This window comes from Leucobacter manosquensis (genome assembly GCF_018304845.1).
Taxonomy (GTDB): Bacteria; Actinomycetota; Actinomycetes; order Actinomycetales; family Microbacteriaceae; genus Leucobacter; species Leucobacter alluvii.
Genome location: NZ_JAFEVO010000001.1, coordinates 168,628 through 282,766, shown reverse-complemented (window position 1 = coordinate 282,766; position 114,139 = coordinate 168,628). Strand labels below are relative to the sequence as shown.

Here is a 114,139-nt window from a genome sequence, read left to right as displayed (position 1 = left end):
GGCGTGTGGGGCGGCCTCAGCGAGGACGAGCGCCGCGCGCTCAAGCGCCGTGCGGCGCGCGCGCGTCGCGCTTCCTGAGCAGCTCACAGAGCCGAACGGCCCGTCCCCTCCTCGGAGGAGACGGGCCGTTTCTGTGTGTCGTGTCGTGTCCGCCGCTCGGGCAGCTCGACTCCCCCGGCCACCCGGCAGCTCACCCTCGCTCGCCCACGCGATCCGGCGTGACGCGATGCACGCGGCGTGCACGCACCCGCTCCACACCGGATCCCCTGCAGGAGCAACGCGACCCACGCACGAAGGGCCCATCCGAACGGATGGGCCCTTCGTACGTCAGCAGTGCGCGAACTCAGTCGGTGCCGGTGTCGAACGCCGCCGACAGGCCGAGCTCGTCCGCGTCCTCATCGATGCCGCCGACGGCGTTCGCGATCTCAGCCGCGCCGCCCTGCTCGAGCTGACCGACGAGCTCCGCGATGGAGCCTCCGACGAGCCCGAGCTGCGCGTACTGCTCGAGGCGCTGACGCGAGTCGGCGATGTCGAGGTTGCGCATCGTGAGCTGCCCGATGCGGTCGACCGGGCCGAACGCGGCACCGACCGTGCGCTCCATCGACAGCTTCTCGGGGTGGTAGCTCAGGTTGTCGCCCTCGGTGTTGAGGATCGTGTAGTCATCGCCGCGGCGCAGCCGCAGCGTGACCTCGCCCGTGATCGCAGAACCGACCCACCGCTGCAGCGCCTCGCGGAGCATGAGCGACTCGGGGTCGAGCCAGCGGCCCTCGTACATCAGACGTCCGAGCTTGCGACCGTCCGTGTGGTAACTGGCGAGCGTGTTCTCGTTGTGGATCGCGTTGACGAGCCGCTCGTACGTGATGTGCAGCAACGCCATACCGGGCGCCTCGTAGATGCCGCGCGACTTGGCCTCGATGATACGGTTCTCGATCTGGTCGGAGACGCCGAGACCGTGGCGACCGCCGATCGCGTTCGCCTCCAGCACGAGGGCCACCGGATCGTCGTACACGACGCCGTTGATCGCGACCGGGCGACCGGCCTCGAAGCGCACGGAGACCTCTTCGGTCGCTACCTCGACGTCGTCGCGCCAGGCGGCGACGCCCATGATCGGCTCGACGATGTCGAGGCCGGCGTCGAGGAACTCGAGCTTCTTCGCCTCGTGCGTCGCGCCCCAGATGTTGGCATCGGTCGAGTAGGCCTTCTCGGTCGCATCGCGGTAGGGGTACCCGTTGGCGACGAGCCACTCGCTCATCTCGTGGCGCCCGCCGAGCTCTTCGACGAACTGGTGATCGAGCCACGGCTTGTAGATGCGCAGCGCCGGGTTCGCCATGAGCCCGTAGCGGTAGAACCGCTCGATGTCGTTGCCCTTGTACGTCGAACCATCGCCCCAGATGTCGACGCCGTCTTCCTTCATGGCGCGAACGAGCAGGGTGCCGGTGACGGCACGACCGAGCGGTGTCGTATTGAAGTAGGTCTTTCCGCCCGAGCGCACGTTGAACGCGCCCGTCTGCAGTGCGACGAATCCTTCTTCGACGAGCGGGCGCTTCGCATCGACGTGACGGGCGATCTCTGCGCCGTACTCTTTCGCTCGATCAGCGACGCCATCGATATCGGGCTCGTCGTACTGACCGATATCTGCGGTGTACGTGCAGGGCACTGCGCCCTTTTCACGCATCCAGGCGACTGCGCAGGAGGTGTCGAGACCTCCGGAGAAGGCGATGCCGACGCGCTCGCCCACGGGGAGGGAAGATAGAACCTTGGACATGCCCTCTATCCTAGGGCTCCTCCGAGCCTCCGAATTCCGCGGGTGAGCGCGCGGCGCGCCGGTCGACGCATCACGGGCGCCGTTGCAGCCTCGGGCGGCGACCGCGACCGCGCCCGGCTACGGGATCAGCCCGAGCTCCTGCACCGCGTCGCGTTCGGCGGCGAGCTCCGCGACCGATGCGTCGATCCGCTCCCGCGAGAACGCATCGATATCGAGCCCCTCGACGACGCTCCAGTTTCCGCCTGCGGAGGTCACCGGGAACGACGAGATCAGGCCCGCGGGTACTCCGTATTCACCGCGCGACACGACTGCGGCGCTGGTCCAATGCCCCGCCGAGCGCTCCCCGGTGCCGAGAAGCCAGTCGCGGGTATGCTCGATGGCCGCATTGGCGGCCGAGGCGACCGAGGATCCCCCGCGCACCTCGATGATCTCGGCGCCGCGCTGCGCGACGCGCTCGATGTAGGGCCCGCGCGCCCAGGAGGCGTCGACGATGTCGAGGGCCGGCCGCCCCCGAACCGTCGCGTGGCTGAGGTCGGGATACTGGGTCGCCGAGTGGTTGCCCCAGATGGTGACCCCCGAGATGTCGGCGACCGGGGTGCCGGCCTCGGCGGCGAGCAGCCCAACGGCGCGGTTGTGGTCGAGTCGGGTGAGCGCGGTGAAACGCTCCGACGGCACATCGGGCGCGTGCTGCTGGGCGATCAGCGCATTGGTGTTCGCCGGGTTGCCAACGACGACGACGCGCACGTCGTCGGCAGCGCGGTCGTTGATCGCCCGACCCTGCGGCCCGAAGATCGCTCCGTTCGCCGCGAGCAGATCTCCGCGCTCCATCCCGGCGGAGCGCGGGCGCGACCCGACGAGCAGTGCGACGTTCGCGCCATCGAACGCGACATTCGCATCGTCGGCGATCTCGACGCTCGCGAGCGTCGGGAACGCGCAGTCGGCGAGCTCGAGCGCAGCGCCTTCTGCAGCGCGCATGCCCTGGGGAATCTCGAGCAGTCGAAGCGCAACGGGCTGATCCGGGCCGAGGAGGTCGCCGGCCGCGATCCGGAACAGGGCTGCGTAACCGATCTGTCCGCCGGCGCCGGTCAGCGTGATGGTGATGGGTGCGTGGGTCACGTCGTGCTCCTATCGTCCGTCGAACGTGCGCGGATCCGGTCCGAAGTTCGTTCCGGCCTCGTAGGCGTCGATGGCCGCCATCTGCGACGGATCGAGCTCGAAATCGAACAGGTCGGCGTTCTCGATGAGGCGCTCCCGGCGCACGGTCTTCGGGAAGATGATGCGCCCCTGCTGCACATGCCAGCGGAGCACCACCTGCGCCGGGCTCTTGCCGTGGGCTCGTGCGATCTCGAGCAGTTCGGGCCGCTCGAAGAGGTCCGACTTGCCCTGCGCGAGCGGCGCCCACGCCTCGATCGCGATGCCGTGCTCCCTGCAGAACTCGACGAGTTCTCGACGCTGATGCAGGGGGTGCAGTTCGATCTGGTTGACCGCCGGCACCACGCCGGTCTCATCGATGAGCTGCTGCAGATCGGAGATCTCGAAGTTCGAGACGCCGATCGCCGAAGCCCGGCCCGACTCCGCGATCTCGATGAGCGCCTTCCACGCGCCCAGCGCCTCTCCGAACATCGGCTGGGGCCAGTGGATGAGGTAGAGGTCGACCCGATCGAGCGCGAGGCGGTCGAGGCTCTCGGCGAAGGCGTCCGCTGCGCGCGTCTGGTCGGTGTTCCAGAGCTTGGTGGTGACGAAGACCTCGTCGCGCGGGAGGCCGCTGCGCGCGACCGCCCGGCCGACCTCCGCCTCGTTGCCGTAGAGGCTGGCGGTGTCGATGTGCCGGTATCCGACCTCGAGCGCCGTGGTGACGACTTCCTCGGCCTCACCGGGTTTCACGAGATAGACGCCGGAGCCGAGCTGCGGGATCGACGTGCCGTTGTTGAGGGGAACATTCGGGATCGGGAGTGCAGACATCGTGCCCTTTCAAGTGGTCTCGCGGAACAGCCGCCGACCCAGCGATCGGCGCGGTCGGCGTCAGTCTACGCTCGGGCGACTGGGCGCGGGATAATAGGAGCATCATGACGTCTCCCCCGCTCCAGATCACGTTCCCAGAGGAGCTTCCCGTCTCGCAGATGCGCGAGGAGATATCGGAGGCGATCCGTACGCACCAGGTCGTCATCGTCGCGGGCGAGACCGGCTCCGGCAAGACGACCCAGCTGCCGAAGATCGCGCTCGCCCTCGGGCGCGAACGGATCGCCCATACGCAGCCGCGGCGCATCGCGGCTCGCACCATCGCCGAGCGCGTCGCCGAGGAGCTGGGATCTGAGCTCGGCGGTCTCGTCGGCTACCAGGTGCGGTTCACCGATCAGGTGTCGGCCGAGACGCGCGTCCGCCTCATGACCGACGGCATTCTGCTCAACGCGATCCACCGCGACCGTGAGCTCTCCGCCTACGACACGATCATCATCGATGAGGCGCACGAGCGCAGTCTGAACATCGACTTCCTGCTCGGGTACCTGCAGACGCTGCTCCCCCGCCGCCCCGACCTGAAGGTCATCATCACGTCGGCGACCATCGACCCCGAATCCTTCGCGAAGCACTTCGCAGACGCGAAGTCGGGCGAGCCCGCTCCGGTCATCGAGGTGTCGGGCCGCACCTACCCCGTCGAGGTGCGGTACCGCCCGCTGGTCGAGCAGATCGAGAAGCCCGATGCGAAGACCGGCGCTCCGAAGGTCACGACGATCGAGCGCGACCTGTTCGAGGGCATCGGCGACGCCGTCGACGAGCTCGCGAAGGAGGCGCCGGGCGACGTGCTCGTGTTCCTCTCCGGCGAGGCCGAGATCCGAGACGCCACCGATGCGCTGCAGGGGCGTCTGCGGAGCTCGGCTCGGAGCGCCCGCACCGAGATCCTGCCGCTGTACGGGCGGTTGAGCAGCGCCGAGCAGCATCGCGTGTTCGAGCGGCGCACGGGCGGCGCTCGTCGCATCGTGCTGGCCACGAACGTTGCCGAGACGTCGCTGACGGTGCCCGGTATCCGCTACGTCATCGACGCCGGCACGGCGCGCATCTCCCGGTACAGCGCCCGCAGCAAGGTGCAGCGTCTCCCCATCGAAGCCGTCTCGCAGGCGAGCGCGAACCAGCGGTCCGGCCGTTCCGGTCGCACCAGCCCGGGCATCGCGATCCGGCTCTACTCGGAGGAGGACTTCGCCTCGCGCCCCGAGTTCACGGAACCGGAGATCCGGCGCACGGGGCTCGCGTCGGTGATCCTCCAGATGCTCGCGCTCGGCCTCGGCGACATCGCCCGCTTCCCGTTCCTCACTCCGCCCGACCAGCGCGGCATCGCCGACGGTCTCGGCCTGCTCGCCGAGCTCGGCGCCGTGGAGGCCGCTCCCGCGAAGGGGCGGAACCGGGGCCGGGGCGGGCCGCGCGGCGGCGAGCGCGGCGCGACCCATCGGATCACGAGGATCGGCCGCGAGCTCTCCCGCCTCCCCATCGAGCCCCGGTTCGCCCGTATGGTCGTCGAAGCCAGGGCGCACGACGTGGTGCCCGAGGTGCTCGCGATCGTCGCCGGTCTCACGGTGCAGGATGTGCGGGAGCGCCCCCAGGCCGAGCGCGGTCGCGCCGATGAGCTGCACGGTCGGTTCTCCGACCCGCAGGGCGACCTCGCGACGCTCCTGAATCTCTGGAACTACCTGCAGGAGCAGCAGCGCGAGCTGTCGTCGAGCGCCTTCCGCAGACTCTGCAAGGCCGAGTATCTCAATTTTCTGCGAGTGCGCGAGTGGATGGACCTGTATCGGCAGCTCGCGAGGATCGCGAAAGCCCCGCGCGATGGCGCCGACCGTGGTGCGACCGGCGGTTCGGGTGAGGCGATCCATCGATCGGTGCTCGCCGGGCTCCTGTCGCAGCTCGGCGTCCGGGACGACCGGCAGGATCGCGCCGCGCCGGCGCGCGGCCGCTCTGCAGCGGGCGCGACGAGGCGCAAGCCGGCGCAGGAGTACCTCGGTTCGCGCGGCGCGCGCTTCGTGCTCTACCCGGGTTCCGTGCTCGCGAAGAAGCCGCCTGAGGTGGTCATGAGCGTCGAGCTCGTCGAGACCTCGCGCCTGTTCGCCCGCTCCAACGCGGTGGTGGATCCCGCGTGGGCCGAGGAACTCGCGGGTCCGCTCGCGAAGCGGCAGATCTCGGAGCCGCGATGGGAGAAGAACCAGGGGGCGGCAGTCGCCTACGAGCGGGTGACGCTCTACGGCGTTCCGATCGTCGACCGCCGGCGCGTGCAGCTCGCCCGGTACGACCAGGAGCACGCGCGCGAGCTCTTCATCAGGCACGCGCTCGTCGACGGGGAGTGGGATTCGCCGCAGGCGTTCGATCGCGCGAACCGCCAGCTGCGGCGCGAGCTCGAACAGCTCGAGGAGCGCACGCGACGCCGCGACATCGTGGGCGACGACGAGGCCATCTTCGAGTTCTACGATGCGCGCATCCCAGCTGACGTCGTTTCGACGCGCAGCTTCGAGGGGTGGTGGAAGCAGAAGCGCGCGACCGACCCGCAGTTCTTGCATCTCCGGCGCGAAGACCTCGTGGAAGACGACGCCGACTCGGTCGACGAGCAGGAGTTTCCGAGGCAGTGGTCGCACGGCGATCAGACGCTCCGCCTGAAGTATCGCTTCGATCCGACCGCTGAAGACGACGGCGTCACGGTGAACGTGCCGCTTCCCCTGCTCCCCCGCCTCGACGGATCGGACTTCGAGAAGCTCGTGCCCGGGTTGCGGCACGAGCTGGTCACGGCCCTCATCAAGACGCTGCCGAAGGCCATCCGCAAGCACGTCGTCCCGGCCGCGGATTGGGCCCGGACGCTGCTCGCGACGGTGGGCCCGCAGCTCGACGCCCCGGTGGCGCCTGGCTCGACGCCGCCGGCGCTGACGCAGCTGCTCGCCACCGAGATCCGCCGCCGCACGAGCGTGCCCGTAGCGCCCGCGGACTTCGACCCCGACCGGCTTCCGGCGCATCTCACACCCACGTTCCGGGTCGTCGACGGACGCGGCCGCACCGTGGGAACCGGCAAGAACCTCGCAGAGCTCCAGACGGCGCACCGCGAGCGCGCGACCGAGGGCGTCGCGAAGGTCGCCGCTGCCGCACTGCCGAAGAGCGATCTCGAACGCACCGGTGCGACCTCCTGGACCTTCGGAGATCTGCCCCAGCACGTCGATTCGACGTACGCCAAGGGACGCGGATCCGCTGGCGCCGGCGTGGTGCGCGCGTACCCGGCGATCCTCGACCGTCGCACCGCTGTCGATCTGGTGCTCGTCGCCGATCAGGGCGAGCAGGAGCGCATCTCCCGGCGCGGCATCCGCCGCCTCCTCGTGCTGAGCTCTCCTTCGCCGGCTTCGTACGTGCGCGACCACCTCTCGAACCAGGAGAAGCTGCTGCTCGGCGCTGGACCCTACCGCACGCTCGACCAGGCGATCGCCGACGTGTCGCTCGCAGTCGCCGACCGTGTGATCCGCCGACACGCGGCGGACGGGCTCATCTGGAGGGAAGCCGAGTTCGAGGCCCTGGCCGACGACTACGCCCGGTCGCTCATCGACGAGATCTACGGTGCGATCTCGCTCACCGCGCGCGTGCTCGACGGCGCCCGCCTGGCCCGCAAGGCGATCGACTCCGCGAAGTCGATGCAGGTGCTCGGCCAGGTGGCCGATGCCGCCCGGCAGGTCGACGGCCTGGTGTTCGAAGGCTTCGTCTCGCGAACCGGTCTCGCACAGCTGGAACGCGTGCCGGTGTACCTCGAAGCGGTGCAGATGCGCATGCGCGCCCTCACCGAGCAGCCGGGCCGGGATCGCGCCTGGCAGAACGAGATCGACCGAGCGGCCGCTCTCTACACCGAGGCCGGCGGGGTCGTCCCGCTGCCGGTCGACGCACCGAAGCGGCTCGTGCGCGCCCGGTGGCTGATCGAGGAGCTGCGCGTCAGCCTGTTCGCGCAGCAGCTGCGCACCGCGGAGCCCGTCTCGCTGCAGCGCATTCAGAAGGCGCTGCGCGAGGAGTGACGCTCGGGCCGACGGTCAGGGCAGATCCCGCATCCGGTCGAGCGAGTAGGAGGCCTCGGCGTAGGGCCCGCCCTGGGGTGCGAGCGGGTCGAACGGGAGCGGGTCTCCCGACGCCGTTGCGTTGTCTTTCGGCGCGAACCCGATCGCCTCCCCCGCCGCCAGATCCCACCAGCGCGCCTCATTTGCCGAAACCGCATAGAACACGACCCCGGGTTCGGTCGTCGTCATCGCCGCGATGAAGGCCAGCACCGCGTCGGCTGGGCTCAGCCAGGTGCGCTGCTCGCGGGCCGACGTCGGCTGATCCTCGTAACTTCCGATGCGCACGGAGGCCGTGCACAAGCCGAACTTGTCGGCGTAGAGCCGGCACAGGGCCTCGCCGGCGACTTTGGACACCCCGTAGAAGCCGTCGGGGCGCGGCGGCATGTCGGGCGACACCATCGTATTCGCCGGGTACATCCCGGTCAGCCGATTGCTGCTCGCGAAGACGACCCGTGGAGTGCCTGCCCGTCGCGCAGCCTCGAGCACGTGGTACGTCCCGACGATATTGACCTCGGCGAGGTCGTGGAAGTCCGCCTCGTCCGCGATACCGCCGAGATGGATCACACCGTCGGCGCCTCGCAGCACCTCCGTCAGCGCGGTCAGGTCTGCGAGATCAGCCACCGCGAAGCGGTCTCGATCACCGACGACCTCGGCCCGACGCGCATCGGTCGAGGTCAGTGCGACCCCCCGATCGTGCAGCGCTCGCCGCAGCGTCGACCCGATGGTGCCCGCTGCTCCCGTGACCACCCAGTGACTGTTCTCGATCGCGCCCATGCTCGGATCCTACCGGGGAGCGGCGCCCGCTCTCCCGCGCGCCTTCAGGAGCAGCCAGGGCCGCGTCAACCCCGCGACGCGGCGGCGGCCAGCTCGTAAACTGGCGCTGGCCGACCTCCCGTGCGCTCCGCGCCGTCGGATGCGGCCTGCGTCATCCCGACCACCGATCGAGCATTGGAGAGTGCCCCGTGAACGAGACCCCAGCCTCAGACCAGGAGATCGCCGACGCGATCCGCCAGTTCCACGAAGCACGCGCCGAGTCCGGCGACCTGGCGGCACAGGCGCTCTCATCGGTCTCGGCCGACGAAGGCATCGTGAAGGTGGTCTACGACGCGTCGCTCTCGCATCCCGACACCCGCGCCTGGCTCTCCGAGCACTCGATCGAGAACCTCGCCGAGTACGCCTGCACCCCGCTCGCCCAAGCGACGCCGGAGTCGACGCGCATGCGCATGTCGACGGTCCGCGTCGAGACTGAACTCGCGGATGGAACGCCGCTCGGCGCTCTCGAGAACGCCGGCATCCGGGCGCTGAACGGTCTCGAGAAGTAGTTCGGGATCGCGCGGGCCGGGCCCCGGTCCGCGCACGCGCGCTACTTCTCCACGGCCTCCGTGAGCACGCGCCGCGCTTCGTGCAGCAGCTCGGGTTCGGTGATCAGGTCGTATCGCGTCGCGACCATCTGCATCACCGACGAGAAGTCGCGGCGGTTGCGGTTCATCGCGTACGACAGCACGCCGAAGAGCATTCCGAAGCCCGCACCGATGGCGATGGCCGCGGCGAAGACGCCGAGAATCGCGCCGTTATCCGGCTGGAAGATGAAGAGGAGCAAGCCGAGGAAGAGCCCGAGGTAGGCGCCGGAGAGCGCGCCCATGAGCGCGACACGGCCGTAGGTGAGTCGGCCGGTGACCCGCTCGACGCTGCGCACGTCGTTGCCCACGATGCTGATCTGCCGCACGGGGAAGCTCGCGCGAGCGAGCACGTCGACGGCGTGCTTCGCGTCCTCGTACCGGTCGTACGTCGAGACGATCTCGCCCTTCGGAATCTCGGGGACCAGCGGGAGACGCGACGACCGCATGGGTCCATCAGGAGTGCTCATAGTGCGATTCTCCCATTTTCGGCGACGAACGCGACGGAGGAGTCGGGGAATCTCACCCGGATTCAGCTCCGAGCGTACGAAACGAGGGCCTGCGGATAGCCAGCGACGGGGAGCGCGCGCGTTTCGAGCGAATCGAGTGATACCAGGGTGATGCCGTCCCACCCCTCGTTCCGCGTGTTCCCGCCCGCGACAGCCGCGAACTCGGCGCCCTCGGCGTCACTCCACACCGCGACCGTCTCATGGGGGACGTCGAGCGGCACGACGCGCTCCTCCCCCGCACCCGCGCCGGTCACGCGGAGCAGCGACAGATTGGGGCCGCTCTGCGCGTTGCCGAACGCGCCGGTGCCGACCGTCATGAGCACGTCGCCAGCGAGCGCCGTGCCGTGGGCGTGGGAGTCCGCCGTGCTCGTGAGCGCGGCGGTCTCCCCGGTGCGAGGGTCGAGCTTGACGACGACCCGCCCCTGGTACGGGAGCAGGATCGCGCCTGCGGCATCGACCGCGCCGTAGTGCGGCTTCTCCCACGAGGCGAGCCCGCCCTCGGTGCCGAACGGCGCGACGGTGTGACTCGTCGGCACGAGTGCGGCCGCATCGACGACGGTCACAGTGAACCCATCGTGATCGATCGTCGCCGCCCACGTGCCGTCCGGCGCGACGACGACGTCGAAGGGCCGGAGCCCGACGGGAACCGAACCGACGAACTCGCCGACGCGCGTGTCGAAGACCTCGAGGGCGTACGCGCCATCACCAGGGGTCACCGCGACATAGACCCGATTGCCGTCGGGCGAGACCGCGAGACCGAGGCCGCCCGGCCGGTACTCGCCGAACTCGACGCGATTCGCCGGGTGCAGGAAGGGCACCAGGGCGGCGCGGGAGGCCGCACCGAGATCGATCACCGCCAGACCTTCGGCGGTCGCCGCGTACCCGGTGCGTCCGTCACCCGCGACGCCGACGCCCCAGGGCGCGGCTCCCACGGTGACGAGCTGCACCGCCTCCGCATCCGAGACGGAGGGGTCGATGATGGCGACGGCGTCGGACTGCGCGAGGGAGGCGAGCAGCAGCATCGGGGCCTCCTGCGGCGCAGACGGGGCGTCACTCTCCGGGGCGGGGGCGGGGTCGGGGGCGTACGGTCGCCTGGCGAGGTGTCTGCTCGCGGTTCCGGGGCGCACCCGACGAGCAGCGCCCCGGCCGCCGCGAGCGCGCCCCAGGCGGTGAGGCGCACCGCGTCTCTGCGCGACACGCGATGCTCGGTGTCCCTCCGAGCTGGGGCATCGGCTGGCTCCCACGGCGCTGACGGGCCGGAGAGCGAAGACGCTGGGTGCATGCCCTCAGTATCGCCGCACGTCGCTGAGCGGTACCGTAGTGGGGTGAGTACTTCGAGGATCTTCGTCGGTCGGCTCGCCGGTCGCGGCGTGTTCGATCCGGTCGGCGACCGCATCGGCAAAGTGCGCGACGTACTGATCGTCTTCCGGGCGACCAGCGCCCCGCGCGTCGTCGGCCTCATCGTCGAAATTCCCGGGAAGCGCCGCGTGTTCGTGCCGATCGGCCGCGTCACGTCGATCGGTTCCGGTCAGGTCATCACCACCGGGCTCATCAACGTGCGCCGATTCGAGCAGCGCGGGGGCGAGACCCGCATGATCGCGGAACTCATCGGGCGCGACGTGCAGTTGGCTCAGACGAACGCGGGTCCCACGACGACCGCGCGGATCGAAGACGCCGCGATCGAGCGGAGCCGCACGGGCGAGTGGCTCGTCACGGAAGTGTTCGTGCGCCTGCCGAAGCCCGCGGCCCCGTTCAGCCGAGGCGACGCCCGCATCGTGCGCTGGGGCGAGCTGCGACTTCCGAGTTCTGCCGAGGGCACGCGCACCGCCGAGCTGCTCATCCAGACACTGGTCGATCTGAAACCGGCCGACCTCGCGGAGGCGCTGCTCGAACTGCCTCAGCCGCGCATGATCGAGGTGATCGAGGAGCTGCCCGACGAGCGCGTCGCCGACGCGCTCGAAGAGATGAGCGAACAGGATCAGCTCGCCCTGCTCGCGCAACTGCCCTCCGGCCGCACCGCCGATGTTCTCGACCGCATGGAGGCGGACGACGCCGCCGACCTCATCTCAGCGCTGCCGGCCGCGCAGGGCGCCGAGCTGCTCGACCTCATGGAGCCGGAGGAAGCCGAAGACGTGCGTCGACTGCTCGAGTACGATGCGGACACGGCAGGCGGGCTGATGAGCCCTGCGCCGATCGTGCTGGCCGGGGAGTCGAGCGTTGCCGAGGGTCTCGCGATGATCCGCAGGGCGGAGATCTCTCCGGCGATGGCGTCTGCGGTGTACGTGACGCACCCGCCCTACGAGACGCCGACCGGCGAGTACATCGGCCTCGCGCACTTCCAGCGCATGCTGCGGTTCCCGCCGCACGAGCGCATGGCTTCGCTGCTGGACGCCGAGATCGAGCCAGTGACGGTGCACGCGAGCGCGGCCGAAGTATCCCGCCGCCTCGCCAGCTACAATCTCGTCGCGCTGCCCGTGGTCGACGATCAGAACCGGCTCGTCGGAGTGGTGACCGTCGATGACGTGCTCGATCATCTGCTGCCCGACGATTGGCGGCACGCCGATGACGACGCCCCGGTCAGCACCGGAGCCGCCGGATGAGCGCGTTCAAGCGGGGCGGCGGGCTCGACGCCCCGCGTGCTGCGAGCGCGCGGGTCTCGGCGCGCGGTGAGGGCCGCTCGGGCAACAGCGAGCGCTTCGGCCGGTGGACCGAGAGCATTGCGCGCGGCATGGGTACCCCGTGGTTCCTCTTCGCACTCACCATCGTCTGCGTCGCCTGGCTGCTGTGGAACACCTACGGGCCCGAGTCCTTCCGGTTCGATTCTGCGGCGCTCGGTTTCACGGCGCTCACGCTGATTCTCTCCCTGCAGGCCTCGTACGCGGCGCCGCTGCTCCTGCTCGCGCAGAATCGCCAGGATGACCGCGACCGTGTGCAGATCGAGCAGGATCGCCAGCGCGCCGAGCGCAATCTCGCCGACACGGAGTTCCTCGCGCGCGAGGTCGTCGCCCTGCGTCTCGCGCTCAAAGATCTTCCCGACCGCGACTTCCTGCGTGCAGAACTCCGGTCATTGCTCGCCGAGCTCGCCGACGACGAGGCATCGAGCGACGAACCGCGAGATCGCGGCACGAGGAGTCGCGCTCGGCGCGACGCCTCGCCGGAGCGGTCTGCGAGCTCGCAGGATGACTGAACGGCCCGCCGCCGGAACGGCGCGGGCCGTCTGGGATGCGCTCGATCGCGTCAAGGACCCCGAGATCCTTCGCCCGATCACGGAGCTCGGCATGGTGCGCGACGTGACGGTCGATGCGGCCGGGGGCGCCGAGGTCTCGATCCTGCTCACCATCGCCGGGTGCCCGGCGGCTCGGCGCATCGAGGCGGATGTGCGAGCGGCGACGGAGGCGGCGCCGGGAGTCACGGCGGCGGAAGTCATCGTCGGCGTGATGTCGACGCGGGAGCGCCAGGCGTTCATCGAACGCGTACGGGGGGATCGCGGTGCCCGGCCGCAGCAGTTCGGCCCGGACTCGCTCACCCGCGTCATCGCCGTGACGAGCGGCAAGGGCGGCGTGGGCAAGTCGTCGTTGACGACGGGGCTCGCCGTCGCGCTCGCCCAGCACGGCTTGGCGGTCGGACTCGTCGATGCCGACGTGTTCGGGTTCTCCATTCCCGGGTTGCTCGGACTGAGCCGCGACGGGCGCACCGAGCAGCCAACGCGGGTCGGCGAGATGATCCTGCCGCCCGTCGCGCACGGTGTGAAGGTGATCTCCATCGGCATGTTCCTCGGTGACGCCGATCCGAGAAGCACGGCCGTATCCTGGCGGGGGCCGATGCTGCACCGCACGATCGAGCAGTTCCTGCGCGATGTGTGGTTCGGCGACCTCGACGTTCTGCTCCTCGATCTGCCGCCCGGAACGGGCGACATCGCGATCAGCATCGGCCAGCTGCTGCCGCAGGCCGAGGTGCTGGTCGTCACCACTCCCCAGGAAGCGGCGGCGGATGTCGCCGTTCGCAGTGCTCTCGTAGCCCGGCAGACCGGTCAGAAGGTCATCGGCGTCATCGAGAACATGGCTGGGTTCACGCAGCCGGACGGGAGCGTGCTCGACCTGTTCGGGGCGGGCGGGTCCGCCTGGTCGCCGAACGACTGAGCGACCCGGAGCACGGCACCGTTCCGCTCCTCGGAAGCGTGCCGCTGAGCCCCGTCTTCCGCGAGGGCGGCGATGCGGGGGCGCCGACCGTTCTCACCGACCAGGCGGACCCGGCCGCGGCCGAGGTGATCCGTATCGCCGCGGAGCTCGCCCGCAGCGGGCGCGGCCTCGCCGGGCGCTCTCTCGGTATCAGCCCGCGATAGCCGGCGCCTCGATGGGCTCGGGCCCGCCGAAGAGGTAGCCCTGGAACGCGTCCACGCCGAGGGCGTGCAGGAGGGCGAACTGCTCCTCCGTCTCAACCCCCTCGCCGACGACCTGCAGGCCGAATATCCGGGCGAGGCGCACGATCGTCTCCGCGATCGCGGCCGTGCGATCGTCTTCGACGATCGACGAGACGAACGACCGGTCGATCTTCAACTGCTGCACCGGGAGCCGACGCAGATAGTTGAGCGAGGAGTAGCCCGTGCCGAAGTCGTCGAGCGAGGCGTGCACGCCGTCGGCGCGGAGGTGCTCGAGCAGCGAGATCGTGCGAGCGAGGTCGCTGTGGAGCACGCTCTCAGTGAGCTCGAACTTGAGGCGGCCGCGTGCGATGCCGTACCGCGAGATCACCTCGCGCACGCGATCCTCGAATCCGTCGGCGTGCAGCTGGCGCTCGCTGAGATTCACGGCGAGGGTCAGCTCGTCAGTTGCCTCCGAAGCGGCCCAGTGCGCGAGCACCTGGCATGCGCGTTCGAGCACCCAGTCCCCGATCTGCGTGATCAGGCCCGTCTGCTCGGCGATCGGGATGAACTCATCGGGTGGGATCAATCCGCGGGTGCTGTGCTGCCACCGAATCAGGGCTTCCTTGCCGATCACGCGGCGCTTCCGATCGACGATCGACTGCGCGTAGAGGCGGAGTTCGCCGCGTTCCACGCCCGCTCGCAGTTCGGAGACGAGCACCATGCGGTCGTGCACCTCGTCGAGCATCCGCTGCTCGAATCGCTGCGCGCGCCGTTGCCCGCTCAACCGCTTCGCCCGCTTCCGCGCGATCTCGGAGCATTTCATCACTTCATTGGCATCGTCCGACGCGATGAACGCGTCGGCCCCGCGCTCCGCGTCGGCGCGAGCCGGGTCGCCACGGGCGCCGGGCGATGTCCAGAGCACGTGCCCCACGCTGACCCCGGCGCCGATGACGATGCCGGAGAACGTCTCACTGGCTGCTGAGAGCGCTTCGAACATGCGCCCGATGGTGGTCTGCACGGCGTCTTCGGCGGCGCCGAGCTCGACGCCCAGATCCTGCAGCAGCACTCCGTAGGTATGGGAGCCGATTCGGCCGACGCGGGTGACGCCGTCGGCCAGGCCCTTCAGCCGCAGCCCGGCGTCGAGGAGCAGGCGGTCCCCCGCTTCGAACCCGAACGCATCATTCACCGATGGGAGTTGGTCGAGGCTCACGGTCACCAAGGCAGAGAACTCATCGCTCGGCGTCCGACTCGACGTGATGCGCTCGATCGCGCGGAGCATGGCCGCCCGATTCTCGAGCCCGGTCACCGGATCCACGTAGGCGAGACGTCGCACGGCGGCTTCGGCGTCCCGCCGCCGCTTCGCCTCCGTGCGCAGAGCCACGTAGCTGACCGGCAGGTCGCCGTCTCCCATGAGGGGGATGATGGTCGTATTGAGCCAGTACTTGGACCCGTCGCGAGCGCGGTTGCAGATCTCACCCTGCCAGATGCGGCCTTCGGAGATCGTGCTCCAGAGGTCAGCGAAGAAGGCGGCCGGATGGTGCCCGGAGTTCACGACGCGGTGCGTGCGTCCGATCAGCTCGTCGCGCCGAAACTGCGAGAGCTCGCAGAAGCGATCGTTGACGTGCGTGATGCGGCCCGTGGCATCCGTCACGGCGACGATCGACCGCTCGTTGAGCGCGATCAGGATCTTGTCGGTGTCGTGCTGCGGACGCGCGACCCGCTCACGCGTGCTGCGCTGTTCATTCGAGATCCCCCCGACGGCACCATTGCCGTCGATCTCGTTCGCGGTCACCCGATGTTCCCGTCCATCACGTCGCTTCTTCGTCGAAATGCAGCACTCCCGCGGCGCCGCTCCCCGAGTCCGGCCTGATTCCGCGTCGGGCTTCAGCGTCGGCCATGTTCGACCGCCGAGCCGCGTCCCTGGCCTCGCGCTCGTCTTCGAGCAGCGCATCCCTGATGATGCGGCGCGGGTCGTACTGGCGGGGATCGAGCTGACGCCAGTCGACATCGTCGAACTCAGGACCCATCTCGTCGCGCAAGCGATCTTTCGCGCCGTCCGCCATGCGTTTCACATTGCGCACCAGTTCGCCGAGCTTCTGCGCATAGATCGGGAGTCGCTGCGGGCCCAGCACGAACATGGCGATCACGAGGATCACCAGAATCTTGTCGATCGTCAGGCCCACAACCGCTATCGTAGCGGTCACCACTGATCGCCGAGCCGAATTCTGAGCGGCGTCTCGCGCCCGCTTTCCCGCTGACCCGCGTGTGCTGCGAGAGGGATCGCACGGCGGCCCTACGCTGGTGATTCAGGATCGCTCCGCCTCGCCGTCATGCCGGCACGCCGGGGCGGAGCATCACCGGAGGAAATCGTGAGCAAGCTCGAACGCAACTGGCAGTACGCCGAGCAGTACCCCGGCGAGACGGAGGCGCTCGTCCGCGCGCGCCGCCTGTCCCTCGAGCTGGGCATCGAACCGGTGAGCCGCTCCGTCGGCGCGCAGCTCTCCGGATCGACCGTGCTCGCCCGCGCGCAGGCCATCTGCGAGGTCGGCACGGGGGTCGGCGTCAGCGGACTCTCTCTGCTCCGGTACGCCTCGGAAGCGACGCTCACCTCGATCGAGATCGAACCCGAGCACCTGCGGGAAGCCCGCGGGGTGTTCTCCGATGCGGGGATCGCCGCTGCCCGTCTGCGCCTCATCGAGGGTGACGCTCGGCACGTGATGCCGCGTATGAATCTGGCGGCGTACGACCTCGTGCTCATCGACGCAGAGCCGGCCCAGCTACTGGAGCACTTCGAGAACGCACTCGGAATCGTGCGGCCCGGCGGATGCATCATCGTTCCAGGCGCGTTCGCGCACGGCCGAGTTCCGGATCCCGCTGCGCGGGACGAGGACGTTCAGGCGATGCGGGACCTCCTCGCGCTCGTCGCCGAGTCCCCTGCGATCGCTCCGATCCTGTCGCCGGCGGGCGACGGCCTCCTCACCCTCGTGCGTCTCGACGGCGACGCCCCCGGCACGCCGAACCCCCCGCGGCGGTAGCCGCAGGGGGTTCGATCCGGTCCCGCTGAACGGGAAGCGAGAACGGCGCCTTAGCCGTCGAGCACGCCGGCGAGCACGTCGCGCAGCTGTGCGGCTTCCTGATCGTTCACAGACACCACCAGACGCCCGCCGCCCTCGAGCGGTACACGAACCACGATCAAGCGGCTTTCACGCACCGCTTCCATGGGTCCGTCCCCGGTCCTCGGTTTCATTGCAGCCATGACGCCTCCTTGCAGGTTTGATGCACGGATTCCATTTTATCGGTTTCCGTCCAGGCAGGGCTAATTTCCGCCCCGCGTCGCGATACAGTTCAGCGCGAAATGTCGTGCATCAACCATTCGCGAAGCGCAGCGGCAGTCGATTCGATCTGCGCGACCGGCACCCGCTCATCGTCCGCGTGCGCGAGCAGCGGATCGCCCGGTCCGAAGTTCACCGCGGGGATGCCGAGCGCCGAGAATCTCGAGACATCGGTCCACCCGAATTTCGCGTTCGGCGCCTCGCCGACCGCGGCCACGAAGCGCTGTGCGAGTGGTGCGTCGAGACCCGGGCGCGCGCCGGGCGCGAGATCGACGATCTCGACACGATCGGCATCGGCGAAGAACTCGCGCACGTAGTCCGCGGCCTCTGCACCGCTCCGGCTCGGCGCGAAGCGGTAGTTCACCTCGAAGGAGCACTCGTCCGGGATCACATTCCCCGCGACCCCGCCATTGATGCGGACGGCGTTCAGCCCCTCGCGGTACTCGAGCCCGTCGACCACGATCCGTTCCGGCTCGAACGCGGAGAGACGTTCGAGCAGCGCGCCGACCCGGTGAATGGCGTTCACCCCCATCCAGCTGCGAGCGGAGTGCGCGCGCTTGCCGTGCACGCTCACTCGAGCTCGGAGCGTTCCGTTGCATCCCCCCTCGATGGTCCCATTCGATGGTTCGCCCAGAATCGCGAAGTCGGCCTCGAAGAGCCCTGGATGATTGCGCATGGCGCGACCGAGACCGCTCAGATCAGAGGCGACCTCCTCGTGGTCGTACCAGATCCACGTCAGGTCGACCGACGGCTCGACGAGCTCGACCGCGAGCGCGAGTTGCACCGCGACACCGGCTTTCATGTCAACGGTGCCGCGCCCCCAGATCATCGGCTCCCCCGACGCGTCGTCGACCTCGTCCCGCACCGGCAGGTTGTCATTGATGGGGACGGTGTCGAGGTGGCCGGCGATCGCAACGCGACGCTCGCGGCCGAGCTCGGTTCGGGCGACCAGCGTATCGCCGTCGCGCGTCACGGCGAGATGGGGGGCGTGCGACCTGAGTGCCGCTTCGACGGCGTCGGCGATCTCGCGCTCGTCGCCCGAGACCGACGGAATGTTGCAGAGCTGCCGCGTGAGCTCCACGGGACCGAGCGTCGGATCGAGTACGGGGTCGGGGGCGATGGGGGACGTCGAGTTCGAATCACTGCTCACCCGAACCAGCCTATTGCCTCTCCGGGCGTCCGTGCCCGCGCACCCGATCGCGACGATACGATGGAACCCATGACTGCTTCTCGTTCCGCCTGGGCCGCCGGCATCGCCACGATCGCCGCCGACGGCACCGTTCTCGACGCCTGGTTCCCGTCACCCGCGCTCGGCGCGCGCCCCGACGATCGCGAACCGTGGATCGCCCCCGCCGAGCTCGCCGGGCTCACGGGAACCGACGAGTTGCGCGGTGTCGAACTGCGTTTCGTGGACGTGGAGATCGATCTCGACGCCGCTCCTGCATCGACGGAGGACGCCTACCTCAGGCTCCACGTGCTCTCGCACTGCCTCGTGCGCCCCAATGCACTCAACCTCGACGGCATCTTCGGGCGGCTCCCCAATATCGCCTGGACCACCGCCGGACCGATGCTCCCCGAGCACTACGTCGCCCGGCTGCCGCAGCTCAAGCGCGCCGGCATCACCGCGGTGGGAGTCGACAAGTTTCCGAGGCTCACCGACTACGTCGTGCCGAAGGGCGTGCGCATCGCCGATGCCTCCCGAGTACGCCTCGGCGCCCACCTCGCGCCGGGAACGACGGTGATGCACGAGGGGTTCGTCAACTTCAACGCCGGCACGCTCGGGGCATCCATGGTCGAGGGCCGCATCTCGCAGGGCGTGGTCGTCGGCGACGGCTCGGATATCGGCGGCGGTGCATCCATCATGGGCACGCTCTCGGGCGGCGGCACTGAGCGCATCTCCGTCGGAGAGCGCGCCCTCCTGGGCGCTAACTCCGGTATCGGCATCTCCGTCGGCGACGACAGCGTCGTCGAAGCCGGCCTCTACGTCACGGCTGGCACGAAGGTCGTGCTGCCCCACGGCACCGCCCAGTCGCCCGGCACCGCAGTCGAGGTGAAGGCGATCGAGCTCTCCGGGATCCCGAAGCTGCTCTTCCGTCGCAATTCGCGTACGGGCGCCGTGGAGGCGCTGCCCCGAGCAGGCGCTGGCATCGAGCTCAATCAGGCTCTGCACGCCTAGCCGGATTCGGCGCATCACGGCCGCGCTCCTCCGCATCGGAGGGGCGCGGCCGTTGCGTTGCGCTCGGAGACATCGGCGATCGCGACGCGTCGGAGTCGCCCGTTCAATGGGAAGTTCTGGACGAGGCAGTCATGGCCGCGCAACACTGAATCGGTGTGATCCATGTCGCAGGGGGCTGCGTTTATCGCTGTAGCCATCTCACCACACAATGGAGTGCACCTTGAGTACGTCAACCCGCAGATGGGTCATCGGCCTGTGCTGGCTCACCGTCATGTTCGACGGCTTCGACATCGTGGCTCTCGGCGCCACGATCCCGATCATGACCAGCGAGAGTCATGGTCACCTCGGCGTGACGGTCGCCGACATGACCTTCGTCTCCACGATCTCCCTCGTCGGCGTCGGCATCGGCGCCGTGATCATCGGCACCATCTCCGACCGCTTCGGGCGACGCTCAGCGTTGATGGCCTGCATCTTCGTGTTCTCCATCTTCACGCTGGTCTTCCCGGTGATGCCGAACGTCGCATGCATGGGCCTCGCCCGACTGATCGCGGGTGTCGGACTCGGCGGCTGCATGCCGATCGCCCTCACGATGATGCAGGAATCGGCTCCCGACGGCCGGCGTGCCGGAGCCTCGACGTTCATGATGACCGGGTACCACGTCGGCGCAGTGCTCGCCTCCTTGGCAGCATTCTGGGCGCATGAGCACTGGAGCCGGCTCTTCATCTTCGGAGGTCTCCTCGGGCTGGCGACACTGCCGGTCATGTGGTTCAAGCTCCCCGAGACGCACGCGCCGGCGGAGCACGACGCCGGAACGCACGAGCGGGTGTACGGAATCCGCGATCTGTTCACCGAGCGGCGCGCACGCGCCACGGTGGCACTGTGGATCGCCGCCTTCATGGGTCTGCTGCTGGTCTACGGGCTGAACACCTGGATGCCGAAGATCATGGAACTCGCCGGCTACCCGCTCTCGAGTTCGCTCATCATGCTCCTCGTCCTCAACGTGGGCGCCGTGATGGGTCTGCTCATCGGCGGGCGAACCGGCGACGCGCTCGGGATCAAGGGAACGACGCTCGCCTGGTTCGCGGCGGCGGCCGCATTGCTTGCACTGCTCAGCGTGCAGATGTCGAACGTCGTCGCCCTGAATCTCGTGATCCTCGTGACCGGTGTCTTCGTCTTCTGCGCGCAAGTACTCGTCTACGCGTTCGTCGGGTACATCTACCCCCGAGCGCTCCTCGCGACCGGCATGGGCTTCACCGCGGGCGTGGGGCGGCTCGGCGCGATCGCGGGCCCGTGGATCACCGGTGCGCTGGTTTCAGCAGGACTCGCGTACCCAGGGGGATTCTACTTCTTCGCCGGCGTTGCGATCTTGGGGATGCTGGCGGTGGTGGTGATCCCCAGACCGGCACCGCGCCCGGCGGCCGACCGTCGCTCTCGATCGCTCGCAGCGGCGGAGGTCTGAGCGACGTGGAACGCCCCTGCGCTTCGGGTGGAACCCCGCGCACCGCAGCACCGGAGGGAGGCCGACGACGTGGCGAACTCGGCGAGCGGTGAGTCGATGATCACGCGGATCGTGCGCGTCATCGAGACGTTCTCGGAGGATCGCACCTCGCAGACGGTCAGCGATATCGGACGACGCGCAGGGCTACCGCCCTCGACCGCGCACCGACTGGTCGGCGAACTCGTCGCGAACGGCATGCTCGAACGGGATGACGAGCATCGAGTCCGGCTGGGGCTGCGCCTCTGGGAACTGGCGCTTCGCGGCTCCACCGCGCACCGGCTCCGCGAGGTCGCCCTCCCGCACATGGAGCGGGTGCAGTCGGCGATTCGGGAACACACCCAGCTCGCCGTGCTCGAGCGAGACGAGGCGCTGTGCCTCGAGAAGCTCTCGCACCCGCGTGCTGGCGCGAACATCGCGCGCGTCGCAGGCCGGCTGCCCTTGCACGCCTCGTCGTCCGGACTCGTGCTCTTGGCGCACGCCGACCCGAGGCTGCGCGAGCGCCTGCTCGCAGCCCCGCTGCGCCGGGTCGGACCCGAGACGATCACCGACCCGGCGCACCTTCGACGCACCCTGATCGAGATCCGCCGCTTCGGGCGGGCGATCGCACCGGGGTCGATCGAGGAAGTCTCCACCGGCGTGGCCGTGCCGCTCCGCCGCGCCGGTGCTGTCGTCGCAGCGCTGTCCGTCGTCCTTCCGCGTGAGCACCCTCCCGAAGCCGCGCTCGAAGTGCTCGTGCGCGCCGCCCGCGGCATCGAAGGCGATCTGCGATCAGAACGCCGCTGATGCGATGCTTCTCACCCCTGCGACTTCACTCGGGCGAACAGGTCGGCGGCCTTGCGATCGAATATCGCCGCACCCCATCGCACACCGCCCCAGCAGGCCGCGATGCCCGTCACCACGCCGACGGCGAGTGTCACCCACGCCCAGAGCGGTCGCCCCGTCACTCCAGCGGCGATCGTGCAGGCGATCGTCGGCAGCGCGAGTACCGTCAGCGCGCCGTACGAACCCGCCATGCCGACCAGGCTCAGCATCCCGGCGCCCGGCTTCGAGGCGAAGGGGTTCTCACCCGCCTGCGGCACCGGCATCACGAAGACGGCGGATGCGACGCTCGCGACACCGAAGCCGCCGAGCGTGATCACGGCGGTCAACCCGGCGAGCGTGGGCAGCTGATCGAATCGGCCGACGAGTGCTGTGGTGACGACCGCGACGACCGCGATGAGCGGCACGGCTACGATCGCGTTGGCCCATACCCGGCCCAGCCGATCGTCGATCCCTCGCACTCCGCGCAGCACGTGCACGCTGAAGGCGGTGCCGTCATAGGAGATGTCCGTGAAGGTGCTGAGGGCGAGCAGCGCCGCGACGAGCACCGTGGAGCCCGGGAGCATGATCGGGAGGCTCGTCGAAGCCGCCATGAACCCGAAGACGATCGGCATGACGAGCACCACGATCAGGCTCTGCAGGTAGCGCGGATCGCGCAGCCAGTATGTGAGCGCGCGAGCAGCGACGGCACCGCGCGGGGAGGCCGGGAAGCGCCCGAGCCACCCCAGGCCCGACCGTGCGCTCGTGCGCGAGCCGCCCGCGACCGAGCCGAGGTTCGCGCGGTACAGTCCGGCCCAGGCGAAGCACAGGGCGACCGGCGTCGCGAGCGCGATGACCAGCTTCATGATCGCCGCCGGGAACGCGCCGGCCGCGATCTCCGCTGGCACCGCCCAGACGGCTCCGAGCGGCGACCACGAGAGCGCATCGGCGATCACCGGCAGACGGTCGGCGATCGCCGCGACGCCCTGGCTCGCCACTGAGAGCAGCGGCCCGACCAGCACGAGCAGCAGGAGCACCAGCGCACCGATGATCTCTCGAAAGCGTCGATGCCCGGCCGCCCGCGAGAACGCGGTCACCGTGAACTGACATGCGAGCACACAGGTCGCCGCGGCGACCGGAGCGAGCACGACAGCCGCGATCATCGCACCGGGCGAGCGGAACCAGGCGATCGCGGTGCCCGCGGAGAGGAGCAGAGTGACGATCCCGGGGATGCCCAGCAGGCTCGCGACCGCGATTCCCGTCAGCTGCACCGCGGGAGGCATCGGCATCGAGGCGAGGCGCGCGGGATCGAGGGTGCGGTCCATGCCCGTGGAGAGTATCGGTGCGAGCGCCCACCCCAGGATGAGACCGGCTCCGGCGAGGATGAGCACCGTTCTCGCGAGGTCGGCCGCTCCGATGGCAAGAGCGACGAGTCCGAAGAGCACGAGCCCGAGCACGCCGAGCCCGTAGAGGGCGCCGATGATCGCGCCGACCAGCTGCCAGGGGTGACGGCGCAACGTGTTCCACATGACGACGAAGCGCAGTCGTACGAGGGTGCGGATGCGGGCGGCGGCCCCGGTGCGTGCAGCGGGCGCCGCGGGGCTCAGGAGCGGCTCAGCCACGACGGGCCCTCCACGTGCGCGCGACCCCCGACGAGTTCCACGAAGCGCTCCTCCAAGGTCGAGGAACCGCGGACCTCGCTCACGCTGCCTGCGGCGAGCACGCGCCCGGCCGCGATCACCGCCACGTGGTCGCACATGCGCTCGACCAGGTCCATGGAGTGACTCGAGACGATCACCGTGCCGCCGCCTCGCACGAAGCTCTGCAGGATGTCGCGAATGTTGGCGGCCGAGACCGGATCCACCGATTCGAACGGCTCGTCGAGCACGAGCAGCCGCGGCGCGTGCACCAGCGCGCACGCGAGCGCGATCTTCTTCGTCATCCCGGCCGAGTAGTCGACGACGAGCGTCTGCGCGGCGGCGTTGAGGTCGAGCATCGCGAGGAGGTCCGCGCACCGCCGCGCGACGGTCTCCCGGTCGAGGCCGCCGAGCAGCCCGGTGTACGTGATGAGTTGCTCGCCCGTCAGACGATCGAACAGCTTCACTCCGTCGGCGAGCACGCCCACGAGCTGCTTGGCCTCGGTCGGGTGCTGCCACACATCGACGCCGGCGATGCGCACATGCCCGGCATCCGGCCGGAGCAGACCGGTCGCCATCGACAGCGTCGTCGTCTTGCCGGCGCCATTCGGTCCGACGAGGCCGAAGCACGATCCGGTCGGAACGTCGAGGGAGATCCCGTTGACGGCGATCTTCTCCCCGAAGCGCTTGGCGAGTTCGCGGATCTCAAGGGCGGGCACGGTCACGGTCGCTTCCATGCCTTCAGCCTATCGAAATGACGCGGCCCCACGGGGTCGCGGATTACCGATCGAGGTGGCGCTCCCCTGAGCCGACGTACAGCTGCTGGGGGCGACCGATCTTCGTCTGCCCGTCTTCGCGAGCCTCGCGCCACTGCGCGATCCAGCCGGGCAGACGCCCGATCGCGAACAGCACCGTGAACATGCGGGTGGGGAACCCCATCGCCTTGTAGATCACGCCGGTGTAGAAGTCGACGTTCGGGTAGAGCTTGCGCTCCTTGAAGTAGTCGTCCTCGAGCGCGATCTGCTCGAGCTCCTGCGCGAGGCCGAGCAGCGGGTCGTTCACGCCGAGCTCCTCGAGCACGCGCGCGGCGCTCTCCTTGACGATGCGCGCACGCGGATCGTAGTTCTTGTAGACCCGGTGCCCGAAGCCCATGAGCTTCACGCCGTCTTCTTTGTTCTTGACCTTCTCGACGAATGTCTCGACGCTCTGGCCCGAGTCCCGGATGCGGGCGAGCATGTCGAGCACGGCCTCGTTGGCGCCGCCGTGCAACGGGCCCGAAAGCGCGTTGATGCCCGCAGAGACGGAGGAGAACATATTCGCACCGGTCGAGCCGACGAGGCGCACCGTCGACGTCGACGCGTTCTGCTCGTGGTCGGCGTGGAGGATGAGCAGCTTGTCGAGCGCGTCGACGAGCACCGGGTTCATGTCGTACTTCTCGGCCTTGTTGCCGAAGTTGAGCCGCAGGAAGTTCTCGACGAAGTTGAGGTTGTTGTCGGGGTAGAGGAACGCCTGGCCGATCGACTTCTTGTGCGCGTAGGCGGCGAGCACGGGAAGCTTGGCGAGCAGCCGGATCGTGTTCACCTCGACGAACTCCGGCACCGCCGTGTCGAGTGACGACTCGTAGTACGTCGACATCGTCTGCAGGCCGCCCGAGAGCACCGCCATCGGGTGCGCCGTGTGCGGCACGCCCTCGAAGTAGTACCGCATGTCTTCGTGCAGCAGGGTGTGCCTGCGGATCTCCTCATCGAACGCACCCAGCTGATCGGCCGTGGGCAGCTCGCCGTAGATCAGGAGGTAGGAGACCTCGAGGAAGGTGGAGTGCCTCGCGAGCTCTTCGATCGGGTACCCGCGGTAGCGCAGAATCCCCTCTTCGCCGTCGATGTACGTGATCTTCGACTTCGTCGACGCCGTGTTCACGAACCCGTAGTCGAGCGCCGTGTGCCCGCTCTGCTTGGTGAACGTGCTGACGTCGATCGCCGAGTGCCCATCGACCGCGTCGACGATCGGGAACTCGGCGGATCCGCCGGGGAAGGTCAGCTTGGCGGTGGCCGGGCCCTGCGTCGATTCGGTCACGTCGTCTCCTCGTGAGGTCTCAATGCTGGCGCTGCGTCGGGTATGACACGGCCATTCCTATCACCCTATCGGCTCCGAGGGGAACCGGGGGCTGCGGCACGGGGGTGCCGCACTCGGCTCAGAATATCTTGATGTGAAGCGAAATGTCGATTCGGACGACGTCATCCCGCGGTCGGCGCCGAAGCGCGAATGCGCACGGCGGCGGCGGCGATATCGGCGTCAGGGGCCGTCAGCGCCAACCGCACGTGCTGGGGCGACCGATCGCCGTAGAAGTGGCCCGGGCCGACGACGATGCCGAGTTCCGCGAACTGCGCGACGGCGTCCCAGGCGTCGGTCCCGCGCGTCGCCCACAAGTAGAGGCCCGCCTCGCTGCCGTCGATCGCGAAGCCAGCCGCTTCGAGTGCCGGACGCAGCATGTCACGCCGCTCTCGGTACCGCGCACGCTGCTCCTCGACGTGCGACTCGTCGGCGAGAGCCGCGAGCATCGCTGCCTGCACGGGCGCCGGAAGCATCAGGCCCGCATGCTTGCGCACGGTGAGCAATCGGGCGACGAGCTCCGAGTCACCCGCGAGGAATGCGGCGCGATACCCGGCGAGGTTCGACTGCTTGCTCAAGGAGTACACGCTGAGCACGCCCCGGTGGTCATTGCCGACGACGCGCGGATCGAGGATGGACGGGATCGAGCGCTGATCCCATGGCGCGTCCCACCCGAACTCGGCGTAGCACTCGTCTCCGGCGATCACCGCGCCCAGTTCGCGTGCCCGCTCCACCGCGGCACGCAGTGCATCGATGTCGAGCACACGGCCGTCGGGGTTCGACGGCGAGTTGATCCAGATCAGCTTCGTGTGCTCGGGCCAGGAGCCGGGATCATCGGAAGCGATCGCATCGGCGCCCACCAGCGCGGCACCCATTGCATAGCTCGGGTATGCGACGGACGGGAAGACGACCGCCTCGCCCGCGCCGATCCCGAGCAGGAACGGCAGCAGAGCGACGAGCTCCTTGGAACCCACCGTCGGCAGCACCGCATCGGCATCGACGGCCACCCCGCGCCTCCGCCCGAACCACTCCGCGATCGCCTCGCGCAGTGCGGACGAGCCGGCGGTCGCCGGATACGCGTGAGCGTCGGTCGCGGAGGCGAGCGCCTCGCGCACGGCGCGCGGCGTCGGATCGACCGGAGAGCCGATCGAGAGATTCAACGCCCCCTCTGGGTGCTCAGCGGCCCGCGCAGCGTACGGCCGCATCGCGTCCCACGGGTACTCGGGCAGTGCCTGACGCATATCGGGGCTACTCGCCCTGCGGCGGCAGCGCTGCGATGATCGGGTGATCGAAATCGTACGCCCCGGTCTTCGCGGCTCCGCCCGGCGAACCGATTTCGTCGAAGAACTCGACGTTGGCCTTGTAGTAGTCGGCCCACTCCTCCGGCAGATCGTCCTCGTAGTAGATCGCCTCGACCGGGCACACCGGTTCGCAGGCTCCGCAGTCGACGCACTCATCCGGGTGGATGTAGAGCGACCGTTCGCCCTCGTAGATGCAGTCGACTGGGCACTCGTCCACGCACGCGCGATCTTTCACGTCGACGCACGGAAGAGCGATCACGTACGTCACGGGAACCGCCTTTCGCTCGGGAGGCGCCGGGGAGACCCGGCTGCTTCCATCCTACTCTCGGGCGCGGGGTGCCTCGTCGGCACCCCGCGATCACTCCTCGAACGGTCTGGTGGGAATCGACGTGGTGACCACCGGGACCTCGAAGGAGAGCTCGGGCACCACGCCGGTGTCGCCCTCGCGGGGCAGCATGCCGGCCGACAGACCCGCGAACGATCCCAGATTCGGCCCCTGGTCCGGCAGTGCGACCTCGACGGGCGCGCCCGCGACGATGCGCACATCCTGCTCGCGCACCCGCACCACCACCGGGCCTTCGCCCTCGAGGAGTTCGAAACGGATCCGATCGCGCTCCAGGCGCACTTCGAAGCGCTCCCCCCTCCACTCGAGCCGGAATTCGAGCGAACCCCAGTGATCCGGGAGCCGCGGGTCGAAGGTCAGCTGGCGCCCGACGTCGCGCATGCCGGCGAAGCCCTGGACGAGCATCATCCACACCCCGCCGGTCGACGCGATGTGCACGCCGTCCGCCGCATTGCCGTGGAGATTGTCGAGATCGACGCGCAGCGCATGATCGAAGTACTGGTACGCGAGATCCCGGTACCCGACCTCAGCCGCGATGATCGATTGCACGACCGCCGAGAGCGTCGAGTCGCCCGTGGTGAGGGCGTCGTAGTAGTCGAAGTCGCGACGCTTCTCATCGAGCCCGAACTCATTGCTCGCGAGCAGCAGCGCCAGCACGACATCCGCCTGCTTGAGCACCTGGAAGCGGTAGATGACGAGCGGGTGGAAGTGCAGCAGCAGCGGCTTCTGCTCGGGCGGCGTGGCCGCGAGATCCCAGACCTCGCGATCCAGGAAGTGCGCGTCCTGCGGGTGAATCCCGAGCTCTGGCGAGTACGGGACGGTCATGCCCTCAGCCGCACGCTCCCATGCGTCGATCTCGTCATTGGTCAGCCCCAGGCGGTCGACGAGCACGCCGTAGTCGTTCGGCGCCTCGGCGGCGAGCCTCCGCGTCACCTCGACCGCGAAGCGCAGATTGAATCGTGCCATGACGTTCGTGAAGAGGTTGTCGTTCACGACGGTCGTGTACTCGTCAGGGCCGGTGACACCGTGGATGTGGAAGCGATCCGCCCCCTCAGCATCGCGCCGCCAGAACCCGAGACTCGCCCACAGGCGGGCCGTCTCCACGGCGATATCGGAGGCCCCGGAGAGCACGTACTCGAGATCGCCCGTCGCCGCGACGTAGCGCGCGAGCGCGTAGGTGATGTCGGCGTTGATGTGGTACCCGGCAGTGCCGGCCGCGTAGTACGCGCTCGCCTCCTCGCCGTTGATCGTGCGCCACGGGAACAGGGCGCCGTCCTCGTTCAGCATCGCGGCCCGCATCCGCGCCTGGGGCAGCATCCGCTGGCGGGCGCGGAGAGCGTTGCGCGCCCAGAGCGGCGACGTGTACGTCAGGAACGGCAGGACGTAGATCTCGGTATCCCAGAAGTAGTGACCGCCGTATCCCGAACCCGTCAGACCCTTCGCCGCGATGCCTCGTCCGTCGGCTCGCGCGGATGCCTGGGCGACCTGGAAGAGATTCCACCGGATGGCCTGCTGCACCCCGGGATCCGCATCGACGCGCACGTCGCTTCGATCCCAGAACGCTTCGAGATACGCGCGCTGCTTCTCCCACCTCGCGTCGCGCGGCTCGGCATTCGAGCTGTTCAGCGAGTGGATGCAGCGGTCGATCATCTCGGAGACCACCGCCGTCGAAGAGTAGTGGTAGGCGACCGTCTTGACGAGGTGCACGGTGCGCCCCTGCTGCGCGGTGCCCTGGTAGACGTGGCGCACGCGATCCTGCGACTTGTCGATGCGGTGCCGCCAGTTGCCGTCACCGTCTTCGCTGTCGCCGCCGTCGAAGTGGTGCTCGACCCCGACGCCGAGCGTCATCCGCGAGTCGTGCACGCGGTAGCTGAGCACCGACCGCCCGCCGTCGTGGAGCACCTGGCCCGGGTCGAGGATGCGCTCGGTGAACTGCTCGGCCTGGCGAGGGTCCGAGGTGCCCTTCGCGGGCGTCGGCGTCTCCGTGTTGACCCGGCCCAGATCCTGGCGGTTCACGATGAGGCTGCTGACGGTGAGATCGGCGTCGGCATCCAGCACAGTGATGCGCATCTCGATCGTTGCGAGGTGACGATCCGCGAACGAGACCATGCGGCGGGTATCGACCCGGACCCGCTTGCCCGTCGGAGTGAGCCACAGCAGTGACCGCGTCAGCGTTCCGGCTCTGAGGTCGAGGATCCGCCGCATGTCGAGGATGTCGGAGGACTCCAGGTTGAGCCGCTCGTCATCGACGTAGATCCGGATCGTCTTCGCGTCGGGCACATTCACGATCGTCTGACCGTGCTCCGCGAAACCGTACGCGTTCTCAGCATGCCTGATCTGCCAGGTCTCGTGCAGTCCGTTGAGGAACGTGCCGTGGCTGCCGAGCGGCAGCCCCTCCTCATGGTTGCCTCGCATGCCGAGGTACCCGTTGCCGAGGGAGAAGATCGTCTCGTCCTCCCCCGCGCGCGCCGCGTCAATCTCGCGCACGACGATGCGCCACGGGTCGTCGCCGAAGTCACGGCGCAGTTCTTTCAACGGTCCGTCGAACGACTCGGGGCTCATCCCAGCAACTCCTCAAGATCGGAAACGACGATGTCCGCTCCTGCGGCGAGCAGCGCCTCGCGACCGGCGCCGCGGTCGACGCCGACGACGAGACCGAATCCGCCCGCGCGGCCGGCTGCGACTCCCGACGCTGCGTCTTCGAATACGACGGTGCGCGCCGGGTCGGCTCCGAGCAGCTCGGCGCCGCGCAGGAAGGTATCGGGCGCCGGCTTCCCCGGCAGCCCCTCGCGCGCAGCGACGACGCCGTCGACCACCGCACGGAAGCGGTCGGTCAAACCGGCCGCGCGCAGCACCGGTTCGGCGTTCCGGGAGCTCGAGACCACCGCGAGCGGGGCCCCGCGCTCAGCCAGGTGATCGAGCAAGCGCACCGATCCCGGGTAGGCCGCGATCCCGTCGCGCTCGAGCACCTCGACGAATGCGGCGTTCTTGCGATTGCCAACGCCGCGCACCGAGGTGAAGCCCTCGTCGAGGTCGGCGCCCTGAGGCAGTGCGACCCCGCGTCCGGTGAGCAGCGCTTCGACTCCCGCGAACCGGGGGCGCCCGTCGAGGAACGCGAAGTACTCGCGCCCCTCGTACGGCGCCTCCCCGCGCGACGCGAAGAACGCGTCGAACGTCTCCTGCCAGGCCCGTTTGTGAAGTTCGACGGTAGGCGTGATCACCCCGTCGAGGTCGAAGAGATACGCGTCGTACCGATCGATCACCCGGTAGTTTCCTTCCCGTTGCTACTTTTGCGAGCCGGCCAGGAGCGCCTGCACGAAATACCGCTGGAACGCGAAAAACACTATCAGCGGAACGATCATCGAGAGGAAGGCTCCCGCCGAAAGTACGTCGATATTCGCTCCGAATTGCCTGAGTTGCGATTGGATCGCCACGGTGAGCGGCTGCGAATCGGTATTCGTGAAGATCAACGCCACGAGCATGTCGTTCCACGTCCACAGAAACTGGAAGATGGCGAGCGACGCGATCGCCGGCAGTCCGAGCGGCAGCATGATCTTGAAGAAGATCAACCAGTCGCGCGCGCCGTCGATCCGCGCCGCCTCCAACAACTCCTCCGGCACCTGCGAGAAGAAGTTCCGCAGGAGGAAGATCGCGAACGGGAGACCGAATGCGGTGTGGAAGAGAATCACTCCGACCACGCTTCCGAAGATGCCCATCGCCCCGAAGAGGCGCGCCAGTGGGATCAGCGCGACCTGCAACGGCACGGCGAGCAGCACGATCACCGCGATGAAGAGCCAGTCCCTGCCGGGGAATCGCATCCACGCGAACGCGTACGCCGCGAGCGCGCCGATGATCACGACGAGCAGCGTCGTCGGCACGGCGATGATGATCGTGTTTACGAACGAGCCGGTGATCGTCGGATTCGTGAGGAGATTCCCGTAGTTCTCGAGTGTCAGCTCAGCCGGCTTCGTCAGCACCGTCCACCACCCGCTCGACGCGTTGTCGCCGGCAGTGCGGAACGACGTCAGCAGCAGGCCGATCGTCGGGACGAGCCAGAACACCGCGACGATCACCAGAACGGCATGCACGATACCGCTGCTGGCGACGCGCGCGATCCGCGACCCGAGGCTCTGCTTGCGCCGCTTCACCGGACCATCCGGCTTCGCGCCCGTGCGCCCCTCGGGCCGGACCGCGGCCTCATTGTGCACCTGCGACGTCATCAGCCACGCTCCGCTCTGAATCTGCGTACGTTCACGATCATCGAGGGCAGCACGAGGATCAGGAGCAGGATCGCGAGCGCTGAACCCAGACCCTGGTTATTGCCGCCGCCGAAGGAGACCGTCCACATCTCGACCGCGATGACGTTCGCCGCCGGTTTCGACGCGCCGGGCGGTATCACGTAGACGAGATCGAAGATCTTCAGCACGTTGATGATCAGCGTCACGAAGACCACGAGGAGTACCGGGGCGAGCAGTGGAGCGGTGATCTTCGAGAAGACCTGCCACTCGTTGGCACCGTCCGTACGCGCCGCATCCTGCAAGGAGCGGTCCATCGCCGACAGCCCCGAGGCGATCATCACCATCGCGAAGCCGGCCCAGATCCAGATGTAGGCCAGGATCACGACGACGTTGATCCACGAGGCGCTGAGCCAGGAGACACCGGCCGCGCCCTCGCCGAAGTTCGACGCGGGCAACGCGATGCGGTACGAACTGCCCGCATCCAGCCCGTCGATCGTGTACGTTCCCCCGGCACCCGTAGTGGCGTACCCGCGGATCGATCCATCGACGTCGACGGCGTCGACGCGCACGCCCTCGAGCCCCGTCTTTCCCGCTTCGAGCTCGCCGTCCGTGCCTCCGCCTCCGCGCACGACGTCGAGAAAGACCGTGCCGGAGATCTGCGTGTCACCGGGAGCGCTCGCGGCCCGAGCCTCGCTCGAGCCTTCCGGGAGCGCGCTGCGTTTGACTCCGATGAGCGGGAAATCGACGGTCTCCCCCGCCGTGACCTCCTGGGTCGAGGCGATGATGCCCTGGTCGGCTTCGATCCCGACGCCCTCGCGAGGCTTCGCGCCCGGATAGCTCGCCTGGTCGGTGAAGATGCTCTGCACCCCGGTGATCGCGGCGTTCACGACTCCGAGCTGGGGGCTCTCCTGGAACATGCCGCGGAAGATGACGCCCGCGGCGAGCATCGAGATCGCCATCGGCATGAACACGATGAGCCGGAAGGCGGTCTTCCACCCGATCTTGTCGACGAGCACCGCCAGCAGCAGACCGATGATGGTCACCGTGACGGGAGCAACGATTACCCACACGAGGTTGTTGCGGATAGCCGTGAACGTCGTGTCGTTCGTGAACATCGTGACGTAGTTCTCCCACCCCACGAAGGCGGTGCCGGAGCGGTCGAACAACGATCTGATGACCGTGTAGACGATCGGGTACACCACGAGAGCGCCGAGGGCGAGCAGGGCGGGGCCGAGGAACGACCCCACCAGCAACCACTGGCGCAGACGGCCCCGGTGGCGCACGCTCCCACTGCGAAGCGCGATGGGGACCGTCTGCGTGCGGCTCACTGCCCGCTACCCGTCGTACGCGGCGGCAGCCGCATCTTCGAGTCGCTGCGCGGCTCCGTCGACGTCATCCGGATTCTGGTAGAACGAGATCATCTCCTGCCAGAACCCCTGACCTGGGGTGCCGCCGAACTCGCTGGGCGCGAGATCGGAGAGATCGAAGCGGAGCGTCTCGGCTCCGGTCAGGGCCTCTGCGATCTGACGCGAGATGTCATCCGGGTACAGCGACGTGTCGACGCCGGTGTTGGGCGAGGTGAGTCCGCCGTTCGGCACCCAGACCTCGGCGGCCTCGGGTGATGCGAGGTAGGCCATGAGCGCCGAGGTGGCGGGATCCTCGTCAAACTGCACGGCGACGTCGCCGCCTCCGACCACCGCAGGAGCGGAGTCGTTGATCGCCGGGAAATCGTAGAACAGTGCGTTCTCACCGACGGTCGAGGTGCCGTCTGCCGTGATGTTTCCGGCGACGAAGTCTCCCTCGAAGACCGTGCCGGCTTGGGGGTCGGTGCCGAACACCTCGGTCACGCTGGTCGGGAAGTCCCGCTGATCTCCGCCGGGCTGCACGAGGTCACTGCCCCACAGCTCGCCCAGCACGGTGAGCGCTTCCTTGACCGAGTCGTCGGTCCAGGGGATCTCGTGGTTGGTGAGCTGGTCGTACTTCTCGGCTCCCGCGGTGCGCAGGTACACGTTCTCGAACCAGTCGGTCAGCGGCCATCCGACATCGGCCCCCACCGAGATCCCGGCGTATCCCGAGTCGGTGATGAGCTCGAGCTGCTCCATGAAGCCGTCCCAGTCCTCCGGCGCCTCAGCACCCGCCTCATCGTAGATGTCGGCGTTGTACCAGACCGTCGACTTGTTGGCGGCTTTGAACCAGACGCCGTAGAGCTGGTCGTCGACCGTGCCGAGATCCACCCAGTCCTGCGAGTAGTTGTCGCTCACGGCCTGCTGCACGTCTTCGTCGACGGGCATGATGTCGCCGTCTTGGGCGAGCGACTCCATGAGCGCGGGCTGGCCCAGCACAGCGACGTTGGGCGGGGAGCCGCCTTCCAACTGGCCGCTGATGTATGTGGGGCCGTTGTCCCCGAAACTGGTGTACGAGACGGAAGCGCCGGTCTGGCGTTCGAACTCGTCGAGCACCGCTTCGAAGTTCTTCTGCTCGGCGCCCGACCAGGCCGCCGCGACGGTGAGGGATTCTCCGGCGAACTCGTCGCCGGCCGGGGCGTCGCTGCCGCCGTCGCCGCCGTCGCCTGAGCCTCCGCCAGCGCACGCCGTCAGCAGCAGCGCTGCGGCGGCGATTCCGGTCGTCGCGCGGGTGATCCGAGACCGCGCGAATCGTGTGGTGTGCATGAGTACTCCATCCAACCGATCCGAAGCCGGAGCGGGCACCTCCCGATCCGAGGAACGCAGCGGCGCGAAGCGCGTCGATGCCTCCAGTGTGAATCTATCGATTCTGGACACCGTTCGAAAGGCCTTGCGCCGTCGTCCCCCCAGGGACTAGATGCACGCGATCGTCGCCCACGCCGAGGCGAACAGGCATGGCGCGAACGGCACGGCCGACGCTTTCTCGAGCGCTCCGGGGCGACGCCGAGGTCTGCGGACGATGCTCCAGATCGCCGCGGCCGCGAACGCGCCGACGACCGTGAGGGTCGCCGCCGTCCAGCCGCCGGTGAACCCGACCGCGGCCCCGACCAGGGGGCTCAACTTGACGTCGCCTCCGCCGATCCCCTGTGGCGACCAGCGCCAGAGAGCCGCGAACACCGCCCCGAAGGCGGCCGCCACCAGTACGGTGTCCCAGATCAGCCGGTCCGCTGCGTCGCTCGCGATGGCGGAGGGTCCGCCCCTGTGGAACCCGTGGACGACCGCGCTCGCCAGGAGCAGCGGGATCGTCGTACCGGAGGCCAGCACCAGAAGCCGATTCGGCAGCCGTCGCTCCCGGATGTCGATCACCGTCAGCAGGATCGACCACGCCGCGAACAGCGCGAGCCCAGCGATGGCGGAGGCGGAGGCGAGAACTGAGTGCGTTGCTGCCCCGCTCATCGGCATGATGGCTCCCGCTTCGCCACGCGCGGCCGGCTAGGGCGTGACTTCCGTTCCGATTCCGCGTTCCGTGAAGATCTCGAGCAGCACCGAATGCGGTTCTCGACCATCGATGATCGCGGCCTTCGAGACGCCGCCCCGCACGGCGTCGAGGCACGCGTGCATCTTCGGGATCATGCCCGACTCCAGGCTCGGCAGCAGCTCTTCGAGTTCACCGGCCGTGATGGAGGAGACGAGGGAATCGCGATCCGGCCAGTCCGCGTACAGTCCGGCGACATCCGTGAGGATGACCAGTTTCTCCGCGCCGAGCGCGCTGGCGAGGGCGCTCGCGGCCGCGTCCGCATTCACGTTGAGCGAGTCGCCCGGCCGGTCGACGTCGGGCGCGATCGAAGAGACCACCGGGATCAGCCCCGCGTCGAGCAGGGCGAGCACCGGTGCCACACGCACATCGATCACGTCGCCGACGAGTCCGAGATCGACGAGTTCGCCGTCCACCTCGATGGGCGGGCGTCGGCGGCCGACGAACAGCCCCGCGTCCTCCCCCGTCGTCCCGGCCGCCAACGGACCGTGCGCGTTGATCTGGTCGACGAGTTCCGGGTTCACTTTGCCCGTGAGCACCATGCGCACGACGTCCATCGTCTCCGGCGTTGTCACCCGGTATCCACCGCGAAATTCGCTCTCGATGCCGAGGCGAGCGAGCATCGCGTTGATCTGCGGGCCTCCGCCGTGCACGACCACCGGGCGAATGCCGGTGTGCCTGAGATAGACGACGTCTTCGGCGAACGCCTCCATCAGCCGGTCGTCGATCATCGCGTTTCCCCCGAACTTGATCACCATGATCGCGTCGCGGAACTTCTTCAACCACGGCAGCGAGTCGATGAGCGCTTCGGCGCGAACGGCTGCGTGCTCATGATCGAGCGTCTTGTCAGTCGTGGACATCGATCCCCTAGCTCGAGTAGGCGCTGTTCTCGTGCACGTACTCGTGCGTGAGATCGTTGGTGCGGATGGTAGCGGTGTGGTCGCCGGAGAACAGGTCGATCTCGACGTGCGTACGACGCGGTGTGAGATCGCACTCCTCCACCGGTCGGTCGGGGGCGCCGGCGTGGCACAGCCGTACCCCGTTGAACGCGACATCGACCTCATACGGGTCGAACGTCGCTCGAGTCGTGCCGATCGCTGCCAGCACTCGACCCCAATTCGGGTCGTTGCCGAAAATCGCAGCCTTGAACAGGTTGTTGCGGGCGACGGATCGCCCCACTTCGATGGCCTCGGCGACCGAAACCGCGCCTCGCACCTCGATGTCGATGTCATGGCTCGAGCCCTCGGCATCGGCCTGCAGCTGAGCCGCAAGGCTGTCGCACACCGCCGCGAGCGCCGACGCGAACTCCGCCTCGTCGGGTGAGACGCCCGAGGCGCCGCTCGCGAGCAGCGTCACCTGATCATTCGTCGACATGCACCCGTCGGAGTCGAGCCGGTCGAAACTGGCAGCGGTCGCGTCCCGCAGCGCGCGATCCAGAGCGCCGTCATCCAGTCGCGCGTCGGTCGTGATGACGACGAGCATGGTCGCGAGCCCGGGCGCCAGCATGCCTGCACCCTTCGCCATCGCTCCGATCGTCCACCCGTCGGCGCGATGCACGGCGGTCTTCTCGACGGAGTCGGTCGTGAGGATCGCGCTCGCCGCAGTCGCATCGTCATCGGTGAGCGCGGCGGCGAGCGCCGGCACGTTCTTCACGATCTTGTCGCGGAACGCCTGGTCGCCCGTGCCGATGAGGCCGGTGGAGCAGACGAGGATTCGCTCGGCCTCGTGCTCCCCGATCTCGTGCGCGACGGCCTCGGCGGTCAGGCGCGTCGTGTCGTACCCGAAGTCGCCCGTGAAGCAGTTGGCGCCGCCCGAGTTCAGCACGACGGCGCGCGCCGGGCCTCCGGCGATCGCCGTGCGACTCCAGATGATGGGGTTCGCCTGGGCGCGGTTGGACGTGAACACGGCAGCGCTCGCGCGCACCGGTCCATCATTGACGACCAGAGCGAGATCAGGTTTTCCCGTGCTCTTGAGTCCGACGGCGATGCCTGCTGAGCGGAATCCTCGGGGTGCGGTCACGGTCACGGTGCGACTCCATTCACGGAAAGTCCGGTGCGCTCGGGGAGGCCGAGCGCGATGTTCGCCGACTGGATCGCCGCTCCGGCCGTGCCCTTCGCGAGGTTGTCGAGCGCGGCGACGATGACGACGCGACCGGCGGCCTCGTCGACGACCACGCTCATCAGGCACGTGTTGGCGCCGAGGGTGTCAGCGGTGCGCGGCAGCGCCCCGTCGGGGAGCAGCTGCACGAAGGTCTCATCCGCGTACGCGCGCTCCCATGCCGCCCGCACCTCGGCCGTCGAGACTCCGGGAGCGAGGCGTGCGGTCGTGGTGGCGAGGATGCCGCGGCTCATCGGTACGAGGACCGGCGTGAAGCTGATGGTCGGCTCATCGCGCGCGCCAGCAGCCCGCAGCGCCTGCCGGATCTCGGGGATGTGCCGGTGCGAACCGCCGACGGCGTAGGGATTCGCCGTTCCCATGAGTTCGGCTCCGAGCAGATGGGTCTTCGCGGCCTTCCCCGCGCCAGAGGGGCCGACCGCGAGGACCGACACGATGTCGCGCGCCTCGATCACGCCGGAGGCGATGCCAGGAGCGAGCGACAGCGCGACGGTCGAGGCGTTGCACCCGGGCGCCGCGATCCTCGTCGCTCCGACCAGCGCATCGCGCTGGCGCTCGACTGCGCCGCCCTCCCCCGACACGATGAGCTCGGGAACACCGTACGTCCAAGCTTCGTGATGGTCGCCGCCGTAGAACGCCTCCCAGTCGGCGGCACTCGTGAGGCGATGGTCGGCACCGCAGTCGACGACGAGCCGCACGTGCTCGAGCTGCTCGGTGAGTGCTCCCGATGCGCCGTGGGGCAGGGCGAAGAACACGATGTCGTGGCCGTCGAGCGCCTCGGGCGTCGTCGGCTGCAACGTGAGGTGGGCGAGGGAGCGCAGGTGCGGTTGCGACTGCACGAGCGGTTGACCCGCGGTCGAGTGCCCGGTGACGGTGCGGATCTCGAATTCGGGGTGCCCGCTGAGCAGACGGAGCAGCTCGCCCCCCGCGTACCCGCTGGCTCCCGCAACAGCGACGCTGAATGTCATCGTCTCCCTCTCCCGCGGGCGCTCCGCACGCGTCCTCCTATTCAACCACTCGGCACGGGCACGCGTTCGCCAGGGCAGCATCAATCGTCACAACCTGGGGATTGCGGCGAGTTAGGATCGACTGTGAGCGAGCGGACTGCGAAGGAGAACACGCGATGACGCACGCGTCGAAGCACGCGGTGCAGGTGGTGCATGTGTTCTCCGACGGACCCGGCGGCGGGAATCCGGCGCCGATCGTGCTCGATGCGAGCGGGATGTCGCCGCTCGAGATGCAGCGGATCGCCCAGCAGTACGGCCATGAGAGCGGGTTCGTCGTCGCCGCGCGGGAGCACGAAGACGTCGACTATCACGTCACCTTCTGGACGCCCCTTCACGAGATGTCGATGTGCGGGCACGTCACCGTGGGAGCCGTGTGGCTGCTGCACCGTCTCGGACAGCTCGATGCTCCGACTGTGCGCATCGGCACGGCGAGCGGCGTCGTCGAAGCGCGCGTAGATGCCACCGGTGCGGTCGAAGTCGCCCAGCCGGCGGGAACCATCGAGGCGGTCTCGCCCGACGTGGCGGCCTCGATCATCGATGTGCTCGGCATTGCGGAGGACCAGCTCGCGCCACTGCCGATCCGCAATGCGACGACGAGTCGGACCAAGACGCTCGTCCCCCTCGTCTCGACCGACGTCCTCGACGGACTGACGCCTGACCTGGAGCGCATCGAAGCCGTCTGCGCGCTCGCCGAGTCGACCGGTCTCTATCCTTACGCCGTGACCGATACCACCGGCCTCGTCTTCGACGCCCGGCAGTTCCCGCGCTCCTCCGGCTACCCGGAGGACGCGGCGACCGGCGTCGCCGCCGCTGCGCTCGTCACCGGTCTCGTAGCCGATGGATTGGTGGACCCGACGGCTGCGCGCGCGATCCGGGTGCGGCAGGGGCGCGCGATGGGCAGGCCGTCCGAGATCTCGATTCGCACGCGTGCGAGCGGCGGCGTCTGGCTCGGGGGCCGCGTGCGCTGACCTCCGCCACCGCATCGCCAGGAATCGCGCTCACCCAGGCCGGGCGCGCCTCGCCCGGCCTACCGGTGCCGGAAATCGGGCGTGCGCTTCTCGGCGAAGGCGCGCATGCCCTCCTTCTGGTCGTCGGTCGCGAACGCCGCGGCGAAGGCCTGCCGCTCGAAGCGCAGCCCTTCGGCGAGCGGCATCTCCTGGGCGGCCTGCAGTGCGTCCTTCGCGGCGTACACCGCTGGAAGCGACTTCGACGCGATGGCTTCGGCGACCTTGGCGGCTTCAGCGAGCAGCTCGTCCGCCGGCACGACGCGCGAGACGAGGCCGGAGCGCTCCGCCTCCTCGGCATCCATCATGCGTCCGGTGAGCACGAGGTCCGCCGCCTTGGCCTTGCCGATGGCCCGCGGCAGTCGCTGGGATCCGCCGAAGCCCGGCAGGATCCCGAGCGTGATCTCGGGCTGGCCGAATTTCGCGGTGTCGGCGGCCAGGATGATGTCGCACATCATCGCGAGCTCGCATCCCCCGCCGAGCGCGAAGCCGCCCACCGCAGCAATCAACGGCGTGCGCGTGCGTTCGAAACCGCCCCAGCCCGGGAACGGCCCGTCGAGGTACATGTCGGCGTAGCCGAGCTCCGCCATCTCCTTGATGTCGGCTCCGGCGGCGAACGCCTTCGCCGACCCGGTGAGCACGATCGCTCCGATGCCCGGGTCGGCATCGAACCCCTGGACGGCATCGATGAGCTCGCGCACGAGCGTCCCGTTCAACGCGTTGAGCGCCTCCGGGCGGTTGAGAGTGATGGTCGCGACGCGTCCCTGCGTCTCGGCGATGATCGTCGTGTAGTCGCTCATGGCGTCAAGTCTGCCACGTGGCGCTCATCAGGGCCGTCGTACGCCGACAACGGCCGGATCAGGGCGTTCGACGCGGCCTGTTCCATGACGTGCGCCGTCCATCCCGTGACACGGGACGCGATGAAGAGCGGTGTGAACATCGGGGTGTCGAAGCCGATGAGGTGATAGGCCGGTCCGGAGGGATAGTCGAGATTGGGATGAATCCCCTTGCGCTCCATGAACTCTCGCTCGAGGGCGTCGGAGAGATCGGCGAGATCGCGACGGTCGTAGTGGGCCACGAGCGCGTCGAGCGCGGCGCGCATCGTGGGCACGCGAGAGTCGCCGTTCTTGTAGACGCGGTGCCCGAAGCCCATGATCTTGCGCTTCTCGGCGAGCGCCGCATCGAGCCACGGCACCACCCGCTCCGCCGAGCCGATCTCGTCGAACACATGCATCACCGCCTCGTTGGCGCCACCGTGCAGCGGGCCCTTGAGCGCTCCGATGGCCCCGACGACCGCCGAGTACAGGTCGGAGAGCGTCGAGGTGATCACGCGAGCGGTGAAGGTCGAGGCGTTGAACGAGTGCTCGGCGTAGAGGACCATCGAGCGGTTGAACGCGTCGATGACAATCTCGTCGGGATCCTCGCCGAACGTCATCCAGAGGAAGTTCGCCGCGTAATCGAGATCATCGCGCGGTTCCACGAGCTCTTCGCCGCGTCGGCGCCGTTGCCCGTAGGCGACGATCGCGGGGAGCGCCGCGAACAGGCGCACGGATCGCGCCAGATTCTCCTCGGCGCTGCCCGTCGCGTCGAGCACCGATCCTGACCCAGCGAGATCGATCGCGCCCAGGGCGCTCACCGCGGTGCGCACCTCGTCCATCGGGTGGGCATCGTGCGGGAGGAGATCGATCGCGGCACGCACGGAGTCAGCGAGCGCTCGGTGCTCGCGCTCGGTGCGTCGGAGGTGCTCCAGATCGTCGGAGGTGGGCAGCTCTCCGTGCCAGAGCAGGTATGCGACGGCCTCGAAGGGCTGCGTCTCGGCGAGCTCCTGCACGGGGTATCCCCGGTAGAGCAGGCTGTTCGTCTCGGGGTTGACCTTCGAGATCGCCGTCGTGTCGACGACGACTCCCGCGAGGCCCTTCTTGATCTCCTGCTCCATGTGCTGCGCTCCTTTGCGATGAACTGCGGTGGTGTACTGGCTGCGGCGACGGCGTGCCGCCTGCGGTGGTGGTGGGCTCCGGCCGCGTTACCGCTCGACCGAGAAGTTGAACACGCTCGTGTCGAAGCGGTTGTAGTCCTCGTAGTCGACGAGCTCGTAGAGGTCGGCCCGGTGCTGCATCTCGTCGAGCTTGCCGGTGAGGTGCCCGACGTCGTTCAGCTCATCGAGCGCTCGCTCGGTCGCACCCATCGCGATCCGCAGCATCGACACCGGCCAGATCACGATGTTCACCCCGACATCGGCGAGCTGCTGCGAGGAGAAGAGGTCGCTCTTGCCGAACTCGGTCATGTTCGCGAGAATCGGCACGTCGAGGGCCGCGCGCATCGCGGCGAACTCCTCGAGCGTGCGCATCGCCTCGGGAAAGATCGCGTCGGCTCCCGCATCGACGAGGGCCCTCGCACGATCGAGCGCGGCGTCGAGCCCGTCGACGGCTCGGATGTCGGTGCGCGCCATGATGAGGAAGTTCGGATCGCGCCGCGCATCGGCCGCCGCCCTGATGCGCTTGACCGCCGTTCCCTCATCGACCACGGCTTTGCCATCGAGGTGCCCGCAGCGCTTCGGGTTGATCTGATCCTCGATGTGCGCACCCGCGAGGCCCGCGTCCTCGAGCGTCTGAATGGTGCGCGCCACGTTCATCGGCTCGCCGAACCCGGTGTCTGCGTCGACGATCGCCGGAAGCTCGGTCATGCGCGCGATCTGCTGCGCGCGCCCCGCCACCTCGGTGAGCGTCGTGAGCCCGATGTCGGGAAGGCCGAGGTCGGCGGAGAGCACCGCGCCCGAGATGTACACGCCGTCGAAGCCCTTGCGTTCGATGAGGCGGGCCGAGAGGGGGTTGAACGCTCCGGGAAAGCGCAGCAGCTCGCCGCTGGCGAGGCGCTCGCGAAAGAGGCGCCGCTTCTCGTGGGCCGGGGTCTGGGCGTACAGCATCAGAAGAGTCCCTTCGGTGCGGCGTCGAGTTCGATGAGGCCGCGTCGCGCGGTGATATTGATCTCACGCACCTCTTCGGCCGTGAGCTCGGGCAGCCGCTGCACGAGTTCGAGGAACCGCTCGATCTCGGCCGGTTCGAGCACCGGCGCCGCGAGCAACCGGAATTTCGCGATGTAGTGTTCGCGCGCGAAGGGGCGAGCACCGAGCGGGTGCGCGTCGGCAACGGCGATCTCCTCGACGATGGTGCGGCCGTCGACGAGCTCGATCTCGACGCGTCCGCCGAAGGCCTTCTCATCGGGATCCTCGGAGTGGTACCGGCGCGTCCACTCCGCGTCTTCGGCGGTGATGACCTTCTGCCACAGCGCGACGGTGTCGGCGCGGCCCGCGCGCTCGGGAGTGTAGGAGTCGACGTGGTGCCAGCCGCCGTCTTGCAGGGCGACCGTGAAGATGTACGGGATCGAGTGGTCGAGGGTCTCGCGCGACGCCGTGGGATCGTACTTCTGCGGATCGTTCGCGCCCGACCCGATCACGTGATGCGTGTGATGGCTCGAGTGGAGCACCACGCGAGCGATGTTCTCCGGGTCCCCGAGCTCGGGATGCGCGCCGTGCAGCCGGCGGGCGAGGTCGATCCACGCCTGCGCCTGGTACTCGGCCGAGTGCTCCTTCGTGTAGCTGTCGAGGATCGCGCGCTTCGCTTCTCCTGCGGCGGGCAGCGGCACCTCGTACGCCGCGGTCTGCCCGTCGAGCATCCAAGCGATGACGCCGTCCTCCCCCTCGTAGATGGGGGCTGGCGATGTCTGCCCGCGCATCGCCCGGTCGACCGCCTCGACGGCCATCTTGCCCGCGAACGCCGGTGCGTGCGCCTTCCAGGTCGAGATCTCGCCCTTCCGGCTCTGACGCGTAGCGGTCGTGGTGTGCAGAGCCTGCGCCACGGCCTGCGAGATCGTGGCGACGTCGAGCCCGAGCAGCGTGCCGATGCCCGCTGCGGCCGACGGGCCGAGGTGCGCGACGTGGTCGATCTTGTGCCGGTGCAGGCAGATCGCGCGAACGAGATCCATCTGGATCTCGTACCCCGTCGCGATACCGCGCACGAGCGCCCGCCCGTCGGCACGCACGTGCTGCGCGACCGCGAGGATCGGCGGAATGTTGTCTCCCGGGTGCGAGTACTCTGCCGCCAGGAACGTGTCGTGGTAGTCGAGCTCGCGCACGGCGACGCCGTTCGCCCAGGCGGCCCACTCGGGGCTCGACAGGATGCCGAACGGCGATCTTGACGGCAGCCCGAAGATCGTGCTGCCCGCACCGCCGTGCGAGACCGGGTGCGCGAGCGCCTGCGCCCGTGCCGCGACGATCGGCGCGCGCGTGAGCGACGCCGCGGCCACTGATGCGTTGTCGATGATGCGGTTGATGATCATGTCGACCACGTCGGCTTCGACCTCGACCGCGTCTGCGGCGACTTCGGCGATCTTCCAGGCGAGCTGCTGCTCGCGGGGCAGCGATTCTTCACTGCGGTGCACACGGACGTGGTGGGTGACGGTCATGCTGTGGCTCTCTCTTCCGAGTCTGCGATGGAGGTCAGGATCGACGCGAGCGCGCGATGCAGGTGGACGTGCGTGGCGTGCGCCGCGAGCTCGGGGTCGCCGTCTGCGATCGCCCTGGCAATGAGGGCGTGTTCGGCGACCGAGGCGCGGAGGCGGGCGTGGTGGTCTCTCGCCAGCCCGCGGGCGCGGGCGAGGTGCGTGCGCACGGGGCGGAGCGCCTGAACCAGGTAGGCATTGGCCACTGCGGCATCGATGGCCGCATCGAACCGGGCGATGAGGGCGTAGTAGTCATCGGCGCTCGAGGTGCCGGCGTCGGGGTGCGCTGCTTCGAATGCGGCCGCGATCTCCGCGAACACGGTCGGGTCTCCGCGGACGGCCGCGAGGCGGGCTGCTGTCTCTTCGAGCGCGCGGCGCGTCTCGAAGAGGGCGCGCACATCGGCTGCGTCGAAGCCCGACACCGTGATCACGCGGGCCGACTGCTGCGTGAGGAGACCGTCTGCGATCAAACGCCCGATGGCTTCTCGCATGGGAGTCCGACTGACGCCCCACCGCTGCGACTGCTCCACTTCGCCGATGACGGTGCCCGGCCGCAGCGCACCGGTCTGGATCTGCTCGAGCAGCGCGCGGTAGACGCGATCGCTCGTGCGCTCCCCGCTCGTTCCCGTGACCATAGCCCCAACGTATACACCAGAGCCGGTGAGCGCAAGGTTCACCCGCGATCCAGCCCCGTGTGTATACGCTGGCCTACCCGATGAGGCTCGGCTGCAGATCCTTCAGAGTGCGCGATCGCATCGTCTTCGCAACGCCCAGCGCCGCGACGAGCACCGCGATCACCAGCACGAGCGCGAGCTTCACCGCCTCGCTCGCGGCATCGGCGAGGTCGCCCCCGTACATCAGCTGTCGCAACCCGTCGACCGCGAACGACATCGGCAGGTAATGATGCAGGGTCGCGAGCGACGGTGGGAGCGTCTGCCAGGGGAAGGTGCCGCCGGCGGTGACGAGTTGCACCACCATGAGCACGAGCCCCAGGAACTGGCCGACGCTCCCCAGCCAGACGTTCAACGCCAGGATGATGGCTGCGAAGGTCGCCGACGCGAGCGCGATCGTCCCGTAGGCGGCGACCGGGTGCGAGAAGTCGAACCGGAGTGCGAAGGCCACGATCGCGAAGAGCGCGAGCATCTGCGTGGCTCCCAGCAGTGCGGGTGTCGCCCAACCGGCGAGGGTGACCCTCAGTGGCGTGTGCAGCGCGGTCACCGCACGGCGCGACACCGGCTTCAGAATGAGGAAGAGCGCGTAGATGCCGATCCACGCTGCCAGGCTCATGAAGAACGGTGCGAGGCCGGCTCCGTAGCTGCCAGCCGAGGTGACCCTGCTCGTCTGCACGTCGACCGGGCTCGCGATGTTCGAGGCCTGATCCGCTCGCAAGTCATCGGAGCTGTCGGGCAGCGCATCGACGCCCTCCGCGAGCGCGTCGCGCAGCTGCCCCGCACCGTTCGTCAGGTCTCCGAGCCCGCTCTGCAGCTCTCCCGAGCCCTCGACGAGCTGCGCGAGCCCGTCATCGAGCGCGACCGAGCCGTCCGCCGCTGTCGCGATGCCGTTCGTGAGTTGGGGCGTCGCGTCGGCGAGCTGCCGTGAGCCGTCCGCGACCTGCTGCGCACCACCGGCGAGCGTGTCGAGTTGGGCACTGGCCCCCTGCACCTGCGCGTTGACGCTGGTGAGGTCACCGCCGACGCGATCCATCGCGCCGCTCACTCGGTCGATCACGGCCGGATCGACGTTCGCGTTCGCGAGATCCTGCAGCACCGCGGCTCGGTCTGCGGCCAGCGCATCGATCGCGCGCTGACTGACGTCCGCGGCTTCTCTGCCGTACTGGGCGACGGTCGCATTGCCAGCGGCGACCTGCGCGGCTCCGCCGGCGAGCGTCTCCGTGCTCTGCGGAAGCGACGCGGTCGCATCGCGCAGCTGCGAGAGACCGCTCGCCAGCCGACCCGACCCTTCCGCCGCCGTCTGCGTACCAGCGTGCAGCTCCCCCGCACCATCGCGGGCGGTCGCAGCCCCGTCGGTCAGCTCGCTCGCACCATCGGTCGCCTCGATGAGCGATCCGCGCACCTGAGCGATGCCGTCGAGAAGCGAACGCGCCGCTTCACGGTTCACCGACTGCACGATCTGCTTCTGGATGCGCTGCACCGCCTGCTCGCCGATGGTCGTCGCGAGGTAACTGTTCGCGTCGTTCGTGGTGAGCACCACGTCGGCCCGATGCGGGTCGTCCGTCTGCGACGATTGCAACGCCTCGGAGAAGTCCTTCGGCAACGTCACGGTGAAGTCGTAGACCCCGTTCGCGACGCCGCGCTCCGCATCCTTCGCACTGACACGATGCCAGTCGAAACTGCCGTCATCGATGAGATTCTGCGCGACTTCGTCCCCGATGACCCGCGTGCTCTCGCCCTCTGCGACGCCTGCATCGGACACCACGAGCGCTACGGGAACCTGGTCGAGCCTGGCGTACGGATCCTGGTTCGCCCAGAGATAGAGTCCGCCGTAGAGCAGCGGCACGCACATCAGGGCAGCGAAGGCGAGGCGCGCCATCTTGGTCGCCCAGAGGCGAGCGAACTCGGCCCGAATCATCTGCGGGATCTTCATGCCTGTTCCTCCACTGCTGCTGCGGCGTCGGCCGCGTCCGCATGGTCATGCAGCGGCATGACTTCGCCGGTTCCCCACCCTGCCGGATGCGCCGAGATCGCCGCGCGCGCCGCGCGACCCGCGATGACCAGCACCGCGGCTCCGTCCTCCGCCAGCTCGCACGCGATGCGCCACCAGTCCTCCGGCGCGCCGCCGTGGCGATCCGGCGAGACGAGCACGAGCCCTTCGACCTCCGGGCGCTGCAGCGCCAATTCGCAGAGCGCGCGCACCCGGGCATCAGGGGCGAGATCGCCGATCGGCAACCGTGCATGCTCGCGCAGGCCCAAGCGCTCGAGTTCGTGCCGCACCGCGATCGGCCCGCCGAATCTCCCCGCGAACATCAGCTCTTCTGCGACGACGTCGGAGAGCAGCACGTCGCCGTGCGGTTCGCTCACATCGGGGGCATCGACGAGAGCGAGTCTGCGCCGGAGTGCTTTGGCGTCGGGAGTGCCGTCGATCGAGACCTCCCCGGAGTCGGGCTTCATCCGGCCAGAGACGATGAGGCCGAGCACGGTCGGTCGCTGCGCCGTCTCGGCTTCGACGAACACCGCAGTGCCAGAGCTCATCGACACATCGATCGGCGGGAGCGCCCGCCCGCCCGGTCCTTTGCTGACCGCCGTCGCCCGCACCCGCATGAGTTCGTCCCCGCCCTACTCGATCCAACCCTGCGAGTGTAGTCCTCCTCTCGCTGAACGCCGGGGCCGGTGAACGGGCGTTCGGGATCACAGGTCGTCGATGACGATTTTGTGCATGCCGAGCATGTGCTCGAACGCGTTCGGCCGCTCCATGAGCTCACCCATGTTGGCCGGGACGATCTGCCAGCTCACGCCGAACTCGTCGGCCAACCATCCGCACTGCTCGGCTTCCGGCACCGCCGACAGGGCCTCCCACAGGCGATCGATCTCGACCTGGTCGGCGCAGTGCACCTCGAGCGATACGCCGCACGTGAAGGAGAAATCCTGCTCCACACCCGAGTCCATCACCGCGAAGAGCTGATCCCGGATGCGGAAATCGCTGTACATCAAGGCCTCGGCGGTTGCGGGCCCGGTGGGCTCGCCGTAGGGGAACGATCCGATCAGCGCCGCGTCATCGAACACCTCGATGTAGCGGTCGCGTGCTTCTGCAGCCCGATTCTGGGCGGCTCCCCCGAACATGAGGGAGGGCATGACGAATTCTGCCTCAGCATCGATCTCGTCGTTGACGCTGAGCTGCCAGCTCATGCCGTACCGATCCTGCACCCACCCGTAGTAGGGGCTGAAGGGATACTCGTCCAGAGGCATGAGCACCGTCCCTCCCTGCAGCAGACCGTTCCACACCCGATCGAGCGCCGCGCGCGCGAGCTTCGGGCCGCCGAACCGCGCATCGCCGAACATCAGGAACATCGAGATCGATGGATTCGGGAAGAACTCCTCGCCCGCGTTGATCAGCGTGAGCCGATACCCCGCGAGGTTCACCGCCACGGTCAACGGCTCGCCGGCGAACGGCGCTTGGAAGTCGAGCAGGCCCGTCTGCGGGTACCGCGACTCGACCTCGGTGGTCGTGTCGGGGAAGACGTCCGCATAGAACCGACCGACCTCCTCTGCGTTCCGCTGGCACCAGATGTTGGGCACGATGTACTGGTCGGTCATGACTGCTCCTCTCGCCGGTGAGCTCGGCAGCACTGCCGGGTCCAGTGGTCGCTCGGGCGCCGGCACGGCGCGCCCGCTCTCAGTATCCGTCGCCCTCACTCGCGCGACAAGAGTCAGGTCGATGACTTTTCACTCCTGCCAGTGCACAATGTCAGCAGAGGGGCCGGTCGCAGCCCCGCGAGCTCCGAGGAGTCCTCATGTCGATCAGCTTGAACCCCTACCTCAACTTCCACGGCAACGCCCGGCAAGCGCTCGAGTTCTACCACTCGGTGCTCGGCGGTGAGATCCGCCTCATGCAGTACGACTCCGTACCCGGCATGATGGGCGACCCCGCCGAATCGGAGAAGATCATGCACGGGCAGATCGACACGGAAGACGGTCTCACGATCATGGCCGCCGACTACCCGGCCTCCATGGCCGAGGCGCCGGACGCTGCATCGCTCGGGCACTCCGTGTGCGTCTCCGGCGACGACGCCGAACGCATCCGGGCGCTCTGGGAGGGCATGTCGAACGGCGCCCAGATCCGTGAGCCGTTCGAGACCGCGCCCTGGGGAGACACCTTCGGCATGCTCGCCGATCGATTCGGTGTTCCCTGGATGTTCAGCCTCGCGCCCTCGAGCCGGGGGTGACGCACCCGATCCACTGCGAGACGAGCTCGTCTACGCCCCCTCGTAGCCGATCAGCCACCGTACTCCGTACTGATCGACCAGCTGTCCGTCGCTCGCGCCCCAGGCGCGGCGCTCCAGCGGAAACAGGATGCGGCCGGAATCGGCGAGCGCCTCGAACCACCGGTGGAGTGTCGATGGCGCCGCTGCTCCGAGCAGGGAGAAGAACATTCCTCCGATGTGCACCGCGTCTTCGTCAGCACCGGCGTCAGCCCCGTAGATCGCCACCGGCCCGACGAGCGTGCCGTGCGCGACGGCGTCGTCCGGTCCGTCGACGCGCCCGAAGTCGGCGAAGGTTCGTATCTCCAGCGCACCCCCGAACACGGAGCGGTAGAACTCGAGCGCTTCGCCAGCGTTACCGGGAAACAGGAGGTACGGCGTGATTCCAGTCATCGGTCCTCCTGTCTCCCCAGGTCATCAGTCGCGCAGCTTGGCGTCGAATGCGAGCGCCGCGGCTTCGACACCGGCGAGTTTCGCCGCGCTGGCCTCCTCCGCGGTGAGCGTTCGGTCTTCAGCGCGGAAACGCAATGCGAACGTGAGCGCCTTCGAGCCCGCCTCGATCCCGGCGCCGCGATAGTCATCGACGATTCGCGCACCTTCGAGCAGGTCGCCCGCGCCCGCTACGACTACGGCGAGCAGATCGCCCGCCGGAACGTCGTCGGCGACGACGAGGGTGAGATCCTGCGTCGCGGCGGGATAGGTCGAGAGCTGAGCGGTCTCCGGCAGGCGCGGTGCGAGCTCGATCAAGCGGTCGAGATCGAGCTCGAACGCTGCGACCCGGCCGGGCAGATGATGCTCGGCGACCAGCTCGGGCAGCAGTTCGCCCGCGACACCGATCACCACGAGACCGCCCTCGTCGCCGTCGGCATCCGCTCCGTCGCCGGCGACGCGGATGGCGAGCTCCGCCGTGCGGCCAGGGTGGAAGGCACGGTGAGCGCCCTGCGAGACGACGAGCTCCGCCGAGACCGCACCCGCGACCGTACGCGCCGCGTCGAGGGCGTCGGCCCAGTCGTAGGCGCGGGCCGGCTCACCCGCCTGCTTCGGCACGGCATCGCCGAGCAGCAGACCGGCGATGCGGCGCGGTTGGTCGGGGATCGATGCGTTGAGTTCTGCGAGAACGGCGTCAGACGGCCGCTCCGCGAGCGGCGGCACCGTATCGGTGCCGAGCGGCGCGTCACCTGCACCGGGCGCGAACACGAGTCCCAGTTCGACGAGCGCGAGGTCGGTCAATCCGCGTGACGCGTTGCGCTGAGCGGCAGTGACGAGCCCCGGCAGCAGCGACCGGCGCAGGTACGGGGACTGCGCGTCGAGCGCATTCGCGAGCGCGATCGCCGCCACGGGCGGCGCCGCAGCACGAGTCGCCTCGCTGTCAGCCTCTGCGGCGGCGCCGGAACCGGCTCCCTCGGCACCCGCTCCGAACGCCTGCAGCTGCGACCGGGAGACGAACGGGTAGCTCTGCACCTCGTCGAGCCCGGCTGCCGTGATGATGTCGGCGACGCGACGGCGCAGGCGCTGGCTCCGCGTGAGTCCGCGACCGGCGGGAGCCACCGGCAGCGTCGAAGGGATGCGATCATATCCGACGATGCGCGCGACCTCCTCGATCAGATCGGCACTGCGGGTGAGATCGGAACGCCAGCTGGGCGCGGTCACTCCGAGCTCGTCGCCGCCGTCGGCGACGATGGTGCAGCCGATCGTCTCGATCGCGTCGCGGATCTCGCCTTCGCTGTAGTCCGTGCCCAGAAGCCCGTTGACTCGCGCGATCGGCAGCCGCACCTCGATCGGCTCCCAGCCCGCCACGAGGTCCGAGCCGAGCTCGTCCGCCGTGCCGCCTGCGAGCTCGACGAGCAGGTCGACCATGCGCTGCGCCGCGGCGCGCGACACCAACGGGTCGACGCCTCGCTCGAAACGCTTGGAAGCCTCGCTCGGCAGCTTGTGCCTGCGCGCGGTGCGAGCGATGGAGACCGGATCGAACGTCGCCGCTTCGATCAGCACGTCGACGGTCGTGTCGTCAGCCTTGGTCGAGGCACCGCCCATGACTCCGGCGAGGCCGATCGCGCCCGATTCGTCGGCGATCACGAGATCCTCGACGTGCAGCTGGCGCTCCTGACCGTCCAGCGTGACCAGAGTCTCCCCCGGAGCTGCGCGGCGCACCGTGATACCGCCGGTGAGCTTGCGCAGATCATACGCGTGCAGCGGCTGACCGAGCTCGAGCATCACGTAGTTCGAGATGTCGACCTCGAGCGAGAGCGAGCGGATGCCGGCGAGCTGGAGCCGCGCGACCATCCAGGCGGGCGTAGGGCGCGACGGATCGATTCCCCGCACCACGCGAGTCACGAAGCCGGTGGCACCGGCGCGCCCGCGAATCGGAGCCCGGTCGTCGAGCGTGACCGAGAACCCGGTGCCGATCGCGGGCGACACGGCGAGGGCCGGATCGGTGAAGCTCGCACCGGTCGCGTGGGCGTACTCGCGCCCAACGCCCCGCACGGAGAACGCGTAGCCGCGATCGGGAGTCACGTTGATCTCGACCGCGGTATCCGAGAGGCCGAGCAGTGCTCGGGCGTCCGCGCCGACGACGGGATCGAGACCCAGACGGGAGAGCACGATGATGCCCTCGTGATCCTCACCGAGCGACAGTTCGCGGGCCGAGGCGATCATGCCGTCGGAGACGTGCCCGTACGTCTTGCGCGCAGAGATCGCGAACCCTCCGGGCAGCACCGCCCCTGGCAGTGACACGACGACTTTGTCGCCCGCGTCGAAGTTGTGGGCGCCGCAGACGATACCGCGCACGTCGGCTCCGCCGTCGGCGGCCTGCTGACCCTCGGGGGCGACGCGCACCTGGCACCAGTTCACCGTCTTGCCGTTCGAGTGCTCCTCGGGTTCGCGGGAGAGCACCTCGCCGACGACGACGGGGCCGGTCACATCGAAGCGTCGAATCGACTCCTCTTCGAAGCCGACGCGTACGAGGTCGGCGTGCACCGCTTCTGGGGTGACGTCTTCGGGCAGCGAGACGATCTCGCCGAGCCAGCTGAGCGGAATGCGCATTAGACCAGTCCTCCGAACTGACGATTGAATCTGACATCGCCTTCGACCATGTCGCGCATGTCGTTGATGTCGTGGCGGAACTGCAGGGTGCGCTCGATGCCCATGCCGAAGGCGAAGCCCTGGTACTCATCGGGATCGATGCCGGCAGCGGCGAGCAGTTTCGGATCGACCATGCCGCATCCGCCCCATTCGACCCAGCGCGCACCGCCCTTCGCATGCGGCTGCCAGACATCCATCTCGGCCGACGGCTCGGTGAACGGGAAGAAGTTCGGGCGCAACCGGATCTCCGCCTCTGCGCCGAACATCTGGCGAGCGAAGTGCTCGAGCGTGCCGCGCAGATGCGCCATCGTCAGGCCGCGATCGATGGCGATGCCCTCGATCTGACTGAAGACCGGGGTGTGCGTGGCGTCGAGCTCGTCGGTGCGGTACGTACGCCCGGGAGCGACCACGTAGACCGGAAGCTCGCGGTCGAGCAGCGAGCGGATCTGCACGGGCGAGGTGTGGGTGCGCAGCACCAGGTGCCGATCGGCCGGTTCGATGAAGAACGTGTCCTGCATCGCGCGCGCCGGGTGATCAGGGTCGAACCCGAGCGCGTCGAAGTTGAACCATTCGTGCTCGACCTCTGGGCCCTCGGCGATCTCCCACCCCATTCCGATGAACACGTCGGAGACCTCGTCCTGCAACTGGGCGAGCGGGTGCCGGCTCCCGGCAGTGCGACGCACCGGTGCCGCAGTCACGTCGACGGTCTCGGCGACCAGCCGCGCCGCGGCCTCCTGCGCCGCGAGCTCCGACTCACGCCCGTGATAGGCGCCCTCGATGCGTCCGCGCGCCTGCCCCATGAGCTTGCCCGTCGCGGCCTTCTCGTCCTTCGGCACCGCGCGCATCTGCGCGTTGAGCTGAGCGATCGCTGAGCCGTCGCCCGCGTGCGCGGTGCGCGCGGCTTTCAGCTCTGCGACGGAGTCTGCCGCTGCGAAGGCGGCAAGCGCGGCAGTGACCGCTGCTTCTGCCGCTTCAGCGGTGATCGGATTCGATTTCGGGGCGCTGTCTGACACGAGTCCCTATCTTACCGGCAGCGGCGGCGGCCGAGGCCGACAGGATGTCGCGCAGCAGAGTCGCCACCGTATCTTCCATGAGGAGCCGCCCGTCGTCTCCGATGTCCGTCGCCGAGAGCCGGTCGAGCGCGGCGGCGAGCGCACCGGGAAGCGTGACGGCGACCCGCTTCCCATCGACTTCGAACGAGAGACGGACGGCCTCGAGAATCTCCGAGCGCGCGTCAGGACGGGAGCCGAGGTGCGGGTCGTCGGGATCGACGGGGACGAACCGCACGTGCGAACCGGGGCGCAGTTGCGCGGCGATATCGGTATCGGCATCGATCACAGTCCCGATGACGGGGTAGCCGCCCGTCACGGGGTGGTCGGCGAGGAAGAGCACGGGAAGGCCATTCAGAGGCACCTGGATGGATCCGCGGACGGTGCCCTCGCTCGGCAGCTCGTCGTGCCGCGCGCGCCGGAGCGGCGTCCCGTCGAATCGCACGCCGACGCGATTCGACGACGCGCTCAGGCGCCAGCTCTGCGACGCCAAGGCGGCACGAGCCTTCGCGTCGAACCAGTCGCTCCTCGGACCCGGTACGAAGCGGAGCTGCACCTCGTCGCCGATGGGACGACCATCCGACTCGGGCGAGTGCGCCGCCCGATCTGCCTGTCGAGGATCGTCGATCGCGAGGGCATCGCCCGCCGCGAGCGGAGCCGGGCCGATGCCCGACAGGCTGTCGTGACTCGCGCTTCCGAGTACGCGCGGCACCGCGAAGCCTCCCCGTATCGCGAGCACCCCGCGCATTCCGCGCGTGGCCCGCCCGACGCGCAGCACCTCCCCTCGGCGCACGGTGAACGCTTCCTGACTCGAGGGCGGCGTCCGCCGCTCGTCGCCAGCGCCGACGATCTCAGCCGTGGCGTCCGTTCCGGCCAACGCGATAGAGACATCGACGTCGGCGCGCACGACGAGTGCCGCGTTCAGTGTTTCCAGCGCAGCGGCCCCGTCAGCGTTGCCCACCGCCCGGTTGGCGCAGCGCAGCGCAACGCGGTCGGCGGCGCCGGAAGGGCTCACACCGATCGCCGAGTGTCCAGCCCGCCCCGCGTCTTGCACGAGTGTCTGCATCCCCGGGTCGATCACCGTGATGGCGGAGCTCGACGCCGCCTCGGGCGGGACCGGCGAGTCGGGCACGTCCGGCGCGTCCGGCGCGTCGGGCACGGGCACTGCGAGCGCGACCTGCTCGCGCACGGCGCGGAATGTCACCGTGTCGCCAGGTGCGATCAGCGACGCGCGTTCACGCGTCGCATCCCACAGTTGAGCGGTCGTGCGCCCGATCAGCCGCCATCCTCCGGGAGAGGCCCCGGGGTAGACCGCGGAGAACGCCCCGGCGAGCCCCACCGACCCGGGGGCGACGCGCTCGCGGGGTGACTCGAGTCGCGGCACGCGCAGCGCGGCATCACCGCCGGTGAGGTACACGAACCCGGGAGCGAAGCCGCCGAACGCCGCCGTCCATCGAGAGCCGCTGTGCGCCGCGACCACACCGGCCGCGCTGAGCCCGGTCAGCGCTCCGACCGCCTCGAGGTCCTCGCCGTCGTACACGACGTCGACGATCGCCACACGCGCCGACTCCCCCAGCATCGAGCGCGCGAAGCTCGCGATGCCAGAGGGCAGCCCGGCGATCTCATCGGCGATTCGACGCGCACTGGCGCGGTCGACGCACGTCACCAGGACCGTGCGCGCCGCCGGCACGATATCGATGACGCCGGGAAAGCCTCGTTCTCTGAGGATCGCGGCGAGCCCGAGTACCGTGTCGAGATCCGGCAGGTCGACGATGCACGCTCGATCGCCGACCGCGCGCACCGTGAACGGCGACGAACCTCCAGCCCCCGCCGAGCACATCCGCTTCGAACCGCCCATCTAGACGAAGCTCCCGATCTCGACGCCGCAGCCCTCGAGCGCCGTGCGAATGTCGCCGGCCAACCGCACCGCTGCGGGATGATCGCCGTGCAGGCAGATGCTGTCGGCACGCACGGCGATCTCCGTGCCGTCGACGGCGAGCACCCGACCCGTCGTCGCGATCCTCATCGCTTGCGCCGTTGCGGCCTCGCCGGTAAGCACCGCCCCGGAGACGGCGCGCGGCACGAGGGAGCCGTCTGGTGCGTACGCACGATCGGCGAAGGCTTCGGAGAAGGTGCGCACTCCCGACTCCTCGGCCACCCGTTCGATCACCGAATCGGGCGGCACCAGGAGCGGGAGCCCCGTGCCGGATTCGCGCAGGGCGCGCACGACCGCACGAGCCTGTCCCTCGTGATGCGCGATGGCGTTGTACAGCGCACCGTGCGGTTTCACGTACCGCACAGCGGAGCCGACGCTCCGCGCAAGCGCCTGCACGGCGCCGAGCTGGTAGATGATCTCGTCGGTCAATTCGCCCGGTTCGTACTCGATGAATCGACGACCGAACCCGGCGAGATCGCGGTAGCCCGGATGCGCGCCGATCGCCACTCCGGCAGCGTGCGCCGCTGCGCAGGTCGCACGTATGCCGCGCGGATCACCGCCGTGGAACCCGCAGGCCACATTGGCGCTCGACACGGATGAGAGCACCGCGGTGTCGTCGCCGAAGGCGAAACTGCCGAACGATTCACCGAGGTCGCTGTTGAGATCGATACGGGGCATTCGCCCATTCTCGCAGGCCGAGTACGGCGGGAGCGCAGACCCGGACCGCGGCGCCTAGCGGCTGCGCTGCACGAACGCCGTCTCGTAGAGCAGCACGCTCGCCGCCGTGGCGAGATTCAGCGATTCCGCCGCGCCGTAGATGGGAAGCCGCACTGAGCGATCGGCGAGCACACGGTCAGCCTCGCTCAACCCTCGGGCCTCATTGCCGAACACCCACGCGATCGGACCGTCGAGCGCCCCCTCCGCGCGAGCTTCGAGCACGTCGGAGCCGCGCACGTCTGCCGCGAGTACCGAGAGATCCGAGGCTCGCGCGGCTTCCACCGCCTCCTCCAGCGTCGACATCACGAGCACGGGGATGTGGAAGAGCGATCCCGTCGTGGAGCGCACCACCTTCGGGTGGAACGGATCGATGCTCTCCCCCGCGAAGATCACGGCGTCCGCCCCGGCGGCATCCGCCGCTCGCAGCACGGTACCGGCGTTGCCCGGATCGCGGATCTCGTGCAGGATCGCGACGAGCCGTGCTTCCGCGAGTGCGCCCTCGGTCGGCTCGCCCCACGTACGCGCGACGGCGACGACGCCCTGCGGGTTGACCGTCTCCGACATCGCCGAGATGACTTCGGTGGTCGCTCGCTCCAACCGCACGCCCGCATCCGAGGCGAGGCTGGCGATCTCGACCTGCCAGGTCTCCGCGCCGAGCGTCGCGTAGACGGTTTCGGTGAGCTCCGGACGATGCACGAGCAGCTCGCGCACCGCCTGCGGGCCCTCCACGAGGAAACGGCCGTGCGCTTGGCGCTCCTTCTTCCGGGCGAGGGATGCGATTCGTCGCACGCGTTCGGACTTCGTGTTGCTCAGCATCTCGTCGGTCATGAGTTCAGCCTACTGGCGCAGCGGCTCACTCCCCCGCGCCAGCAGAACGCAGAAGACCCCCGCTCCCCAGGGGAGCGAGGGTCTTCGACAGGAAGAACTGCTTACGCGGCCTTCGGAGCCGAGGTGTCCTCGGGCAGCGCCGACTTCGCGACCTCGACGAGCGCGGCGAAGGCTGCGGGCTCGTTCGTGGCCAGCTCGGAGAGCATACGACGGTCGACCTCGACGCCTGCAAGGCCGAGACCCTGGATGAAGCGGTTGTAGGTCAGGCCGTTCGCACGTGCACCGGCGTTGATGCGCTGGATCCACAGGCGGCGGAAGTCGCCCTTCTTCTTGCGGCGGTCGTTGTACGAGTAGACCAGCGAGTGGATGACCTGCTCTTTGGCCTTCCGGTACAGGCGCGAACGCTGACCGCGGTATCCCTCGGCACGCTCGAGGATGACGCGACGCTTCTTGTGGGCGTTGACGGCCCTTTTGACTCTTGCCATTTCAGTTCTTCCTTAGAAAATTCTCAGATGAAAGCTATGCGCTCGCGCCGGTCAGTGACCGAGGAGCTTCATGGCCTGCTTGGCGTCGCCCTTGGCGAGCACCTGCTCGGCGTTCAGACGGCGCTTGCGCTTCGAGGCCTTCACCTCGAGGTTGTGGCGCATGCCGGCCTGCTGCTTCATCAGCTTGCCGGAGCCGGTGAGCTTGAAGCGCTTCTTGGCCCCCGAGTGGGTCTTCTGCTTGGGCATCGATTTCTCCTTGTTGTGTGCGAGCCTCACGGCCGCGGATTGCGGGGTGGCGCTGCGCTCGGCAGCGCACCGCAGTTCATTCGTCGTCCGAGTCCGTACCTGCGGTCTTGTCGGCCCGACGAGTGGCCTTCTCCTCAGCGCGACGAGCATTCAGCTCGGCTTTCGCTTCGGACTTGTTCTTGAGCGGAGCGACGACCATGACCATGTTGCGACCGTCGATGCGCGGGTTCGACTCGACGACACCGTATTCGGCGATGTCCTCGGAGAACTGCTGCAGCAGGCGCACACCCATCTCCGGCCGCGACTGCTCACGGCCGCGGAACAGGATCATCGCCTTGACCTTGTCTCCCTGCGACAGGAAGCCGACAGCGCGCTTCATCTTCGTCTCGTAGTCATGCGTGTCGATCTTCAGGCGGAAGCGCACCTCTTTGAGCACGGTGTTCGCCTGATTACGGCGTGCTTCCTTCTGCTTCTGAGCTGCCTCGTACTTGTACTTCCCGAAGTCCATGATCTTGGCAACGGGAGGCTTCGAGTTCGGGGCAACCTCGACGAGATCGAGATCGGCGTCCACAGCCATGCGGAGCGCAGTCTCGATCGGCACGACGCCGACCTGCTCGCCACTGGGTCCTACCAGTCGCACCTCGGGGACGCGGATTCTGTCATTCGTACGGGGATCGCTGATCGCCGGCTCCTCTGATCTCATGGGTGGGCGCTCCGGAACGGAGCCACGGAGCATCGAGATCAGGACCGCGCACGCGCCATCCCACACCCTTGTGCAGCTGCCGAGTGATCGGCGGGGTGTCAACTACCCGGTAACCTTGAAACGGTGCCGGGTGGGAGAATCTCCACTTCCGTGATCTCGGCAGAACACCGAGAACCGGATCAATCGTAGCACACCTACCGCAGCAGCAGACAGGACGTCATGAGCGAGCACACCGCCGACCAGCCCACCCCCCCGGCCGCAGCAGCGGATTCCAGCGGAGATGACATCTCGCAGGCGACGCGGGACATCGCCGACGTCGCCGCCGTCGAGGTCATCACCACCGCCGCCGTGCACCTGCTGAGCGCTGCCGCGGTCAAGGTCGGACTCGCCGACGACCCCGAGACGCAGATCGACCTCGACGAGGCGCGCAAGCTGATCAACGCCCTCGCCGGCCTCATCACGGCGGGCGCTCCGGAGGTGAGCGACATGCATGCGCGCAGTCTGCGTGACGGGCTGCGCTCCGTGCAGCTCGCGTTCCGCGAGGCTTCGGTGATTCCTGATCCGATCGGCAAGGGACCGGGCGAGAAGTACACGGGTCCCGTGAACTGAGAGGATCCGCAGTGCCCCGCCCTCCCTCGGACGCCGCCCCAGCGCGAGCTCCCCGGCCGCCCAGGCGCGCCGAGATCGCTGCCGGCCTCGGCGACTCCTTGGGCGTCGGCATCGGAATACTGCCGCTCGGGGTCGCTCTCGGCGTCCTCGTGGTCCAGGCGGGACTCCCGTGGTGGCTCGCACCGGCGCTGTCGATCGGCATCTTCGCCGGTTCCGTAGAGCTGCTGCTCGTCAGCCTCATCGCTGCAGCGACACCGTTGGTCACCATCGCGATCACCGTGTTCGCGGTGAACTTCAGACACGTCTTCTACGCGTTCTCATTTCCGGTGTCTCGAGTGAGGCGCGGTCTGCCTCGCGCGTACTCGGTGTACGCGATGATCGATGAGGCTTACGCCACATACGTGCTCATGGACGAGAGCCGGCTGACCTCCGCGCGCATGGTCGCCGGGCAGCTCGCGATGCAGACCTACTGGGTCGTCGGCGGGCTCATCGGCGTCGCCCTCGCCACGGCGCTTCCAGAGCCGATTGAGGGATTCGAGTTCGCGCTCGTCGCCCTCTTCGTCGTGATGACGCTCGACGCCGTGCGCACCCGCCGGGAGGTGCCGTCAGCGTTGCTCGCAGCCCTCGCAGCGGCGATCGCGATCGTGACCGTTCCCGAGAGTGCGCTGCTCGCCGCGCTCCTCGTCTTCACTGCGCTGCTCGCGGGCCGGTATGCGGTCACGAGAGCCCGGAGGAAGTCCGTCGGGAGCGATGGGGACGGGCTCCCCGGCACGGACGACCCGACGGGAACGGCGGAGGAACATGCCTGATCTCGGGTACTTGATCGCAGCGGTCGCCGTCGGCGCCGTCATCACCATCGCCCTGCGCGCCCTGCCGTTCGCGATCCTGAAACCGCTGCGCCGCTCGAAGTTCGTGACCGCTCTCGGCCGATGGATGCCCGCCGGCATCCTCTTCATTCTCGCGGTCGTCATCCTGCGCGATGAACTGGCGGCACGCCCGAGCCACTGGTGGGCCGTGCTCGTCGCCACAGCGGTGACGATCGTGGTGCATCTCGTCGGGCGCCGGCGGGCCGTGCTCAGCGTCGCCGCCGGCACCGCTTGCTACATCGTGCTTCTCAATCTGGTGTGACGGGCGCTGCGGGCGCTCCCCGCGGCTACTCGCCCGCGACGGGTCTCAGCGTCAAGGAATCGACGCGATCCGCCACGACCTCCGATGCTGCGATTCGGGCCTGCAGCGCTTCGAGCACCTCGCGTCGCGCGCCGGCGGCACCTTCCGCGACCCGCACGAGCACCGTGACCTCCGGCTGGAGCAGGCGACTCTCGAGTTCTCCGGGAACGAGCCAGAGCTCTGCGATGCGCGGGTCGGCGGCACCGAGTCCTCTGAACTCCTCCTGCACTGCGGCGTCCGCCCACGCCGGGATCACGCGCCTTCCCAGGGCGAGGGCCTCGAGCGCGGTGCGACGCACTCCGAATTCACGCTCAGGGGTCCCCGGATCGATGATGATGAGCTCTGTCCCGTCTTGAGCCGCGGCCAAGGCGGTCTGCGCGCCGGGGACAGGAATCGGTCGCGCCTCCGGGTTCCAGCGGTTCAGCGTTGCAACGGAACTGAAGATCGGCAGTGCCTTCCTGCCGTCTGGAGCGGCGACCGCGACGATCGACAGTTCCTGCGATTTCTCGACCGTTCGCCCATCTGGAGTCTGTCCGACATCGCCCGCCTCTGCGAGCATCGGCACGAGAAACCGTTCGGTCGCGAACCCCGCGATCGCATCCGCCTGCGCGTCAGCGACCACGCGCACGGCGTCCCAGTACTCGGCCGAAGCTGCAGCGCTCCGCGCCGCAGCGGCAGCGTCGCGCACAGCGGTCACGAGGGCGATGTGCGTGGGTGATGCGCTTCCATCATCGCCGGAGAAAGCCGTGTCGTGATGGTCGAACGTGCGCCCTGCCCAGGGGAATCCCGCCGAGTCGGAGGCGCCGCCGCCGACGAGACTGTCCGGAACTCCGGTGCTGCGGGGCGAATCGCCGGTAGAGGGAAGCTTCTTGATCGCCATGAGTCGCGGGATGTCCGCTCTAGCGCCCTGCGACGTCGAGAGCAGCGGGCAAGGAGAAGGCTCCGTCGTAGAGCGCCTTCCCGACGATCGCGCCTTCCAGACCGTCGTCGACGAGCTCTCGGAGCGCGGCGAGGTCGTCGAGGCTCGACACGCCGCCCGAGGCGACGACCGGGCGGTTCGTCCTGGCGCACACCCGCGCGAGCAACTCGATGTTCGGTCCGCGCAGGGTCCCGTCCTTGGTGACATCCGTCACGACGTATCGGGAGCAGCCCGCCTCCTCGAGACGGTCGAGCACCTCCCACAGGTTGCCGCCCTCTTCCGTCCAGCCGCGCGCAGCGAGCGTCTCTCCGCGCACGTCCAACCCCACGGCGACTCGCTCGCCGAAACGCGCGATCACCGCCTCAGTCCACTCCGGGTTCTCGAGCGCCGCAGTGCCGAGATTGACGCGCGTGGCTCCCATCTCAAGGGCGGCTTCGAGCGACTCGTCGTCTCGTATGCCCCCTGAGAATTCGATCTTCACATCGCCTGAGCGCTTGATGATCTTGCGCGCGACCGCCACGTTGCTCCCCCGGCCGAAGGCCGCGTCGAGGTCGACGAGGTGGATCCATTCCGCGCCCTGATCGATCCAGTCGAGTGCGGCGTCCACGGGATCGCCGTAGTTCGTCTCGGTTCCGGCCTCACCCTGGGTGAGCCGCACCGCCTTGCCGTCGACCATGTCGATCGCCGGAAGCAGTTCCAGCTTCGGGCGTTCGGCGAGTTCAGTCATGGGGGCTTCTCCTTCTCGGGTGTGCGCGGTCGGGCCGCACCAGCTGCGGCCCGAGCGAGTGGGGATCCGGCCGCGTGAGGTCGGTCTCGATGGACTTACAGAGTGTCGATCCAGTTGCGCAGCAGCCGGATGCCAGCGTCACCCGACTTCTCCGGGTGGAACTGCGTCGCACTCAGCGGACCGTTCTCCACCGCTGCGATGAACCGCTCGCCGTGCTCGGCCCAGGTGACCAGGGGGCGGGTGGCCGGGGTGCGCCCTTCGATGGACCATTCAGTCGCGGCATTGCTGTGCACGAAGTAGAAGCGCTCGGCTTCGAGACCGGCGAAGAGTCTCGATCCCTGAGGCACGTCGACGGTGTTCCACCCCATGTGCGGGAGCACTGGCGCGTTGATCTGACGCACGGTTCCCGGCCACTGACCGAGTCCCTCGGTTTCGATTCCGCGCTCGATGCCGTGCGAGAACATGACCTGCTCCCCGACGCAGATTCCGAGCACCGGCAGGCCCCCTGCGAGCCGACGGTCGATGAGCTCGTCTCCGCGGACGGCGCGCAGCTGTCGCATCACGGCGTCGAACGCACCGACCCCGGGAACCAGGAGTCCGTCTGCTGCCATGACGGCGCCCGGGTCGCGCGTCAGCTCGACGTCGGCTCCCGCGTGGACGAGCGCCTTCACCGCCGAGTGCACATTGCCAGACCCGTAGTCGAGCACCGCCACCGTCTTGCGCGGCGCGTCGGAGGGAGCGCTCACAGCGCGCCCTTCGTCGACGGCACACCCGAGACGAGCGGATCGAGCGACTTCGCCTCGCGGAAAGCTCGGGCGAATGCCTTGAACTCGGCCTCTGCGATGTGGTGCGGGTCACGGCCGGCGCGCAACTCGAGATGCACGGTCAGCCGTGCGTTCAGCGTCAGGGCCTCGAAGAAGTGCCGCACCATCGAACCCGTGAAGTGACCGCCGATGAGATGGAACTCGAACCCGGCAGGCTCTCCCAAGTGCACGAGGTACGGCCGACCGGAGATGTCGACGACCGCCTGTGCGAGCGCCTCATCCAGTGGGACCAGTGCGTCGCCGTAACGCGAGATCCCGGCTTTATCGCCGAGCGCTTCGAGAATGGTCTGGCCCAGCAGAATCCCGGTGTCTTCGACGGTGTGGTGGACATCGATGTGCACATCGCCGACCGCGTTCACCGTCAGGTCTGTGAGCGAGTGGCGGGCGAACGCCGTGAGCATGTGATCGAAGAACGGAACCCCGGTCTCGATCTGCGAAGACCCCGAGCCGTCGAGATCGACGCTGACACTGATCTGCGACTCGCTCGTGGATCGCTCGAGCGAGGCGGTGCGCGGTGCTGCAGTCATGGTTGTCAGTCTATCTGCGTTCCCCAGGAACCGACGGTACGCCGGGATCGATCAGGCGCCGCCCGGCCCGAGTGCCGTGATCGCCTCGATCACCGCACTCGTCTCGGCCTTCGTGCCTGCGGTGATGCGCAGGTGGCCTGGAATGCTGAGATTGCGGATGAGGATGCCACGTGCGCGCAGCGCTTCGAACGTGGCCGACGGGTCGGTGAACCCGCCGACGAGCAGAAAGTTGGCTCCCGACGGGTGCACGACGTATCCGAGGGCGGTGAGGGCGTCCGCGAGACGATCGCGTTGCGCACTGATGTCGGCCACCGTGGCGAGCATCGCGTCGGCGTGACGAATCGCAGCGGTCGCGGCCGCCTGGGTGAGCGCTGACAGGTGATACGGCAGGCGCACGAGCCGCAGGGCGTCGACCACTGCCGCGTCGGCGGCGAGGTATCCGAGACGCACGCCCGCGAACGCGAACGCTTTGCTCATGGTCCGCGATACGAGGAGCCGGTGGCGTCCGGGGAGCAGCGCCACCGCGCTCTCACGCTCGGTGTCGAACTCGTGATACGCCTCGTCGACGACGAGCATGCCGTCGAACGCATCGTAAGCGGCGAGGATCACCTCACGATTGAGCGACGTGCCCGTCGGATTGTTCGGACCGCAGAGGATCGCGACGTCCGGCTGGTGCTCGCGCAGCGCTTCGGCGACGCCCTCCGGCGTGAGCGCGTAATCTGCGGGACGCTCGACAGCGATCCATTCGGTATCGGTTCCGGAGGCGAGCAGCGGGTACATCGAATACGTCGGCGTGAAGCTCAGCAGTGACCGCCCCGGACCGGCGAATGCCTGCAGCACCTGCTGCAGCACTTCGTTCGATCCGTTCGCCGCCCATAGCTGTTCCACGCTGAGGCCGTGGCCGAGGTACCCCGCGAGGGAGCTCCGAAGCTCCGTGAACTCGCGGTCAGGGTATCGGTTCACACCGGTTACCGCTCGAGCGAGTGACTGAACGATGTCGATGGCGACGTGCTCGGGAATGGGATGCGTGTTCTCGTTGACGTTCAGGCTCACCGGCACCGCGTCTTGCGGGGCGCCGTAGGGCTCCTGGCCGACGAGATTGTCACGAAGAGGGAGGTCGCTCAAGCTAGTCACCCGACCAGTCTAAAGCCGGTGAGCCCCTCGACGATCAGTCGGTCAGGCCCCGAGTTCGTCGCCCGACACCACGCGCGGATGATCTGAGTACCGCAGCGGAACGGCGATCGCATCACCCGCCTGCAGCGATGAACCGTCCAGCTGGTTCAACTGCACAATCTCAGTGATGACATCGCGAGGGTCGGCCGTCGGGTCGAGATCAGTCGCCAGCGACCAGAGCGAGCTGCCTGGCTGCACCACGACGTAATCGAACTGCTCGCCGTTCGGCCCCTCAGCCGCGGCCATCGCCTCCGGAGCCGCGAGTGCGGCCATGAGAGCGAGAAGACCGGCGACGAGCACCGTGGCGAATCCACCGAACACGATGCGCCCGCGCCGGGTCAGGCGGAGCGAGCCCGAAGCTTCGGTCGACTCTCGTGATTCCCGGCCCAGAACAGCAGATGCGCTCATGATGACTTCTCCTTAGTCTTGCGATGACGCGGGCGTGGAGCCCATGCGAACATCTGTTTCGAATATATATTCGATGAATCGAAACCGCAAGCGTCTTTTCGAAGATACGTTTCGCTCTTTTTCCGCGACACTCGAACATATGTTTGTCGGTCTTCGAATGCTGCGGCTAGGGTTTCGGTCAACGGGATCACTGAATCAGCACCCACCGACATTCATGGATCGCGCCCCATCCGCATCGCCCCCTGGGGCCAGAAAGGACAGCGATGAGCGACGCAGCCGCGCCCCGATCCACGAAGCCGCTGAGCGAGAAGCAGCAGGCGATCCTCGAGTGCATCGCGCGTTCAGTGGAGAGCCGGGGGTATCCGCCGAGCATGCGAGAGATCGGCGACGCGGTGGGGCTCTCCTCGCTCTCGAGCGTCACGCATCAGCTCAGCAGGCTCGAGCTGGGCGGCTACATCCGCCGCGACCCCAACCGGCCGAGAGCCCTGGAGATCCTGGTCGAGCTCGCCTCGACCTCGTCGGCGATCGACGACGCACCCGCGCAGCGCCCCGAAGAAGCGGCGTACGTTCCTCTCGTCGGTCAGATCGCGGCCGGCGTACCGATCACTGCGGAGCAGCAGGTCGAGGAGATCGTGCCGCTCCCCCGCGCTCTCGTCGGCGACGGACAGCTCTTCATGCTGCGCGTCGTCGGCGATTCGATGATCGACGCAGCGATCTGCGATGGGGATTTCGTGGTGATCCGGCAGCAGCGCGAAGCCGAGAACGGAGACATCGTCGCAGCGATGCTCGATGGAGAGGCAACGGTGAAGGTGTTCCGCCGCCGAGACGGGCACACCTGGCTCCTGCCTCGCAACAGCGCGTTCGAGCCGATCCTGGGCGATCACGCGGAAGTACTCGGGCGCGTGGTCGCGGTCTTCCGTTCGGTCTGATCGCAGGGCGCGGCGTCGCCGCGGCGCAGCACCGCTGGACACCGACGCGCGAGTGCTGGGACCCACCCGCAGCCCTTCGCTCGCTGCGGCGGTTGCTTTGTTGAACCGAGTCCATCTACAGTGATCGCATGGCCACTGCGTCGATGCCGATTCCATCCACCCGTTCTCGAGCGCCGATGCTCGCGCTCGGATTCCACCCTGATTGCGTGCCGTACGAGCGCGGACTCGAGCTCCAGGCCGAGGCGGTCGACCGCATCGAGCAGGGCCTCGACCGCGGCACGGTCCTCTTGCTCGAGCACCCGCCGGTGTACACCGCCGGTCGCCGCGCCGAGCCGGATGAGTACCCGTCGGACGGCACTCCCGTCGTCGCCGTCGACCGGGGCGGACGAGTCACCTGGCACGGTCCGGGCCAACTGGTGTGCTATCCGGTCGTCCGGCTGCGGTCCGGCGCCGGCGTCGTCGACTTCGTACGCGCCCTCGAGACGGCGATCATCGACACCGTGGCCGCATTCGGCGTATCGGGCACACGCGTGGAAGGCCGCTCGGGAGTATGGGTGACCCATCCTGATCATCCGCCGACGAAGCTCGCACAGATCGGCTTGCACGCCCGCGCCGGCATCATCACCCATGGAATTGCGATCAACTGCTGCAACGACCTCGAGCCGTTCTCCCGGATCGTGCCATGCGGGATTCCAGACGCCGGCGTGACCACGCTGAGCGCACTCGCCGGTCGGAGAATCCCGCCCGAGATCGTGGCACCCGACCTCCAGGTGCACCTCGCCCATGTGATCGCGGAGTTCACCGCATGAGCGCGCGTCGCCTGCCTTCGACCGGCACCCGCCCCGAGCCGGAGGGCCGACCGCTCCTCCGCGTCGAGGCCCGCAACGCCGAGACTCCGATCGAGCGGAAACCGGAGTGGATCAAGACGCGCGCCCGGCTCGGCCCGGAGTACCGCCAGGTGCGCGACCTGGTCGCAGGCGAAGGGCTCCACACGGTCTGCCAGGAGGCCGGCTGCCCCAACGTCTTCGAGTGTTGGGAGGATCGCGAAGCAACGTTTCTCATCGGAGGTTCGATCTGCACCCGGAGGTGCGACTTCTGCATGATCACGAGCGGAAAGCCGCTCCCGCTCGACCGCGACGAGCCGCGCCGGGTCGCAGAATCGGTGCGCACCATGGGCCTGAGGTACGCCACCATCACCGGCGTGACACGCGATGACCTGCCCGACACCGGCGCTTGGCTCTTCGCTGAGACCATTCGGCAGGTGCGCGCCATGAATCCCGGCGCCGGCGTCGAGGTGCTCGTCGACGATCTCGGCGGCCGACCTGAGGATCTCGAGCAGGTGTTCGAGGCGGCTCCGCAGGTGTTCGCCCACAATCTCGAAACCGTGCCCCGCATCTTCCGCCGCATTCGGCCCGGCTTCCGATACGAACGCTCACTGGGGGTCATCACGAGGGCGCACCATGCGGGAATGGTGACCAAATCGAACCTCATCCTCGGAATGGGCGAAACGCGTGCGGAGATCTCCGAGACGATGACCGAACTCAGAGCCGCAGGGTGCGAGATCCTCACCCTGACCCAGTACCTCCGCCCCTCGGCACGGCATCACCCGATCGCTCGTTGGGTTCCGCCAGAGGAATTCGTCGACCTGCACGACGAAGCGGAGTCGCTCGGCTTCTCCGGCGTGCTTGCCGGCCCGCTCGTGAGGTCCTCGTACCGCGCTGGTCGCCTCTGGGCGCGAACGATGCTGGCGTCCGGCAGAACCGTGCCCGCGGCACTGCTGCACCTCGCGGAGCGCACCGCGGGCTCGTATCCTCAAGCACTTGCGGGCCTGCCGGCCACCGAGACAGGGACTGGACCGGGCGGCGCTCGATCCGCGTGACGGTGAGGGCCTAGTCGACCGGGTTCGGAGTCAGCAGACCCAGCTCTCGGAGCACGGCGAGCACCTGCTCGTGCCGATTGAACGTGTACAGATGCACGGACGGGGCCCCTCCCGCGAGCAGCTCTCGCGCCAAGGCGACGGTGTGCTCGACGCCGAGTTCGGGTGCGTAGCCGCCCTCTGCGTCCAGTTCACGCGCGAGTTCGATCGGGGCCGGCTGCCCGGCGAGCGATGCGACCTTGCGCAGCTGCGCACTCGTCGCGACGGGCATGAGGCCGGGAAGCACGGGAATGCGAAGTCCAGCCGCGCGTGCGTCCTCGACGAACGACAGGTAATCGTCTGCGCGGAAGAAGAGCTGCGTGATCGCGAGATCAGCACCGCTCTCCTGCTTCGCGACGAGCCAATCGATATCCTCTGCCCGTGAGCGGGAGAGCGGGTGGCCGTTCGGGTAGGCCGCGACCGCGGTGCGACCGACGCTGGTCAGCGCCGGTCGCTCCGCTCGGGCCTCTGAGATCAACCGCACGAGTTCGAGCGAGCTCAACGACTCCGAGACCTCCGCGTCGCTCTCCGTCAACCCGCGCGGTGGATCCCCGCGCAGCGCCAGGAAGTCGTGCACTCCCGCATCCATGATCGCGTGTATCGCAGCGCTCACCGCCTCGCGCTGCTCCCCCACCGTCGTGAGGTGGGCGAGCGGCAGCGCACTCGTGTGATCGCGCAAGTAGGTCACGAGGTCGAGCGACGCATCACGGTTCGACCCGTTCGCCCCGTACGTCACCGAGATGAAATCGGGATCCGCGGCGGAGAGGTGCTGCACGGCGTGACCGAGCGCGAGCGCAGCCGCTCCTGAACGCGCGGGAAACACTTCGAACGAGAATCGCGCGCGAGCTGCGCCACGACTCGGAAGCAGGAACGAGTTCACCGGCGCCCCTCCTGCCGCTCCACGCCAGGTGCGGCGTCTGCGGAACGGTGCACGGGACGCGCGGCCGCAGCGCCGGTGCGACCGAATCCGGCATACGACGCCGGAGCAGATTCGGCGCCGGAGAACTCCTGCTGCGCGAGCTCGGTGCCGCGCACTCGCGCCGCGATCTTGGCGAACGCGACCTCACGGGCGAAGTCAGGCGTGCCGTGCTTGGGCTTCTCATCGATGAGATACGGCGAGAACCCGCAGTCATCGGTCGAGCCGAGCAACTCGGCGGGAATGAAGCGGGACGCCCGCACCAGCTGGTCGCGCACCTCGGCTGCCGTCTCGAGTTTCGGATTCATCGGATCGGTGACGCCGATGAGAACCCGCGGCGCCGTCCCCGCCGCGCGCGAGCGCTGCCGCAGCTGACGGCCGACCAGGCGCGCCACGCGATCAGGATCCTTCTCGCTCGCAGCCTGGATGAGGAAGTACCCCGCTTCGATCTGGAACAGTTCGGGAATGAGAGCGGCGTAGTCGACGTCGGCACTATGGGCGGAATCGTGATCGTTGCCCGGGCAGGTGTGCACGCCCACGGCCCCGCGCTGTTCGGGAGTGAGGTCGGCGAGCACTCGGTTGATGAGATCGATGAAGCCTCCGAGCGCTTCCGGTCCCGCCCAAGGGGCACGCAGATCCCGTCGCAGGGCGAGTCTCCCCTCCGTGAAGTCGATGGTGATGCGCGACGCGCCCGCGGCGAAGCTCCGACGGATGTCTTCGACGCAGCCGCTGACCACGTCTTCGAGGAACTGTTCCCGCGAGTACTCGCCGAGACCGTCGGGCGGCACCATCAATGACAGCATCGACGGTGAGATCACCGCTTGCTTCAGCGGCAGGTGCGTCAGGGGCCGCGCCGCGGCGACGTCGTCCGCGGCCCAGGATCGGAACCGGAACGGGCCGCGCGCGAGACTGGGGATCACGCGATGATGCCCGTCGGCGAACACCGCGAACACCGGGCCTGCCCTGACGTCGCCGTCGTCGAACGACGTGCCGAGCGGGTAACTGGCGAAACTCTGACGGCGCTGCTCGCCGTCGCCCACGAGGGGCGAACCGGTCTCCGCGAAGCGGTCGAGGGTATCGCGCACCGCGCGGTCCTGTTCGCGCAGCAGTTCCTCGGAATCGATCAGCCCGGTTTCGGCGTCGAGCACCGCCCGCTGCAGGCTCGCCGGTCGCGGCAGGCTTCCCACCGCCTCCGTCGGAAGCTCGTCGGCGATCCAGCCAGAGGCGGGAGCGACGTGCCGCGCTGCCTCCGCCTCGATCCCGCCCGACGCGCTCACGCGCCCGCGCGCACCGCGCGAGCCGCGTGAACCAGGTTCGTCAGGCTCGCCACGGTCTCTTCGTAACCGCGCGTCTTCAGCCCGCAGTCCGGGTTCACCCAGAGCTGCTCGCCGGGAATGCGCGCGGCCGCGATACGGATCAGCTCCTGCTGCTCAGCGACGCTCGGCACCCGCGGCGAGTGGATGTCGTAGACGCCGGGCCCGATCCCGCGAGAGTACCCGTGCTCCCCCAGCGGCTCCACGACGTCCATCCGGCTGCGAGCCGCCTCGATGCTCGTGACGTCGGCGTCGAGCCCGTCGACCGCGTCGATGATCTCCCCGAACTCCGAATAGCAGAGGTGAGTGTGGATCTGCACATCGGCCGCGGCTCCACTCGTCGCGAGACGGAACGCTCCCACCGACCAGTCGAGATACGCCGCCTGACGGTCCGCATCGAGCGGCAGCAGCTCGCGCAGTGCCGGCTCATCGACCTGCACGATGCGGATCCCGGCATCGACCAGATCGTCGATCTCGTCGCGCAGCGCGAGCGCCACCTGCGACGCCGTGTCCGCGAGGGGCTGATCATCGCGCACGAACGACCATGCGAGGATCGTGACGGGACCCGTGAGCATGCCCTTGACCGGTCGGTCGGTGAGCGACTGCGCGTACGCCGACCAGGAGACCGTCATCGGCGCCGGCCGGGATACATCGCCCCACAGGATGGACGGGCGCGTGGCGCGCGTGCCGTACGACTGCACCCAGCCGTGCTCCGTGACTGCGAACCCGTCGAGCAGCTCCGCGAAGTACTGCACCATGTCATTGCGCTCGGCCTCGCCGTGCACGAGAACGTCGAGACCGATCTCCTCCTGCAAGCGGATCACGCGTGCGATCTCATCGCGCAGGAAGCCGTCGTACTCCTCCTGGCCGATCTCCCCCCTGCCGAACGCGGCTCGAGCCTTGCGGATCTCGACCGTCTGCGGGAACGACCCGATGGTGGTGGTCGCGAGCTCGGGAATGCCGAGCCCCTGCTGCGCAGCGCGGCGCTCACCCTCGTGATCGCGCTCGCGATCCGCGACGGTGACGGCGTCGACGCGGCCCCGTACCCCATCGACCCGTACACCTGAGGCCTGCGCTCGCGCAGCGAGGATCGCGTCGACCGATGCGAGCTCCGCTTCGATCGCCGCGCCCCCGTCGGCGAGCCCCCGAGCGAGAATGACGACCTGCTCGATCTTCTGGTCTGCGAAGGCGAGCCAGGAGGCGAGTTCGACGTCGAGCCGGGTCTCATCGCGCACGTCGTGCGGCACGTGCTGCAGGCTGTTCGACGTGCCGGCGACGACGTCGATGCCGGCTCGCTGGAGTCGCTCCAGTGCGCCGAATGCTGCGCGCAGATCCGTCTTCCAGATGTTGCGCCCATCGACGACACCCGCGACGAACTGCGTCTCGGCGAACGCGGACGTGAGCGCACCCGATACGAGGTCGGCTTCTGGCAGGCTGCCGCGCACGAGGTCTGCGTGCACGGCCTCGACCGGGAGCGACCCGAGTCGCGCGAGCGCGTCCGCCGCGTCGCCGTAGGGCGCCGTGAGCAGGATGCTCGGTCGTGCGGCGGCGCCGCCCAGGATCGAGTACGCCCGCTCCACGAGCGCGATCGTCTCGGATCGGGGCACCGGAAGAGAATCCGACACGAGCGCGGGTTCGTCGAGCTGCACCCAGCCGGCGCCCGCCTCGTTCAGCGCCGCGAGCAGTTCGGCATAGACCCCGACGACCTCGTCGAGACGATCGATCGGGCGGAAGCCTTCGCCGGCGCCGTCCGAAGCCTTCGCGAGCAGCAGATAGGTGACGGGGCCGACGATCACCGGGCGCGACTCGATGCCCTGCTCCGCAGCCTCCGCCAGCTGCGCGACGAGCTGCGCCGGGTTCGCCGCGAGCGGGGTGGTCTCATCGATCTCGGGAACGCTGTAGTGGTAGTTCGTGTCGAACCACTTCGTCATCTCGAGCGGCTGATGGTCTCGGTCACCCCGCGCGAGCGCGAAGTACGTGATGAGGTCGCTGCCCGCGATATCGGCGAATCGCGGAGGAATCGCGCCGAGGGCGAGGGTCGCGTCGAGCACCTGATCGTAGAAGCTGAAGCTCTCCGGTACTGCGCCGCCCTCGGCCGGGAGCCCCAGCTCGACGAGGCGTGCGCGCGTCGCGGCGCGCAGTTCGCCTGCCGTCTCCTGGAGCGCTGCTTCGTCGGTGTGCCCCTTCCAGAAGGACTCGATCGCCCGCTTCAGCTCGCGGCGGCGTCCGAGCCGGGGGTATCCGAGGATCGTCGCGGTGGGCAGGTGCGTCGTTGCGGTCATAGCCGTCCTTTTCGTGGGAACTCAAGGATCACAGCTGCTGCTGCTCCCCGTGGAACTCCCCCAAGGTATCCAGCTGACGCCCGAACGACGAGCGATGTTGCTCCCTGTTACCCGAACCCAAGGTGGGCTTATGGAACGTATTGCTCCAGTTTCGACGCCATTTCCGCGGTCACGTACGCGCGCACTCGCGTGCCCGTCTCGACGTACTCCGTCTCGAGCACCCGATTGCGCTCGTGCAATTCAGCCACGAGCTCCCCGCGATCGTAGGGAACCACGACGGTGATCTCGCGTTCCGGCACCGGCAGCGCAGCATCGATGCGGCGCTTGAGCTCTTCGATGCCCTCGCCGGTGCGCGCAGACACGAATACCGCATCGGGAACGAGGCCGTGCAGCACGAGCCGCTGCGATTCGTCGAGCAAGTCGGCCTTGTTGAACGCGACGAGTTCGGTGATGTCTTGCGCGTCCACCTCGGAGATCACGTCTCGCACGGTGCGCAGCTGCGCCTCAGGGTCGGGGTGCGACCCGTCGACGACGTGCAGGATCACCGAGGCCTCGCCGACTTCCTCGAACGTGGAGCGGAACGCCTCGACGAGCTGGTGCGGCAGGTTGCGCACGAAGCCGACCGTGTCGGCGTACGTGAAGCGGCGGCCGTCATCCGTCTCGCCATGCCTGATGGCGGTGTCGAGCGTCGCGAACAGCTGGTTCTGCACGAGTTCCTGCGTGCCGGTCAACCGGTTCAGCAGACTCGATTTGCCCGCGTTCGTGTACCCGGCGATCGCGACCGACGGCACCTCGCCGCGCTTGCGATTCGCGCGCTTCGCCTCTCGCGCCGGAGCGAAGCCGGCGATCTGCTTGCGCAGCTTCGACATGCGGGTATGGATCTTGCGTCGATCGAGCTCCATCTTGGTCTCGCCGGGGCCTCGCGACCCCATCCCAGCCCCTGCGGATCCCACCTGGCCGCCCGCCTGGCGCGACATCGACTCGCCCCACCCGCGCAACCGCGGCAGCAGGTACTGGAGCTGGGCGAGCTCGACCTGGGCCTTGCCCTCGCGGCTCTTCGCGTGTTGGCTGAAGATGTCGAGGATGACGGCCGTGCGGTCGATCACCTTGACCTTCACGACGTCCTCGAGCGCGCGGCGCTGACTCGGGGCCAGTTCGGTGTCGGCGATCACGGTATCGGCCCCCACGGCCGCCACCAGCTCGGCGAGCTCTTGCGCTTTGCCCTTGCCGAGGTATGTCGCAGGGTCGGGGTGCGCGCGGCGCTGGAGCAGCCCGTCGAGCACGCGGGCGCCCGCGGTCTCGGCGAGCGCCGAGAGTTCGCGGAGCGAGTTCTCCGCGTCTTCCGCAGTCCGCTGGGAGTACACGCCGATCAGCACGACGTTCTCGAGCCGCAGCTGACGGTACTCGACCTCGGTCACGTCCTCGAGCTCCGTGGAGAGCCCGACGACGCGCTTGAGGGACGCGCGGTCCTCGCGCTCCATCCGGATCGCGTCGAAGCCCCCCTCGAGGCGATCGTGGTCGGCGTCGCCGAGTGCCTGCGCTCCGCTGGTGAGGTCGCGGATCACGGTGGCCGATCCGGCTCCGGCCGCGCGCGCGAGCACGCGGTCGAGGGGATCAGCGTGCGCAGCGGATCCGGTCGCCGGGGCGTCGCTCACGACGGCGTTCTCGTCTGCGAGCACTGCATCATCTGCGTTACGTTTCATCATCTGGCTTCCAGTGTACGTGGGGTGCGCCCGGGCGCGTCGGCCGTTCGCCCTGGGCGCAGTGCGCGCTCGGAATCGCCGTCGGCGTCGGCCTGGGATACTGGGAGGCGTGACCCAGCACTACTTCTCCGAATCCCCCGACGGCGAACTGCGACCCCGCGAGATCGAGGTCGCGCTCGGGGGCGCACCTCGCACGGTCGTGACGGCCGGAGGGGTCTTCAGCCCGGAGCAGCTGGACCGCGGCACTGCGATCCTGCTGCGAGAGCTCCCCGAACGCGACGCGCTCGGCGCCGTTTCTTCCGGTCCGCTCCTCGACCTGGGGTGCGGCTGGGGCGCGATCGCGCTCGACGCCGCTCTCGACCAGCCGGAGCGCGAGGTCTGGGCTATCGATGTCAACGAGCGCTCGCGCGAACTGACGCGTATGAATGCGGATCGCCTCGGCCTCCGCCATCTTCGGGTTGCCGCCCCCGATGAGGTGCCCGAGGACGTGCGTTTCGGGGAGATCCGCTCGAACCCCCCGATCCGCGTCGGGAAAGAGTCGCTGCACGGGATCCTGCGCCAATGGCTCCCGCGGTTGGCTGACGGGGGCGTCGCGCACCTGGTGGTGGCGAAGCACCTCGGCGCCGACTCCCTGCAACGCTGGATCGCGTCGGAGTTCACCGACCTCGACGTCGATCGCCCGGCGCGCGACAAGGGGTTTCACATCATCCGCGCGCGGCGCGTGTAGTCGCTCCTGCGCCGGATCAGGCGTCGGGGAGTTCGATCTCGCCCGAGTACACGAGCTCAGCGGGTCCGTTGAGCGAAACGTGCTCGCCCTCCTCCGTCGGGAACATGCGCACCGCGAGGCGCCCGCCGGGAACATCGACTCTCCAATGGTTCGGCATCCCCTCGCCGCCCCAGTGGCGGAAGGCGAGCGCGGCAGCAGCCGTGCCCGTGCCGCACGACAGCGTCTCCCCCGAACCGCGCTCGTGCACGCGCATGCGGATGCGAGCGACTCCGTCTTTGATGAGCGGGTCCTCCGGAACGACGAACTCGACGTTCGCCCCGCCCTCGGCGACCGGTTCGAGGGCGGGCTCCCGATGCAGGTCGAGCCCGTCGAGCTCCGCCGGATCCGCCAGAGCCGCCACGACGTGCGGATTGCCGAGGTCGATCCCGAGCCCCGGGCGCGCGACGTCGAGGCCCTGAGCTGCGACGAGGCGCTCGCCGGCGAGTCGCCAGCGCCCCAGGTCGACCGTGTAGCCGGCGACGCCCGCGAGCACATCCTTCACCCCGGCGCGCGTACCGATCGGCAGCGTGTCGCGCCGCTCGGGCGAGACGAGCCCCTGGGTGATCAGGTAGTGCGCGTATACGCGCGCGCCGTTGCCGCACATCTCGGCGGGGGTTCCGTCGGCGTTCCAGTAGTCCATGAACCACTCGGCGTCGGGCTCCTCCGCGAGGCACGCGGCCCCCTCTGGGATGGATCGCGAACGCACCGCACGGATCACGCCGTCGGCGCCGACGCCGAACCGGCGGTCGCAGAGGAAGCGGATCTGCTCGGGAGTCAGGGTGCGCTCACCGTCGGGGTCGGAGAACAGCACGAAGTCGTTGCCGGTGCCATGGCCCTTGGAGAACGCGAGCGTCGTCATACGCCCAGTTTACGCGGGCATCTCCCCGGGATTCAGCCATTCGACCTCGGCGTACCGTTTGAACCAGCTCACCTGTCGCCGAGCGTATCGACGGGTCAGCACCCGCGTCTCCTCGATCGCCTCGACCTGCGTGAGGCGACCGTCGAGATGCCCGAGCGCCTGCGCGTAGCCGATCGCGCGGGACGCTGTCGGGCCGTCGCCGATCCCCTCCGGTATCAGGGCGCGCACCTCGTCGAGGAGACCGGCGCTCCACATCTGCTCGACACGTCGATCGAGTCGCTGCACCAGAGTGGTGCGGTCGACCTGCACGCCGAGGATGCGGGTTCCGCCGGTCTCATCGCCCTGCCAGAGCCGGGGCTCCGTCGGCAGCGTCACCTGCGCGTCGCCCCCCAGAAGCGCCACCTCGAGTGCACGCACGACCCGCCGGGGATTGCGTGCGTCGACGGCCGCGGCGGTCTGGGCGTCCAGGGCGCGCAACCGTTCGAGCAGCGCGTCGACGCCGTCGCGTTCCGCTGCTGCTTCGAGCTCTGCGCGGAGCGCGTCGTCGCGCGGGGGGAATTGGAAGTCGAACAGCACGCTCGATACGTAGAGACCGGATCCCCCGACCAGGATCGCGTCGGCGTCTCGCGCGTGAATCCGCCGGATCGCGGCTCGCGCCTCGGCCTGGTACCACGCGACGGTGGCCTCCTCCCTCGGTGGGAGCACGTCGAAGAGGTGGTGCGGTACTCCTCGGCGCTCGCGCTCCGGCACTTTGGCCGTGCCGATGTCCATGCCCCGGTACACCTGCATGGCGTCGGCGTTCACGATCTCAGCCGCGCGTCCGCTTTCGGCCAACCGCTGCGCGAGATCGAGCGACAGCTCTGATTTGCCGGTGCCCGTCGCTCCGACGACGGCCCAGAGTCTCGGGGGGCGCTGCTCGAGCGTTGACGTGCGTGCGCGGGCGGTCGCGCGCTCGCGCTGGACCGGGGTTCCGCGGTCAGCGGTCATCGGGGCCGGATCGCCGGGAGTCCGAGACTCACGACGCGCGGGGCGGTGTCCGCTGCTGCTGGGGTTGCCGGCACGCCGCAGCTCTCGGCCTGCCTTCGGTCCCATGCGTCACCGGCTCTCGTGCGTCGCACTGCGAAGAGGGGCGGACGGTCGAGGGCGAGCGCCGAGTCGGCGATGAGGAAGTGCGGGGCGGCGGCGGTGACGGCGACCGTGACGACGTCGCCGGGCCGAGGCTCGGCACCGCCTTCTGGCACGGCGAAGTGCACCAGCCGATTGTCCTCGCTGCGTCCGGAGAACCGCCGCGTGGCGGCATCCTTCTTCCCCTCGCCCGCTGAGACGAGCACCTCGACCGTACGCCCGATCTGCGCGTGGTTCTCTTCCAGTGAGATGCGCTCCTGCAGCGCTTGGAGGCGCTCGTAGCGCTCTTGCACGACTGCCTTCGGCAGCTGACCATCCATCTCGGCCGCCGGCGTGCCGGGCCGGATGGAGTACTGGAATGTGAATGCGCTCGCGAATCTCGACTCCTCGACGACGCGAAGCGTGTCTTCGAAGTCTGCGTCGGTCTCACCCGGGAACCCGACGATGATGTCGGTCGTGATCGCGGCGTTCGGGATGCGCTCGCGCACGGCGTCGAGGATGCCGAGGAACTTCTTCGACCGGTACGAACGGCGCATCGCCTTCAGCACGGCGTCGGAACCGGACTGCAGCGGCATGTGCAGCACGGGCATGACGTTCGGCGTCTCTGCCATTGCAGCGATGACGTCTTCGGTGAACGCCGCCGGGTGCGGGCTCGTGAAGCGCACGCGCTCGAGCCCCTCCACTCCTCCCATGGCGCGCAGCAGTTTGCCGAACGCCTGACGGTCGCCGAACTCGACGCCGTATGTGTTGACGTTCTGCCCGAGGAGCGTGACTTCGATCGCGCCGTCGTCGACGAGCGCCTGCACTTCGGCGAGGATGTCGCCCGGGCGACGGTCCTTCTCCTTGCCGCGGAGGGACGGCACGATGCAGAAGGTGCAGGTGTTGTTGCAGCCGACCGAAATGGAGACCCAGCCGCTGGAAGCGGAATCGCGTTTTGTGGGCAGGGTCGACGGGAAGACTTCGAGCGATTCGAGGATCTCGATCTGAGCTTCAGCGTTGTGTCTGGCCCGTTCGAGGAGGGCCGGGAGCGACCCCATGTTGTGCGTGCCGAACACGACGTCGACCCAGGGCGCCTTCTCGACGATGGCGCCCTGGTCCTTCTGCGCGAGGCAGCCGCCGACGGCGATCTGCATTCCGTCTCGCTCTCGTTTCACACCGGCGAGGTATCCGAGGTTGCCGTAGAGCTTGTTCGCGGCGTTCTCGCGCACGGCGCACGTGTTGATGACGATGACGTCAGCAGACTCCGGCGCCTCCGCTGCGATGTAGCCGGCGGCTTCCAATGAGCCGGAGAGCCGTTCCGAATCGTGCACGTTCATCTGGCATCCGAGTGTGCGGATGGAGTAGCTGCGCGGCGTCCCGTCGTGCCGCATCGCAGCGGGTGAGAGCGCGATCTCAGTGGGTTCGACAGCAGTGAGACTCATGAATTCAGTCTATCGATGAGCGCCGTGAGCAACGCGCGATGGTGCGCGGCGCCACCGCGTCTGCGCGTCACGCGCCGCGGCGCTGAGGCAGCCCTCGCGCTGCAACGCTTCCACTACTGGAATCGCACGCCGGAACCGCCGCGGGGCCCTCGGGGACCCTTGGCCGCCCCGTCGAGGGCGTCTTTCACTGCACGAGTGGCGGGCTCGCCCGACCAACCGCGGCGGGCGAGGAAGCCGAGCAGTCGGCGTTCCGCCACATGGCGTTCGAGTCCGCCGAGCTTCGCCGCGCGCTCCCGTGCAGTCTGCCGCAGCAGCTCGAACTCTTCATCGGAGTCGAGTTCGCCGAGGGCGGCTTCGATCACGTCGTCGGGGAGCTTGCGCGACCTCAGCTTCACTCGGATCTGCGACCTACTCGCCCGTTTCGACTCGCGGAGCTTCTCCGTCAGTGCACGCGCGAGACCGAGGTCGTCGAGGTACAGCCCGGCGGTGAACTCCTCGATGACCCCTTCAATGTCGTCGGCTCCGTGATCGAGCCGCGCGAGCTCCTCTCGGAGTTCACCGCTCGAGCGGGCACGACGCGCGAGCAGACGCACACCGTCTTCGTGCACCGAGCGCTCAGCCGTCGCCGCATCGTCTTCGGTCGCAGCAGCGTCCTCCGCTGCAGCATCGGGCACTCCGGTCTCGGCCTGCTCGACGACGTCGCTCTCAGCGCGGGAGCCGGCAGCGTGGTCGGCGAAGTTCGCATGCACGACCGGACGCATACCGCTATCGATCACTGAGGCGATGCCGGAGTCGATGAGCCTCGCCAACTCCTCGCGCGTCGCTTCACGCGGTTCGCCTTCGACAGGGTTCACGCCATCGCGATCGTTCGCTTCAGTGCGTTCGTCACTCCCTGAATCGGCGCCCGGACCGCGGCGACCCAATTGAGAGCGGAGCTGGATGACCTCGGCCAGGTCGCCCCGGTCCTCCGACCGCGACGCAGAACCTTCTTCGGGCGGAGGGAGGAACCGGACGGCCATATCAGGCGCTCGCGCGCTTCTCGGGCTCGACCGCAGTCGCTGTCTTGGTCGCAGGCGCCGCAGCCTTCGCTGCCGCACCAGATTTCGCCGGTGCAGTCTCGGCGGCCCCTTCGGGCTCCGCTTCCTTCCGACCGTTGACGCCGAGCTTCGTCAGAATCTTCTCTTCGATCTCGAGCGCCACATCCGGATGATTGATCAGGAATCGGCGGGCATTCTCCATGCCCTGGCCGAGCTGGTCGCCGTCGTAGGTGAACCAGGCGCCGCTCTTCTTGATCAGTCCCTGCTCCACGCCGTAATCGATGAGCGACCCCTCGCGCGAGATGCCGATGCCGTAGAGGATGTCGAACTCCGCCTGCTTGAAGGGCGGCGCCATCTTGTTCTTGACGACCTTCACACGGGTCCGGTTTCCGACCGCGTCGGTGCCGTCCTTCAACGTCTGAATGCGACGGATGTCGAGTCGCACTGACGCGTAGAACTTCAACGCCTTTCCACCCGAGGTCGTCTCCGGGCTCCCGAAGAAGACCCCGATCTTCTCACGCAGCTGGTTGATGAAGATGGCGGTCGTCTTGGTGGAGTTCAGGCTCCCCGTGATCTTGCGCAACGCCTGAGACATGAGGCGCGCCTGGAGTCCGACGTGGCTGTCGCCCATCTCTCCTTCGATCTCCGCCTTCGGCACCAGCGCCGCAACGGAATCGATGACGACGAGATCGACGGAGCCGGAACGAATCAGCATGTCGGCGATCTCCAGAGCCTGCTCACCCGTGTCGGGCTGGGCGACGAGCAACGCGTCGATGTCGACACCCAGCTTCTGCGCATAATCGGGATCGAGCGCGTGCTCGGCGTCGACGAAGGCGGCGATACCGCCGGCGCGCTGCGCATTCGCGATCGCGTGCAGCGTGAGCGTCGTCTTTCCCGAGGATTCCGGGCCGTAGATCTCGATGATGCGACCACGGGGAAGGCCACCGATGCCCAGCGCGACGTCCAACGCGACGGAGCCGGTCGGAATCACTTCGACGGGAGCGCGCTCCTGGCTGCCCATGCGCATGATCGCGCCCTTGCCGAAGTTCCGGTCGATCTGCGCGAGTGCGGCTTCGAGTGCCTTTTCGCGGTCTTTCGGTGCTGCCATGGTCTTGCTCCTCATCACGTGCGCGGCGTGCCGCTGGGTGTGCTGCCTGCATACTGTCTCGACCCCGGTCGGGGCAGACAAGGCATCGGTGGTCGTGCACTGTTCACCCTAGAAACAGCCTCCGACATTCTTGGCCGGAGGTACTGAACTGTGGATGGATCGAGCGCTGCACCACCTGTAGACGAAGATAACACCATTCGAACACAGTTTCGAATATCGCTGCGGCGTGTTCGCGCAGATCCCCTCGGGCGCGGCGCGGCCGAGGGGATCTGCTCCCGTCAGTCGCGCGGGTCGGGAAGACCGCGGCCGTGACGCCGAGCGACCGGCACCCCGAGATCGACGCAGAGCGCCTCCCAGACCTGGCGCGGCGCCACACCGCGCTCGATGGCGTCATTCGCCGTACCGGCCAGAGGCGCGAGCCAGTGATCGCGCAGGAGCACGGGCGCGTAATCCTCACCGAACTCCGAGACGCATGCGCGCCGAAACTCACTCAACCGCATCGCTCATACTCATTTCGTATCATCGCCGACAGAACGGCGAAGCGCCCGAACCGGAACCGGTCGGGCGCTGTCATGCCGATCAAACGGCGCAAGTCGGGAGACGCTTACGAGACCAGCTCGGGCGTGAACCCCGACACCAGTTCCGCCGGGACCGTGTCCGGAACCCGATGAGCCATCGGAAGCGACAGGCCTTCGACGACCGACAGACGCTCGCTCACCTCGCCCATGATGACCGAGAGCGGAGTGTCCAGTGCGTCAGCGACTGCTGCGAGGATCTCACTCGATGCTTCCTTCTGGCCGCGCTCGACCTCGCTCAGGTACCCGAGCGCAACGCTCGCCTCCCCGGCGACCTGCCGCAGCGTGCGACCCTTCTGCAACCGGAAGTCACGCAGTACATCGCCGATCTCTTGACGCATGAGCACCATGTGAACCCTCCTCCACGTGCACAACCCGAGTCGTGCTTTCCACCATACCCGCTCGTCGACAGGGTGTCGCTGCGGGAACGCCGACCGTTTCCCGATCGTCGTACTGGGAACAACTGAGAGCATAGCCGCTGTATTCCTGAAATCTCACTGAACTTGAGCCGGGCTGACTCAAGTTCAGCGAAGTTTCAGGATGTGCGCCGGAACGCCGTCACAAGACCTTCGACAGGAACTCCTGCGTACGGGCATGACTGGGGCTTCCGAAGACCTGATCCGGAGCACCCTCTTCGATGACGGTGCCCTCGTCCATGAAGACCACGCGATCGCACACCTCGCGAGCGAAACCCATTTCGTGGGTGACGAGCACCATGGTCATCCCCGACGCGGCGAGATCGCGGATCACCTGGAGCACCTCCCCCACCATCTCAGGGTCAAGCGCCGACGTCGCCTCGTCGAACAGCATGATCTTGGGCTCCATGGCGAGCGCACGAGCGATCGCAACGCGCTGCTTCTGCCCGCCCGACAGCGACGCGGGCCGCGCGTCCGCTTTCTCGGACAGACCCACGCGCTCCAGCAGCGCGAGGGCGGCCGCCCGAGCCTCGCTCTTCGACTTCTTCTTGAGGTCCACCGGCGCGAGCATGATGTTCTCGAGCACCGTCATGTTGGGGAACAGATTGAAGTGCTGGAACACCATGCCGATGTTCTGCCGGACGACATTGATATCGGCCTGCGCAGACGTCAGCTCCATGCCGCTGACGATGACGGATCCCCCGCTCGGCTCTTCCAGGCGGTTGAGGCAGCGCAGGAGCGTCGACTTGCCCGATCCCGACGGGCCGATCACGGAGACGACCTCGCCCTCCACGACCACCAGGTCGATGCCGTTGAGCACCTCGTTGCTGCCGAAAGACTTGCGCAGGCCCGCGACCTCGATCGCGGGAGTGGCCGTCTGCGATGCCGTGTTCTCGGTCACTTGTTCACCTTCTTATCAACGATGTTCGCGAGCCAGGTCAGCAGCGTGATGACGATGAAGTACATCACACCGACGATGATGAGCATCTCGGTCGTACGGAAGTTGGCCGCGTAGATCTGCTGCGCCTGGTAGAGGAGCTCGGCGAAGCCAATGGTCAGCAGCAACGAGGAGTCCTTCAGCGTGATCACGAGCTGGTTGATGATGGACGGCATCGAGATCTTGACCGCCTGCGGCATCACGACGCGCTGCATCGACCGGCCCCACCCGAGACCCAATGATCGAGCGGCTTCCATCTGCCCCGGATCGACCGACTGGAGACCGCCGCGGACGATCTCGGTGAGATACGCCCCGGCGTTCAGCGCGAGTGTCGCGACGCCCGCGAGGAAGACATTGCCGGGAGCGCCGGTGAGCTGCGGCAGACCGAAGTAGAAGAGGAATGCCCACACCAGGATCGGAGTGCCCCGGAAGATGGAGACGTACACCGTCGCGATTCCGCGCACGATGCGGGACGAGGAGATCTTCATGAACCCGAATACGAACCCAAGCACCAGGGCGATCACGAACGAGACCACGGTGATCGATACGGTGTTCCACAACCCCTTCGAGAGAGCCGGCCAGCTCTGGCCGACCAGCTCGAAGATGTTGCCGTTGGCGCTCTTCGCTTCCGAGTCTCCAAGATAGGTGTTGAGTATCTCGTCGTAGGTGCCGTCGGCCTTGAGCTTCGCCAGCCCATCGTTGAAGGCGGCGAGGAGCTCGGAGTTCTGCCCCTTCGCCACCGCGAAGCCGTATTCGCCGCCCGGAATCTTCTCCGTGACGACCTTCAATCCGTTGCCCTGGTCGATGCCGTAGGCGAGCACGGGGTAGTCGTCGAAGACCGCCACCGCGGATTGGTTCTTCACCGACTCGTACATGGTCGCGGACTGGTCGAGCGCCTTGACCGTGAACCCGTACTCCTCTGCGAGCTTCTCTGCCTCCGCGAGTCCCTCAGAACCCGACTTCGCGACGACCGTCTCGCCCGCGAGATCCTCGTATCCGGTGATCGAATCGTCGTTCGCGGCGACCGCCATCTGCACGCCGGACTCGAAGTACGGTTCTGAGAAGTCGAAGATCTCCTTGCGCTCGTCGGTGATCGACATGCCGGCGATGACCCCGTCGGCCTGACCCGACTGCACCGCGGAGAGCGCGGCCTGGAAGCCGAGCGACCGAATGTCGACGCTGAAGCCCTCCTCCTCCGCGATCGTATTCATCAGGTCCATGTCGATGCCGACGAGGTCGCCCGTGGAAGGATCACGGAACTCGAACGGGGCGAACGTCGTGTCCGTCGCGATGACGAATGACTCTCCCTCGGCCTGGGCGGGCACGACGGCCGCCGCCGCAGCAGTTCCCAGCAGCAACGTCGCTGCGAACCCTGCCGCGAGACCCGCGCGCACGCGGGTCCAACGTCTGTTCTTCTGCACTCTCTATTCCCCTTTGCGGAGCAAGATCGCCGCGATCTGCGATGATCGATCGGCCTCCAGCGTACCGAGGTCAGCGAGGCTCCGACGCACGCTCGCTTTCGAGGCACTCCCACAGCAGCTGGATCGCCGCGGCGACGGCATCCGCACGAATGCTCGAGCGGTCGCCGTCGAGGGAGAGCAGCCGCGACTGCGTGCGTTCGCCAGCGCTCACGGCGATCCAGACCGTTCCGGCCGGCTGACCGGTCTGCGCGTCGGGGTCCGGCCCAGCGACCCCCGTGGTCGCGACGCCGACATCAGCCGGGACAACGGGTCCGCTCCCCCTCGGCGTCGCACAGGCCCGCCGCACGCCCTCCGCCATCTGGCGCACCACCTCGTCATCGACCGGGCCCCGTTCGCGCAGGAGCTCGGCGTCCACGCCGAGCAGTGCATGCTTGAGCGCGGTGTCATAGGCCACCACGCCGCCGCTGAACACGCGGGAGGCTCCTGGCACCGAGACCACGGCATCGGCGAGGAGCCCGCCGGTCAAGGACTCCGCCACGGCGAGCCGGAGTCCGCGCGACGCTGCGCGCTCGATGATGCGGGCGACGAGGTCGCGGTCAGCACCGGACTTCACTGCGCCGACCTCCTCGCGCGGAGGTACCCGACCACGTAATCGATGCCGCTGTACATCGTGAGCACGAAGGCGATCGCCATCGTGATGATGTTCACCCAGACGACGACGGGCGCTGCCGGTCCGACGACGGCGGCGAGCGGGAGCAGAGCGAGCGTGATGGCGACGGACTGCGCGACGGTCTTCAGTTTGCCGGCCCATGCGGCCGCGAGCACCACATCGTGCGCCACGAGCAGACGGTGCACGGTGATCCCGATCTCCCTGACCAGAATCAGGATCGTGACCCACCACGGCAGCTCCGCGAGGATCGAGAGACCGACCAGTGCGGCACCGGTGAGGAACTTGTCCGCGATCGGGTCGAGCAGTTTTCCGAGGTCCGTGATGAGGCCTCGCGATCGTGCGATGTGGCCATCCCAGGCATCGGTCGCGATCGCGAGCACGAAGAACACCGCCGAGGCCCAGCGCCATGGCCCGTCTGCGCCGCCGTCGGCCAGCAGCATCCAGAGGAAGAAGGGGGTGGCAATGATGCGCGCGCCCGTGATGATGTTCGGAGCGTTCCAGTTGCTGGGCGCCGCGGAGGCGGGTGCGTTGCCGGTCATGCCAGCAGCCTACTTGAGTGGCCGTAGCGGGGTTCTAGTACGGGTAGATCGCCACGTCGAGCCCATCTGCCGTGGGGGTGACCTCGACGTCGGCCGAGGATGCCTGGAGATCGATCTTCTCGGTGATCTCATCACCACTGGCGTCTCGTCCGGTGTAGGTGGCCCGGAACGAGCCTCGATCTTCGATCTCCATCCACGTGGACAGCTCATCACGGGCGCTGACCGTCGGAGCCTCCGTCATCTCGACGGATACGTCTACCGCGGGGCTCGAAGAGAATTTGGTGCTCGGCTCCTCGGCGGCGATGCCGCAGGACTGCAATTCCCACACATCCGTCTGCTCGGCGCACTCCTCGTAGGCGATGCCAACCTGCCGTCGCACCTCCGCCGCGTAGTCGGCACCGGGAACGATCCAGTCGGACGCGAAGAGCGCGTCAGCGTTCGATGTCACGGCGACGCGCGCGTCATCCGTGGTTTCGAAGAACGGGTTGTGCGAGATGAGCGCGTACTCGCCCGCGTACACAGTGATGGACGGGGCGTCGGACGGGAGCGGATCGTCCGCGCCCCGGAGTCCGAGCGCACCGCCGCCCGACGCGTCGATCGCGACTTCGTACTTCAGGCCGGATGTGACGCGCCACTCGTCGTCAGCGATGCGGCGCAGCTCGAGCTGATCGGAGTACGAGGAGCCGCCGAGTTCGTATGAGACTTGCCCGGAGGCGCGGCCGGCCTCGAAGTCGACGCGGATGCGCCCGAGCTCACTGTCGCTGATGTGCTCAGCTGACGCGAACGCAGCCGGATCCGGGGCTGCGTTCGGACGCGCCGATTCGGTGTCGCTGGAAAGCCGCTCCGCGCCGTTCGCGTCGCCAGCGGCGACGGCCTCCACGTACTCCGCTGCGACGGCGCGAACTGCTGCGCTGTTGTTCGATTGGGCGTCGACGGCGACCACTGCTCCAGCGGCCCCGAGCACGACCACCGCGAGAGCACCGGTCATTCCCCAGATCCAGGTCTGGCGCTGCGGACGACGGCCTGCCGTCTGCCCGCTCGCGTCATACGGAGAGGTTCCGTCCGGGTGCGTCATGCTCGTCTCCTCTGTCGTACGTCTCAGGGTTCACATCGTGTGGTGCGCACGCGCGGCACCTGGAGGGCTTTCGCAGCTCAGTCGCGCCCCGTGAGCTGCCACGCGTCTTCGTCGCCGTCGTCTTCGACTTCTTCGAGCGTCGACTGATGCTGCGCGATCGGATCGTCGTATCGCGAGTCGCCGAACCCCAGTGCCGGGTCGAGCGGGTCGATGACATCCGTCACGGCATCCTCGCGAGCGGAGGCGGACGGGGCGGCGCTCACTGCGGAGGCGCCGACCGCAGCAGCGGCGACGCCCGGTGTCGCAGCAGCCGGGGGCCGCGGCGGTTCGAACGCTGGAGCCGGGGCCGACGGGCCACCGGTCACACGCGCCAGCACCTCCGCGAGCTGCTCCGGGCTGACTAGCACGTCACGCGCTTTCGACCCCTCGGAGGGGCCGACGATGTCGCGCGACTCCATGAGGTCCATCAGTCGCCCGGCTTTCGCGAACCCGACGCGAAGCTTGCGCTGCAGCATCGACGTCGAACCGAACTGCGAGGAGACGACCAGCTCGATCGCGGCGACGAGTACTTCGAGGTCGTCGCCGATGTCCTCGTCGATCTCCTTCTTCTCGACCACCTGAGCGACGTCAGCGCGGTATTCGGGCTGCGCCTGCGCCTTCACGTGCGCGACGACCTGCGCGATCTCTGCCTCGCCGACCCACGCGCCCTGCACGCGGACCGGCGACGATTCGCCGTTGAGCAGGAGGAGGCCGTCTCCCTGACCGATGAGTCGCTCAGCGCCGACCTCGTCGAGGATGACGCGCGAATCGGTGCCGGAGGCGACGGCGAATGCGTACCGGCTCGGCACGTTCGACTTGATGACGCCGGTGACGACGTTCACGGAGGGACGCTGCGTCGCCAGCACCAGGTGGATCCCGGCGGCGCGCGCCAGCTGCGTGATGCGCTGGATCGAGTCCTCGACGTCGCGCGGGGCGACGAGCATGAGGTCGGCGAGCTCGTCGACGACGACGAGTAGGTACGGGTACGGCTTGAGTACGCGCTGGCTTCCCTCGGGAAGCACGATGCCGCCCGAGCGCACGGCTTCGTTGAAGTCGTCGATGTGGCGGAAGCCGAAGCTCGCCAGATCGTCGTACCGCATGTCCATCTCCTTCACGACCCACTGCAGCGCTTCCGCCGCTTTCTTGGGGTTCGTGATGATGGGCGTGATGAGGTGCGGCACGCCCTGGTACACGGTGAGCTCGACGCGCTTCGGGTCCACGAGCACCATGCGGACGTCGGACGGCGTAGCGCGCATCAGAATGCTGGTGATCATCGAGTTGATGAAGCTCGACTTGCCGGAGCCGGTGGCTCCGGCGACGAGCAGGTGGGGCATCTTCGCGAGGTTGGCGACGACGAAGCCTCCCTTGACGTCCTTGCCGACGCCGATCGTCATCGGGTGCACGCTGCGCTGCGCCTTGCTCGATCGCAGCACGTCGCCGAGTGCGACGTTCTCGCGGTCCTGATTCGGGATCTCGATGCCGATCGCGCTGCGGCCGGGGATCGGAGACAGAATGCGCACCTCGTTCGACGCGACCGCGTACGACAGATTCTTCGAGAGCGCTGTGACCTTCTCCACTTTCACACCGGGGCCGAGCTCGACCTCGTACTGCGTGACCGTCGGCCCGCGCGAGAAGCCGGAGACCCGCGCATCGACCTTGAACTCCTCGAAGACCCGCGCGATGGCCGCGGTGATCAAGTCGTTGGCTTCCGTGTGGGTCTTGGGCGCGTCGCCAGTCGCGAGCGCATGCTGATCCGGAAGCTGGTAGGCCGCCTGATCGGCGGGACTGTGCGGGGGCGCGACGACGAACGGCTCGGATGCGGGCGCGGCAGCGGGCTGGTCAGCGGCCGTCTCCGGCGCTGACGGCGCGAAGTCGTCCCAGGAATCATCTCCGAGCCCCGAGGCCGGAGTCGGCGCGGCAGCCTGCACCGCTGCTTCTGCCTGCTCGAGGTCGTCGAAGAGGTCGGAGGGGAAGACGCCGGTCTCCGGTTCGGGTGCCAGCGCGGACTCGAAGGCGCCGCTCCGTTCGGGCTCGGGAGCGGGCCCGCCGAGGGCGGAGTCGAGCGCCGAACGATCGGCTGCGTACTCCGGGTCCTCCTCACGGCCCGACGCGTTGCGACGCCACCAGGGCATCGCGTCTCCGTCGCCTTCCTGCGCCTCGAGATCGAACAGCGCCTGCTCATCGGCGCGCGCCTGCTTGCGACTGCGCTTGGGGGCCGTCGGCTCCGCGGGCGCTTCGGGGTCGCCGCTGACGCCGAACAGGAACACGTATGCCTCCCGCATGCGCTGCGCGATGCGGGATGGCGGCGTCTTGAGAACGATGAGCAGAGACATCAGAATCAGGATCGACAGCACCGGCACGGCGACCCACATCGTCAGATAGCCGAGCGTTCCCCCGACGAGCCAGCCGAAGACACCGCCTGCGGCGCTGAGGCGCTCCGGGTTCTCCCACGGGTTGGGCATGCCGCCGTACAGGTGGCAGATGCCGGCGATGGAGAGCACCGCGAGCGTGAGCCCGGTGGCGATGCGGCGGTTGTCGTGCACGCTCGAGGGATGGTTGAAGAGCCAGAGCGCGAACCCCGCCATGATGATCGGCAGGCCGAAGGCGACACGACCGAACAGGCCTCCGAACGACCACGCGTCGAGTGCGACCGCGAAGGTCTGGCCGATGAAGAACCACTCGATCACCGCCCCGACGATCGCGAGCAGCACGAGCAGGAAGGGGACCCCGTCTCGGCGGTCCTCTGGAGCGAGCGGTTCGACCCGGAAGGCGCGCGCAGCGGCCCCGAAGGCGTGCGCCAAGCCGTTCCAGGCGCGGACGATCACGCCGTCGGTCGGCTCAGGCTCGGCGAGCACCTTCGTTTTCGCGGTCGCCCGGGTCTCCGCGGTACGGGCACCCCGTGTCGCGGTCTTGCCCGCGTTCTGGCGCGACGAAGCTTTACTGGCCATGGTACGAGGGTACGTTCGACCGCCGACATTGGCGAGTTGACGCTCCGGGCCCACCCGAATCACCCGGAGAGCGAAGCCCGCGCTCCCCGGCTGCGCCGGACCTCAGCGGCGCTTGAGCGCCCGCAGCGCTCGCTTCGCGAGCGGCAGCCCCTTGGTCCACAGCGCATAGCCAGCGCCCGGGCGATCCCAGCTGCCCGCCAGCAGGTTCTCGTGCGACGCGAACCCGGTCTTGAACGTCGTCACTCCGTCGTTGATGAGCCCGCCGAAGTCGTAGCGCTCGATGCCGAGCGACTTCATGTGCCTGATGACGTGCCATTTGAGCGCGTAGTTCGCCCGCAAGCGCTGACCCGTCTCGTCCATCCCGCCGTAGAGCTCGAAGGCGGTGCGGCCCGATTTCGCCATGAACAGGAATGCGACCGGCCGGTCCTCGACGTAAGCAGCCCAGACGGGTGCGTCGTCGCCCAGCATCGTGAACACGTCATGGTAGTAAGAATCTTCATGCAGGCCGAAGTCCGCGCGCTCGCTCGTCTCCCGGTAGACCTCCAGGCAGACGTCGAGCTGCTCGAGCGATTCGACGGGACGGATGTGGATCGCGTCCTCCCTGCCCGATTTCCGAATGTACTGACGATGCTTCTTCGACATGTCGGCCAGAAGCTCGTCTTCCGACCGCCGGAGATCGAGAATCAACGTACGGGCCGGGAGCACGGGCGTCTCGGCTGCACGCCACGATTTCGAGAGCGGGAATTCCCCCGCGTTCTCGTCCGGCTCGATGGAGAGCGCCACCGCCCGCCGTGATCCGTGCACGTAGTCGGCGATCGCGTCTGCCACGGCCGATGGCGCCGGCTCCTCGGCGGGGCGCTCGCCGTCCGCGGGGTCTCGCGCCAGCACGGGCCCGCGGGGCGCGTAGACGAAATCTCCGAGCGGACCCGGCAGGGTTCGCGTCAGGAGCTGGCAGGCACCGACGACCACGGCCCCCTCCTGACGCCCGGAGCGCACCAGCACGCGCTCCGCCTTCCAGCGGTGGGCGGATTTCACGTCGCCCCAGCCCCAGAGCTGCAGCGGGTGGCCGCCGAGTTCTCTGACGGTGGCGTCCCACTCGGCACGATCGGTGCACGGGGTCACGAAGAGGGAGGTCACGAACGATTCCTTCCGAGAATACGAGAAACGGTGCCGACGATATCCGAAACTTCGGACGATCTGAGGAGTCGGAGCACCAGGAAATACACGATGCCGACGATCACTGCTTCGACGGCCGCGAACGGCAGGGCCTGCCAGACGCTGAACTCCGGGGCGATGATGCGCCCGACGTGCGTCGCGACGAGCCCGACGGCAATCGCCGGCACCGCCGCGATGGCGTACTTGGTCAAGCTCTGCGCGATCCTGCGCCCGTCGATCGAGCCGATCTTCCGCCGGAGCAACCAGGTCGCGATCACGGTTTCGACGATGGTGGCGAACGACCAGATCAATGCGAACGAGAATCCGATGTGGCGGGGCGCGACGAGCACGGGGAGCAGCAGGGAGAGCGCGATCACGATCACCATCTGGATCGTCGTGAACACGAAGGGCGTGCGCGTGTCGGAGAGGGCGTAGAACGCCCGCTGCACCACGAAGAGGAAGCTGTACGCAGCGAGGCTGACGGAGTAGGCCATCAGAGCCTCGCCGAACATCTCCACCTGCTCTGGCAGCGCCCCGAAATTGATGACGCGGCCGATGAACGGAGCGGCCGTTACGAGAATGACGGCCGCGTAGACCATGACGAGCGCGATCTGGCGCACCGAGGCCGAGAAGTCGCTCTTGAACTCCGCCATCCGGCCCGACTGCCCCCATTCGGCCAACCGCGTGAAGTAGGCGGTCGCGAGGGATACGGCGATCACCGAGTGCGGCATCATGAAGATGAGCCACACGTTCTGCATCGCGCTCGTCGACGGCCCCTCCCCCGACCCGATCGCCACGATGCGGTTCGTCACGATGCCGCCGACCTGCATCACGACGACCATGGCGAGCGTCCAGGTCGCGAGTCTCGCGGTGTGGCCGAGTCCGACGCCCCGCCAGGCGAAGTCGGGACGGAATCGGATACCGGCATTGCGCCATGAGACGAACAGGATCAATGCCTGCGCGACGATGCCGAGGGTCGCGCTGCCGCCGAGCACCGCGATCATATCGGCGCTCCAACCGGTGACCGCGAGACGGCCCTCCGGATCCGCTCCGAACATGGCGATGAAGACGAGGATGCCCGTGATCGCGATGAGGTTGTTGAGCACGGGCGCCCAGGTGAACGGGCCGAACCGGCTTCGCGCGTTCAGCACCTCGCCCATCACGGTGTAGATGCCGTAGAAGACGACCTGCGGCATGCACCAGTAGGCGAAGGCGGTTGCGAGAGCCAGCTGGTCCTCGCCCCAGCCTTCGACCGTGATCCGCACGATCCACGGAGCGGCCGCCATCGCGAGACCCGTGATGATGACGAGCGCGGTCGTGACGAGCGTCAAGATCTTGTTGATGTACCCGGCGCCGCCGTCGCTGTTCTGCGCCGCCCTGACGATCTGCGGCACCAGCACCGCGTTCAGGACGCCGCCGATCAGGATCATGTAGACCGTGTTCGGCAGCAGGTTGCCGTTGGCGAACGCGTCGGCGGAACGGGCCCCGACCGAGCCGATCGCGTATGCGAGGAGCATGGCCTTGACCAGGCCGAGCACGCGCGAGACGATCGTGCCCGAGGCCATGACCGCGCTCGCGCGTATGAGTCCGGCAGCCATCAGTAGTAGGGATCCTTCCGAATGGCGAGCGAGGCGCGCCGCGCGAGCCGGTCGCCGAGCACGTCCCAGACGCGATACGCGAGCGGCCGCAGCGGGAGATCGAACGCTCCCGCGTAGTCGATGATCTGGGGCGAGAACGATCGCTTGAACTGTCCGACGCCGAACAACGGGTGCTCCCGATCGTCCACCCGGTCGGAGGGGGGCGCACCGCAGAGGTCGTGGACGGTCGCGCCGCGCTCGTTGGCCCAGCGGATCACCTCCCACTGCAGCGCGTGAGACGCCCCGTACGCGGTCTTCGCGCGCACGGAGGCGCCGTCCTTGTAGGTGGTCTTCTCACCGAGCGCCATCGCGTACGCTCCGGCGACGAGCGCGCCGTCGCGGTGGGCGAGGAACATCTGCCCCGCTCCGGCACGCGCGAAGCTCTGCCAGAACTCGCGGTAGTACTGCTCGGATCGCAGCACGAACCGCCCCTCTGCGGTCTCCTGGAGCAGCCGGTACAGCGCATCGCTGTGCTCCGCCGTCGGATCGACGCGCGTCACGACGATCCCGTCTCGCCCCGCACGATTGACGGCGTTGCGCGCCTTCTTGCCGAGACGCGCGAACACCTCCTCTTCCGTTCCGGAGACGTCCACGAGAATCGTCGACGGATTCGGGATGATGCGAACGGCGTCCCGATACCCCGCGGCGTGGATCTCGGGAATCACGTCTCGACCGAGACGCGGCTCGATCTTGAGGAGAAACGCTCCCGATGACCGGGCGAGTCTCGAGACGGCAGCCGCCACCTCGAGCATGTCAGCGGCGCTCTCGCCCGCGGGACCTGCGGGGAGATGCCACCACGAACCGAGGAGCGGCACCCGCTTCGCGAGCACGCCGACGGCGATCGTCGCCCGCCCGGCGCGCTCGACGATCACCCGAAGATCGCGGTAGCCGTTCTGCGTGCGCTTGACCTGCAGGTACTCCTCGCCGGCCCATACCTCGCCGCCCCCGGGGTTCGCGGCGATGCGCGCATCCCACTCGGAGCGCTCCGCGTCCGTGGCGAACCGGGCGACGGCCGAAGCCGAAGCGGTCGCCATGAGCTACACCACGACCACGACAGGAACGATCATCGACTTGCGACGGAGCTTGGTGCCCACCCACCTGCCGACGGTGCGACGCGTGATCTGCTGCAGCGCATGCGGGTCGGTCACGCCGTCCTTCATCGCCTGCTCGAGCGCGTCGGCGATCTGCGGCTTGATCTTGTCGAACACGCTGTCGTCCTCGGCCACGCCCTTGGCGTGGACCTCCGGCCCCGAGACGATCTGGCCGAGACTCGTCTCCACGACGGTGATGACGGAGATGAACCCCTCCTCCGCGAGCGTGCGGCGGTCTCGGAGGTCTTCGTCGGTGACACGGCCGACGCTCTTGCCGTCGACGTAGATGAAGTCGATCTCGAGCTGGCCCACCTTGCGGGCGACGCCGTCGACCAGGTCGACGACCGTGCCGTTCTCGCCGATGATGGTGCGATTCTGCGGCACGCCCGTCTGGATCGCGACGCCCGCGTTCGCGATGAGGTGGCGGTACTCCCCGTGAATCGGCATCACGTTCTTCGGGCGGACGATGTTGTAGCAGTACATGAGCTCGCCCGCGGAGGCGTGACCCGAGACGTGCACCTTGGCGTTGCCCTTGTGCACGACATTCGCACCGAGCTTCATGAGCCCGTTGATGATGCGGTAGACGGAGTTCTCGTTGCCGGGGATCAGGCTCGAGGCGAGGATCACCGTGTCGTTCGCACCGATCTCCACCTGGTGCTCCTGATTCACCATGCGCGCGAGCACCGCCATCGGCTCACCCTGGGATCCGGTCGACATGTACACGATGCGCTCGTCGGGAATATCGCCGCTCTTCTTGAGGTCGACGAGCACGCCCTCCGGAACCGTGAGGTATCCGAGATCGGAGGCGATCTTCATGTTGCGCACCATCGACCGGCCGAGGAGCACCACGCGGCGGCCGTTCTTCTGAGCGGCGTCGAGCACCTGCTGCACACGGTGGACGTGGCTCGAGAAGCTGGCGACCACGACCTTGCCCGGCGCCTTCTCGATGACGCGTTCGAGCACCGGACCGATGTCCTTCTCGAGCGCGGTGAAGCCCGGCACCTCGGCGTTGGTCGAGTCGGTCATGAAGAGGTCGACGCCCTCTTCCCCGAGACGGGCGAACGCGCGCAGGTCCGTGATGCGGCCGTCGAGGGGCAGCTGATCCATCTTGAAATCGCCCGTGCCGATGACGAGCCCGGCATCGGTGCGGATCGCGACTGCGAGCGCGTCGGGGATCGAATGGTTGACCGCGATGAACTCGAGGTCGAACGGACCCGTCGTGATGCGATCGCCCTCGGCGACGACGCGCGTCTCCGGGCGGATGCGGTGCTCCTTGAGCTTGGCCTCGACGAAGGCCAGGGTCAGTTTCGAGCCGATGAGGGGGATGTTCTCCCGCCGCTTCAGCAGATACGGAACCGCGCCGATGTGGTCTTCGTGGCCGTGCGTGAGCACCACTGCGACGATGTCGCCGAGGCGGTGCTCGATCTTCGAGATGTCGGGCAGGATCAGGTCCACGCCCGGCTGGTGCTCCTCTGGGAAGAGCACGCCGCAGTCGACGACGAGCAGCTTGCCGTTGATTTCGTAGACCGTCATGTTGCGGCCCACCTCGCCCAGGCCGCCGAGCGGCGTGATGCGAAGGGTACCCGCTTCGAGAGCGGGCGGTGTGATTACGGGGTTGGGCACTGAGCCTCCTGTTATTAGCGGGTGGTGCCTGCGATCTGGGGCAGGGCACCGCCGGCAGCCGCATTGCGGTCCGGCCTGAAGTTCGAAAGGTCGATGCCTGGGGCATCGGTGATGAGAGCGAGCTCGTCCTCGATGAGGGCGGCCTCCCACTCTTCGGGACCGACGAGCGGCAATCGCACGCGCGGGCTGCTGATACGGCCGAGACCGTGCAGAATGTACTTCGCGGCGACGGTGCCGGGAACGTGGGTCATGACCGCGCGAACGAGCGGCTCGAGCTGCTGATGGACCGCGCGCGCCGTATGCAGGTCGCCCGCGTTGACGGCGTCGACGATGGCGCGGTACGGCGCGGCGGCGATGTTCGCTGTGACGCCGATCAGGCCGGTGGCGCCGATCGAGAGGTGCGGCAGCGCATTCGCGTCGTCTCCCGAGAAGTACATCAGGTCGGTCTGGTTCAGCACCCGGCTGACCTCGCTGAAATCGCCCTTGGCGTCTTTCACGGCGAGGATGTTCGGGTGCTTGGCGAGCCGCAGCAGCGTCTCGTACTTGATCGGCACCCCGGTCCGGCCCGGGATGTCGTACAGGATGACGGGGAGATCCGTCGCATCGGCGACCATGCGGAAGTGGGTGAGGAGGCCGGCCTGCGTCGGCTTGTTGTAGTACGGGGTGACGATCATCACACCGTCGGCTCCGGCCTTCTCACTGGCGCGGTAGAGCTCGATCGCGTGCGCGGTCTCGTTCGATCCGCCGCCGGTGATGATCTTGGCGCGGCCACCGGAAACCGACTTCGCGACCTCGACGAGCTTCAGCTTCTCAGGGTCGGTCAGCGTGCTCGTCTCGCCGGTCGTACCGGTGACGACGATGCCATCCGCGCCGCTCGAGATGCAGTCGTCGATGTGCTTCTCGGTCGCTGCCCAATCGACTTCACCATCAGCGTGGAACGGCGTGATGAGTGCGACGAGGACCTGACCGAAAGGATTCTCTGGGTGTGCCACGAGACTAGGCTACCGGACGTTCTCCCTGCGAAGCCCCCATGCGCCACCGCTCGAACCGATACTCGAGCCCGGTCCGCGACGTTTCCGGCGTCCCCGGGTCGACCAGCGTCCATTCAGGACCGATCTCGGGAGCGAAGGTATCCGCGTCCGGCACATCGAGTCCGATCCTCGTCACGACGAGTTCGTCGGCGAACGGCATGCCCGCCCGGTAGAGCTGGCCTCCGCCCATGATCCACACGCGATCGTGCGGCCCGCTGTCGCGGGCGAGCTCGTCGAGCACGCTCTCGAGCGACGGCACCACCGTCGCTCCGGGCGCGTCGTACGATGCCGTGCTGGTCACCACGAAGTTCTCACGGCCGGGGAGCGGCCTGAAGCGAGCGGGAAGGGACTCCCAGGTGCCGCGCCCCATGATGACGGGAGCGCCGAGGGTCTGCTCCTTGAAGAACGCCGCGTCCTCCGGCAGGCGCCAGGGCATCTCGCCGTCGCGGCCGATCGCCCCTCCACGCGCCTCCGCCCAGATCATGCCGAGAATCATGTCAGACCGCGACCGGTGCTTTGATGCCCGGGTGATGCTCGTAGCCGACGACCTCGAAATCGTCGAGCGTGTACTCGAAGATCGAGTCGGCCTTGCGGATCTCGATGCTCGGGTACGGGAACGGATCGCGCGCGAGCTGGCGCTCGACCTGCTCGACGTGATTGTCGTAGATGTGGCAATCCCCGCCCGTCCAGACGAACTCGCCCGGTTCGAGCCCGGTCTGCTGCGCCACCATGAGTGTGAGCAGCGCATACGAGGCGATGTTGAACGGCACCCCGAGGAACATGTCAGCCGAGCGCTGGTAGAGCTGGCACGAGAGCTTGCCATCCGCGACGTAGAACTGGAAGAACGCATGGCAGGGCGCCAGCGCCATCTCGCCCAGGTCGGCGACATTCCATGCCGAGACGATGATGCGCCGCGAGTCGGGGTTCGTGCGCAGCTGATCGATGACGTTCGCGATCTGATCGATGTGCTCGCCGCTCGGCGTCGGCCAGGAGCGCCACTGCACACCGTACACGGGGCCGAGGTCGCCGTTCGCGTCTGCCCATTCGTCCCAGATGCTGACGTCGTGCTCCTTCAGGAAGGCCGTGTTGCCCTCGCCGCGCAGGAACCACAGCAGTTCGACTGCCACCGATTTGAAGTGCACCCGCTTCGTCGTGATGAGCGGGAAGGATTCGGCGAGGTCGAAACGGATCTGCCGCCCGAAGAGGCTGCGCGTACCGGTGCCGGTGCGATCCGATTTGGCGGTGCCGTGCTCGTACACCTCTCGCAGCAGGTCTTCGTACGGGGTCGGGATCGCGTTCGCACTCACACGCGAGAGTCTACCGCGGCTCGTGCTCGGAGCTCCCGTGCGGCTCGGCATCTCCTTTCCGATTCCGTTTCGCCCCCAGCATTTCGAGGTCGGCTCGCGAGATGAAGGCATCGGGCGACTCCCCCGGCACCCACTCGGCGATGCCGTAGGACCACTTGACCGCGTCGAGCTCGCGATGCAGCCGCTCGGCAATCGACCGCGCGAGCGACGCGTCGGCATCGATGAGGAGCAGTGCGAACTCGTCGCCGCCGAACCGCGCGAACACGTCTTGCGGGCGGCAGTTCTCACGCATGTGCTGCGAGAACTGCCGGAGCACGCGATCGCCCTCGAAATGGCCGTAGCGATCGTTCACCTGCTTGAAGTCGTCGAGATCGACGTACAGCATCGCGAGGGGCCGCCCCCCGCGGTCGGAGGCCGCGACGGCGCGATCGAGCAGCGCGCGGAACCCGGTCGCGTTCCACACGCCGCAGAGCGGATCGGTCACCGACGCCCGTTCGAGTCGTCGTTTGAACAGTCCGATCAACTCGCCGAGCACCAGACCCGTCACGGTCAACGTGACGAGCACCGAGAGCATCGACGGCCCGAACCTCATCAGGATGAACGCATCCACCAGGAGGATCCACGGGTACCCGAGCAGCCGCGCGAACCACATCGGCAGGAACCAGACGAGGTACAGGAAGAACGGGAGGAAGAGCAGCCCGGTATTGATCGACCGGATCGCATCGGGAGCGAGGAGCACCGAGGGAACCACGACGATGAAGACGAGGGCCATGAGGACCCCGGCCGCTCGCGTGGAGAACCGGCTGCCGGCCGCGAACACGCCGCCGGCGGCGACGAGGCAGGCGATCGCGACCGCGACGAGATCGGGTCGCTCGTCCCCCGGAGGCAGGAACACGGTCGAGTTGGCGAGCGCGAAGAGCATGCCGGCGACGAAGAACGCCGCAGTGGCGAGCGAGCGGTCGTTCTGCCGCTCGAACAGCTCCCCGATTCTCGCCCGCATCTCCACCCGATCTCAGAGACTTGAGCATACGCGACGGTCAGCGGGAGCGCAGCACAATGCTGGGCTCCCTTCGCCGACCGTCACGAACCGTGAGCTACGAGCCGAGCCCGTCGTCGAACACCGGCATCGCCGAAGTGTCCTCCGATGCGTCCACGCGCGCGAGCACGCGGCCGCGGAAGAACTCGGGTGACGCCTTCGCCTGCAGGAGCATGAGCACGACGCCGATGCCGAGCACCGCGACGCCGATGATGCCGACGAGGCCGACGCCGGCGATGTTGCTGCCCGATCCAGCGTCCGGGCTCATCGCATCGATCGTGGTCTTGACGAACACGATCAGCAGCAGCACGCCGCCGAGCCCCGGGAGCACGATCTTCGAGATGATCGAGCCGACGCCCTCGCGCACAGCAGTCTTGCGGAAGTACCAGGGACTCGCGAGCGCAGTGATGCCGTAGTAGAAGCACACCATCATGCCGAGTGCGGTGATCGTGTCCCACAGCACGTCCTCGCTGATGAAGCGCATCACCGCGTAGAAGACTGACGCCACGATCGACGAGAGCATGAGGGCGACGTGCGGCGACTTGTACTTCGGGTGCACCCGCTTGATCGCGGCGGGCAGCGCCCGATAGTGCGCCATGGCGAGCAGTGTGCGGGCGGGCGAGATAGCGGTCGAGTTGATCGACGCCATCGCGCTCACGAGAATGGCGAGCGAGAGCAGGATCGCGGCAGGACCCATCACCGGGTGCGCGAGCGCGGCGAAGACGTTCTCCACGATGGCCGAGTTGCCGAGGCCAGTGGGTCCGTCGCCGATGCCGGCGAATGCGACGGTGGCGGTGGCGGTGCCGACGTAGAGCACGACCAGGATCCCGACCAGGATCATCGCCGCCTTGCTCTCAGTGGACAGCCGGCCCTTCGACGGCTTCGTCTCCTCGCCCATCGTGAGCACCGTGTCCCAGCCCCAGTAGACGAAGATCGATACCGCGATGCCCGCGGCGAAGGCACTGAAGCTGCTGACCTCGAAGGGGTTGAACCAGGAGAGCTGAGGTACCGTGCCCTCGGGGTTCGCGGGGTCGCCCGCTCCGACGAACATGGCGATGATGAACCACACCATGACCGCCATCTGGAAGACCACGGTGATGTACTGGAACACCTTCGTCGAGGTCATCCCGCGGTACGAGATCAGCGTCGCCAGGGCCATGAACCCGAGGCAGACCGCGATATTGATGAACTTGTTGTCGGCGATGTCGGCGATCGACGGATCATCCATCGCGATGCTGATCGACTGGAACAGGAATTCGACCGCGATTCCCGCGAGGTTCGACAGCACCAGCACGGTGGCCGCGATGAGTCCCCATCCCGCCATCCATCCGATCCACGGGCCGAATGCGCGCGTCGCCCACGTGAACGAGGTACCCGAATCGGGCATCGCCGAATTCAGTGCGCGGTATCCGAGAGCGACGAGCAGCATGGGGATGAAGCCCATCAAGAAGATGGCGGGCGTCTGATACCCGACCTCGCTCGCCGCCGGGCCCACCGCTGCGGTGAGCGTGTATGCGGGGGCGCACACCGACAAGCCGATTACGAGAGCGCCGAGCACGCCCACCGTGCCCGACGGCAGACCCTTCTTGCTGATGCCGCTGACGGAGTCGAGTGTCCGTGTCGCGGGCTCCGGAGCGTTGAGGTCGTACTTCGCCATGTCACCTTTCCAGACTGGGGCGTCGAAGCGACCCAGAAAGTTCCGGTCGTGGCGGCCCGGGCATTGATTCTATGCACGCGGCGAGGAAACCACGAATCGATGGGGGCTATGCCCGAAGATCCTGCCGTTCGCAGGCGATCGCTCGTCGAATTGCACCGCGAGCGCGCTTTCGGTCTCCGCACGCGTCGTAGACGATTCCGAGTCGCATCCACGCCCGCCACGAGTCTGGCTCCGCCTGGACCGCGTCGCGGTACTTCGGGAACGCCGCGTCGGCGTCCGCCCGATCCGGTCTGCCCGAAGGCGTCTCCGAGACCGGCTCCTCCGGCAGCGCATCCTCCGCCTCGAGACGATCGGCCAGGCGAGTCGCCTGACTGCCGAAGAGGATCTCGCGCAGCAGCGCCCAGGCACCGATGAGCGGCAGCACGAGCATCGCGACACCCATGATGATCGCGATCGCGTCGCCAGAACCGAGCAGCGCGACCGCTCGAATGCCGACGAACACGAAGTAGAGCACGAGCACGGCGCTCATGATCGAGACGCCGATGATGGCCCGCGTGCGCGCACTCACCGCGCATCACCGGCTGCTGCCGCACCGCTCAGACCGAGCAGGGCGTCGAGCCCGACCGTGAGGCCGCGAGCATCGGCGATGGCTTCGAGGGCGGCCTGCACCCCTGCGCGATACGCCTCGTTGGAGTGGGTGTCGTGCGTCACCGTGAGCACTTCTCCGGGCCCGCCGAAGCGCACCTCCTGCTTGGCCACCACTCCGGCGAGTCTCAGGCTGTGCACGGGGATGCCCGCAATGAGCTCCCCGCGGGCCGGCTGCTCCGCGAACGGCGCATCGACCGGTCGTCCGCGACGCGCTTCCGCCATCAGCTCAGCGGTGCGCACGGCCGTGCCGCTCGGCGAGTCGACTTTGCCGGGATGGTGCGCTTCGACCACCTCCACTGCGTCGAAATAGGGCGCGGCGATACGAGCGAGCGCGGTGCCCAATACGGATCCCAGCGAGAAATTCGGCACGACGATGACGCCGCGCTCCGGCGTCCCCGCGAGCCTCGACTCGAGCGCTTCGAGCAGATCGGCGGACCAGCCGCTGGTGCCGACGATCACCTGCTGGCCTCGCGAGATCGCAGCATCGACGATCGCCGGCGAGACGTCCGGTCGGCTGACGTCGACGAGGATATCCGCGTCTGCCCCGTCTTCGGGACGGGAAGTACTGCGCAACCGGGCGACCAGCTCGAAGTCCGGATGCTGCTCGACGACCTCGCACACGAGTCGTCCCAGCCGCCCGGTCGCACCGGAGACTGCTACACGATTCTTCATTCCTCCAGGGTAGCGTTCGACGGAGGTACCGATCACTCGTGGGATTCGAGCGAGGATCGCGATGCGTCGCCGACGGCGACCACGGTGAGCGGGCGCGCGGCGAGCGTGGCGGCGACCTCCTGGATGTCCTCCGGAGTCACTGCGGCGAAGCGCTCGAGCGAGGCGTCGAGGTCGAAGAGCTCCCCGCTGCCGAGCTCGGCGCGCGCCAGGCGACCCATCCGGGTGTCGGAATCCTCGAGCGCGAGCGCCGTCGATCCTGCGATCTGACCGAGGGCCCGCTCGAGCTCCTCCCCCGAGATCTCGGCGTCGGCGAGCTTGCGCAGCTCCACCCGGCTGAGCTCGACGACGTCGGCCGCCTTCTCCGGAGCGGTACCGGCGTACATCGCGAAGAGGCCTGAATCCGAGTAGCTCGCACCGAAGGAGTACGCCGTGTACGCGAGCCCGCGCTTCTCGCGGATCTCTTGGAACAACCGACTCGACATGCCCCCGCCGAGCACCGAGTTCATGATCCCGTAGGCGAAGCGACGCGAGTCGTTGGCGCTGAAACCGTGCGTGCCGATGAGCAGGTTCAGCTGCTCGGACGGGCGCTCGGTGATCTGCACGCGAGGTTCGCGGGCCATCGCCGAGTCGAGGGTCGGCGCTTCCAGCGTCAGGAGATCGGGCTGGGCCGCATCGATCACCTGGCGTCGGCGCACGGGCGTCGCGCTCCCGTCGGTGTGCCAGCGACGCTCCGGTGACGCATTCAGCGCCGCGACCACCTGAGCGACGAGCCTGTCGTGATCGACGGCGCCCGCCGCCGTCACGACGAGGGTCGATGGATCGTACCGATCGCGGTAGTGGCGGTCGACGTCGACGCGTCGCGCCTCCTTGATCGTGTCGGGCCAGCCCCCGATGGGGCGGCCCAGCGGATGCTCGCCGAGCACCGCTTCGAAGAAGCGCTCGTTGGCGACATCGGCGAGATCATCGGCCGCCATCGCGAGCTCTTCGAGGATCACGCCGCGCTCGATCTCGAACTCATCGGCATCGAGCGTCGAATTCGCCACCATGTCGCTCAGCATGTCGACCGCGACATCGAGGTCGGCGTCGCGCACCTTCGCGTAGTAGCACGTGTACTCCTTCGCGGTGAGCGCGTTGTGCTCGGCTCCGATGCGGTCGAACTCGGTCGCGATGGAGAACGCGTCGCGAGTCGGTGTGCCCTTGAAGAGCAGATGCTCGAGGAAGTGGGTGGATCCCAGGCTGCCGGGCGCATCCGCGCGTTCAGCCTGCTCGTCGCGGGAGCCGACGCCGACCCAGAACCCGATCGAAGCGCTTCGCGCTCCTGGCATGCGCTCCGTCAGCACGCGGAGCCCGCTCGGATGCACGGTGCGGCGAACCAGCCCGCCTCCCAGATCCGCGGTCAGTTCGGCTTGATCGAGGGGCAGTTGGATCGGTTCGCGCATGCCCTCAGCCTAGGGCCTCGCCGCTCCGAGCTTCCCGCGCGGTGGGCCGCCCTCCTCCGCCGGCCCGCATTCCCCGCGCTTCGCAACGCAGAACGCCCGCCGCCCCGCGCGATGCGGGACGACGGGCGTTGAATGCGGCGGACCGCCGCACTGCCGGAACTACTCGGCTGCGGGAGCCTCGGCAGCTGCTTCGGCCGGAGCCTCAGCTGCCTGCTCCTCGAGCACGGGCTCGAGTGAGAGCTTGCCGCGATCGTCGGTCTTCGTGATCTTCACGAGGATCTTCTGACCGACCGAGAGCACGTCGTCCACGCTCTCGATGCGCTTCCCACCGGCGAGCTTGCGCACCTCGGAGATGTGCAGCAGGCCGTCTTTGCCCGGGAGCAGCGAGATGAACGCGCCGAACGCCGCGTTCTTCACGACCGTACCGAGGTACTGCTCGCCGACCTCGGGGTTCTGCGGGTTCGCGATGGCGTTGACCTGCGCGCGCGCAGCCTCCGCCGCCGGACCGTCGGTCGCGCCGATGTAGACGGTGCCGTCGTCATCGATCGAGATGTCGGCGCCGGTCTGATCCTGGATCCCGTTGATCGTCTTGCCCTTCGGCCCGATCAGTTCGCCGATCTTGTCGACGGGAATGTTCACCGTGATCACGCGAGGCGCGGTCGGCGCCATCTCGTCGGGCACGTCGATCGCCTGGTTCAGCACGCCGAGGATCGTGAGGCGGGCCTCATGAGCCTGAGTCAGCGCGCCCTTCAGCACCGATGCCGGCAGGCCGTCGAGCTTGGTGTCGAGCTGAATAGCGGTGATGAACTCAGAGGTACCGGCGACCTTGAAATCCATATCGCCGAGCGCATCCTCAGCGCCCAGGATGTCGGTGAGGGCTGCGTACCGCGTCTCGCCGTCGACCTCGTCGGAGACGAGACCCATCGCGATGCCGGCGACGGGCGCGCGCAGCGGCACGCCGGCGTTCAGCAGCGACAGGGTCGACGCGCAGACCGAACCCATCGACGTCGAACCGTTCGAGCTCAGCGCCTCTGAGACCTGGCGAATCGCGTAGGGGAACTCCTCGCGGCTCGGCAGCACCGGTACGAGCGCGCGCTCGGCGAGGAAGCCGTGCCCGATCTCGCGACGCTTCGGCGAACCGACGCGGCCGGTCTCACCGGTCGAGTACGGCGGGAAGTTGTAATGGTGCAGGTAGCGCTTGCTCGTGATCGGCGACAGCGAGTCGATCTGCTGCTCCATCTTGAGCATGTTCAGCGTGGTGACACCCAGGATCTGGGTCTCGCCGCGCTGGAAGATGGCGGAGCCGTGCACGCGAGGAATGACCTGGACCTCGGCGTCGAGCGCACGGATGTCGCTCGTTCCGCGGCCGTCCATGCGGACGCCCTCGGTGAGCACGCGGCTGCGCACGATGTCCTTCGTGACCGACTTGTACGCGGCGGAGACCTGCGCGTTGGCCGAATCGGGAAGGGTCCCGGCCTCAACCTGCGCTGCGATGCCCTCCTTGACGCGCGCCTTCAGCGCGTCGTCTGCGGCCTGGCGCTCCTGCTTGTCGGCGATCTGGTAGATCGGCGCGAGCTCGGTGCGTGCGAGCGCGTCGACGGCCGCGAGCACCTCATCGGTGTACGGCAGGAAGACCGGGTAGTCGGCGATCTCCTTCGCCGACTGCGCGGCGAGCTCGGACTGCGCCTTGCAGAGCTGCGCGATGAACGGCTTCGCGGCATCGAGGCCCTCGGCGACGACTGCCTCGTTCGGCTTCTTCGCGCCGCTGCGGATGAGCTCCCAGCTGTGCTCGGTGGCCTCTGCTTCGACCATCATGATCGCGACATCATCGTTGCCGTTGGCATCGGTCACGACACGGCCGGCCACGACGAGGTCGAAGACGGCGTCCTTCAGCTGCTCGGCAGTCGGGAACGCGACCCACTGATCGCCGATGAGTGCGAGACGCACGCCCGCGATGGGACCGGAGAACGGCAGACCGGAGATCTGCGTCGACGCGGAAGCCGCGTTGATCGCGAGCGCGTCGTAGAACTCGCCGGGCGCGATCGAGAGCACGGTGATGACGACCTGGACCTCGTTGCGCAGACCGCTCACGAAGGAGGGGCGCAGGGGCCGGTCGATGAGACGGCAGACGAGGATCGCCTCGGTCGAGGGACGGCCTTCGCGACGGAAGAACGAACCGGGGATCTTGCCGGCGGCGTACGAGCGCTCTTCGACGTCGATGGTCAGCGGGAAGAAGTCGAAGTGATCCTTCGGCTGCTTCGATGCGCTGGTCGCCGAGAGGAGCATCGTCTCCTCGTCGAGGTACGCGGCGACCGCGCCCTGGGCCTGCTGCGCGAGCCGGCCTGTTTCGAATCGGATGGTGCGCTTGCCGAATGTGCCGTTGTCGAGCACAGCTTCGGCGAACTTGATTTCAGGACCCTCCACGGGTTCTCCTTACTCACGAGAGCACGCGACGGACAGTCCGGATCGCGCCGGCGTTTGCTGCGGTCGATCGCGGATGCTGATGTTCAGTAGACGACCACCCTGCGCACCGCTCCGCGCGGAACCAGAGGGATCCACCACCGAAGACCAGCCCGCCAATCGGCGTGCTCGGTTCTTCGTTTTGACACGGGCAGACGCCCGCTCCCACAGGATAGCACCGAGGGCCTGGCAGCACACAGAGTATCCCCGTCTGCGGCGCGCGCTCAGATGAGCTGTCAGACAGATTACCGAAGCGGACGAAAACTCAATATTCTGGTGCGAGTAGATCCGCACCGACGCCGACACTCGACCTGCGAGCCCGCGTTGCGCTCCCGAAAGGTCCCGCCCATGGATTCCCCCGTCAAGCGCGTCAGCGCGACCGAGGCCGCGTTCCGCGCGATCCGGGATCTCATCGACAACGATGCGGTCGTTCCCGGCGATCGTCTGCCCGGAGAGCTGACCCTCGCCAAGCAGTTCGGCGTGAGCCGATCCGTCGTGCGGGAGGCGCTCCACGCGTGCTCGACGCTGGGGCTCACCGAGACCCGCAGCGGCAGCGGCACCTACGTCGTCTCGAAGACTCCGTCCGGCGTGTCCGAGTTCGGCGGGTTCGACCCAGACCACCTCATGGAGGCGCGTATCCACGTCGAGGTGCCCACCGCGGGCCACGCGGCGCAGCGGCGCACTGAGATCGAGCTCGAAGCGATGCGCAGACTCCTCAGCCGCATGCTCGAGACGACGGCGCTGCACGAATGGGTGCGCCTCGACCGCGACTTCCACACCCTCATCGCTGAGGCGAGCCACAATTCGGTGCTCCTCAGCATCACCGCGTCGATGCGGCGCTCGCTGGATCTGCAATCCGAGTTCTTGAACATCACGCAGGCGCGTCAGCTCGATTCCGACGTCGAGCATGCGACCATCTTCGCCGCCATCGAGGCCGGCGACCGGGTTGCGGCTGAAGAAGCCGCGCTGCAGCACATCGACGCCGTCGCCTCGGCGATCCGAGCTGGGCGGTAGCGGCGGGGCGGATCCTGCACGCACGAAGCCCCCTCCGCCGAGATCGCGGAAGGGGCTTCGTGGTTCGGCGCCTAGAGGGCGTCGATGTCGATCGTGTGCATGTGCTCGGCGCCGATCGCGCCGCGCAGTGCGCCGATGAGCGTCTCCTCGACCGGCGCGTCGACCGAGAGCACCGACAGGGCGGTGCCCCGCTTCTCATCGCGAGCGATCTGGAGACCGGCGATGTTCACGCCGGCCTCGCCGAGCACGCCGCCGTAGGTCGCGACGATGCCGGGACGGTCGACGTAGCTGAAGACGATGAGGTGCTCCGGGATCGGCAGCTCGACCTCGTAGCCGTTGATCTCGACGATCTTCTCGACCTGCTTCGGGCCCGTCAGTGTGCCCGAAACCGAGATGGGGGTGCCGTCGGTGAGCGCGCCGCGGATGGTGATCACGTTGCGGTAGCTCTCCGAGAGCGAGTCGACGGTGAACCGAACGTCGATGTTGCGCTGCTCCGCGAGCAGCGGCGCGTTGACGTACGAGACGGGCTCGCTGACCACCTTCGAGAACAACCCCTTCAGGCCGGCGAGTCGCAGAGCCTGCACGTTGTGCTCGGCGAGCTCGCCGTGCACCTCGATGTCGACCGAGGCGATCGCGCCGTCCGCGAGACCGGCGAAGACCTGGCCGAGCTTCTCCGTCAGCGGCAGGCCGGGGCGCACGTACTCGTCGATGGCGCCGCCCGCGACGTTCACCGCGTCGGGAACGAGATCGCCGGCGAGGGCGAGGCGCACCGACTTCGCGACCGAGACGCCCGCCTTCTCCTGGGCCTCATCGGTCGACGCACCGAGGTGCGGCGTCACGTTGACGTTCGGAAGCGCGGTGAGACGCGTGTCTGCGGGCGGCTCCTGCACGAAGACGTCGAGCGCCGCGCCGGCGATCTCGCCCGACGCGAGCGCCTCGGCGAGCGCGTCCTCGTCGATCAGGCCGCCGCGAGCGACGTTGATGACGAACGCGGTGGGCTTCATGGCCCGCAACTGCTCGGCGCCGATCATGCCGAGCGTCTCCGGCGTGCGGGGCATGTGGATCGTCAGGAAGTCCGCGCGGCTGACGAGCTCGTCGAGCGAGACGAGCTGCACGCCCAGCTGCTGCGCGCGCGCCGCGGTGATGTACGGGTCGTATGCGACGAGCTCGACACCGAAACCGCGCAGGCGGTCGGCGATGAGCGCACCGATGCGTCCCAGTCCGATGATGCCGACGGTCTTCTCGAACAGCTCGATCCCGGTGAACGACGAGCGCTTCCATTCGCCTGCTGACAGCGACGCGTGCGCGCGGGGCAGGTGTCGCGCGAGACCCAGGATGTGCGCGACCGTCAACTCGGCGGCGCTGATGATGTTGGACGTCGGCGCGTTGACGACCATCACACCGGCCTGGGTAGCCGCCTTGATGTCGACGTTGTCGAGACCGACGCCGGCACGGGCCACGACCTTGAGCTTCGGCGCCCAGCCGAGCGCCTCCGCATCGATCTGCGTGGCGGAGCGGACCAATACCGCGTCAGCGGAACCGAGCGCCGAGCGCAGCGCACCGCGATCCGTTCCGTCGACGTGCACCACCTCGAAGTCGGGGCCGAGAGCGGCGATGGTTGCGGGCGAAAGTTGTTCGGCGATCAGCACGACCGGCGCAGACATCAAGCAGATCCTTCGGGTTGAAAACGAGGACAATACGCGCAGCGCACGCAGGGCACCAGTCTAGCCCCGCAGGGGTCGGCTGCTCCCGGCTACGCGAAATATGACGAGTCGGGCACGACGTGCATGATGTCGATCTGCCAGGCGGCGACCAGCGCCACGCCAGCGGCGAGCAGCAGGATCCTGGCGCCCGCTCCCCGTCGTCTTCCGAGCAGGAGCGCGAGCGCGAAGACGACCGCCGGCATCACCACGCCGACGACGAGCCAGAAGCGACCCGACCCGGTGAGGCCCGTGCCGAGCGCCGCGCTCATGCCCATGACCCCGACGAGGTTGCCGATGCCCGCGACGATCGCGTACAGGTAGAGCAGCCCGAGCAGCACCCCGGCCGACCATGCGGAAATGAGTTTCGCCATGCCTCAGACGCCTCTCTCGATGAGCATCGGCAGCGGTACGAGCACCACGGCGCCGATGAGCAGCAGGATCGTCAGGAGCTTGGTGCGGCCTCCGCGCCCGAAGACGAGCGCCGTGAAGAACCAGAGGGGCGCGGCGAACGGCGCAGCCCAGAAGACGACCTGCTGCAGCACGCCGCCGATGATGCCGCTCCCCGCTGCGGTGACCGAATTGTTCTCAGAGTAGGCCTGCGCCACGATGAACCAGCCCCAGGTGTAGAGCAGGTAGAGTCCGCCGAAGACTCCCAGCACGACGAGTGCGCCGTTCGAGATCTGGGATCGTTCAGGTGCATCGGCGTCGACGACGGCGTCGATCGCGTCGCTCTCGGACTGCGCCTGCGGTCGCGCTCCCTCGTCGCCGACGCGCGACGGCGCACGTTGCACATCCGTCGCATCCGCCCCGACACCAGGAGGCGGATCGGCACGCACTGCATCCGGATCACCGGCTGCGGCCGGCTCCCCGGCGACGGTCCATCCGCTCGCGAGCGAGCTCTCCCGAGGTTCCCGCGACGCGCGGCCCGGCTTCTGCTTCATCCCTCCAGGGTATCGCTCGACGACTCCACGTCTGCCGGGAGCGGCATTGCGCGGCACCCGAGGCGGCCGACCGCGAGCACGCACTGCGCCGGCACCGGCCGCGGCGCAGACCCGGGCACCGCACTTCTACACTGGAGGGATGCCCCATCGCTTCGATCTCGCCGCCATCGGCGCCGGGCTCGTCGTCGCGAACGAGGCTGAAGCGCTCGTGGCGGCTCTCGCCGACGGCGTCGCGGTCGTGACGGCTCCCCCTGGCACCGGGAAGACCACCTTCGTGCCTCCGCTCGTCGCAGACCTGCTGAGCGAGACGTCTCCGGCCGGCGATGCCCCATCGCGGTCGAGCGGCCGGGCCCCGACGGTCTTGCTCACGCAACCGCGACGGGTCGCAGTGCGCGCGGCAGCGGCCCGGATCGCCCAGCTCGACGGCTCCCCGCTCGGCCGCGCGATCGGGTTCACCGTTCGCGGTGAACGCGTGCTCGATCCCGCGCACCGCATCGAGGCGCTCACCCCCGGGGTGCTGCTGCGCCGCCTGCTCCGGGACCCGGACCTCCCCGGTGTCGGCGCGGTGATCCTCGACGAGGTGCATGAGCGCTCGCTCGACGGCGACCTGCTGCTCGGCATGCTGGCCGAGGTCCGCGCGCTTCGCGATGATCTCATCGTGGTCGCGATGTCGGCGACGCTCGATGCGCGTCGTGTCGCCGACCTCCTCGGCTCCGACGAGGCAGCGGCTCCGATCGTGGACGTGCCCTCGGCGCTGCACCCGCTGCGCGTCGACTACGCCCCGTTCGACCGCCCGAGGCTCGACGATCGAGGGGTCAGCCGGGAGTTCCTCGCGCATCTCGCGGGAGTAGCAGCGGAAGCGCAGCGCTCAGAGGGGTGCGATGCACTCGTCTTCGTTCCCGGCGCCCGCGAGGTCGATGAGCTCGTCAGCCTGCTGCGCTCCCGAGTGCCAGGACACGGGACCTCGGCGGTCGATGTGCTGCCGCTGCACGGTCGATTGGAGCCTCGGGCGCAGGATCGCGCGGTGCGCGGGCGGCTTCACGGCGATCCGCCCCGCATCGTCGTGAGCACCTCGCTCGCCGAGAGCTCGCTCACCGTGCCGGGGGTGCGCCTCGTCGTGGACGCCGGTCTCTCGCGGGAGGTTCGACGGGACCGAGCTCGGAGCATGACGGGGCTCGTCACGGTGAGCGCCTCCCGCTCGAGCGTCGTGCAGCGCGCCGGTCGCGCGGCGCGCCTCGGACCCGGTCGCGCGGTGCGCGCCTACTCCGAGGCCGACTTCGCGCGCATGCCGGCCGACGCCGCTCCTGAGATCGCGGCTGCCGACCTCACGGACGCCGCACTCCTGCTCGCCGCCTGGGGCACGCCTCGTGGTGAGGGCCTGGCCCTGCCGACGCGCCCGCCCGCTGCGGCGATGCGCGAGGCGGAGCACGTACTGCGCACGCTTGAGCTCGTCAACGACACGGGCAGCATCACGACACTCGGAGCGCGCGTCGCTCAACTCCCGATCGGCGCCCGTGAAGCGCGAGCCCTGCTCTCCGGGAGCACCGCCCTCGAAGACCGGACTCGAGTGGCGGAGATCGTCGCCGCCATGACGGGAGATCACCGCGATGCGGGGGCCGACCTCGCACGGGTGCTGCGCGAGCTCCGCGCCGGGCGCTCCCCCGGTGCGGCGACGTGGCGCCGAGAGTCCCAACGGCTGCGCAGGATCGTCGATGCCGAGTTCGAGACGACCTCCGAGGCCGCAGCCGACACCCGCGCGCCCGGCACGACGGCGACGGCGACGCAGCATTCCAACGCTGGCGCCTCGCCAGGGCCCGTCGTGGCGCTCGCCCGGCCCGAGTGGATCGCGCGGCGAGTCGCATCCGGCTCCCGAGCGTACGTGCTGGCGAGCGGGACGCGCGCGGCACTGCCCGAGGGGAGCCCCCTCCTCGGCTCGGAATGGATCGCCGTGCGAGAGGTGCAACGCGCCGACGGTCGCGCTGCCGACGGCACCGGCGCGGTGATCCGCCTCGCCGCTCCCCTCACGGATGCCGATGCACGGCACTTCGGCGCGTCCCTGCTCGCCGAGCAGCGATCGGCGCAGATCGTCGACGGCCGTGTCCAGGTGCGGGAGGAGCGGCGCCTCGGCGCGATCCTGCTCGCTTCGACTCCCGTCGCCGCAACACCGGCCGACACCGCGCCCGCGATCGCGCGCCTCGTGCGCGACGACGGGCTCGGAGCTCTGACCTGGTCGGACGCGGCGAAGGCGCTACGCGGACGGATGGCGCTGGTGCATGCGCAGCTCGGGGCGCCCTGGCCCGCCATGCACGACGCCGCGCTGCTCGCCTCGATCGATGACTGGCTCGGCCCCGACCTCGCGCGGCTCTCAGGTCGCGCGGGCCTCCGCTCCCTCGACCTCGCCGCCGCACTGCGTCGCCTCCTGCCCTGGCCCGAGGCCGCCCGCCTCGACGAGCTCGCCCCCGAGCGACTCCCCGTGCCGTCCGGCGGCAGCGCGCGCATTGCGTACCCCGATGTCAGCGACGAGGAGGGCCGGCCGGTCGTCGCGGTGAAACTCCAAGAGCTATTCGGCCTCGCCGTCACGCCCCGGCTCGTCGACGGGCGGGTTCCGGTGCTCTTCCACCTGCTCTCCCCTGCCCGCAAGCCGCTCGCGGTGACCGACGATCTCGAGTCGTTCTGGAACGGGCCGTACCAGCAGGTGCGCAAGGAGATGCGCGGGCGGTACCCGAAGCACCCGTGGCCGGAGGATCCGTGGACGGCGCCCGCGACGGCGCGGACGAAGCGCGCTTCCGCACGCCCCTGAACCGCACCCTCGCCGGCGCCGGCGCCGATGCCGGTGCCGGTGCCGCGAGCACGAGGGCTCACCCTGACCCTGAGCGCATTTTCGGCGCTCAAAGTCTCGGGTTCACGTTCAACCCTCCGGTTCGGCACCGGCACGGCCGCCGAAACAGCCGAACGCCCACCGGGAGCGGATCCCGGTGGGCGTTCAGAACTGCGTCGGATCAGCGAGCCGCTGAGCCGTCGACGTAGTCCGAATCCTGCTGCTGCCATGCGAAGAGCTTGCGCAGCTCGCCACCGGTCTTCTCGATCGGGTGCGATTCCTCCTTCTTGCGCAGCTCCTGGAACTCGGGGCCGCCCTTGTCCTGGTCCTCGATGAAGCGCTTCGCGAAGGCACCCGACTGGATGTCGGCGAGCACCTCCTGCATGTGCTCCTTGACCTCCGGGCCGATGACGCGCGGGCCCGAGACGTAGTCGCCGAACTCTGCCGTGTCGGAGATCGACCAGCGCTGCTTCGCGATGCCGCCCTCCCACATGAGGTCGACGATGAGCTTCAACTCGTGGAGCACCTCGAAGTACGCGATCTCGGGCTGGTACCCGGCCTCGGTCAGCACCTCGAAGCCGTACTGCACGAGGTGGCTCGTGCCGCCGCAGAGCACCGACTGCTCGCCGAAGAGATCGGTCTCGGTCTCTTCGGTGAACGTCGTCTTGATGACGCCGGCGCGGGTGCCGCCGATCGCTTTCGCGTACGACTTCGCGGTGTCCCATGCGGTGCCCGACGCGTCGACCTCGACGGCGATGATGTCGGGGATACCGCGTCCCGCCTCGAATTCGCGGCGCACCGTGTGGCCGGGAGCCTTCGGAGCGACGAGGATCACGTCGACGCCGGCGGGGGCCTCGATGTAACCGAAGCGGATGTTGAAGCCGTGGGCGAACGCGAGCGTCTTGCCCTCGGTGAGCTGATCCTTGATGGATTCGTTGAAGATGGTGCGCTGGTGCTGATCGGGAGCGAGAATCATGATGACATCAGCCCACGCCGCTGCGTCGGCCACGGTCTTGACCGTGAACCCCGCCTCTTCAGCCTTCTGAATCGACTTCGAGCCCTCCTTGAGGGCGATGACGACCTCGACACCCGAGTCGCGAAGGTTCATCGCGTGGGCGTGGCCCTGCGAGCCGTAGCCGACGACGGCTACCTTCTTGCCCTGGATGATCGACAGATCGGCGTCGGCGTCGTAGTACATCTCTGCCACTTGGGACTCTCCTTAGTTGTGATGGTTCGTTACAGCTCGTGCGGAAATCGGGTGTTCCGCTAGTTCTTGAAGACGCGCTCGGTGATCGATTTCGATCCGCGACCCATTGCGATCAGTCCCGACTGCGCGATCTCCTTGATGCCGTAGGGCTCGAGCACCTTCAGGAAGGCGTCGATCTTTCCCCGGTCTCCGGTCACCTCGATCGTGAGGGCGTCGGGCACGACGTCCACGACTCGCGCCCGGAAGAGCGTGACTGCTTCGAGTACGTGGGATCGCGACTGGTTGTCGGCGCGCACTTTGATGAGCACGTGCTCGCGCTGCACCGAGGTGGCGCTCTCCAGTTCGACGATCTTGATGACGTTGACCAGCTTGTTGAGCTGCTTCGTCACCTGTTCGAGCAGCACCTCGTCCTGGTCGACGACCACGGTGATGCGCGACAGGCCCTGCATCTCGGTCGGTCCGACCGCGAGGGATTCGATGTTGAAGCTGCGACGGGCGAACAGCCCGGCGACTCGGGTCAGCAGACCCGGCTTGTCCTCGACGAGGAGGCTCAGCACGTGACGGCTCATGGTTACTCCACCTCCCACTCGGGACTGTGTTCGAGGGCGTATTGGATGTCGCTGTTCGAGGTGCCTTGACGCACCATCGGCCACACCATCGCGTCCGCACTGACGACGAAATCGATGAGTACGGGGCGGTCGTTCGTCGCGAGGGCGAGCTGGATCGCCTCGTCGATCTGGTCCTCGCGCTCCACGCGGATCGCCAGGCAGCCGTAGGCCTCGCCGAGCTTGACGAAGTCGGGCACGCGCTGGGAGCCGTGACCCGTGTTCAGTTCCGTGTTCGAGTACCGGCCGTCGTAGATCAGCGTCTGCCACTGACGCACCATGCCCAGCGAGGAGTTGTTGATGACGGCGACCTTGATCGGAATGTTGTTCACGACGCAGGTCGCGAGCTCCTGGTTGGTCATCTGGAAGCAACCGTCGCCGTCGATCGCCCATACAATGCGGTCGGGCTCCGCCACCTTGGCACCCATGGCGGCCGGAACTGCATACCCCATCGTGCCGGCGCCGCCGGAGTTGAGCCATGCGCCGGGTCGTTCGTACTTGATGAACTGCGCGGCCCACATCTGGTGCTGGCCGACGCCTGCGGCGTAGACCGCCTCGGGTCCGGTGAGCTCTCCGATACGCTCGATCACCAGCTGCGGCGACAGCAACCCGTCGCTCGTCGGGTGGTGCCCCAACGGGAACTTCTGCTGCAGCCCGCGGAGACGCTCCCACCACGGGCTGATGTTCTCGCACTCGCGGCTCACCTGGGCGGTCGACATCGCGGCGATGAGATCTGCGATCACGTCGGCGGCATCACCGACGATCGGCACATCCGCCGCGCGGATCTTGCCGATCTCCGCGGGATCGATATCCGCGTGGATCACCTTCGCGTCTGGCGCGAAGAGCGCCGCCTTGCCGGTGACCCGGTCATCGAAGCGCGCGCCGAGCGTGATGAGCAGATCGGCTTCCTGCAGTGCGAGCACGGCCGGGACCGTGCCGTGCATGCCGGGCATGCCGAGGTGCTGCGTGTGCGAGTCGGGGAAGGCTCCGCGAGCGGTCAGCGTCGTGACCACCGGAGCGCCCACGAGCTCGACGAGTTGCAGCAGCTCCTCTGAGGCTCCTGCGCGCACGACTCCGCCGCCGACGTAGAACACCGGTCGCTTCGCGTCTGCGATGAGGTCGGCGGCGGCCTGAATCTGCTTGCTGTTGGCCTTGGTGATCGGGCGGTACCCGGGGAGGTCCGCGCGCTCGCCCCAGACGAAGTCGAGCTCGCCCTCCTGCGCATCCTTCGTGATGTCGACGAGCACCGGGCCGGGGCGACCAGTGGATGCCAGGTAATAGGCGGCCGCAATCGCCTCGGGTACGTCTTCGGCGCGCTTCACGAGGAACGAGTGCTTCGTGATCGGCATCGTGATCCCCACGATGTCGGCCTCCTGGAACGCGTCGGTTCCCATGAGGTGCGAGTAGACCTGCCCGGTGATCGCGAGGAGCGGCACCGAGTCCATGTAGGCGTCGGCGATCGCCGTGACGAGGTTCGTCGCACCGGGGCCCGAGGTGGCGATGCAGACGCCGACGGTGTTGCTCGCCGTGGCGTAGCCCTCGGCAGCGTGACCGCCGCCCTGCTCGTGCCGCACCAGGATGTGGCGAAGCTTCTCCGCGTCCATCAGGGCGTCGTATAGCGGAAGCACCGCGCCACCCGGAAGGCCGAAGACGTCGGAGACGCCGAGCGCTTCCAGGCTGCGGACGACGGCCTGCGCGCCGGTCATCCGTTCGCCGCGTTGAGCCGCATGGGGTGATGGGAGTGCACTCGATTCCGAGTTCATGTCCAGCTTTCGTGATCGGAGGTGATATCGCGGGACGCGGCCGGTATGGCCGACGGCGTGCCGAACTCGTCTACCGGATCAACCGGTGACGGCGCCGTGGGACGCCGACTTGACGAGCTTCGCGTACTTCGCCAGCACACCGCGCGTATACCGCGGGGGAAGCGGGGCCCAGTTTTCTCGTCGGGCCTCAAGCTCTGAGGGATCTACCAGCAGATCGAGCGTTCGTGCGGCGATATCGACCCGAATCAGGTCTCCGTCGCGGACCAGAGCGACCGGACCGCCGTCCGTTGCTTCTGGTGCAATATGGCCGATGCACAGGCCGGTTGTGCCGCCTGAGAATCGTCCGTCCGTCAATAGTAGTACATCTTTGCCGAGGCCCGCGCCCTTGATGGCGGCGGTGATAGCGAGCATCTCGCG

Annotated in this window: 104 protein-coding genes and 1 pseudogene (2 of these 105 running past the window's edge); 21 read left to right on the top strand and 84 right to left on the bottom strand. The window is 68.2% G+C overall.

From position 1 onward, the window contains the following. A protein-coding gene (locus JSQ98_RS01340) for a WhiB family transcriptional regulator (RefSeq protein ID WP_010156721.1) crosses the window boundary here: on the top strand, positions 1–78 show its 3' portion. The gene continues 171 nt to the left of window position 1, outside the view; 78 of the gene's 249 nt are visible here — the last part of the coding sequence; its start codon lies beyond the left edge, outside the window; the stop codon is at positions 76–78. A 265-nt stretch (positions 79–343) separates the two neighbouring features. Here the strand turns inward: JSQ98_RS01340 and argG are convergent, their stop codons facing one another. The 3 genes from argG to JSQ98_RS01325 form a co-directional block, all read right to left on the bottom strand. Then, positions 344–1,765: an argininosuccinate synthase gene (gene argG, locus JSQ98_RS01335; protein WP_090148024.1), complete on the bottom strand. Its 1,422-nt coding sequence runs from the start codon at positions 1,763–1,765 to the stop codon at positions 344–346. Between the two features lie 117 nt (positions 1,766–1,882). After that, positions 1,883–2,881, bottom strand: a complete 999-nt coding sequence (locus JSQ98_RS01330; protein ID WP_211648025.1) for a malate dehydrogenase — start codon at positions 2,879–2,881, stop codon at positions 1,883–1,885. 9 nt (positions 2,882–2,890) lie between these two features. Continuing rightward, positions 2,891–3,727 (bottom strand): aldo/keto reductase, encoded by an 837-nt coding sequence (locus JSQ98_RS01325; protein ID WP_211648023.1) that lies wholly within the window; start codon positions 3,725–3,727, stop codon positions 2,891–2,893. 104 nt (positions 3,728–3,831) lie between these two features. Here JSQ98_RS01325 and hrpA point away from each other — a divergent pair, with 104 nt between their 5' ends. Then, positions 3,832–7,788 (top strand): ATP-dependent RNA helicase HrpA, encoded by a 3,957-nt coding sequence (gene hrpA / locus JSQ98_RS01320; protein ID WP_211648021.1) that lies wholly within the window; start codon positions 3,832–3,834, stop codon positions 7,786–7,788. A 15-nt stretch (positions 7,789–7,803) separates the two neighbouring features. Here hrpA and JSQ98_RS01315 read toward each other — a convergent pair whose 3' ends face one another. Continuing rightward, positions 7,804–8,601, bottom strand: a complete 798-nt coding sequence (locus JSQ98_RS01315; RefSeq protein ID WP_211648019.1) for an NAD-dependent epimerase/dehydratase family protein — start codon at positions 8,599–8,601, stop codon at positions 7,804–7,806. Between the two features lie 188 nt (positions 8,602–8,789). Here JSQ98_RS01315 and JSQ98_RS01310 point away from each other — a divergent pair, with 188 nt between their 5' ends. Beyond that, positions 8,790–9,149, top strand: coding sequence for a hypothetical protein (locus JSQ98_RS01310; protein WP_090148013.1), 360 nt, complete (start codon positions 8,790–8,792; stop codon positions 9,147–9,149). A 41-nt stretch (positions 9,150–9,190) separates the two neighbouring features. Here the strand turns inward: JSQ98_RS01310 and JSQ98_RS01305 are convergent, their stop codons facing one another. Continuing rightward, positions 9,191–9,694, bottom strand: a complete 504-nt coding sequence (locus tag JSQ98_RS01305; RefSeq protein WP_234037075.1) for a YflT domain-containing protein — start codon at positions 9,692–9,694, stop codon at positions 9,191–9,193. Positions 9,695–9,756: 62 nt separating this feature from the next. Continuing rightward, positions 9,757–10,755: a YncE family protein gene (locus JSQ98_RS01300; RefSeq protein WP_211648017.1), complete on the bottom strand. Its 999-nt coding sequence runs from the start codon at positions 10,753–10,755 to the stop codon at positions 9,757–9,759. A gap of 303 nt (positions 10,756–11,058) precedes the next feature. Here JSQ98_RS01300 and JSQ98_RS01295 point away from each other — a divergent pair, with 303 nt between their 5' ends. The 3 genes and pseudogenes from JSQ98_RS01295 to JSQ98_RS01285 all read left to right on the top strand — a co-directional run bounded on the left by JSQ98_RS01295 (position 11,059) and on the right by JSQ98_RS01285 (position 14,075). Beyond that, complete coding sequence (locus tag JSQ98_RS01295) at positions 11,059–12,333, top strand: magnesium transporter MgtE N-terminal domain-containing protein (protein ID WP_200329402.1); 1,275 nt, start codon at positions 11,059–11,061, stop codon at positions 12,331–12,333. Then, a complete protein-coding gene (locus tag JSQ98_RS01290) occupies positions 12,330–12,920 on the top strand; it encodes a DUF1003 domain-containing protein (RefSeq protein ID WP_234037077.1) in 591 nt (196 codons plus the stop codon). The genes JSQ98_RS01295 and JSQ98_RS01290 overlap by 4 nt, the downstream gene beginning before the upstream one ends. Further along, positions 12,913–14,075 (top strand): annotated as a pseudogene (locus tag JSQ98_RS01285) (Mrp/NBP35 family ATP-binding protein). Before JSQ98_RS01290 ends, JSQ98_RS01285 begins: the two are co-directional and overlap by 8 nt. On the opposite strand, the gene JSQ98_RS01280 reads toward JSQ98_RS01285, so the two are convergent. Together JSQ98_RS01280 and JSQ98_RS01275 are read right to left on the bottom strand one after the other, a co-directional pair. Then, complete coding sequence (locus JSQ98_RS01280; protein ID WP_211648015.1) at positions 14,062–15,885, bottom strand: putative bifunctional diguanylate cyclase/phosphodiesterase; 1,824 nt, start codon at positions 15,883–15,885, stop codon at positions 14,062–14,064. The pseudogene JSQ98_RS01285 and the gene JSQ98_RS01280 sit on opposite strands and share 14 nt — an antisense overlap. A gap of 16 nt (positions 15,886–15,901) precedes the next feature. Then, positions 15,902–16,276, bottom strand: a complete 375-nt coding sequence (locus JSQ98_RS01275; RefSeq protein WP_090147998.1) for a twin-arginine translocase TatA/TatE family subunit — start codon at positions 16,274–16,276, stop codon at positions 15,902–15,904. A gap of 186 nt (positions 16,277–16,462) precedes the next feature. Between JSQ98_RS01275 and JSQ98_RS01270 the strand changes: the two genes are divergently transcribed. Beyond that, positions 16,463–17,128: a class I SAM-dependent methyltransferase gene (locus tag JSQ98_RS01270; RefSeq protein WP_090147996.1), complete on the top strand. Its 666-nt coding sequence runs from the start codon at positions 16,463–16,465 to the stop codon at positions 17,126–17,128. A gap of 50 nt (positions 17,129–17,178) precedes the next feature. Here the strand turns inward: JSQ98_RS01270 and JSQ98_RS01265 are convergent, their stop codons facing one another. Further along, positions 17,179–17,349, bottom strand: coding sequence for a DUF3117 domain-containing protein (locus JSQ98_RS01265; RefSeq protein WP_090147993.1), 171 nt, complete (start codon positions 17,347–17,349; stop codon positions 17,179–17,181). Positions 17,350–17,438: 89 nt separating this feature from the next. Further along, a complete protein-coding gene (dapE, locus tag JSQ98_RS01260) occupies positions 17,439–18,575 on the bottom strand; it encodes a succinyl-diaminopimelate desuccinylase (protein ID WP_430413586.1) in 1,137 nt (378 codons plus the stop codon). A 69-nt stretch (positions 18,576–18,644) separates the two neighbouring features. On the opposite strand from dapE, the gene dapD reads away from it, so the two are divergent. The 3 genes from dapD to JSQ98_RS01245 all read left to right on the top strand — a co-directional run bounded on the left by dapD (position 18,645) and on the right by JSQ98_RS01245 (position 21,882). Beyond that, positions 18,645–19,601, top strand: a complete 957-nt coding sequence (gene dapD, locus JSQ98_RS01255) for a 2,3,4,5-tetrahydropyridine-2,6-dicarboxylate N-succinyltransferase (RefSeq protein ID WP_211648013.1) — start codon at positions 18,645–18,647, stop codon at positions 19,599–19,601. A gap of 220 nt (positions 19,602–19,821) precedes the next feature. Continuing rightward, the gene (locus tag JSQ98_RS01250; RefSeq protein ID WP_249290666.1) at positions 19,822–21,060 is read left to right on the top strand and encodes an MFS transporter; all 1,239 of its coding nucleotides are present in this window, start codon (positions 19,822–19,824) and stop codon (positions 21,058–21,060) included. A gap of 69 nt (positions 21,061–21,129) precedes the next feature. Next, positions 21,130–21,882 carry an IclR family transcriptional regulator gene (locus tag JSQ98_RS01245; RefSeq protein WP_211648011.1) on the top strand — a complete coding sequence of 251 codons (753 nt, stop codon included), beginning with the start codon at positions 21,130–21,132 and terminating at the stop codon, positions 21,880–21,882. 11 nt (positions 21,883–21,893) lie between these two features. Here the strand turns inward: JSQ98_RS01245 and JSQ98_RS01240 are convergent, their stop codons facing one another. The 14 genes from JSQ98_RS01240 to argC form a co-directional block, all read right to left on the bottom strand. Continuing rightward, positions 21,894–23,519, bottom strand: coding sequence for a transporter (locus JSQ98_RS01240; RefSeq protein ID WP_211648009.1), 1,626 nt, complete (start codon positions 23,517–23,519; stop codon positions 21,894–21,896). Then, the gene (locus JSQ98_RS01235) at positions 23,501–24,271 is read right to left on the bottom strand and encodes an ABC transporter ATP-binding protein (protein ID WP_211648007.1); all 771 of its coding nucleotides are present in this window, start codon (positions 24,269–24,271) and stop codon (positions 23,501–23,503) included. The genes JSQ98_RS01240 and JSQ98_RS01235 overlap by 19 nt, the downstream gene beginning before the upstream one ends. 43 nt (positions 24,272–24,314) lie before the next feature. Next, the gene (locus tag JSQ98_RS01230) at positions 24,315–25,607 is read right to left on the bottom strand and encodes a citrate synthase (protein WP_200329417.1); all 1,293 of its coding nucleotides are present in this window, start codon (positions 25,605–25,607) and stop codon (positions 24,315–24,317) included. Positions 25,608–25,768: 161 nt separating this feature from the next. Continuing rightward, complete coding sequence (dapC, locus tag JSQ98_RS01225) at positions 25,769–26,884, bottom strand: succinyldiaminopimelate transaminase (RefSeq protein ID WP_211648005.1); 1,116 nt, start codon at positions 26,882–26,884, stop codon at positions 25,769–25,771. 7 nt (positions 26,885–26,891) lie between these two features. Then, entirely contained in the window at positions 26,892–27,212 is a 321-nt protein-coding gene (gene fdxA, locus JSQ98_RS01220; RefSeq protein WP_053353380.1) for a ferredoxin, read from the bottom strand. Positions 27,213–27,302: 90 nt separating this feature from the next. Beyond that, a complete protein-coding gene (locus JSQ98_RS01215) occupies positions 27,303–29,849 on the bottom strand; it encodes a glycoside hydrolase family 65 protein (protein ID WP_200329421.1) in 2,547 nt (848 codons plus the stop codon). Further along, the gene (locus tag JSQ98_RS01210) at positions 29,846–30,550 is read right to left on the bottom strand and encodes a beta-phosphoglucomutase family hydrolase (protein ID WP_200329423.1); all 705 of its coding nucleotides are present in this window, start codon (positions 30,548–30,550) and stop codon (positions 29,846–29,848) included. Before JSQ98_RS01210 ends, JSQ98_RS01215 begins: the two co-directional genes overlap by 4 nt. A gap of 21 nt (positions 30,551–30,571) precedes the next feature. Continuing rightward, on the bottom strand, positions 30,572–31,507 hold the full coding sequence (locus tag JSQ98_RS01205; RefSeq protein WP_249290665.1) for a carbohydrate ABC transporter permease: 936 nt from the start codon (positions 31,505–31,507) through the stop codon (positions 30,572–30,574). Next, complete coding sequence (locus JSQ98_RS01200; protein WP_090147966.1) at positions 31,507–32,853, bottom strand: ABC transporter permease subunit; 1,347 nt, start codon at positions 32,851–32,853, stop codon at positions 31,507–31,509. Before JSQ98_RS01200 ends, JSQ98_RS01205 begins: the two co-directional genes overlap by 1 nt. A 6-nt stretch (positions 32,854–32,859) precedes the next feature. Then, positions 32,860–34,194: an ABC transporter substrate-binding protein gene (locus tag JSQ98_RS01195; RefSeq protein ID WP_200329427.1), complete on the bottom strand. Its 1,335-nt coding sequence runs from the start codon at positions 34,192–34,194 to the stop codon at positions 32,860–32,862. 147 nt (positions 34,195–34,341) lie between these two features. Next, a complete protein-coding gene (locus JSQ98_RS01190; RefSeq protein WP_211648003.1) occupies positions 34,342–34,884 on the bottom strand; it encodes a prepilin peptidase in 543 nt (180 codons plus the stop codon). Between the two features lie 36 nt (positions 34,885–34,920). Continuing rightward, the gene (gene argB / locus JSQ98_RS01185) at positions 34,921–35,823 is read right to left on the bottom strand and encodes an acetylglutamate kinase (protein WP_090147958.1); all 903 of its coding nucleotides are present in this window, start codon (positions 35,821–35,823) and stop codon (positions 34,921–34,923) included. A gap of 7 nt (positions 35,824–35,830) precedes the next feature. After that, on the bottom strand, positions 35,831–36,988 hold the full coding sequence (gene argJ, locus JSQ98_RS01180) for a bifunctional glutamate N-acetyltransferase/amino-acid acetyltransferase ArgJ (protein WP_211648001.1): 1,158 nt from the start codon (positions 36,986–36,988) through the stop codon (positions 35,831–35,833). Further along, on the bottom strand, positions 36,985–38,046 hold the full coding sequence (gene argC, locus JSQ98_RS01175; protein ID WP_211647999.1) for an N-acetyl-gamma-glutamyl-phosphate reductase: 1,062 nt from the start codon (positions 38,044–38,046) through the stop codon (positions 36,985–36,987). The genes argJ and argC overlap by 4 nt, the downstream gene beginning before the upstream one ends. A 155-nt stretch (positions 38,047–38,201) precedes the next feature. Between argC and JSQ98_RS01170 the strand changes: the two genes are divergently transcribed. Further along, positions 38,202–39,053 (top strand): PhzF family phenazine biosynthesis protein, encoded by an 852-nt coding sequence (locus JSQ98_RS01170; RefSeq protein ID WP_211647997.1) that lies wholly within the window; start codon positions 38,202–38,204, stop codon positions 39,051–39,053. 59 nt (positions 39,054–39,112) lie between these two features. On the opposite strand, the gene JSQ98_RS01165 is transcribed toward JSQ98_RS01170, so the two are convergent. The 8 genes from JSQ98_RS01165 to JSQ98_RS01130 form a co-directional block, all read right to left on the bottom strand. Further along, the gene (locus JSQ98_RS01165) at positions 39,113–39,889 is read right to left on the bottom strand and encodes an enoyl-CoA hydratase (protein ID WP_211647995.1); all 777 of its coding nucleotides are present in this window, start codon (positions 39,887–39,889) and stop codon (positions 39,113–39,115) included. Next, positions 39,886–41,025, bottom strand: a complete 1,140-nt coding sequence (locus JSQ98_RS01160) for a bifunctional 2-methylcitrate synthase/citrate synthase (protein WP_090147942.1) — start codon at positions 41,023–41,025, stop codon at positions 39,886–39,888. The genes JSQ98_RS01165 and JSQ98_RS01160 overlap by 4 nt, the downstream gene beginning before the upstream one ends. 87 nt (positions 41,026–41,112) lie before the next feature. After that, positions 41,113–42,012: a methylisocitrate lyase gene (gene prpB / locus JSQ98_RS01155; RefSeq protein ID WP_200329441.1), complete on the bottom strand. Its 900-nt coding sequence runs from the start codon at positions 42,010–42,012 to the stop codon at positions 41,113–41,115. Next, positions 42,012–43,550 (bottom strand): MmgE/PrpD family protein, encoded by a 1,539-nt coding sequence (locus JSQ98_RS01150; RefSeq protein WP_211647993.1) that lies wholly within the window; start codon positions 43,548–43,550, stop codon positions 42,012–42,014. Before JSQ98_RS01150 ends, prpB begins: the two co-directional genes overlap by 1 nt. Further along, positions 43,547–44,221, bottom strand: a complete 675-nt coding sequence (locus JSQ98_RS01145) for a GntR family transcriptional regulator (protein WP_211647991.1) — start codon at positions 44,219–44,221, stop codon at positions 43,547–43,549. The genes JSQ98_RS01150 and JSQ98_RS01145 overlap by 4 nt, the downstream gene beginning before the upstream one ends. A gap of 73 nt (positions 44,222–44,294) precedes the next feature. Then, entirely contained in the window at positions 44,295–46,190 is a 1,896-nt protein-coding gene (locus JSQ98_RS01140) for a YhgE/Pip family protein (RefSeq protein ID WP_090147930.1), read from the bottom strand. Next, positions 46,187–46,795, bottom strand: coding sequence for a P-loop NTPase family protein (locus JSQ98_RS01135; RefSeq protein WP_234037080.1), 609 nt, complete (start codon positions 46,793–46,795; stop codon positions 46,187–46,189). Before JSQ98_RS01135 ends, JSQ98_RS01140 begins: the two co-directional genes overlap by 4 nt. 156 nt (positions 46,796–46,951) lie before the next feature. Then, complete coding sequence (locus JSQ98_RS01130; protein WP_211647990.1) at positions 46,952–47,857, bottom strand: VOC family protein; 906 nt, start codon at positions 47,855–47,857, stop codon at positions 46,952–46,954. Between the two features lie 197 nt (positions 47,858–48,054). Between JSQ98_RS01130 and JSQ98_RS01125 the strand changes: the two genes are divergently transcribed. Continuing rightward, positions 48,055–48,486: a VOC family protein gene (locus tag JSQ98_RS01125; protein ID WP_090147924.1), complete on the top strand. Its 432-nt coding sequence runs from the start codon at positions 48,055–48,057 to the stop codon at positions 48,484–48,486. Positions 48,487–48,516: 30 nt separating this feature from the next. Here the strand turns inward: JSQ98_RS01125 and JSQ98_RS01120 are convergent, their stop codons facing one another. The 9 genes from JSQ98_RS01120 to infC form a co-directional block, all read right to left on the bottom strand. Beyond that, positions 48,517–48,915 carry a VOC family protein gene (locus JSQ98_RS01120; RefSeq protein WP_211647988.1) on the bottom strand — a complete coding sequence of 133 codons (399 nt, stop codon included), beginning with the start codon at positions 48,913–48,915 and terminating at the stop codon, positions 48,517–48,519. 24 nt (positions 48,916–48,939) lie between these two features. Continuing rightward, complete coding sequence (gene pheT, locus JSQ98_RS01115; RefSeq protein WP_211647987.1) at positions 48,940–51,564, bottom strand: phenylalanine--tRNA ligase subunit beta; 2,625 nt, start codon at positions 51,562–51,564, stop codon at positions 48,940–48,942. Further along, complete coding sequence (gene pheS, locus JSQ98_RS01110) at positions 51,564–52,616, bottom strand: phenylalanine--tRNA ligase subunit alpha (protein ID WP_211647986.1); 1,053 nt, start codon at positions 52,614–52,616, stop codon at positions 51,564–51,566. The genes pheT and pheS overlap by 1 nt, the downstream gene beginning before the upstream one ends. Then, positions 52,576–54,510: a 5-oxoprolinase subunit B/C family protein gene (locus tag JSQ98_RS01105; RefSeq protein WP_249290664.1), complete on the bottom strand. Its 1,935-nt coding sequence runs from the start codon at positions 54,508–54,510 to the stop codon at positions 52,576–52,578. The genes pheS and JSQ98_RS01105 overlap by 41 nt, the downstream gene beginning before the upstream one ends. Next, on the bottom strand, positions 54,511–55,266 hold the full coding sequence (locus tag JSQ98_RS01100; RefSeq protein ID WP_211647985.1) for a LamB/YcsF family protein: 756 nt from the start codon (positions 55,264–55,266) through the stop codon (positions 54,511–54,513). Positions 55,267–55,320: 54 nt separating this feature from the next. Further along, positions 55,321–56,133, bottom strand: a complete 813-nt coding sequence (locus JSQ98_RS01095; RefSeq protein ID WP_211647984.1) for a TrmH family RNA methyltransferase — start codon at positions 56,131–56,133, stop codon at positions 55,321–55,323. 101 nt (positions 56,134–56,234) lie between these two features. Then, on the bottom strand, positions 56,235–56,618 hold the full coding sequence (gene rplT, locus JSQ98_RS01090; protein WP_010156663.1) for a 50S ribosomal protein L20: 384 nt from the start codon (positions 56,616–56,618) through the stop codon (positions 56,235–56,237). A 51-nt stretch (positions 56,619–56,669) separates the two neighbouring features. Then, on the bottom strand, positions 56,670–56,864 hold the full coding sequence (gene rpmI, locus JSQ98_RS01085) for a 50S ribosomal protein L35 (protein WP_010156662.1): 195 nt from the start codon (positions 56,862–56,864) through the stop codon (positions 56,670–56,672). Between the two features lie 76 nt (positions 56,865–56,940). Continuing rightward, positions 56,941–57,567 (bottom strand): translation initiation factor IF-3, encoded by a 627-nt coding sequence (gene infC / locus JSQ98_RS01080; protein ID WP_090147910.1) that lies wholly within the window; start codon positions 57,565–57,567, stop codon positions 56,941–56,943. A 219-nt stretch (positions 57,568–57,786) separates the two neighbouring features. Between infC and JSQ98_RS01075 the strand changes: the two genes are divergently transcribed. From JSQ98_RS01075 to JSQ98_RS01065, 3 genes are read left to right on the top strand one after another with little or no spacing between them, the layout of a single operon-like run. Then, positions 57,787–58,176, top strand: a complete 390-nt coding sequence (locus tag JSQ98_RS01075) for a DUF1844 domain-containing protein (protein ID WP_211647983.1) — start codon at positions 57,787–57,789, stop codon at positions 58,174–58,176. An 11-nt stretch (positions 58,177–58,187) separates the two neighbouring features. After that, positions 58,188–58,985, top strand: coding sequence for an AzlC family ABC transporter permease (locus JSQ98_RS01070; protein WP_211647982.1), 798 nt, complete (start codon positions 58,188–58,190; stop codon positions 58,983–58,985). Then, positions 58,978–59,304, top strand: coding sequence for a branched-chain amino acid transporter permease (locus JSQ98_RS01065; protein WP_090147905.1), 327 nt, complete (start codon positions 58,978–58,980; stop codon positions 59,302–59,304). The genes JSQ98_RS01070 and JSQ98_RS01065 overlap by 8 nt, the downstream gene beginning before the upstream one ends. A gap of 25 nt (positions 59,305–59,329) precedes the next feature. Here JSQ98_RS01065 and JSQ98_RS01060 read toward each other — a convergent pair whose 3' ends face one another. The 6 genes from JSQ98_RS01060 to JSQ98_RS01035 form a co-directional block, all read right to left on the bottom strand. Next, positions 59,330–60,223: an SseB family protein gene (locus tag JSQ98_RS01060; protein WP_211647980.1), complete on the bottom strand. Its 894-nt coding sequence runs from the start codon at positions 60,221–60,223 to the stop codon at positions 59,330–59,332. 19 nt (positions 60,224–60,242) lie between these two features. Beyond that, a complete protein-coding gene (priA, locus tag JSQ98_RS01055) occupies positions 60,243–60,989 on the bottom strand; it encodes a bifunctional 1-(5-phosphoribosyl)-5-((5-phosphoribosylamino)methylideneamino)imidazole-4-carboxamide isomerase/phosphoribosylanthranilate isomerase PriA (RefSeq protein WP_090147899.1) in 747 nt (248 codons plus the stop codon). 95 nt (positions 60,990–61,084) lie between these two features. Continuing rightward, positions 61,085–61,735 carry an imidazole glycerol phosphate synthase subunit HisH gene (hisH, locus tag JSQ98_RS01050; protein ID WP_090147896.1) on the bottom strand — a complete coding sequence of 217 codons (651 nt, stop codon included), beginning with the start codon at positions 61,733–61,735 and terminating at the stop codon, positions 61,085–61,087. Further along, positions 61,732–62,340, bottom strand: a complete 609-nt coding sequence (gene hisB / locus JSQ98_RS01045; RefSeq protein WP_211647979.1) for an imidazoleglycerol-phosphate dehydratase HisB — start codon at positions 62,338–62,340, stop codon at positions 61,732–61,734. The genes hisH and hisB overlap by 4 nt, the downstream gene beginning before the upstream one ends. A gap of 51 nt (positions 62,341–62,391) precedes the next feature. Beyond that, a complete protein-coding gene (locus JSQ98_RS01040; protein ID WP_211647978.1) occupies positions 62,392–63,474 on the bottom strand; it encodes a histidinol-phosphate transaminase in 1,083 nt (360 codons plus the stop codon). Positions 63,475–63,516: 42 nt separating this feature from the next. Further along, entirely contained in the window at positions 63,517–63,921 is a 405-nt protein-coding gene (locus tag JSQ98_RS01035; RefSeq protein ID WP_090147888.1) for a LysM peptidoglycan-binding domain-containing protein, read from the bottom strand. A 242-nt stretch (positions 63,922–64,163) separates the two neighbouring features. On the opposite strand from JSQ98_RS01035, the gene lexA reads away from it, so the two are divergent. From lexA to lipA, 3 genes are all read left to right on the top strand, one after another. Then, a complete protein-coding gene (gene lexA, locus JSQ98_RS01030) occupies positions 64,164–64,850 on the top strand; it encodes a transcriptional repressor LexA (protein ID WP_370567934.1) in 687 nt (228 codons plus the stop codon). Between the two features lie 128 nt (positions 64,851–64,978). After that, positions 64,979–65,659 (top strand): lipoyl(octanoyl) transferase LipB, encoded by a 681-nt coding sequence (lipB, locus tag JSQ98_RS01025; RefSeq protein WP_249290663.1) that lies wholly within the window; start codon positions 64,979–64,981, stop codon positions 65,657–65,659. After that, positions 65,656–66,729 (top strand): lipoyl synthase, encoded by a 1,074-nt coding sequence (gene lipA / locus JSQ98_RS01020; RefSeq protein WP_211647977.1) that lies wholly within the window; start codon positions 65,656–65,658, stop codon positions 66,727–66,729. Before lipB ends, lipA begins: the two co-directional genes overlap by 4 nt. Before the next feature lie 10 nt (positions 66,730–66,739). Here lipA and JSQ98_RS01015 read toward each other — a convergent pair whose 3' ends face one another. The 4 genes from JSQ98_RS01015 to hflX all read right to left on the bottom strand — a co-directional run bounded on the left by JSQ98_RS01015 (position 66,740) and on the right by hflX (position 72,982). After that, positions 66,740–67,645, bottom strand: a complete 906-nt coding sequence (locus JSQ98_RS01015; RefSeq protein WP_200329465.1) for a methylenetetrahydrofolate reductase — start codon at positions 67,643–67,645, stop codon at positions 66,740–66,742. Continuing rightward, entirely contained in the window at positions 67,642–68,958 is a 1,317-nt protein-coding gene (locus JSQ98_RS01010; RefSeq protein ID WP_249290662.1) for a uroporphyrinogen decarboxylase/cobalamine-independent methonine synthase family protein, read from the bottom strand. The genes JSQ98_RS01015 and JSQ98_RS01010 overlap by 4 nt, the downstream gene beginning before the upstream one ends. Continuing rightward, positions 68,955–71,276 carry a 5-methyltetrahydropteroyltriglutamate--homocysteine S-methyltransferase gene (gene metE, locus JSQ98_RS01005; protein ID WP_211647976.1) on the bottom strand — a complete coding sequence of 774 codons (2,322 nt, stop codon included), beginning with the start codon at positions 71,274–71,276 and terminating at the stop codon, positions 68,955–68,957. The genes JSQ98_RS01010 and metE overlap by 4 nt, the downstream gene beginning before the upstream one ends. Before the next feature lie 128 nt (positions 71,277–71,404). Then, positions 71,405–72,982, bottom strand: a complete 1,578-nt coding sequence (hflX, locus tag JSQ98_RS01000) for a GTPase HflX (protein WP_211647975.1) — start codon at positions 72,980–72,982, stop codon at positions 71,405–71,407. A gap of 106 nt (positions 72,983–73,088) precedes the next feature. Between hflX and JSQ98_RS00995 the strand changes: the two genes are divergently transcribed. Next, positions 73,089–73,706: a class I SAM-dependent methyltransferase gene (locus tag JSQ98_RS00995; RefSeq protein ID WP_211647974.1), complete on the top strand. Its 618-nt coding sequence runs from the start codon at positions 73,089–73,091 to the stop codon at positions 73,704–73,706. Between the two features lie 16 nt (positions 73,707–73,722). On the opposite strand, the gene dapF is transcribed toward JSQ98_RS00995, so the two are convergent. The 26 genes from dapF to JSQ98_RS00865 all read right to left on the bottom strand — a co-directional run bounded on the left by dapF (position 73,723) and on the right by JSQ98_RS00865 (position 103,635). Then, a complete protein-coding gene (gene dapF, locus JSQ98_RS00990) occupies positions 73,723–74,604 on the bottom strand; it encodes a diaminopimelate epimerase (RefSeq protein ID WP_090147872.1) in 882 nt (293 codons plus the stop codon). A 9-nt stretch (positions 74,605–74,613) separates the two neighbouring features. Next, on the bottom strand, positions 74,614–75,591 hold the full coding sequence (miaA, locus tag JSQ98_RS00985; protein ID WP_211647973.1) for a tRNA (adenosine(37)-N6)-dimethylallyltransferase MiaA: 978 nt from the start codon (positions 75,589–75,591) through the stop codon (positions 74,614–74,616). Next, positions 75,588–77,150, bottom strand: a complete 1,563-nt coding sequence (gene miaB / locus JSQ98_RS00980; protein WP_211647972.1) for a tRNA (N6-isopentenyl adenosine(37)-C2)-methylthiotransferase MiaB — start codon at positions 77,148–77,150, stop codon at positions 75,588–75,590. The genes miaA and miaB overlap by 4 nt, the downstream gene beginning before the upstream one ends. A 113-nt stretch (positions 77,151–77,263) precedes the next feature. Further along, the gene (locus JSQ98_RS00975; protein ID WP_211647970.1) at positions 77,264–78,004 is read right to left on the bottom strand and encodes a regulatory protein RecX; all 741 of its coding nucleotides are present in this window, start codon (positions 78,002–78,004) and stop codon (positions 77,264–77,266) included. A 166-nt stretch (positions 78,005–78,170) separates the two neighbouring features. Continuing rightward, the gene (gene recA, locus JSQ98_RS00970; RefSeq protein ID WP_090147861.1) at positions 78,171–79,295 is read right to left on the bottom strand and encodes a recombinase RecA; all 1,125 of its coding nucleotides are present in this window, start codon (positions 79,293–79,295) and stop codon (positions 78,171–78,173) included. 278 nt (positions 79,296–79,573) lie between these two features. Beyond that, positions 79,574–79,795 (bottom strand): DUF3046 domain-containing protein, encoded by a 222-nt coding sequence (locus JSQ98_RS00965; protein WP_090147858.1) that lies wholly within the window; start codon positions 79,793–79,795, stop codon positions 79,574–79,576. A gap of 104 nt (positions 79,796–79,899) precedes the next feature. Next, complete coding sequence (locus JSQ98_RS00960) at positions 79,900–80,220, bottom strand: helix-turn-helix domain-containing protein (protein ID WP_010156636.1); 321 nt, start codon at positions 80,218–80,220, stop codon at positions 79,900–79,902. 208 nt (positions 80,221–80,428) lie between these two features. Next, positions 80,429–81,187: an amino acid ABC transporter ATP-binding protein gene (locus JSQ98_RS00955; protein WP_346728694.1), complete on the bottom strand. Its 759-nt coding sequence runs from the start codon at positions 81,185–81,187 to the stop codon at positions 80,429–80,431. After that, positions 81,184–82,644, bottom strand: a complete 1,461-nt coding sequence (locus JSQ98_RS00950; protein ID WP_336661486.1) for an amino acid ABC transporter substrate-binding protein/permease — start codon at positions 82,642–82,644, stop codon at positions 81,184–81,186. Before JSQ98_RS00950 ends, JSQ98_RS00955 begins: the two co-directional genes overlap by 4 nt. Before the next feature lie 70 nt (positions 82,645–82,714). After that, positions 82,715–83,257, bottom strand: coding sequence for a CinA family protein (locus JSQ98_RS00945; protein WP_211647968.1), 543 nt, complete (start codon positions 83,255–83,257; stop codon positions 82,715–82,717). Beyond that, a complete protein-coding gene (gene pgsA, locus JSQ98_RS00940) occupies positions 83,254–83,853 on the bottom strand; it encodes a CDP-diacylglycerol--glycerol-3-phosphate 3-phosphatidyltransferase (protein WP_211647966.1) in 600 nt (199 codons plus the stop codon). The genes JSQ98_RS00945 and pgsA overlap by 4 nt, the downstream gene beginning before the upstream one ends. A gap of 34 nt (positions 83,854–83,887) precedes the next feature. Beyond that, the gene (locus JSQ98_RS00935) at positions 83,888–84,928 is read right to left on the bottom strand and encodes a hypothetical protein (RefSeq protein WP_211647964.1); all 1,041 of its coding nucleotides are present in this window, start codon (positions 84,926–84,928) and stop codon (positions 83,888–83,890) included. Between the two features lie 77 nt (positions 84,929–85,005). Then, positions 85,006–87,915 carry an FtsK/SpoIIIE family DNA translocase gene (locus JSQ98_RS00930; protein WP_211647962.1) on the bottom strand — a complete coding sequence of 970 codons (2,910 nt, stop codon included), beginning with the start codon at positions 87,913–87,915 and terminating at the stop codon, positions 85,006–85,008. 102 nt (positions 87,916–88,017) lie between these two features. Then, complete coding sequence (locus JSQ98_RS14895) at positions 88,018–89,052, bottom strand: lipid II:glycine glycyltransferase FemX (RefSeq protein ID WP_211647960.1); 1,035 nt, start codon at positions 89,050–89,052, stop codon at positions 88,018–88,020. Then, entirely contained in the window at positions 89,049–90,668 is a 1,620-nt protein-coding gene (gene murJ, locus JSQ98_RS00920) for a murein biosynthesis integral membrane protein MurJ (RefSeq protein WP_211647958.1), read from the bottom strand. Before murJ ends, JSQ98_RS14895 begins: the two co-directional genes overlap by 4 nt. Beyond that, positions 90,668–91,741 carry a lipid II:glycine glycyltransferase FemX gene (locus tag JSQ98_RS00915; RefSeq protein ID WP_211647956.1) on the bottom strand — a complete coding sequence of 358 codons (1,074 nt, stop codon included), beginning with the start codon at positions 91,739–91,741 and terminating at the stop codon, positions 90,668–90,670. The genes murJ and JSQ98_RS00915 overlap by 1 nt, the downstream gene beginning before the upstream one ends. Positions 91,742–91,744: 3 nt before the next feature. Then, positions 91,745–93,421, bottom strand: a complete 1,677-nt coding sequence (locus JSQ98_RS00910; protein ID WP_090147838.1) for an RNase J family beta-CASP ribonuclease — start codon at positions 93,419–93,421, stop codon at positions 91,745–91,747. 14 nt (positions 93,422–93,435) lie between these two features. Next, on the bottom strand, positions 93,436–94,413 hold the full coding sequence (dapA, locus tag JSQ98_RS00905) for a 4-hydroxy-tetrahydrodipicolinate synthase (RefSeq protein ID WP_090147837.1): 978 nt from the start codon (positions 94,411–94,413) through the stop codon (positions 93,436–93,438). A 4-nt stretch (positions 94,414–94,417) separates the two neighbouring features. After that, entirely contained in the window at positions 94,418–94,948 is a 531-nt protein-coding gene (locus JSQ98_RS00900; protein ID WP_234037086.1) for a dihydrofolate reductase, read from the bottom strand. A 1-nt stretch (position 94,949) separates the two neighbouring features. After that, entirely contained in the window at positions 94,950–95,759 is an 810-nt protein-coding gene (locus JSQ98_RS00895) for a thymidylate synthase (RefSeq protein ID WP_211647954.1), read from the bottom strand. Positions 95,760–95,769: 10 nt separating this feature from the next. Continuing rightward, positions 95,770–96,759 (bottom strand): GGDEF domain-containing protein, encoded by a 990-nt coding sequence (locus JSQ98_RS00890; protein WP_211647952.1) that lies wholly within the window; start codon positions 96,757–96,759, stop codon positions 95,770–95,772. 94 nt (positions 96,760–96,853) lie between these two features. Next, a complete protein-coding gene (locus tag JSQ98_RS00885; protein ID WP_211647950.1) occupies positions 96,854–98,452 on the bottom strand; it encodes an APC family permease in 1,599 nt (532 codons plus the stop codon). Positions 98,453–98,558: 106 nt separating this feature from the next. After that, on the bottom strand, positions 98,559–99,020 hold the full coding sequence (locus tag JSQ98_RS00880; RefSeq protein WP_176698303.1) for a tetratricopeptide repeat protein: 462 nt from the start codon (positions 99,018–99,020) through the stop codon (positions 98,559–98,561). Next, positions 99,017–99,772, bottom strand: a complete 756-nt coding sequence (gene dapB, locus JSQ98_RS00875; protein WP_211647948.1) for a 4-hydroxy-tetrahydrodipicolinate reductase — start codon at positions 99,770–99,772, stop codon at positions 99,017–99,019. Before dapB ends, JSQ98_RS00880 begins: the two co-directional genes overlap by 4 nt. Positions 99,773–99,804: 32 nt before the next feature. After that, on the bottom strand, positions 99,805–101,211 hold the full coding sequence (locus JSQ98_RS00870; protein ID WP_211647946.1) for a M16 family metallopeptidase: 1,407 nt from the start codon (positions 101,209–101,211) through the stop codon (positions 99,805–99,807). Positions 101,212–101,370: 159 nt separating this feature from the next. Further along, positions 101,371–103,635: a polyribonucleotide nucleotidyltransferase gene (locus tag JSQ98_RS00865; protein WP_090147825.1), complete on the bottom strand. Its 2,265-nt coding sequence runs from the start codon at positions 103,633–103,635 to the stop codon at positions 101,371–101,373. Positions 103,636–104,019: 384 nt separating this feature from the next. Here JSQ98_RS00865 and JSQ98_RS00860 point away from each other — a divergent pair, with 384 nt between their 5' ends. Then, a complete protein-coding gene (locus JSQ98_RS00860; protein ID WP_211647944.1) occupies positions 104,020–104,685 on the top strand; it encodes a FadR/GntR family transcriptional regulator in 666 nt (221 codons plus the stop codon). 71 nt (positions 104,686–104,756) lie between these two features. Here the strand turns inward: JSQ98_RS00860 and serA are convergent, their stop codons facing one another. From serA to JSQ98_RS00845, 3 genes are all read right to left on the bottom strand, one after another. Continuing rightward, positions 104,757–106,349 carry a phosphoglycerate dehydrogenase gene (serA, locus tag JSQ98_RS00855; RefSeq protein ID WP_211647942.1) on the bottom strand — a complete coding sequence of 531 codons (1,593 nt, stop codon included), beginning with the start codon at positions 106,347–106,349 and terminating at the stop codon, positions 104,757–104,759. An 89-nt stretch (positions 106,350–106,438) separates the two neighbouring features. Further along, positions 106,439–106,759 (bottom strand): hypothetical protein, encoded by a 321-nt coding sequence (locus JSQ98_RS00850; RefSeq protein WP_090147818.1) that lies wholly within the window; start codon positions 106,757–106,759, stop codon positions 106,439–106,441. A gap of 3 nt (positions 106,760–106,762) precedes the next feature. Beyond that, the gene (locus tag JSQ98_RS00845) at positions 106,763–107,329 is read right to left on the bottom strand and encodes a hypothetical protein (RefSeq protein WP_211647940.1); all 567 of its coding nucleotides are present in this window, start codon (positions 107,327–107,329) and stop codon (positions 106,763–106,765) included. Positions 107,330–107,468: 139 nt separating this feature from the next. On the opposite strand from JSQ98_RS00845, the gene hrpB reads away from it, so the two are divergent. Next, entirely contained in the window at positions 107,469–110,129 is a 2,661-nt protein-coding gene (gene hrpB / locus JSQ98_RS00840; protein ID WP_211647938.1) for an ATP-dependent helicase HrpB, read from the top strand. A gap of 199 nt (positions 110,130–110,328) precedes the next feature. Here hrpB and ilvC read toward each other — a convergent pair whose 3' ends face one another. The 4 genes from ilvC to ilvD all read right to left on the bottom strand — a co-directional run. After that, a complete protein-coding gene (gene ilvC, locus JSQ98_RS00835) occupies positions 110,329–111,345 on the bottom strand; it encodes a ketol-acid reductoisomerase (RefSeq protein WP_234037261.1) in 1,017 nt (338 codons plus the stop codon). 68 nt (positions 111,346–111,413) lie between these two features. Continuing rightward, positions 111,414–111,923 carry an acetolactate synthase small subunit gene (ilvN, locus tag JSQ98_RS00830; RefSeq protein WP_090147814.1) on the bottom strand — a complete coding sequence of 170 codons (510 nt, stop codon included), beginning with the start codon at positions 111,921–111,923 and terminating at the stop codon, positions 111,414–111,416. 2 nt (positions 111,924–111,925) lie between these two features. Further along, positions 111,926–113,722, bottom strand: a complete 1,797-nt coding sequence (locus JSQ98_RS00825) for an acetolactate synthase large subunit (protein WP_090147812.1) — start codon at positions 113,720–113,722, stop codon at positions 111,926–111,928. A 78-nt stretch (positions 113,723–113,800) separates the two neighbouring features. Further along, positions 113,801–114,139: the end of a dihydroxy-acid dehydratase gene (gene ilvD, locus JSQ98_RS00820; RefSeq protein WP_090147809.1), read on the bottom strand. 1,356 nt of this gene lie beyond the right edge of the window; 339 of the gene's 1,695 nt are visible here — the last part of the coding sequence; the start codon falls outside the window, past its right edge — the gene reads right to left on this strand; it ends in the stop codon at positions 113,801–113,803.

What these genes read in the sequence shown, in the direction of transcription:
- dapC (WP_211648005.1), bottom strand. Translation starts at nt 26,884, where the DNA reads ATGCGTCAGGCACTGCCCGAGTACCCGTGGGACGCGATGCGGCCGTAC.
- JSQ98_RS01265 (WP_090147993.1), bottom strand. Translation starts at nt 17,349, where the DNA reads ATGGCTGCAATGAAACCGAGGACCGGGGACGGACCCATGGAAGCGGTG.
- hrpA (WP_211648021.1), top strand. Translation starts at nt 3,832, where the DNA reads ATGACGTCTCCCCCGCTCCAGATCACGTTCCCAGAGGAGCTTCCCGTC.
- JSQ98_RS01165 (WP_211647995.1), bottom strand. Translation starts at nt 39,889, where the DNA reads ATGAGCGACTACACGACGATCATCGCCGAGACGCAGGGACGCGTCGCG.
- JSQ98_RS01145 (WP_211647991.1), bottom strand. Translation starts at nt 44,221, where the DNA reads ATGGTCACGGGAACGAGCGGGGAGCGCACGAGCGATCGCGTCTACCGC.
- JSQ98_RS00845 (WP_211647940.1), bottom strand. Translation starts at nt 107,329, where the DNA reads ATGAAGCAGAAGCCGGGCCGCGCGTCGCGGGAACCTCGGGAGAGCTCG.
- JSQ98_RS01170 (WP_211647997.1), top strand. Translation starts at nt 38,202, where the DNA reads ATGACGCACGCGTCGAAGCACGCGGTGCAGGTGGTGCATGTGTTCTCC.
- hrpB (WP_211647938.1), top strand. Translation starts at nt 107,469, where the DNA reads ATGCCCCATCGCTTCGATCTCGCCGCCATCGGCGCCGGGCTCGTCGTC.
- argB (WP_090147958.1), bottom strand. Translation starts at nt 35,823, where the DNA reads ATGTCCACGACTGACAAGACGCTCGATCATGAGCACGCAGCCGTTCGC.
- ilvN (WP_090147814.1), bottom strand. Translation starts at nt 111,923, where the DNA reads ATGAGCCGTCACGTGCTGAGCCTCCTCGTCGAGGACAAGCCGGGTCTG.
- pheT (WP_211647987.1), bottom strand. Translation starts at nt 51,564, where the DNA reads ATGCGCATTCCGCTCAGCTGGCTCGGCGAGATCGTCTCGCTGCCCGAA.
- JSQ98_RS01150 (WP_211647993.1), bottom strand. Translation starts at nt 43,550, where the DNA reads ATGACCGTCACCCACCACGTCCGTGTGCACCGCAGTGAAGAATCGCTG.
- JSQ98_RS01190 (WP_211648003.1), bottom strand. Translation starts at nt 34,884, where the DNA reads ATGAGCGGGGCAGCAACGCACTCAGTTCTCGCCTCCGCCTCCGCCATC.
- JSQ98_RS01120 (WP_211647988.1), bottom strand. Translation starts at nt 48,915, where the DNA reads ATGACTGGAATCACGCCGTACCTCCTGTTTCCCGGTAACGCTGGCGAA.
- JSQ98_RS01125 (WP_090147924.1), top strand. Translation starts at nt 48,055, where the DNA reads ATGTCGATCAGCTTGAACCCCTACCTCAACTTCCACGGCAACGCCCGG.
- infC (WP_090147910.1), bottom strand. Translation starts at nt 57,567, where the DNA reads ATGAGATCAGAGGAGCCGGCGATCAGCGATCCCCGTACGAATGACAGA.
- JSQ98_RS01215 (WP_200329421.1), bottom strand. Translation starts at nt 29,849, where the DNA reads ATGAGCCCCGAGTCGTTCGACGGACCGTTGAAAGAACTGCGCCGTGAC.
- miaB (WP_211647972.1), bottom strand. Translation starts at nt 77,150, where the DNA reads ATGAGTCTCACTGCTGTCGAACCCACTGAGATCGCGCTCTCACCCGCT.
- JSQ98_RS01100 (WP_211647985.1), bottom strand. Translation starts at nt 55,266, where the DNA reads ATGCCCCGTATCGATCTCAACAGCGACCTCGGTGAATCGTTCGGCAGT.
- JSQ98_RS01205 (WP_249290665.1), bottom strand. Translation starts at nt 31,507, where the DNA reads ATGACGTCGCAGGTGCACAATGAGGCCGCGGTCCGGCCCGAGGGGCGC.
- dapF (WP_090147872.1), bottom strand. Translation starts at nt 74,604, where the DNA reads ATGACGACGCTCGCGTTCTCCAAGGGCCATGGCACCGGCAACGACTTC.
- metE (WP_211647976.1), bottom strand. Translation starts at nt 71,276, where the DNA reads ATGACCGCAACGACGCACCTGCCCACCGCGACGATCCTCGGATACCCC.
- pgsA (WP_211647966.1), bottom strand. Translation starts at nt 83,853, where the DNA reads ATGACCGGCAACGCACCCGCCTCCGCGGCGCCCAGCAACTGGAACGCT.
- JSQ98_RS01235 (WP_211648007.1), bottom strand. Translation starts at nt 24,271, where the DNA reads ATGGAAGCGACCGTGACCGTGCCCGCCCTTGAGATCCGCGAACTCGCC.
- ilvC (WP_234037261.1), bottom strand. Translation starts at nt 111,345, where the DNA reads ATGTACTACGACGCCGACGCCGATCTGTCGATCATCCAGGGCAAGAAG.
- JSQ98_RS01095 (WP_211647984.1), bottom strand. Translation starts at nt 56,133, where the DNA reads ATGACCGACGAGATGCTGAGCAACACGAAGTCCGAACGCGTGCGACGA.
- dapD (WP_211648013.1), top strand. Translation starts at nt 18,645, where the DNA reads ATGACTGCTTCTCGTTCCGCCTGGGCCGCCGGCATCGCCACGATCGCC.
- JSQ98_RS01315 (WP_211648019.1), bottom strand. Translation starts at nt 8,601, where the DNA reads ATGGGCGCGATCGAGAACAGTCACTGGGTGGTCACGGGAGCAGCGGGC.
- JSQ98_RS01075 (WP_211647983.1), top strand. Translation starts at nt 57,787, where the DNA reads ATGAGCGAGCACACCGCCGACCAGCCCACCCCCCCGGCCGCAGCAGCG.
- argC (WP_211647999.1), bottom strand. Translation starts at nt 38,046, where the DNA reads ATGACATTCAGCGTCGCTGTTGCGGGAGCCAGCGGGTACGCGGGGGGC.
- JSQ98_RS00935 (WP_211647964.1), bottom strand. Translation starts at nt 84,928, where the DNA reads ATGACGCACCCGGACGGAACCTCTCCGTATGACGCGAGCGGGCAGACG.
- JSQ98_RS01160 (WP_090147942.1), bottom strand. Translation starts at nt 41,025, where the DNA reads ATGGAGCAGGAGATCAAGAAGGGCCTCGCGGGAGTCGTCGTCGACACG.
- JSQ98_RS01035 (WP_090147888.1), bottom strand. Translation starts at nt 63,921, where the DNA reads ATGAGCGCATCTGCTGTTCTGGGCCGGGAATCACGAGAGTCGACCGAA.
- JSQ98_RS00885 (WP_211647950.1), bottom strand. Translation starts at nt 98,452, where the DNA reads ATGGCGAAGTACGACCTCAACGCTCCGGAGCCCGCGACACGGACACTC.
- serA (WP_211647942.1), bottom strand. Translation starts at nt 106,349, where the DNA reads ATGTCTGCGCCGGTCGTGCTGATCGCCGAACAACTTTCGCCCGCAACC.
- JSQ98_RS00965 (WP_090147858.1), bottom strand. Translation starts at nt 79,795, where the DNA reads ATGCGGTTGAGTGAGTTTCGGCGCGCATGCGTCTCGGAGTTCGGTGAG.
- JSQ98_RS00870 (WP_211647946.1), bottom strand. Translation starts at nt 101,211, where the DNA reads ATGCGCGAACCGATCCAACTGCCCCTCGATCAAGCCGAACTGACCGCG.
- rpmI (WP_010156662.1), bottom strand. Translation starts at nt 56,864, where the DNA reads ATGCCCAAGCAGAAGACCCACTCGGGGGCCAAGAAGCGCTTCAAGCTC.
- argG (WP_090148024.1), bottom strand. Translation starts at nt 1,765, where the DNA reads ATGTCCAAGGTTCTATCTTCCCTCCCCGTGGGCGAGCGCGTCGGCATC.
- JSQ98_RS01130 (WP_211647990.1), bottom strand. Translation starts at nt 47,857, where the DNA reads ATGACCGACCAGTACATCGTGCCCAACATCTGGTGCCAGCGGAACGCA.
- hflX (WP_211647975.1), bottom strand. Translation starts at nt 72,982, where the DNA reads ATGATGAAACGTAACGCAGATGATGCAGTGCTCGCAGACGAGAACGCC.
- miaA (WP_211647973.1), bottom strand. Translation starts at nt 75,591, where the DNA reads ATGACCGCTGACCGCGGAACCCCGGTCCAGCGCGAGCGCGCGACCGCC.
- JSQ98_RS01300 (WP_211648017.1), bottom strand. Translation starts at nt 10,755, where the DNA reads ATGCTGCTGCTCGCCTCCCTCGCGCAGTCCGACGCCGTCGCCATCATC.
- dapB (WP_211647948.1), bottom strand. Translation starts at nt 99,772, where the DNA reads ATGAAGAATCGTGTAGCAGTCTCCGGTGCGACCGGGCGGCTGGGACGA.
- JSQ98_RS00900 (WP_234037086.1), bottom strand. Translation starts at nt 94,948, where the DNA reads ATGATTCTCGGCATGATCTGGGCGGAGGCGCGTGGAGGGGCGATCGGC.
- JSQ98_RS01060 (WP_211647980.1), bottom strand. Translation starts at nt 60,223, where the DNA reads ATGGCGATCAAGAAGCTTCCCTCTACCGGCGATTCGCCCCGCAGCACC.
- JSQ98_RS00890 (WP_211647952.1), bottom strand. Translation starts at nt 96,759, where the DNA reads ATGCGGGCGAGAATCGGGGAGCTGTTCGAGCGGCAGAACGACCGCTCG.
- JSQ98_RS01305 (WP_234037075.1), bottom strand. Translation starts at nt 9,694, where the DNA reads ATGAGCACTCCTGATGGACCCATGCGGTCGTCGCGTCTCCCGCTGGTC.
- JSQ98_RS01290 (WP_234037077.1), top strand. Translation starts at nt 12,330, where the DNA reads ATGAGCGCGTTCAAGCGGGGCGGCGGGCTCGACGCCCCGCGTGCTGCG.
- JSQ98_RS00825 (WP_090147812.1), bottom strand. Translation starts at nt 113,722, where the DNA reads ATGAACTCGGAATCGAGTGCACTCCCATCACCCCATGCGGCTCAACGC.
- rplT (WP_010156663.1), bottom strand. Translation starts at nt 56,618, where the DNA reads ATGGCAAGAGTCAAAAGGGCCGTCAACGCCCACAAGAAGCGTCGCGTC.
- JSQ98_RS00915 (WP_211647956.1), bottom strand. Translation starts at nt 91,741, where the DNA reads ATGGCGACCGCTTCGGCTTCGGCCGTCGCCCGGTTCGCCACGGACGCG.
- JSQ98_RS01195 (WP_200329427.1), bottom strand. Translation starts at nt 34,194, where the DNA reads ATGCACACCACACGATTCGCGCGGTCTCGGATCACCCGCGCGACGACC.
- JSQ98_RS00850 (WP_090147818.1), bottom strand. Translation starts at nt 106,759, where the DNA reads ATGGCGAAACTCATTTCCGCATGGTCGGCCGGGGTGCTGCTCGGGCTG.
- JSQ98_RS01140 (WP_090147930.1), bottom strand. Translation starts at nt 46,190, where the DNA reads ATGAAGATCCCGCAGATGATTCGGGCCGAGTTCGCTCGCCTCTGGGCG.
- JSQ98_RS01105 (WP_249290664.1), bottom strand. Translation starts at nt 54,510, where the DNA reads ATGGGCGGTTCGAAGCGGATGTGCTCGGCGGGGGCTGGAGGTTCGTCG.
- lipB (WP_249290663.1), top strand. Translation starts at nt 64,979, where the DNA reads ATGGCCACTGCGTCGATGCCGATTCCATCCACCCGTTCTCGAGCGCCG.
- priA (WP_090147899.1), bottom strand. Translation starts at nt 60,989, where the DNA reads ATGACTGAACTCGCCGAACGCCCGAAGCTGGAACTGCTTCCGGCGATC.
- JSQ98_RS01065 (WP_090147905.1), top strand. Translation starts at nt 58,978, where the DNA reads ATGCCTGATCTCGGGTACTTGATCGCAGCGGTCGCCGTCGGCGCCGTC.
- JSQ98_RS01325 (WP_211648023.1), bottom strand. Translation starts at nt 3,727, where the DNA reads ATGTCTGCACTCCCGATCCCGAATGTTCCCCTCAACAACGGCACGTCG.
- JSQ98_RS01135 (WP_234037080.1), bottom strand. Translation starts at nt 46,795, where the DNA reads ATGAGCTCTGGCACTGCGGTGTTCGTCGAAGCCGAGACGGCGCAGCGA.
- JSQ98_RS00930 (WP_211647962.1), bottom strand. Translation starts at nt 87,915, where the DNA reads ATGGCCAGTAAAGCTTCGTCGCGCCAGAACGCGGGCAAGACCGCGACA.
- JSQ98_RS00960 (WP_010156636.1), bottom strand. Translation starts at nt 80,220, where the DNA reads ATGGTGCTCATGCGTCAAGAGATCGGCGATGTACTGCGTGACTTCCGG.
- lipA (WP_211647977.1), top strand. Translation starts at nt 65,656, where the DNA reads ATGAGCGCGCGTCGCCTGCCTTCGACCGGCACCCGCCCCGAGCCGGAG.
- murJ (WP_211647958.1), bottom strand. Translation starts at nt 90,668, where the DNA reads ATGGCTGCCGGACTCATACGCGCGAGCGCGGTCATGGCCTCGGGCACG.
- prpB (WP_200329441.1), bottom strand. Translation starts at nt 42,012, where the DNA reads ATGCTGTACGCCCAGACCCCGGCCCACGAGAAGCGGCGCCTCTTTCGC.
- hisB (WP_211647979.1), bottom strand. Translation starts at nt 62,340, where the DNA reads ATGACTGCAGCACCGCGCACCGCCTCGCTCGAGCGATCCACGAGCGAG.
- JSQ98_RS00860 (WP_211647944.1), top strand. Translation starts at nt 104,020, where the DNA reads ATGGATTCCCCCGTCAAGCGCGTCAGCGCGACCGAGGCCGCGTTCCGC.
- recA (WP_090147861.1), bottom strand. Translation starts at nt 79,295, where the DNA reads ATGGCAGCACCGAAAGACCGCGAAAAGGCACTCGAAGCCGCACTCGCG.